The 115,343-nt window shown below is 66.4% G+C and carries 1 protein-coding gene (only partly in view); it reads right to left on the bottom strand.

Going from position 1 to position 115,343, the window contains the following annotated elements:
* Window positions 1-5: 5 nt before the first annotated feature.
* A protein-coding gene (locus OH799_RS28730) for a GNAT family N-acetyltransferase (RefSeq protein WP_406270362.1) crosses the window boundary here: on the bottom strand, window positions 6-115,343 show its 3' portion. The gene runs 62,490 nt beyond the window's last position; only the last 115,338 of its 177,828 coding nucleotides appear in the window; its start codon lies off the right edge, out of view — the gene reads right to left on this strand; its stop codon occupies window positions 6-8.

Below are 115,343 nucleotides of genomic sequence, written 5' to 3'. Positions count from 1 at the left end.
CCGCGTTACGTCAGTTGTGCCGCTCTCTCATCCCATCGGCCGCGCCAATGCATCCAGCTCGGAAGTGGAAGTGGTTCGGATTCGGCGCCTTGAATGTCTCTTGATTGCCATCCTTCACGCTGGAGAGAATCGTTCCAGTAGGCGTCTCGTTCGGCGCGGAAGTATCTCACGATGACGGGCAGCGCATCCATACCCATCATGTGGGAAACGCCGCGGAAGAGCCACAGCTTCGAGGTCGGGATCAGTCTGGCGTTGGTGTGGCTTTGGTGGGGCGGTGAGAACTGGTCGGCGGCACCGTGCACAATGTCGACCGGGACTCGGTATCCACCGAACCTTATTCCCCAGTTCCCGGTCGTCTGACGGGCGTCGTCGCCCCATGCTCGTGGGTAGTTGCGCAGCGCGCGTTGGTAGCCGCGGGCGAGCGCGTGGCGATGTGTGCCCACCCACATGTGGTCCATCGTGGTGAATTCTTTCTCGTTGTAGCGAATCAGATACTCCCCGTCACGCGCGATACGGAGGGCCTTCTCCATGAGGTCCGCGACCATGACTTCGAGGGGGGTGTCGTAGATGTCTCGGTTCGCCTTGGCCATGCCGTGCAACCAAGAACCCATGTCATCGAGCTTCGGAGCGGTGCCTACGAGTGTGACGACTCGGTCGACGTGGCGGGGATCCAGCGCGCCGACCGCGACAGCCACCGCTCCACCACCAGATCGTCCGAGCACGGAATAGTGGTCGAATGCGAAAAGTTCGGTCGCGATGTAAATGATGTCGCGGGCGCAATCGGCCACGCTGCGGCCCGGCAGCGGATCCGAGTCGCCGTAACCAGGTCTTTCCACAACGATGAGCGCATATCCTCGTTTTTTCAGTTCCCAACTATTCGGCAGCGGGCCGTCGACTCCGACGGGCGTACCGGGCGACAGTAGGACCGGGTAGCCGTACGGGTCGCCCAGAAGGCGGAAGTGGACGGTCCTGCCGTCCGGCATTCGCGCGGCGTAGAGCGTCGAAATATTGCCGAGGTCGGCGGTTTCGACGGGTTCGGGGACCTTGTGCACAGCGTCGTCGGGCAATGCGCCGTGGTGGCGGCCGAGACGACGGGCCAGACTGCGCCGCTCGAGGATCGAATCGCGTTCCTGCCAATCGTGTTTCGGATCGCGAGAAGGCTTTGTGGAGGTACTGGCATCGGTGTCGGCGGAATCCGCCGCTTCGCTGCGCTCTTCCTCGGCCCGCGGCCCACCTGCGCGATCCGGCGTCGGCTCGTCCGGACGGCTGGTGGGCACATCTTGCTGTGCGGCGGGAGCATCCGTACCGGACCGCGGTGGCGGTGCCGGTCGACCGGCATCCGATCCCCTTCGTCTGCCGCCGAACGCACCGGCATTCGGGTCACCCGGAGTTGCGGCAGCCGCCACCGCACCGTCGGTCATCCTCGGGGTCCGGCCGCGCCGGCCGAACAATGGTTCTGCCACCGTAGGATTGACATCCCAGCCACGAACCGGACGCGACGAACGATCCAGCCCCGCCGCGAAACCCGTCTCGCCGCCGACCGACCGACCCGCACCGGGCCCCGGTACCGGGGCGTCGTCGGCAGCAGGTCCAAGCGGCCGGGCCGCGGCAGACCCGACCTGTGGCGCGTCCGGTCCGAGAGGCCGTTTCAGCCGAATAGGGTGTTCATCGGGAATTCCGTCATCGGCTGGATCGCCCTGAACGAGGATCGGTCCACCCCCGTTGGACTGATCGGTCCATTCGAGAATCGTGACGAGAGCTTCGATTTCATCGACTTCTCCGACACGGCCGGCGGCAGGGGCAAGTTCGGCGGCACGGTCGACCATCCGTCGGATTTCGGCCAGCTCGCCTTCGGCCACGTCCGGCGCCAGGTTCGTGCGTACACGCTGATTGCCGATCACCGCGTCCCTGGCCGCACGATATGACCGCTGGTAGGCGAGTTCGGGATCGAACACTGAGTCCATCGCCAGCTGGTGGTCCGGGCCGGCCACCACCGGAACGTCGCCGATCACCGTTCCAGTACTCCTCAGACGCGCCAACTCAGCCAGGATCCGGTCGAAGGCCAGATTCAACACCGTCGCGTCGACCGCATTGCCCTCCCGAAAACGTTGCGCGGTCATCCGGTTCAACTCCACATACCGCGCCTCCAGGCTGCTGATCCGCTGTGCCGCCTCCGGACTCGGTTCGACCGCCTCGACCCGATCACCACCGGGCGAAGTGTCAGGTGCTGCTGGACTGTCGCCGACGTCGCTGTCAACGGTGCTCGCCGATCCGTGTTCATCGGAAACTCCGTCATCGGCCGCATCACCCTGAACGAGGGGCGGTCGACCGCCCCCGTTGGACTGATCTGGCTGTTCGAGAATCGTGACGAGAGCTTCGATTTCATCGACTTCCCCGGCACGGCCGGCGGCAGGGGCAAGTTCGGCGGCACGGTCGACCATCCGTCGGATCTCGGCCAGCTGGCCCTCGGCCACGTCCGGCGCGTACCTGTGTACCTGCCGATAGCCGAGCACTGCATCCTCGGCCTCACGGTATAACCGCTGGTAGGCGAGTTCGGGATCGAACACGGAGTCCATCGCCAGCCGGTGGTCCGGGCCGGCCACCACCGGAACGTCGTCGATCACCGTTCCAGTACTCCTCAAACGCGCCAACTCAGCCTCGATCCGGTCCAAAGCCAGACGCAACGTCCTCACTGCGACCGCATCCCCATCCCGAAGGCGTTGTGCGGCTATCTGGTTCAACTCCGTGTACCGCGCCCGCAGGCTGCTGATCCGCTGGGCCGCCTCCGGACTCGGTTCGACCGCCTCGACCCGATCACCACCGGGCGAAGTGTCAGGTGCTGCCGGACTGTCGCCGACGTCGCTGTCAACGGTGCTCGCCGATCCGTGTTCATCGGATGGCGGTTCGGGCTGCTGCCCACGCCCCCCGACCGCCCATCCCTCCGGATTCGGGCCTACGGCGTGGACCAGGCCGGGGTCGAATCGCTGTCCACGTGGTGGCGGCACTACGAGTCCGCCGATATCCCCTGCTTTTCGTCTGGGAACATCCAAGCCGAACCCGGCGGGATCTTCCGGCACCCATCCCCCGGCACTCGGCTCGTGGGGTAGGTGTGTCAGCGGCTCCGTATCGACACCTGATCCCCGAGATCCACCGTGACCCGCATCGGGCGGTCCTTCCGCAGGCCGGGCCGTCGACCCATCGCCCGCTCGGGGCTGATCCGACGCGCTGTGCTGATCCGGAGACTGCGCTATACCGGCCCCACCCGCAGGCCCGTCCCTAGGTGGTGGTCCGGGATCCAACGGTCGCGCGGAACCGCCACCGTCATCCTCGTCTGGGCGCTCCGTCTCGTCGGCCGATTCTCCCAGTCGCGCTTGATGTTCCGCTTCGGGGTAGGAGCTGACATCGTGCCCGCTATCTGCGGCGTGCGACGAGTTGCCGCGGAGGTACGCTGCGGATTTGCGGTTTTCCTGACGCGGCGGATTCGGATCGGTCGACGCCGCGCGAGATGGGTTGCCCTCCGGAGCCGGTGCGGCCTGATGTCCGGCGGCGAACGATACCGCGGGGTCGAGGAAGTCGTTCAGTTGCCTGCGGAAGTTTCTGGTCGAGGTGCCCCACATGCGCTGAGCCTCGAAGAGGTTGCGGTCGAGACGACTACTGAGTTCGGAGGGCGGTCGCCATCGCGGATCGGTCTGGCGGGCGACTGTCACCGTGATGATGTCCTGCAGGATCTGTTGGACTTCGACGAATTGGGCGTAGCGGTGGGAATTGGGTCCATGGCGGTCGCGCACTGCCGAATCGAAACCAGGGTCGCCGAAGCCAGCCTGCTCCCAGCCCAGTACACCGGACAGTGTGCCGTCCTTGATCAGCATGGTTTCGAGCTCATAACCCTTGTGCAGGAACTGGAATTTCACTTCCCGCATGGCATCGACGTCCAGCAGCAGCGGCATGAAGGGGTGTTCGGGGACGCCGAGCATGGTCAGGCTTTCCGATACACCGGGAACCTGGTCGATGGCTTGCCGGAGTTTCGCCATCTCGCGGTCGACCTCGAAGGTGAACCAGCCGGCAGCGTCACCGTCGGCCGGGAAACCGGAAGGCAGGTACTGCCGCAGCGGCTCGATCGGCACCCGGCGCAGCTGCCGCCGGAATCCGGCGATGCCCCGGAGCATCGCGCCCTGGTGCTCGGAGTATTCCTCTCCTGTGGGTGAGTGTCCGGGCAGCCTGCGCACAATGAGCAACGGGGCCGACTCCTCCGATACCCGACCGTCCGGCAGCTGCACACCGACCATGGTCTTCAGCACCTGTGGGACACCCTGCAGACCGTGTCGGGCGAAGTGTTCCAGTAGGACGTGGTGCGGGAACATCGGAACCTCGGGTGTGGGCTCGCCGACGTACACGAAGTAGTCCTCGCCCGCCGGGAGATACAGTCCGCTGCGGCCCTGTTCGGCGGCGGACTGGAACGCCTGCTGAGTCAGCTCGTGCGCCACCTCGTCGGGCATCTGGACCCCACGCCAGCCGCCGAGGTGCCGATAGCGGTCGGCGGGCAGTGGCTGGCCACCAGCCAGCGCGATGCCGGCCCAGCGGGTCGCTGGTGCACCGGAGGACGGCGCGGGCTCGGACAGGGTGCGCAGCCCGAGATCGATTCCGCGACGGGCGAGCTCGTCATCGATCTCATGCAGCCTGCGCTCGTCGCTGTTGGAGTGTCGGGCAAGTTCGGTCACATCGTCCAGTGCCATTATCTCCAGCGCGACGGCGGCGAAGTGGGCGGCCTCGGGGGAACGCGACGCCGCCATCCGGCGCAGCGGTGCCGATGTGTCGTCACGGGTGGGCTGCCAGTCGGAGGGCAACCGTGGCATGGACAGCGCCGCGGCCAATTCGCTCTTGATGTGATCGCCGACGACCAGCTCATCACGGAGCCAGCGGCTGAACCAGTCGAGGACCTGCGGCATCTTTCCGGCGCCTTCGGCATGCCGCCATTGGTCCTCGGTGACCGATTTCAGCCAGCGCGCCATTTCCATGAATTTGTATTGGATATCCGACCAATGCACGGACTCGTCCGGATCGAAGCCGATCATGGTGAGCAGTTCCGTCCGGAGTCCGCCAAGACGATCGGACAATTGCTGTAGGACCGGTGAATCCGGGCCCAATGAGGTCGGGTCCACTCCGTAGGCGCTTGCGGCGATATCGCGGCGGCCGCGGGAAGCGTACATGAGGATGCCGATTCGCTTGTACATCAACGTATCCACCGAGAAGCCTCGACAGTCGATTCCACTCTTGTCCCAGCCCGGCAGATCGGCCTCGCGGGCGCGGCCCCACAGTTCATGCATGATATCGGTGTGGACATCGGCGAAGCGCTCCATGATGTACCGGTCCGTGCCCAGTTCGCCGGTACGGCCGACCGAGCGGGCGAAAATCTCGGTGACGATCCGGTCGGCCGCCGCTTCGTCACCGGACAGCATCGACCACACCCACCGGTAGACGAGTTCGTCGTCGGCCTCGGACAGCACACCGAAGGTGTCGGAGTCCCGTTGGACCTCCCGGACCAGTTCGCTCATCTCGCGAGCATTCGGCCATTTCTCCAGATCGGCCCGCTGTTGTTCCGGTGTCGCACCGGGCGTTTCGACCTCAGCCACACGGTTCGACTCGTCGATGGCACACGACAAGGTGTAGGTGCCATCCATGTGGTACTCGGCATCACAGTCGGCGGTGATACCGGCCAACTGCCCGGTCTCCAACATCATTTCATCGGCTTCCCGGGTCAGCTCGGGATGGCGCGAAACGCGCTTGTCGGTCATGTCGATCCGCAGTCGCCGGTTGTCCGGGTCGCCGGTGACAGTGAAGTCGATGACGAGAAGATCGCTGTGGGGCAGGGTGGGGTCCATGCCGGGCCGGCTCGCCAGCTGACTCCAGCAGAGCTGGAACGCATCCACCATTTCCCGTACTCGCATAAACGGCCACCCATCATGCACCATGCGCACGATCTGGCGGTTGCGCTGAATCATCAATGGCTCCAGCTGTGGACTGCGTGGCGAATTCACCAATGTGGAAACCAAAGACTCCAGGTTGTACACCATAAAGTACCGTGCCGGCAAACCCAATGACTGCCGGGCCGAGCCGATCGCCTTGATCAGCGCATTCACCATGTTGAAGGGAATATCCGCATTGTGCTCGGTTCTCATCAGCTGGGACATGCGGACCAGATCGTGCACCACCCTGGCCTTCTCCAGGAAGTCGACATACGGCCGCAGCCTCGGACGCCGGTCGTATCCCGGGAACGAGTTACGCTGCCCCAGGATCGCATCCTGGAATGACTTGGGACCGAACTGAGCCAGACCCCAGTCCAAAAGGAACCGCTTGCCGACTCTGTTGCGCAGCAGGTTGGACAGGATCGGGTCGGCTTGCAGGAGCACGAACTCCTCCGGCGGCACGTTCGACAGATCGAGTCCGTCCAACAGTGAATTCGGCAATCCGGCCAGGTCGAAAATCATCTGGTACAGCGGTTTCCGACGGAAATGCTGGTACACCTGCTCCAGATGTTCATAGTGCATCCGCAGGAACCGCGCGGTATCACCCGACGGCGGATAATGCTCGGACAGCCCCAGCCGCCGTCGCAGTTCGTCGGTCAGCGGCACTTTGGCACCGACCTCCTCGAGTTTGGCGACGAGCCAAGTGAAGACGCCCTCTTCACTCCAGTCGGCGGGCGACTCGCCTTCGATCGCCAAGTCGATGGTGCCTTCGTCATCGGCATAGAGCCTGCGCGGCACTCCGTCGACACCTTCCTCGGCCAGGATGGTCAGGATGATGGACTCGTCCGGGAAGACGACCAGATCCATCGGCGGAGCGTCGGGATCGGCCTGTGGTTTGCGGACTCCGACGGCATAGCCGCCGTGCAGGTAGACATCACGGTAGTTCCCCGAATATTTGGTGCCGTGCTCGATCGCCAGCGACCGGATCTCGGCGACATCCTCGGCGGTCATCGGTCTCCCGGCGTCACCGCCGAAATACTGGAACGTACGCGGGGGTGGGACCTTCAGCAGGGTGTCGGCGTGCGGGCTGATCACCCAGTGCTCTTCCCGTTCCATCTCCGGACGCACAAGTTGACACACCAGATCTAACAGGTCATCGGTCTCCGGGGGAACCGGTTGACCAGGCAGCAGCCGTCGCGCCCGGATCAATCCCCGCTGTGCTTCCTCAGCGAGCAGCGGCCACCGAATGTTGGCCAATTGACCCATCCGCACTGCATCGACCAGCCGGACGACCGATCGGATCGCACGAGCCAGCACAATGCGATCGACATAGGGACGCAGTTCCTCGGGAATCCGGGTGCCGCCTTCTGCTTCGGCGAGCAGCGCCGCCTGATAGTCCGGCGGGCCGTACACTGTATTGCCCCACTCGAAAATACCGATCGGACCGTGCTGCCGCTTTGTCTGATGACTGTGCGTCAGATCGCCGTAGAGAAGCTGGAAGTCCTGGGGTTGCAGCAGGTCATAGTTCGGCTGCCATTGCGTGATCTCCTCGGTCAGGCCGAATAGCGCCAACACCGTCTGATAGTGCCGTTGCTGCCAATGCTGTTGGAAGAATTCGATATCGCCGTCCCACAACCCGCGGAGGAATTCCTCGGGTCGCTGTGGGCCTGCAAGAGCACCTTCGGGAAGACGCCTCGACGGCAGCTCGGCGAGCTGTTGCTCCACGGTCGGCAGACCCGCCCGAACCCTGGGATGAAAACCTGGCAGAATCGTGCGGGTTTCACCAGGCTCGAGATCGACATCAACATCGATGTCACCGTCATCGTCGCTGTAAATCCGTTGCGGCGCGGCATCGACGGATGCCGCGATCCGTCCGATGATCTCCGACGAGGAGCAGAGTTCCGGATCCAGCCGATACGCAAGCCCCATACGGAACCGGACAAGGAAACCCAAGTATTCGTAGACGTCCTCATTGTCTTCTTTGCGCAGCTTGCCGTAGATCACCGCACCGCGGCGCAGGACCTGAGCGTCGGCACGCGACACAGTCATACCCGAGGGCGAGCCGAATGTCCGATAGGCATCCGGGGGGAACAGCCAGCGGTGCGCCGACTGTGACGGTTCGATCGTTGAATTCGGGTTGGCGGCGAAATCGGTGCTGTTTCCTGCTTGTAAGGAGAGGCCGGCCATGACGTCCAGGAACCCACGCGGCCCGACCGGCAACGGCGGTTTGCCCCACACCTTCCGGGCGCGGTTGACAGCGGACCACAGCTCGGCAGCCAGCCGTCGAGCCTCATGCTGGGTCAGCGTGTGGGTTGCTATGGCACTGACCATGTCGGCGACCGCGTGCATGGCCCGCGCCACCGCGATCCGCTGCAGATACGGCCGCAGCTCCGGCGCGGGTTCGCCGCTGCCGTACCTGCTGAACACAATGGCATCGGCGTAGTCGGCGGGACCATAGAAGGTGGGCCGCAGTCCAGGAACCCGGAGTTCGTCGCTGCGGCGCACAATATCCTCAGGCGCCAGCTCGGTATCCAACGGCTGGAACGGCTGTGAGCGCAGCACCGCGGGATCGAACGACACATCCTGGGTCAACAGCGCCGGGAAGTCGAACATGGTGAAGGCTTGGTCTTGCAGCGGATCGGTCCGCAGTTCTTGGTAAATCCGCTCATCGCGGTCGAGCAGTCCGCGCAACAGTCCGAGAACATCACCGGAGGCAGGCCAGTCCTCGGGCAACTCCGGTAGGAGCTCAGGCGGCAGCTGTTCCAGTCGCCGAGTCGTCTCGTTCCACGCCGCCTGAATTACGCCATCGTGCTTGTCGGTCAGCCGTTCGCCCTCGACACGGCGGCGGATCTCGAACCCGTCACCGACAAACAATATCGGCGACGGTTCGGCCAGGAACTCCGCGGCCGCCTCGAGGGTGTCGTACAGCGGCAACACCACCGGGTCGAGACTACGGATCCTCTCGAGAGTGACCCAGATCTCGAAATCCCGGTACTCGATGATGTGGGCGTTGTGGCGTTGATTACACGGTCGGTGAATACCCTTCGTCGGGGCCGCATTGAACAAGGCGACGGCCTCCTGCCGCGACATCCGGCGGCCAGAACTTGCACCGAGGCAACGGTATTCCTCGGCGGGCAGCAGTTCGGCCAGCACCGGTTCGGTCAATGCCGCGGCAACCGGTGACACAACCCAGATCGGCTCGTCGTCTTCCTCGTCGGCGTCGGCCGACTCCTGCGCCGGTTCGGGCTCGTCGGCTGCGGCGTACGGCGCATCGGTCGATGGAGCATCCTCGGACCAGACAAACACCGGCAGCTCCGGCTCGCTTTCAGAATCCGCGTCCACCGACTCCGGATCCTCGTCCGCCTCGACGTGCGAGGCGTCAGCCGACGCCGGCGTCTCGGGTGTGCTGAGCTGTGGCCGCTCCCCCTCGGACCGCGTGCCCGCCGACGCCGGATCCTCCTGCGTCTCGGCATGCGCGTCGTCCACCGAAACCGGTGGCTCAGGGGCGACGAGCAGTGTGGGCTCCTGCTCGCCCTCGGGGCCGGTGCCTACCGAGACCGGTTCTTCGGCAGGCGCCGCGGCCTCGGGTGTGTCGAGCGCTGGCTGCTCCCGCTCGTCATTCACCGCAGCGTCAGGCGGGGGCTCGACCACCGACACGGGCTGCTTCGCCGGGACCCCCTCGTCCTCGGGTGACAGTACCTGCGGCCGCTCGGTGGCGATCGCGCTGCGAAAGACCGAAGCAGGCTGTGGTGCGGCGTTTTCCGTACCAGGTCGGGTCGACACCATGGTGGTGACGCCGCCGGTGCCACCGAGGTGCCCCTCGGCGCGCAACCAGTCGTAGGCGCCGGTCACCACATCCACCGGCAGCTCGAGCACCGCGGCGAGATCGTCCGGTCGCGGCAGGAGCTCCCCCAAGGCCGGATCGCCCGCGTTGATAGCCGCCCGCAGTTCGGCCGCCAGTTCCACCACACCCTGCGGCACTCGACCGAACCGTTCGCGCAGCCGCTCCGGGTCGTACCGGGCGTAGCTGCCCGCCACCGTGGTATCCGCGCCATAACGCAGGATCAGGTGTCCTTGGTCGCGTGCCTGGCGATAGGCCCGGGCGACGGTCGCCGGGGAAATGCCGAGCGCGCGGGCCAATTCTTTGCTGCCGGGCAGCTGCCACTTCGCTTTCACGTCACCGTTCAGAACGGCGGCCCGCAGTATCCAGGCCAGGATGTCGACGTCCTCATGTTCGGGCTCCGGATACCGCCTCGCCCAAGCGGTCACGATGACTGCCAGGTTCGCCGCGGTGATGATGCCCTCGACCCGACCGTCGTCCGCGGCGGCGGTCGCCGGGTGCGCCTGATGCTCCGCGATGACGGTTCCACCCCGACCCGGCCGAACCACCACCAGCTTCAGCCGCTTGTCCAACTGTCCGTAGGCTTTGACCACAGTTCCCTCGGCTACTCCGAGATGAGTGGCAACTGTCTTCGCGGCAGGCAGTCTCCGCCCTGGGGCCAACCGACCGGCCAGGATCTCCTGTGCGATCGCGTCCGCCACCGTCGCGGATATCGGGAACCGTTCGCGCAGTTTATCCGGCACCAAATGCCGGTCGAACAGCTCGGCCAGCTCCGGCATCTCGATCGGAGCGGGCGGAACCGCGAGCACCACCGTTCCGATGCGCGGCCCCATGCGCACCAATTGCTGGGCCGCCAACTGGTTGTAGGCCCGACGCAGCGTGCCTTCGGATACGCCGATCCGGCGGGCGGAGTTTTCATCCTTCGGCAGCTGCGCGCCCGCAGGAATCCGATGCCGGGTGATCAACTTACCGAACACATCCGACAGCACGGCCACCTGCCGTTCGCCTCCCCTGATCCGGGCTTGCACGTCGAATTCCCCGAGCAGCTCCGTCAATGTCGCCGGATCGACCGGCCCGGCCAAGCGGGTGCGAAGGTTTTCGCGTGGGCCGTGGGTTGATTGCTCGTCCCCATCGGAGATTTCCTCGGGATCGACCACCAGCACATCGCTCGCCGCGGCCTCGGCATGCGCGATCGCCGCCACCATGTTCGCACCGTCACGCAGGATCAGGTGTCCGTGGTCACGTACCTGGCGATAGGCCTGGGCCACGGTCGCCGGGGCGATACCGAGCGCCTGGCCCAATTCCGCGCTGCCCGGCAGCTGCCACGTCGCTTTCAGATCACCGGCCAGGATGGCGGCACGCAAGGTCCAGGCCAGGGTATCGACGCCCTCGTCCTCGGGCGCCGGATGCCGCTGCGCCCAAGCGGTCACGATGGCTGCCAGATCCGCCGCGGAGACAATGCCCTCTTCCGCCGCGGCGGTCGACGGGCGCTCCTGCAGCGCCGCGATGACGATTCCGCCAGGCCCCGGCCGAACCACCAGCAGCTTCATCCGCTTGTTCAACTGCCCGTAGGCCGCGAGCACGGCTCCCTTGGATACTCCGAGACGAGTGGCGACCGTCTTGGCGGACGGCAGTTTCCGCCCCGGCGCCAGCCGACCGGACAGGATCTCCTGTGCGATCACGTCTGTCACTGTCGCGGTGCTCGGCGGCCGGTCGGCCGGGTCCCGCGAGACCGAATGCTCGGCGAAAATTTCGACCAGCTCCGCCATCTCGATCGGAGCAGGCGGCACCGCGAGCACCACCGTTCCGATGCCCGGCGTCCGCGCCACCAGTTTCTTGGCCGCCAACTGGTGGTAGGCCGAGCGCATCCTGTTTGCGGATAGACCGAAACGGCGGGCGAAGTCATAGTCATTGTCCGTCGGCAGTTTCCGACCTGCGGGAATCCGATGGCGGGTGATCAGTTTCTCGAATGCCTCCACCAGCACGGGCACCGCACGTTCGCCTGCCGCGATCCGTCGCCGTACATCGTGTTCGTTCAGCAGGTCAGTCAATGTCGCCGGTTCGATCGGCTCCGGCTGGCGGGTGCCGAGATTTGTGCGTGGGCCGCGGGTTTCCTGCTCGTCCTCATCGAAGATTTCCTCGGAGTCGACCAGCCGAGCCTCGTCCGGACCGGCACCTGGTTGCGGCGCAGCCGATGCCGACCCGTCCTGGAAACCACGCCCACCGAAAGCACCACTCTGTCCACCATCCCGGCTGGCGTGCGTGATCGCCGCGTCGACCATCATCGTCCGAGCCCGGGCCCGGCGGCCGAAGCCGCGGAACGGGTCGGCCACCGCATTGGCGAAGTCGTCATAGCGGAACGTCGGGTCCGGGCCGTACACCTGCTCGTGGTACCGGCTGGTCACAGTGCGGCTGACCGGCGCCGCAGGTTGCTTCGGCTGCGCCGCCTGGCCGTCCAGCGCATCAGGACCCTGGGCGGCGATCCCTCGCACCACCGCCGGATCGAGGTCCGGATCGACGCGGGGAGCGGTCAGCCCGTTCCAGCCCACATGGTCTCCCTTCGGCCCACGGTTGGCCTGGACGATGGGGTTGAACCGGACTTCGGGTTCCCCGCCCTCTCCGCGGACAGCCACATGCACTTCCACCGCACCGGGACCGGGGTCCTCGCGCGGCACCACGACTGCGGTGAGGATGGTGCCGTCGTGGACGGTGAACCGGCCCTGGAACACCGACCGGTCGTCGGTCGACAGCTGGGCGGTGAAGGAACCGTCATCCGGGTTGATGGTGATACGCACCATGGTGAAGTCGCCCGATGTCTCTCCGGTGAGGGTATGCCACACCTTGTAGACGCTTTCCTTGGCGGAGAACAACACCTTGTCCCAGTGCACGCCGCCCTCGGTGCCGATCCGGTCGAGCCAGGCTTTTTCTTCCGGGACAACGATTTTCGCCCGAGCAGCGGCCAGCAACGGTCCGTTGTTCTCGATAGCGATTCCGATCGCCTGGATGTCGCGGGCCTTGCCTACCACCGCGACGTAGTGGCTGTCTTTATGAGTGATGCTGCCGCGCAGGTGATCCGGCCATAGCGCTGGACGCCTGGAGCCCTGAGACAACAGCGGTGTCACCGGCACACCCAGGCTCCGCATCGCGCGATGCGCGCAAGTGCGGCCGTGCACGATCTCGCGTCCGCGCCGCGAGTCCGCACCATTGGGCAGCGACTCGAGCATCGACTCTTCCTCGGGCAGCAACGCCGCAGTCCGGTCGTCGCCGATGATCACGGCGCCTGCCACCGTGTCGGGCAGTCCGAGTCGGTCCAGCAGGGTGCGATCGATCGACGGATTGACCAGCGCGGACACCGACCATTCGAATTGGGCGGCCGCCACGCTGTGCAGCTGTTCGTTCGAGGTGTCGGCCGATCCGCCCAGTCGCGCGCCGATCTCACGCAGGAACGCTACGTCCGCACCGTGCCGTTCGAGCAGCACCAACGCCTGCGGCCGCGGCGTACCGAGCAGCACTCTGCGCAGCATCGCCCTGCGCACCCCAATCAACCGCGATCTGGTCGGGTGTTCCTCGCCGCAGGTAACCCGAGCCACCCGGTCACAGAACGCAATAATGCCCACGTATTCGATCAAGCCGTCGATCGCCCGCTGCTCCACTGTGCCGATGGCGTCGAGGTCCGTCCCCATCCGTTCGGCCGCCTCGGGTCGGGACAGGCCCTGGAGGTAAACCAGCTCACAGAACCGCTGATGCTGCTCCGGCAGATCGGCGATGCCAGACATCAACATCCCCAGGTCGTCCCCCATCACCGCGGCGACCTGATCGGGCAACCGCTGACCCACGCCAGTCCAGAATTCGGGGCGCTTGGCCATATTCACGCGGGGACCGCTCAGCGGCTCCTCCGGTGCGCTATCGGCCTGGACGTTGTTCTCATGCACGGCCATGAGGTTTCGGGCGATGACGACAAGCCACTCTTCGATACCCCTTTCACCGATGTCGGCGAGTTCGCCCATCTCGGCGAAGCGATCGACCGCACGTTCGAACGCCTCGTCGCGTTCGGTATCGAATTTCCATTTCGGATCATGTCGCAGGAAATCCCAGATCGTCGCCAGATCGGACATCGCCTGTTCGGTATCCACCCCCCGATCGCTCAGTCCTTGCAACCAGACTGCATAAGCATCATCGGGAACACTCTGCGAAGCGGTGGGCAGTGGTGTCTCACCTCGCCCGACGCCTGTTACGGCACCGCGAGGGGTAGGTGTACCGGAACTGCGTGCATCAGTCGGTGTATTCGAACCAGCGTTCTCGCCGGTCTCCGGGACGTCCACCATCTCTTCGGCCGGCGGTGTCTCGATCCACCCGGACGGCAAGGGTCCGGTGGTTCCCGGACCGAAGGTTCTCCTGAAAGCAGAAGGGTTGATCGGCCCGCTCCACTCCTTACCAGTAATCTTGCCGTTGAGGCGGATCTCGGTCAGCCGGTCGAGGGCGCCCTTGACGGCAGGGTCGCTCAGCCCGACGTCATGTAGAGCGATGCGCAATTGCTCCATTTTGACGGAGCGGACATGGGACATCACCGCTTCGCTGAGTTCCTTGCCGAGAAATTCTGTGACGAAATCCGAACGGATGCCGTAATGTCTATCGGCTTTTTCGGGAAACGAAAGGGCATTGTCTATGGCAACGATCCCCCCGTCGCGATCGGTGAGGAAGTTGCCTAGATGGCGGTCGCTATTGGCGATGACATAGTCGATCACAGCCATTTGCTCGCGGTGAACCTTCGGATATCGGGCAAGTTCACGCACTACCTGCGCCATCTTTTCCGAAAGCGGTGTATCGGGCGGCAGCCGATTCCACATCCGCAGGGGGTAGCTGGAGGACGAAAAGGTCTCCCACAGTTGATTCGACCCCGGCCCGTAGGTGCCATCGGCCAGGGCAGTCGGCGGTATACGACCGAAGCCCAACGCCACGTCGACCCGATATGCACCGACTTCTCGACGCCCGAGATGACCTGCTCCGAAAGGGATACCGTAACGCCCCCTGGGCGGAGGAAGCATGTGTTCCAGGTAGCCAGGCTTGTACACACTGTGGGCTCCCCCCGCCGCACGGCCACGGAAGACTGATGCCTTGAGCGCCTCGGGCTTGTCAGAACTCAATGTCCGCATCACCCGTTCGTACGGGCTCGGCCGATATTCGCTGGCGTGCGGGGCGTCCACCATCTCTTCGGCTGGCGCGTGGTCGGTGCCAGGGGTGTCCGGGTGTTCCCCTCCGACCTGCTGCGACGCCGCGTCGGACCGTTGCTTCCCGCTCCCCAGACCACCGCCCTCTACGCCACCCGCACCCGCGGCATGCGTTGTCGCGCCGTCGACCGCCTGCAGCGCGCGACCGAACCTGCCGAACGGATTCGCCACAACCGGATCGGCGTCGAGCCCCCGCGCCCAGTTCGGGCCGAACATTTCGGACGCCGCATCGCCCGGCGTAGCAGGCGACGGCGCCGGGGGTTGACTCGACAGCCCTCCGGTATGTCCGCTGTTGCGCGGTGGAGCGCTCGGCAGTGGTGGTACGCCGAAGTTCTCATCGGCTGGGGGACGCAATTCGGCAGGCAAGCGGTCATCTGGCATGTCGGACGTCCGCGGCTGCTCATCCGGTTCGCCGTCGACCACTGTCGGCTGCCCGGCCTCACCCGCGCCGCCCGCATGGCGTGCGAACAGGTCCAGATGCCGCATGACCTGGTCGCACCAGGCGCCACGCCCGAGCTGCACCAACTCCGGTCGCAGCCCGAACACTGTCTGGGCACACGAATACACATCCGACCACTCCAGTGCACGAGCCAACTCCGCTACACGCGTTTCCACAGCGCGCTCGGAAACATCCAGGCCGGTCGCGATAGTGGCGAGCGACATGGGCGGATCCGCAAGGAACCAGCGCCGGACGAACTCCTGCTGGTCTAGCGGCAGTTCGGCGAACAGACCCTCGACCACCATGCGCGCACGGACCTGTGCGGGCCTGCTGTCGGCCGGCCGGCCCTGCGAATCCGCCCACTGCACCAGCGATTGCCGCGCATGCCCTTTCGGGCGAACGTACCCCGCAGAGCCCGGTGCCCGAGCAACCGAAACCACACGGTTGTCCACCTCCTGCGTCAGCGGGGTCTCGCCACCCTCGGACGTCGTAACGGGCCCGCCCACGAAACCCAGTGATGCCGGGTCTGGCCCCGACCCCCCGCCACCCGAATCCAGCTGGCGCCGCGGCGCATCCACGCCGCTCGAGGGGTTATCGCGCGAAACAACCGGCGACGAGGTGAAAGCGGAGTGATCCCCTGAGTTGAACCGAACCCCGACGCGGACATTCTCGAGATTCCGGGCATGCTTCGGAAGTGCCGAAACGAGCCGGTCCTCGGGACCTTCGGCAACCCGCATCCCCAGCACCGCGACTACCTTCGCAGGCAGCGACCAATCCTCGAACGGGATGTTCTTGCCGAACTCGTGTACCACCACCTCGCCATCGACCAACTTCACATTCACCGCATGGCCCCACTGCGGTCGCCGCCCGTCCGCACCCTCGTACACCACCACCGCAATCATCGGCTTCCCGGTGGCCGCCACCCAATCACGCACCTGTTCCAACTCAGTGATCGCCGGATCCCAACCCGCCCCGACCACTTCCGGAACATCCTTCAACAACACACCGGCCGGATCCGCCTCAGCCAACCCCGCGGGCGGCTCCTGCCCCCGCGCCCTCCACATATCCCGCCGCGCCTTCGGCACGCAGTCCAGCTCGGCGTCTGGTACGTGCCCGGCGAGGCCGGCGCCCGGACGCTGGTATCGCCCGGACGCGTCCCCCTGCGCGTTCAGCCCCCCTGCGTCCGAACTCTGCTGTGGCACGGTGACCCGTGGGTACACGCGGTCTGCCGCGAAACCTGCCGCACCTCGTATCAACTGCCCCAGCCAACCGGCGACACCACCGAAGACAGGCTGCGCGATATCCAGCAGCTTCCTCCCGGATTCTCCGGGAAGAAGGCCGGCGATTGCCTCGGTAATGTCTTTTCCGGTACCCAGCCCCAGCTCCGCGGCCTCCCGGAGGACGGTGCTGAACAAGTACCTGTCGACGACCTCCATCATGTATTCTTCGGCCGCTCGATGGCCCATTTTCGACCAGATGAAGGCACAGAGATACCGCGCCCGCAGATATTCAGGGCTCTGGGGTTTGAGCCCTCGGCAGCCCGGAAAGTGCAGCGCCGACCACAGGTCGTTCTTCGGGTGCCTGGTCCACAACGCGTACTCGTCGTCGGAGAGCAAAGGGGCTGCCACTCCCACTGGGCCGGGCCACAGCCCACGCATCTTGGTGTGGTCGTCCTCCAGCATCGGCCTGCCCGAGAAATACTGCATCCTGCCGCGCCAAATCGACAACAGCTGCGGCAGCTCGTCCCAGGATGCTTCGCGGAGGAAGCTCGTCCACCGGGTGAGCAAGGCTTTGAGGTGCGGGCCGCTGGCTTTCTGCGGCGTACCCTCCGGAACGGTCCGGAATTTCCAGACGGTGATCGTCTTTCCGTCGGTGGTTATCTTCTCCTGTTTGAAGAACAGTGAGTTCAAGTCGACCTTGCCCTGGTGCACCAGCTGATCGATCGACAAGCCGGCCGTGACGATCAAGCCGAGCGTCATGTAGAGGGGGAAGCGCTTGTGAATCCGGCCGAGCTCGAGGAAATCTTTGTCCGTGAGCTCCACGTCGCGCAGTTTCTCGAAGTCGAGCGAGCGCAACGCATCGAACCATTCCCCCCGATTGCTGACCCAGTCGGCACCGAACGGCTCCCCGGGCTCGGGCATCGGCAAGTTCCGCATGTACCAGTAGGCCTCGGGGTTGAGTGCGATCAACTCCTCGATGGCAGCCGCCACCGGCGCCCAGTAGTCGGGCTCGCTCAGCGCAAGGCGGTCGGCCTGCGGGTTCGAGAGCATGTTGTCCTCGGGCGGTGCGTCCCGCGTCGGCGCCGGTCCGGGGGGTGACTGTTGGTCGGCGGCTGCCTCCTCGTGGACGGTCCATTGTTTGGCTCCGGGGTCGCATCCCGAGCCACCGCCGTCTCTGTCGACTTGCGCACGCCTTTCTATCCGCCTTTGTCCCCGTGCGGGCTCGGGGCCGCGGTCCCAGGGTTCGCCGTCACCGTCCCAGCGCCGTTCGGGGTTGGGGACGCCCATGGTTCCGATCGGGGTTGCCGGCCGTGCAGCCTGTCGAGGTGCGGGATCGTTCGGGCGCTGGTAATACTCCCGCACCCCATTCGGCAGCGCGAATCCCTCCTCATCCGCCGCCGCTATCACCTTCATCGCAGTAGCCCTGCTCACCTTCGGGTTGCGGTTGAGCACGCTCGCCACCGTCGAATCGGCGACTCCGGCCGCTCGCGCTACCCCAGCCCACGGCGGGGGCTGCCGCTTCCGATCCATGAGTTCTTGGTAGAACTCCTGCACGCCCGGCGACTCGATCCCCAGCTTCTCGGCAGCCCTCACAACCCGCATTGCCTTGTCGAACCACACACGCGGATCACGCTGTAAGACGTGGCTCGCTGTTTGCTTGGACACGCCGGCTTCCCGCGCCAACTCGGCTATCGTCCACGGCGAATCGGGAAGACTCGCGTAGAACTGCTTCGCCCCTGGCAGCTCGATCCCTGTTTCCTCGGCGACCGCAACGACCAACAGCGCCGTCTCCTTGCGTACCAGCGGGGAGAGGCCGGCTACGCGATCGACGGTCGTCACGCTCACTCCGGCGTCATGCGCCAGCCGTTGATGCTCTTCGGACGTCTCCGTCGAAGGAGGTTGCGGCGGTGGGGCGGGCGCTGGCGTCGCCTTCTCACCTAGGGCATTCCGCATCCGCCGCGTCAACTCCGCGAGCACGTTATCGTCGAGCTCTACCAACGTGTCGGCATTGTAGGCAAACCGCAGTCCACGAGCGGTCGTCCAGTGTGACAGTGCCTGGGCCGCCTCCGACCGGGACCGGCCCCGGGCGAACCGTTCCAGCAGCCACCGACGACGCAGCGGCGCCATTTCCCTCAGGCATCGCAGCAGCACATCCTGATCCGCACCTGCCAACACCCGAAACGGCCGGGACCGCGCGGACAGGCCCATAGCGCGCAGTCCGACCAACAGCCGTGCCCGGAACCCCTCGACATTCAGCTTCCCCTCCGGCACCCCTTTGTCCAGACGTTGTGCCATCGCCGTCACCACGTCGTGCACGATCGACCTGGCCGATGCCCGATCCACCGGTGTTCGATCCGACGGCAGCATTTTCGACACCTCATCCGCCGTCGCCCGCAGGAACTGGTCCCGCACCTCGGCGAACATCACCGTCCGCGGCCGCACAGGTGCGAGAGAGTAGCCGTAGAATTCGGCGACCATCGGCGGCACGGTGATCCCCATCCGCTCGGCCTCGGCCAGCACCCGCAACGCTGTCTGCCCGCTGACCCTCGCCGTATCGCAGGAGAAGACCAGCTGCACCGTGGTCGTATTCACTCCGACCTTCTCGGCCAGAGCCACAAGGGTGCCCGCGGAACGAACCGGCAGCACGACCCCGAGTTGATCCGCAACGGCGGATATCCGGTTCCACGTCTCGCGATGCATCCACCCCCGCTGCAGCAGGGCCGCCATCTTCGCCGGTACCACAGAAGCCCGCTTCATCCCGGCCGCCCGTGCAATGTCGGACAGTCGCGCAGGCAGCGCAAGGCCGAGCCCCTCGCCGGCGGGACCGAGGCCATACAGGACTCGACCTCCCATCTTCTCGGCTGCGGCCACTATCAGCTGTCGGGTGACGGCCGGGATATTCGTGGCATCGACACCGTCGAACACCCGCCATACCGATTCTTTGCCCATCACGGTCGCCCGGGCCACGTCGACGAGCCGCAGCCCCGGCACGGAGCGGCGCAGCCGGAAACCCAGTCGACGAGCGGCGACCAGCACACGCCACCCGATATCTGGATCGACCGACGGCTCGATCGGAAAACCGTCCACAACCTGGTAGACGGTCTGTTGATCCACCCCCGCCAGATTCGCGACATCCACTGTGGTCGCTCGCCGTACCGAACCCAACGCCGTGTGCACCGGGCGATGAGCATCATCCAGCAACTCCGCCACCACGGCCTCGGCCAGAGCGCCGACCACATTGCACTGCGGGCGCAGCGCCTCGTCGGCAGTGAGAAGGTCGGCGGCCGCATCACCGCCTGCCGACCAGGCCACCAGCCGATGTCTCTCGTCCGTGGTGAGCCGATCGGCGATGCGTCGCACCGCCTGGGCCAGCCCCGCGGAATCGTGCTGCTTCGCGGCGTCGACGATCGCCACCGCCTCGGCGACCGACCGCATATCGACCCCGACCACGTACTCCGCCAACCGCAACGTCGCCGCCTGCTCGTGCATTTCGACAGTCACCTCGTCGCAACCCAACTCGACAGCAGTTTCGGCGACAGTGTGCCCCTCGACAATTCGCTGCAAGGCCACGGCAATGTCCTCGGTGGAGATCAACCGCTGAGCACGTAGCCGCCGCAGCCCTCCCCGCAGCAACCCCGGATCGTCCCGCTGAGTCGCGTGCACCAGCGCTGTCGCCTTGTCGATTACCTCCGCCGTCACCACCGCGGGCTCGTGCGCCATCCGCAGCACCGCCGGGGGGCTGTCCGCGGGCAGGACATCGTTCGGGGCCAGCAGGTGCGCGCCGTCAATCCCGGTGTGCGCCGCCGGCAGATTCTCCGGCGAGGACTCGGGCGTCGATATCCCGACACGAAAATCGCTGCCGCGCAACCGGACATCCGCACTGGGAGCGACCTCATGCGGGTCCGCGGCGTTGCCCTGGTCGTCGAGGAACAGCGCCGAGACCCGTTGCCCGGCCGACTCCGGCTGCGGCACGAACTCGCGCTGGAAATCACCCATACCGGGGTCGCGCCGTTCGATCCGGACTATCCCGTCCTCGACCCGGCGCACCAGCCAGTACACGTGGCCGAGGTCGCCGTGCGCACCGGTTCCCCGCACGGTCGGGTCGAATACCACCACCGCAACCCCATTGCCACGGCCGGACTCGGGCTCGGCGTCGTCGAGTTCCGCCCCCCACGCCTCCAGCCGGGCCACCGCCTCAGCAACATCGGTCAAGTCTTGCGACCGCTGCCCGCCCAACGCCCGCTCGACCTCGCTGACCAACACACCGGCCAACCCCGCCTGCGGCAGATCCCCCACCGGGCGTTGGTACTCGGCGGCAATATCCGCCACCACCATCGGACCACACTGATTCAACGAATGCAGCCATGCCCGAGTCGCGGCAGAATCACCCTCGGCCGGGGATGTCCACAACGTCTCCGATGAATTGGGCAAACCGGCGTAACGTCCACGCGGATACCACCAACCGAGGTCCGCGATGGCGCGGAGTACCTTGCGGCGGGTTTCCGGGCCGCCACCTGCTCCGTTGAGGGTATTTCTGATGGTTTGCGGGGACACCTCGGCGGCCGCTGCTAACTCGTCCTGCATGGGTTGCACGACGAACCTGCCTGGGATGAACCGATTCGCAACGAAATGCCCTGGGGTGAATCGTGTCGCCGCGAAGACCGGATCGATGAGCTTTCGAAGATGATCAGCAACCGGATACCCCAACCACAACGCCGCCGCCAGAACCCGCTGCGCAGGCTCGGTCAACGCCGACGTACGCCCGGACAGCACCTTTCCGACCGTTAGGCGCTTCACCCCGGCCAACATGGCCACATCGTTCACCGTCGGGCGCCGGGTCAACGCCTGCTGATCCAAGCCGAGGAAACGCTGCGCCAATTCGACTGTCCGGACCTCCTCCGGTGAACCCGTCCAGCCGCCGATACGCACCACCGCGTCCGCGACCAGCTGCCTGTCCACCTGCTTCGGCGCGACCCCCAACGCTTGCGCCAACCCCATCCGCAATGCCCGGACCTGCTCGACACCGACCTTCGGATGCCAGTAACGGAGTTGCTCAGCCGCCTCCAACACCCGACGCCGCGTCTCCTCGGAGATATCCCCGGTTCCCTTGAACACAGCGCCGACCGCCTGTTCGGTGACGCCCGCCCGGCGCGCGATCTGGGCATGAGTGGGCTGGACATCGAAAACGCCGGGAGTGAACTCACCGTCGACGAACCGGCCCGCAGTGAACCGCGTCGCCGCGAAATCCGGATCAACCGACTTCCGGAGACGATCCGCGACCGGATGCCCCAACCACAACGCCGCCGCCAGAACCCGCTGCGCAGGCTCGGTCGACGCCAACGTAAGCCCGGCCAACACCTGGCCAACGGTCGTACGACTTACCCCGGCCAGCTTGGCCACGTCCCCGGTTTCCGCACGCCGCGCCAACGTCCGCTGGTCCAGACCCAGGAACCACTCAGCCAGTTCGGCAATCCGGACGTCCTCCGGCGAAGCCGCCCAACCACCACCGACCTGCTCCGCCGCCGCCTCGACGAGCACCCGATCCACCTGTTGCGGCGCCACCCCCAATAATTGCGCCAACTCGACCCGCAACACCTGAATCTGCTCGACACCGACCTTCGGATGCCAGTAACGGAGTTGCTCAGCCACCTCCAACACCCGACGCCGCTTCTCCTCGGCGACACCGGGAATCCCTGCGAGCGCGTCACCGACCACCTGCGGAGACACACCCGCCCGGCTTGCGATCTGGGTCAGCGTGGGCTGGACGATGAAGGTGCCGGGAACAAACTCACCGTCGACGAACCGCCCTACAGTGAACCGCGTCGCCGCGAACTCCGGATCAACCCACTTCCGGACACGATCCCGAACCGGATACCCCAACCACAGCGCCGCCGCCAGAACCCGCTGCGCAGGCTCAGTCAACACAGCTCCCTGACCTGACAGCAGATCCTGAACAGTATTGACGCTTACCCCAGCCAACTTGGCGACCTGATTCAGCGCAGGCTGCCTGGACAATGCCCACTCGTCGAAGCCGAGGAACCGCTGCGCCAGTTCGGCCATCCGGGCGTCCTCCGGCGAAGCCGCCCGGCCACCGATCCGCAGCAGCGCCGCACCGACCTTCCGCCTGCTCACGTGCTCCGGCGCCACCCCCAGCAACCGCGCCAACTCGACCCGCAACACCTGAATCTGCTCGACATCGATCTTCGGATGCCAGTAACCGCGTTGCTCAGCGACCTCCAACACCCGACGCCGCGTCTCCTCGGAGATGTCCCCGGCCTCTTCGAACACAAGGGTGACCGTTGACAGGGACACGCCAGCCCGGCGCGCGATCGCATCGTGGGTGGGTTGAACCCTGAATGTCCCAGGGACATACTCGCCGTCGACGAGCCGGCCCGCGGTGAACCTCGTCGCAGCGAACTTCGGATCGACAAGCGGGCGAAGAGAATCCGCAACCGGATACCCCAACCACAACGCCGCCGCCAGAACCCGCTGCGCGGGCTCCGTCATCATCCGGCCCTCCCCGGACAGCACGCGACGAACGACCTTTTCACTTTCGCCCGACAGCTCGACCACGTCGGCAACCGTGGGAAGTTGGGCAAGTTCGTCCTCGTCCAAATCGAGGAACCATTCGGTGAGCTCGATGAGCCGGGCCAACTCGGGCAGCGATCCCGCTTTCTCGTCCAGCTCCCGGAGCGCAGTCAACGCCGCACCGGGCCGCCAAATCACCCCCGGCCGATGCAGCTTATCGGCAGCGAGCAACCGCTTCAGTTCCATCATGTCCGGCTCCGCCGTGGAGAGACCGCCACGCTTGTTCGGAAGCACCTGACGTCCCAGCCACAGCGCGATCTGCGATGCTGCCCCCGCCTGCAGTGCCTGCACCCAACCCGGCTCCTTAAGCCTCCGCAACTGCGTCTGCACAAGGGCGACCGCCCATCGCAGCCGTTTCTGGTGCAGCTGGCCGGGTTCCACCCCGAGCAGACCCGCCAGCTCCACCCGCAACGCATGGAACTGCTCGAAGGTGTCGTAATTCTGCTGGAACGCCACCCTTTCCGGTATCTCGGGAGCGTCCACGTCCACGTCGGTAGCTTCTGCCACAGCGCGCAGCAACCGGCCGAAGGCGGCCCGGTCCAACTCGGCCAGCGTCGCGTCGTCGTAGCCGTTGAACGGCGGAACCTTCGCGGCGTCGGCCTGCGCCAGGCCCATCCAGAATCTGCGCCGCAACCACTGGCCGTGCGACGTGCCCGACAGCACCGCCATCACCTTTTGAGCGGCAGCTGCCGGAATCGATTCCACCAGAAGGTGATATGCCGGGTTCGACTTCGTCACACCCCACTGCCGCAACGCCGCGGCCGCACCCGCGCAGAATTGCCGCAACACCATGCGATCAACCGCGCTGCGCGCCTCCGCACGCAGCCACGCCGCGACATCCCGCACGGTAGGGGCGGGCCGGTCCGGATCGAAGGCACGGTCGAAAACCTCCCGCACAACCTGCTCGACCAGCGCCCGGCGATCGGGTCGGTCACCCATTGCCACCGTCAGCCACGCACCGATCTCTGGGGCGAACCGCTGCCACAACTGTCTGCGCGCCGATCGGTCACCCGCACGCGCGGCCCGCAACAGCGCCACCGGGTCGTCCGACCCGGGCGTGCCCTCAACCTGTTCGATCTGGGCAACCGTGTTGTGATCCGCATCTTCACGTGCCCCACGCGTGGGAACTTCCGCAGGCGCACTCCCATCGGCGATGTCGGCATCGGCCACCTCGGTTTCGGCGGAGAGGTGTCCGAGTTCCGCGGCACCACGATCCGCGATATCGCTGCTTCTGGGCTGTGGCGGCGTGCCTTCCTTCATGGTCCGGAACTTGTCGGTCTGATGTCCGGCAGCGTCCGAGCCGGCGGCGAACCACACCGCGGGGTCGCGTCGTCCGCCCCGGAACGGATCCGCTACCGGGTTGAGCTCCCGCTCCCGCTCCGGGACCCCCAACGCATCCATCACCTCTGCCACATCCGGTGGCAGCCCAGCCAGCGGCCGGAACGCCCACGCACCCCGGTCGATTCCCGGCGTCACCGCCGCGAACGTCGCCGGATCCGACGGCGGGACAGGCTGCGTGGCCTGGGTGCCCCCATCACCTTGCGCGAGGGAGTCGTTTTCGCCGTCGTCGTATCGCCCGCGCTCGGGATCGATGGGTGGTGAACCGACCCTGCTGCCCGGTCTACGCCGACCCACCGGTATGAGGGTGTGGCCCTGGCCCGCGTTGATCAGCGCGGCATTGGCCAGTGCTTCGGTAGCTCGCCCCGTTTCCGGGTCGTAGCCCAGATAACCCTGATGCAACGGATGGACCCGGGCGTAACTCTCGGAGTTCGGGAACTCGGCGGGTATTCGCGTGCCGCCGAATGCTTCGGAAGCAGGATCCATGCCGAGGCCGAGCCACCGGATGAAGCGACTCCATGCGCCGGGCAGGTCCGCGCCGAACATGGTGACCAGATCACGCCACGAGGCGGCGACGAAGAAGTCGACACCGAACTCCTCGGCTTTCTGTACCGGACCCGCTCCCGGCGAGCCCGAGAAGGTGATCGAACGGACCAGGCCCTTCAACCTCCTGCGCATACCTGCGTAGCTGGTGGTCACCGTGCCGTAACTGTGCGCGTAGATCCGGTTGATCAGACGATCCGGCCCAGCGGTTCCGGCGAATTCCCTGGCGCCGTAGAACGCCGCGATGGCACCGAGCAACAGGTCGCCGCCCACACTCGCGAGGCGGCGGAAAGCGGCTTTTACGTAACCGGTGTTCAGCGGCCCGGTCGGCGCCTCGTATCCGATCCAGCTGATCGACGCCAACTCCAGCGACGGATCCACCCGCAGCGTCTCTTTATACAGGTTGTCCAGCGGCCGGAACTGGTAGGCCAGCGAGCGTAATGCCGTATCTGTACCCGGCACATGCCAGGTCACCGTCCGCGCCTTGTCCACTCTGCCGCGCGCGACCACAGCCGTCCCCTTGCCGTTGAAGGCTTTCGCGTCGTAGGCGAGGACCTGCACGGGCGGGTCGCCGGGTAGCTCCCCGGTCTTCAGTTCCAACGTTGCCAGTTGATTTCGGGTAAGGATCAGGTTGCGGAACTCCATGCGCTCGGCCTCGCTGAGTTCTGTCCGGAACCAGTGGAGGAACCGTCCGTCGGGTGGCCTGCGAGCGATGAACGCCTCCAGGTCGCGGGTGATCGACAGCCGGTTCGCCACGTCGCAGATCAAACGGCCGCGGATCGAAGCAAGAATTCCGGCATTGCCGATCTGGTGCGGGTAGACCCGGATCAACGCCTTCTGCGTGCGGCTCAGCTCACCCGGGTGAGCGGGGTCGCTCAGCGAGTGCCACCACTCGGCGTTCTCGGTTGCGCGGCGCCGTGCGGAGGACACGATGTAGCGGTTTCCCGGACGCTGCAACATATCCGCGTCGGCGAAGCCACCCGCACGCAAAGCCGCGTCGGCCATCCGCCGCTGTTCCTCGGTGAAACCGCGGTCCACCGGCAGCGCGTCCCCGAGATATCGGGGACGCCCATGCGCCTGCGCGGAGTCGGCGTCAGAATCATCACCCAGTACATCGTCATCGGGATCACCTGGCGTAGCGGGGGGCTGTGTTGTCTCGTTTCGTCCAACGCCCGGAACGGCACCGGGAGGGGTGTGAGTAGCCAGGAATCCCCTGCCCTGCAACCCTCGCTTCTCATGCGGCATCGTTTCCGGTGAAGCACCGTCGTTGCGGGTCGCGCGGCCAGGTGGGCCATCGAGAACGTCATCCCAGGTTCCCACGTATCCCTTTGACACGTCCTGGGATTCGATCGTCCCGCCGAACCCCTCACCACCCGAGTCTGGCCGCGGCCGCTGCGAACCCGCGCCGCCGGACGGGCCGCCCTGGGGTCGCCGAGGAGTCGGTGGGGGCGCGGCGCTGCCGCCGTCCTCGTCGTCGGGGCCGTCGTTCTCGTTACGGGTGGTGTAACGGTTTTCGGACGTATCGGTGTCGCCGAGTGGGGTGGGTTCGTCAGCCGGCATGACACCGTCACCGGATGACGACACCCCGACGTCATCCGGGTCACCCGCGTCGTCACGGTCGCGCCCTTCGGCGACGACGCCGGAGCGCGCATCCAGCCGGAATCCGAGCCGAGCGGCGGCTTCCTGCACCAACCGCCGAGTTTCCGCGCTCACCTTCGGGTCGTCGTTGAGCGCTCGCGAGACCGTGATCGGGTGCACCCCGAGTTCCCGAGCGACATCGGTGTGGGTCACCCGGCGCACCACGCCACTGTCGTAACGTCGGCGCAGCCGCGCGGGCAGCTGCTCGGCCAACCGCTCGGCGATGCGATACAACCTCCGCCGAGCGGTCAGCGGAGTACAGCCGAACTGTTTTGCTATTCTCGGGATCCGCTGCTGCTGGTCGAAGTACCGGTCGAAGTACTTCCGCTCCTCCTCGGACAGGGTCGCCAGCAGTGGTATCAGCGCAGACGACTCGTGGGTGTGGACTGCCTCGATCATTTTCAAGGCGGCATTGCCCTCGGGCACATCGGGTCCGAGCATCAGTTCGGCCAACCGGACCGCGGTGCGGTTCAACAACGCGGCAACCTCTTCCGGCGAAAGGTCCAGTTCCGCCGCGACATCGGTAAGCGCTGAGTCCTGCGCTATCAGCAGGTCGAAGCACCGCTGATGATCGGCATCCAGCCTGCCGTGCCAATGCCGCAGCACCTCCGGGAAGTCCCGCTGCAACCGTTGCACCAGCACCAGCGCATCCATCGGATGGGCCACCACATCGGCCGCCGGATCGGTAATCGTGAGCAGCGCGCGGGGATTCGCCTCGGCCGCCAGTTCCTCGGCCAGGTGGCGGACCGCGCGGCGCTCGGCCTCGCGCACCGTGTCCTCGTCGACCTCCCATGCCTCCGCGATGTCGGTGATCGAGCGGTGTTTCTCGAATCGCAGCACGATGGTCAATTGCTCGTCGCGGTCGAGCTGTCCGAACGCCCGCCGCCACGTGCGCTGGTTCACCCCGACCAGCACCCGGGCATCCAGGCCGGACGGGGCAATACGCTCGTGCAGCAGGAATGCGATCAGCACATCCCGGCAGTGCCGCGCAAACGTCCGCCGCCGAAATCCCATCCTGTTGGCTGTCGCCAACACCTGCTGTGCCAACGCGGGTCGCACATCCGGACCGCCACTGAGCGCGCGTTTGGCGATGTGCACGCTGGTCCCGGCCTGCTCGGCAACATCGGCTTCCATGATTTTTCGTTCGGCGCCGGCATCCAGATAATCTGAAAGCTGTTGTACAGATAGCTGTCCGGTCAGACTGCGCACCAGCCGATAGACCTGCGACTGGATCCGCCGCGGCGGTTCACCGAGGACAGCGGCCGCTTCCGGCCGGGACCGGCCAGCCACCAGTACCAGATCGAAATATGCCCGATCCTGGGGCGACAGCCGCGCACGCCACAGTGTCGCCAGATCCGAGTCCTGAAGCAGGATCTGCTGCGCCATCGCCACCGTCTGCTGCTCGGTGAGCGTCGGGTCCTCCATGCCGACGTTGTCCACCACCGGAATCCGCAGGGCCGGACCGGAATCGGCACGCTGCCCCCGTTCGGCGACGAGACCGGGTCGATACGGCTGCCGTCGCAGTGGGAATCCGAGGCGATCGGCTGCCATCCGCACCCGACGTCGCGTTTTCCCGCTCACCTGGGCGGCGTCGTCGAGCACCATCGTCACCCTGTGCGGCTGCACCCCGACTGCACGAGCGACATCCGATCGGGTCACCCGCCGCACATCGCTGTCCCGGTAGAGCTGCCGAAGCTCCGCGGGCAGAGCTTCGACCAGCGGGGCGGCGACGCGATACAACCTCCGCGCCACCGCCATCGGATGACTGCCATACAGGTCGGCGATCGCCGACATCCGCCAGTGTTGCACGACGTACAGATCGGCCCACTCCCGATCCACACCGGACAGCGTCGCGATCAGTGGCTCCACCACCGTCGGATCATGAGTGTGGATCGCCTCGATCATGGTCAATGCCGCCGTGCTGTCGGGGACAGTGGAGGCGAGCGCCAGGTCGGTCAACCGGACCGCCATGTGATTCAGCAGCGCCGCAACCGCTTCCGGCTGGCTGTCGAGTTCCGTCGCGGCATCGGCAAGCGACATGTCCTGGGCGATCAGCAAGTCGAAACACCGCTTCTGGCCGGGGCTGAGCCGGCCACGCCAATGCCGCAGCACCACTGGATAATCCCGCCACAACCGCCGCACCAGGGCCACCGCATCAACGGGATGAGCTACCAGACCGGCAGCCGGATCGGTAACCCCTCGCAGCAGTATGTGAGGCTTCGTTGCGGCAGTGAGCTCTTCCAGCAGCCGACGGATCGCGCGCCACTCCGCCTCCCGCACAGCGGTCTCGTCGACGCCCCAGGCCTGGGCGATCTCGGCGATCGAGCGGTGTTCGGTGAACCGCAGCGCGAGCACCAGCTGTTCATCCTGATCGAGTCGAGCGAGCACTTCGTGCAGTGTCTTGCGACGCACCCCGATCAATAGCCGTGCGTCCAAGCCAGTCAGGGCAATGCGCTCATACAGCAGGAAGGTGATCAGCAGGTCCCGCCGGTACCGGCCGAAGGTCGATCGCGGATACCCGAGGAGATCAGCTGCCGCTGTCACCTGCTGCGCGGTATCGAACGCCGAGAATCCACCGACCCGCACCAGATTGACGGTATACACACTCACTCCGGCCGCCTCGGCCACATCCGCCATCGTGACCCCATGGTCGGCGCCGGAGTCGATATATTCCGAAAGCTGTGCCACAGAGAGCTTTCCGACCAGATGACGCGCAATCCTTTTCGTGCGGTATTGGATCGGCAGCACCCCGGCGCCGGTCGTGTCAGCTATCTCGCTGGCAAACCACCCTTCGACGAAATACCGATCGACAATGTCCCGCGCATGAGGCGACAGCTCCGAAATCCACAGGGTCATCAGGTCCGGATCACGAATCGGTATCTGCCGCAACAATGCCAACTCCTGCTGATGGCTCAGGAACGGACGGCCCTGCAACAGATTCGCCAATGACTCGGCGATATCGGTCTGCCGGTGTCCGACAACACTGCTGATGGCGCCCAGTCGTTTCGCCACTGCGGCTACCGGCATCTCGTCCAGGAACAACCATGCGGCGAGTTCGCGATCCTGTTCGGGAAGACCGGGAATCGCCTCCCGCACATCGTCCTTGCGCGCCGCGCGGACAAACGCCAGCGCCTCGCCGACAGCCGGAGTCGGGAACAGCGCATCGGCCGGATCCACCACCGGGATCGGCATGTCCTGCGCGATGTGGCGGTCGTGGCTCCGGTCGACAACAAGGCCGGGCCGAGGCCGTTCCTCGGGTCGATATCCGAGCCGGTCGGCTTCTTCCCGTACTCGCCGCTGGATTTCCCGGCTCACTCGGTTGGGGTTGGCGAACGTCGTCCAAACCGTCCACACATCCACCCCGACCGCTCTGGCGACATCGGTTTGGGTCACTATACGCAGTCCCTCGCCCTCCCCGTACCGCTGGTGCAGATCCGCGGGAACCCGCGGTGCCAGGCGCAAGGCAAGGCGGCACAGCTTCGGATACACGACGTTTGGCGCCACGCCATACAGGTCCGTTATGTGCGGTTCCCGCCAATGCTGCACGAAGTACAGGTCGAACCACTCGCGATCGCGTCCGGCAAGCAGCTCCGTCACCAACGGCTCCAGCACCATCGATTCGTGATCCTGGACCGCCTCGAGGAATTTCACCGCCACGGTGCCTGCGGTCGGCGCGCGGCGGGTCGGCGCGCGCCTGAAGGCCGGCTCAGGCAACCGCGCGGCAACCGCTCGGATCGTACTGTGCAGCTGCAGCCGGACGGTGTGCTCATCGGAATCCATGGCGGCCGCGATATCCCGCAATGACTGCCCCATGAACCACCGCACGAGGTGTCCCCGCCGATAGGACCCGAGCTGTTCGACGATTCCGGCCAACTCCGGGAGATGAGTCCGCTTGGCGGCGCGGATCTTCGCCACCTCCGCGACCACCTTTGGCAGTTCTACGTACAGCTCACCGCCCTGGGCCAAGGCCTCGGCCAGTTCCTGACCGTGTGCGGTGAGCGTCGCCGTCAACGCCGGTCCCTGGCCACTTTCGCCGAGCAACGCCGTATGCAACTGTCTGCGCGCCTCGGCAATACGCTCCCGGACCTGCTCCGCGGTGATGCCGAGCACCAGGGCCGATTCCTGCTCGGCCAACCCCTCGATGTCGATGAGCTGCAGCACCACACGCAGATTCGCCGGCAACGCACCCAGCGCCCGACCGACTGGTGAGTCGTCCGGCAACGCCGGTCCCTGCCCACTTTCGCCGAGCACCGCCGTATGCAACTGTCTGCGCGCCTCCGCAATACGCTCCCGGACCTGCTCCGCAGTGATGCCGAGCACCAGCGCCGACCCCTGCTCGACCAACCCCTGGATCTCGATGAGCTGCCGCAACGCACCAAGCGCCCGACCGACTGGTGAGTCGTCCGACAGCGCCTCGTCCGCGGTCTGCCCGGTCGACAGCTCACCGTCGAACCGAGGATCGCGATGGGCTCGAGTGTTGTCCAGCTGTTCCGCATCGTCTTTGGTGATCTGCCGACCGGCCCGACGAAGCTCGTGCTTGACCTCGTTGCCCACTGCGGCAGTCAGATAGGCGCGAAAGCTCCCGCTCAGCACCTCGCCACGACTGAGCCTGGAGAAGATATTGGTGAAGGTCTCGGCGACGATGTCTTCGGCTTCGCTCCAGCTATTCAGCATGTTCCGTGCCACCACCACCGCGTACCGTTCGTGCCTCCGGTACAGCTCCTCGAATGCCGTGAGATCGCCGGCGGCAACCCGTGCGACCAGTTCGGCATCGCGCGCGTCCTCCCCGTGCTCGGGTGAGTCCCGAAGTACGTCGACGAGTGCATCGTCATCGGGATCACCTGGCGAAGCGGTGGGCGGTGGCGTCTCGCCTCGTCCAACGCCCGGAACATCACCGGGAGGGGTGTGAGTAGCCAGGAATCCCCTGCCCTGCAACCCTCGCTGCACATACGGCATCGTTTCAAGCGAAGCAATATCGTTGCGGGTCGCGCGGCCGGGTGCAGCGTCGAGGACGTCGTCCCAGGTGCCCACGTATCCCTTCGGCGCGTCCTGGGATTCGGCCGTCCCGGCGAGCCGCTCACCACTCGAATTCCGCTGCGGAACCGGCGTACCCGCGCCGCCGGACGGGCCGCGCTCGGGTTGCCGGGGAGTGGGTGGGGGCTGCGGAACCGGCTCGCCGCCGCTGTCGGTCGCCGTGCCTGCCAGGATCGCGGGGGGCGTGGCCTGGAAGTGGTTGCGGAACCGGTCGATGAAAGCTCGGAAGAGCGTCTCCACATCAGCGTCCATGCCGATGACGGTGTCGTCGACAACTTGGACACCGGCGATCCGCATGCCCTGCAGGATCTCGTACAGCGAGTGGTGGTAGGGAAGCATGAACGCCGTCGTCGCGGCGACGAAGTCGAGGAGGGGCGTGAGCGGCTTCAGCCACGAGAAGCGGGCCATCATTCGGGCAGCACTCCCCGCGATTCCGGCAGACACCGGGACGTCGCGCCCGGCGACCTGCTGGAACCATTCTGTGCCGGTGTCGGCTTCGACCAGCGCCGCCCCCGGCCGCCACGGCAATTCCACGGCGTACCGGTTGGTGTCGACACTCGACGCCTGTGCGGCGTCGATGATGCCCGCGTCGTGGAAGACCGTGACACCGTCTACGACGGCATTGCCGGCATCGTCGTGCCTACGCCGCCCCTGCTCGTCGTAGGCGTAGTGCACTACGACGTACTCGACGGTGCGGTCCGCTGCACCCAGCTCGAACTCGAGGGCCGCTTCGTCGACCCGGCCACGAGGGTCACGCGGCAGCGACCGCCTGGGGTCGAGCTTGCGCTTGCGCAACAGGCGCAATTCCGGAATCGCCTCGAGTTCCCGGTGCGACAAAGGCATGCCGAGCGAAGCCCAGTCCTGCATCGTGAGGTGCCTGCGTCGCTGGCTGCGCGGCGAACGGTTCGGGGTGATCTCGAACCGATTCTCGTAGTGAACGAGCGCCTGCGCCGCTGTGGCGTCCCGGTGCGCACTATGGCCGACCTGCCGAATATCGAATCCGGTGATCGGCTCGCCGGGTTTTTCGGTCAGCACCGACTCGCGCACGGCCGTCAGTGCCGCGACGTCCAACCCGATCTCGTCGGCCCGTGCCTCCCATCCCGGCTGATTCAGCAGGGCGGCGATACCCTCATCCAGCGTCGTGTGCGCTCGGCCGTCGACGACCTCGGCGTTGCGGATCATCGCATTGAGCACGGCGCACATGATCTCGCGGAGATTTCCGTTGCGCCGCAGCTCCTCCAATGGCACCGACGGCAACACCATGCCGCCCCACAGGGTGTTCTCGTTCGCGTAGAAAGCGGCGTCGATCTCCTCCGGTGTCGCCTGCGGGTGCAATGCCGTCAACACCTCGCGCAACCGATCCAACATAGCGATGGCCGCATGCGTGCTTTCCGGCCTGTCGTAGAACCATCGGGTGAGCGCCAGCTCCACTTCCATGCGCCACAGCCGCCAACCCCGTTTCGGTCCGGTCCGGTTCGATTCGAGCGGGTCGGTAGCTTCGGGTGCGCGGGCGGATTCCGAGCCCTCGAGGTGAGCTGCGGATCGGTGGTGTTCCGAATGTGGCGGATTCGGGTTCTCCCGGTGGACGGTCTCTCCAGGCTGCTCTTCGGGCGGGGTGGTTTCGCTTGTCGCCGAAACGTTTTTGACGAGGCGGCCAGGTGCAGCCGGCGCAGCATCGTCTTCTCCAGTGGGATGTACGGGTCCTTCTGGCTTACTGAACCGCACATCGACCTCGGTGAATTCACCGTAGGAGCGAGTACCTTCTATTACCCGCTCACCATCCTGGCCTTTGAGAGTGACGAATCGAACTCGGGTATAACCGTATTCGGCCGCCATCTTGGCGGTGAAGGTGTTCCGGACCGCGTCTTCGGGGGACAGGAACAGGTCCTGCATGAAGGCATTGAAAGATTCGAGGTCGTCCCCCAGCCATTCGTGCTCGTTCTCGGCAGTCACCTCATGTGGGCGAACCAATTTGTTCCCGCGATTGTAGAAACTCCAATGCCCACGGATCTCGTGCACCGGACGAGGAATGGAATTCATGAGCTCGCGAAACATCACATGCCCTGGCGGCGTTCCGGGACCGGCCTTTATAGAGACACGAAGAACACCGTCATCGATATGCGCTGTGACTCCGTAATGCACTGTCTCATACGAGTTCCAATAATCGGAGACTTGCTGGATCGGAAAATCCGTCCACATATCATCCGGCGTCAAGAGCGGCATCGCTGCCGGCGGCGCGCCGTACGTCCACAGCAATTCCTGCAGGTAGGGGTGGTCGAGCGAGCCGGGGTCCGGAGCCGATTGGCGCGCCAGCTGGACAGTTTCCTCGAGCGCTTCGCTGAGCTCTGCGTTATATATGAGTCGGCCGGCTGCGGCCTCGCTCATTCGTTGCCCTTGCAAACCGTCCGGCAGGGTGCGATCAATGTCGGCGAGTTCGTCGCGCAGTAGGCGCATCTCGCGTGCGGCAGCGCGCGGTGCCCAGTGGCCGGGCACGCGGCGCTCGAGGTCGTCCAGCACGTCGGTTGCCTTCTCGAAGCACACGAGCCCGGCTTGGTACAAACTCGTTTGAATCGTGTAGTGCATTCCACCGAGAACCAGGCTCGACAGGTAGGGCGCGGCCAGAGCGCCGGAATGCTCCTGGAACTGCTGCCGCGCAAGCGCGTATGCCACCTGTTGACCGAGCATGCTTTGGCAAAGCTCGACGAGCACTGGGCTGAACTGCGCTGTCGATCTCATTCGTAGAAAGTTGTCGGCCGATACGGACCGGGATTGGTACTTTCGTCCCATATCCTCGAATCGCGACATCGCTTCTTCGATGCTGGCAATCAAGCGTTGTCGGCGCTGGTCATCCATGGTGTGGCCGCGGCCGGAGATGGCTTCTCGTGCCTCATGTGCTGCTTCGGCGACGCGCACCAGGCTACGATGAATTTCCCAGAACGGCACCGGAAACCCGTGCAGCGGATGGGGCGCAGCGTAGGGGTCGCCGAGGGCGCCGATACTGTCGACCACCATCTTCGCGCTGATCCACATCTCATGGGCAACCGGTCGCCACCCTGCCAGGGTGAACACGATCTCCGACAATGTTTCGTTGTTGAGAATTCCCAAGTCGACCCGAAGTTCGCCGAGATAAAAGAGTAGGCCGTCGAGGTTGTATCCCAAGCGGGCGATCACCGCGTTCAGAATCCGTGCCGCGTCGGTCAGCTCGGTGACCGATCGAGGCGTGCCGCCGTAGAACGCCGCCAGGTTTTCCGAGACTTTGTCTCGCATCTCGGCCATGAGTGGCCGGGCTGCATGGAAGGGCAGGGCAGCGGCCCACTCGTCGAGTTCCTGGTACCGGGCGGTGGCGAGGTCCGGTATCTCGATTTCGTCTCGCACCGGCATCGCGCGATCGATATCCGCCGGCTCCTCGGTGGGGGGCGCCGTAGCACGGTCGCCGGAGCCGGTCCACTGTGCTGGTGGCGGACCCCAGACTCCGAGGGCTCGGAAGATCTGGTTACTGCTCAGATCCGCGCTCTCGCCCCAAGCCGGTCTGGCCGTCGCGAAGGCGCCACGCAATTCCTTGGTTACGAATTGTATCTGCGCCGGAGTAAGCAGTCCGGCCTCGGCGGCACGCGCCAGGCGGATGATGTCGTGAACGATTCTCTGAATCTCCAGGAACAGGAAATACAGATCCCACACGTTCGGTGGCACCGACATTTTCTGTCGTAAATGGTCGGTGGCGGGTCCGGATCCGGTGAGGTGATACATGCGGACGAAGTCGAGAATCGGGTCTCCTGGCCTCGCCAGCTCCCAGTCCACTGCGGCTACCCCTGTCCGCGACGGGGCACGGAGGCGGAGCAGGTTCTTGAAATGCGCGTCGAAATGTATGAGGGCGAACGGTGCGTAGAATTCCGACTGCATAATGCCCGAATTGATCAACCGGACAACAGGCGCGAAGGGCTCTGCCGGAATTCCGAGCATGGTGAGACACTCACCGAGTTCGGGGAGAGCCGCCGCGAGGTTGGCCATCTCCTCGGCGACGAGTTCGTCGACGAACCTCCGGCGATCACCAATGCCCATGAACGTCTGCTCGTGTAGCTCGGTGAACAGTTCCACCACCTCGTCGATCATGGCCCCCGTGGTCTCCTGGTCCGCGGATTCCAGGAGGCCGGCAATCTGATCGCCGTCCAGGAACTCCATGAGGAGCACCTCATCGATCCGGCGGCCGTCGGGCATCTCGACGTCGTAGTACACATGGTATATCCGCGGCACACCTTGCTGACCTTGCTCGGCGAGCTGCTTGTACACTCGCCATTCGACGATCTTATTTTTGTCCAGATTGTCGGCCGCAGGCGCTGGAAAGCGCACCAAAAATTGCGGTTTCCCGGCTACGTAGCCGACCGGAACATTCTGATTCTTACTCCCTGCCAGTGCTCTCGACAGACCGCGCTTACCTTCCTCGAGTAGCGACTCGGCCGCCCATTCAGGCAAAGACCACCCCTTCGTTCCACCGAGATATTTGAGTTGATCGAACCGAGAGCGAGGAGTTACAGGGCTTTCGAATTCCTGTTCGGAATGGTTCTCCGGACGGGAGTCACTGTCGTTGTCAGCGGCGGCGGTAGCGGTAGCGGTAGCGGTAGCGGTAGCGGTAGCGGTAGCGGTAGCGGTAGCGGTAGCGGTAGCGGTAGCAGCCAATGTTGTCGCCAGCCGACGGAGTGCGCGACGCTCGACCATCCGTGGGGATTCCTCGAGATGCAGCCTCTGCGCGGCCTCCGGGCGCGTCAGCCCGTCCCAGAACCGCGCCATGAGGTAATCCCGCTCGGCGTCGGGAAGGGCGGCGATGCCGTTGTCCACTTCCTGCCTGGTTCGTCCGGGGGCCAGTGCTCGAGCCAGCGGATCGGACGCGTCGACCTTCACGAATTCGATCAAGGTCACCAGCATCGACTGCCGGAACCGTTCGTGCCTGACGTGTTCGACCGCGCGATTCCGGGCGTCGGCGATGAGTGCTTCCGGGTCGTGATCGCCCTCTTGCCCGAGCACTTCCCTGGTGATGTCGTCGGCAACCTGGGTGGAACCGCCGACCTCGCCTTGCACTATTCGCCGTATCGTCTGCTGCAGCGACTCCGAGGATGTCTCACCCGCACCGGTGGCATCGGCCTGGGCGGTGTCCTCGTCGGCGTCAGGCGAACCGTCCGGCGGCGGCGTATCGGGGAGCGGAGCGTCCAGGGGAGTATCGGCAGCTGTGGTGCTGTCTTGCACTTGTTGTCGGTCGAGGGAATGTGCCAGCTTCTTGGGGGTTAATATCTCCGAGCTGTCGATCGTCGATGCGGTGGGCGCAGGTTCTCCAGGTGTCGCTTCCGCCGGTTGCGAGGCGGGTGCCGCGGGTGTGGTGACGAGGATCTCGGGTATGGGGAAGTGGATCGGCGCGAACGAGTCCATGGCGCGCCATTCGTCATTCGGCCGTGGATTGAACCACCCGCGCAAAGCGGGGTCGGTATCGCGCAACCCATCGGCGATCGGCCCCGACTCGGCGAGGAATTCCGCCAACTCGCTCGCCACCTGCCGGAGTCTCTCCGCGTTTCGGGGGTCCGGTGCCGCTGCGGCGAGTGCCTCCAGACGCTCTAGAGCAACGTAGTCCGCGGCAACGCTACGGACAGTTTCCGAATCGGCGCCGAGTGGTGATCCATATCGCCGGTACAGGAGGTACTCGGGGACTGACAATTCGAATTTCTCCGGATATCCCGCAGTGTTGGTCACCTGCAGCGGTCCCAGGAATGCCAGTGGCTCACCCCACGGCAGGAAGGTAGCGAATGCGTTCAGGAGCGGGGCAACTGCCGGGTCGGCGGCGATATCGGGAGGCATGAGGTATGCCCATTCCAGGTGAGTTGTCGCAGCACCGCTCGCTTGCGTCGGCCAGAAGAATTGATGGCGACGGTGTTTTTCGAACAACTGGTACATGCACAGCCATTTCACGGCGTATACGGCGTCCGCATACGCAGCATTGAACTCGGCCGACGTGATATCGACGGCAGTGGCGCTGTCGGCGGCCGCCTCTACATCTGGAGTGGAGGTGCTGGCTGGCCGCTCGGAAGGCCCGCTTCTGTGCGTGGGTGTCGGCCCCGGCACCGGTTGTGCCCTCGGCCGGATGTATCGGACTACACCGGGCTGGTCACCCAGATCGTCGCGGACTTCGATCACCCTGTTCGGGAAGCGTGCGTGCAGAGCGGTATCAATCTTGCTCCGCAGGTTGTCGAGGTGTGGGATGTCGGCGTCCGGATGTTCGAGCACGATCCACGCGAAGGGCTGCCCGTGCGGATCGGCGCCGTACTCGATCCGGCAGTCCACTGGAGGAGCATCGGTGTCGATATCGATCGTGAACGGTCGAGAACCATACGGTTTCAGACTGGTGAGCTCTCCGACCATAGGGACCACAATCCGAGTTTCGTCGGCATGCAGTAACAGACGATCCGACCGGAACTCCGCGCTGGTTACCACCCCCCTTACCGCAGAAGGACCCTGTCCGTCCCAGCCCTCGACCATGGTCGAGTCGATGACTATCTCGACGGACATAGCGCCGTCGAAGCCGTTATGGGTGTCCGGTTCGTCATCGATCGGGTGATGCAGTTCGAACCATGTGGACTTCCGGGCGCCGTCGTCCAGGACAGTGGTGCCGTAATCATCCGCGAAGACTTTGAGCGCCGTTGTCGGGCCCTGTTCCGTTTCGGTGTCGGAGCCGCCGTTCCGCGGGTCGACAGTGGTGTCGTTGATCACCTCGAAACGTGTCTTGCGTATGCCCTGCGTGTCCGTTGCCGTGATGACGGCTTCGATCTTGCCGAGAGGTTGCGCCCGCGACTGCGCCACCAACTGTGTGAACAGCAGGTTCGCTTTGCCGATCTGCTCGTCGACGAGCCAGGTGAACTCGCCCAGCAGCTCCAGCATTCGATCGCGTGCCGGATGGGCGGCAACAACTCGTTTGTCTACGCCTGCGGCTGTGCCATCAGCCTCATCTCCTTCGCGAATGACGAACTGTCTGCGGATATGGGGCGAGGGCGCAGCGCCACCGCCGTCCGCACTGTCGGGTTCTGTGGGGTGTTCAGTCGAGGTGTCGGCGGGGGTAGTCGTGTCCTCGGTGGGGTTTGATTGCTGTCCTTCTCGTTCGGGGAAGGGGACAGCTGGGCTTTCGTCGCTGTTGCGGTCTTCGGGGTGGTGGAAGAAGACTGCTTCGCCGAGTCCGGCGTATCCGGATTCGCCGGCGAATCGGCCGCGGAGTTTGTGTCGTGCTGGACGATCGAGCATCGGATCGCTGTGCTCGTGGTAGCCGACCTCCGGGCCCGGCACAGATCCAGCGGCACCCGGCGCTGCCGGTGGTCTCGCGCCGTGGCCGGCCGTAGGTGTACCGGAACTGCGTGCATTCGACTCGGACGCCTGGTCCAGATCCTGATGTGCTGCTTCGACGTTCGTCTCGCCTGCGGACACGGGCCTCGGGTTCTCATCGCGGGGATCCGCCACCACCCCGCCGCCTTCGGTCACCAGCCCGAGGCCGTCGATCACCTCGCCCGAGGACCGGGCAGTGTCGGCGTCCTGGCGGATCACCGTGTTCGCGTCGGTGGTGCCGAATGCCGTGCCGAGATCGGTGTCGGTACGCAGCCACCGCAGCCGATCGGACTCGCCGCGAGCGGTTGGGGGGATGTCGAGGAGGAGTTTGCCCACGCGTATCGCCGCCACCGCGTTACCCGCTCGATTACCGGCGCCGAGCTTGCTGTTGCCACGAAGCAAGACGCCCTTGACGATAGACACCGACTCGCCCAGCTCGACCGCGATCTCTTCGTCCGACCTGCCTCGTGCGACAAGACCGAGGGCCGCGATTTCGCGCGCGTCCAGCTCGCCCCAGATGCGACGGCGGGTGCCCGCGAGGGGGAGATCGCCCGCGCGTATCGCCCCCACCGCCATTCCTGCTCGGCCACCGATACCGAGTTTTTTGCCGATGCGGACCACGTGTGTCTTCACGGTGTCCACTGACAGTCCCAGTTCTTCGGCGATCTGTGGGTTCGACATGCCCTCAGCTACCAGGCTGAGCACTCCGACCTCGCGGTCGCTCAGCCCGCCGGTCGGCGGCTGCTTCGCACGGACCAGTTCGGCCAACTCGCGGATCGCGTCGTGCTCGAAGGGGTTCAGATCTCGACCGCCTTGTACAGCATTCATCGCCTCGGTAATGACCTGCTGTCGGCTGGGGTCCAATCGGCCGAGAACAGCTTGCAAATCCGATTCGGCCACCCGCGCCAACGCCAGTCTCGCCGACGCGGACTCCGCGATCCCCAAGCTGGAAAGAAAGACCGTCATCAGTGCCAGTCGCTGCCGGTACCGCGCGAATTCGTGATCGTTCTCCGGTATCCCGCTGTATCGCGCCACGTCCACCAACAGAGCCCGGTCGACGGCCCCGAGTCTGCCGACGACGTCTCCCACAAGCGCACTCGCGGCAGCCTCGGAAACTCCCAGCGCCGCCGCGATTGCCTGGTCCGTCTTACCCTCCCCGACCAGGCCGAGCACCTCGCCCGCACGCTCAGACAACCCACGACTCGGCGATTCCGACGCTGAGTCGTTCAGCTCGGGCGCCGACGGCTGCGGCTTCTCGCCCTCCGGCGTGTCCAGGTCGTGTGGTCCACGGAGGTCCAGGGATATCGCCGGTTCGGGGCGCTGTTCCTGAACGGAATCCTCGCGCTCGAGCACCCACTCGCGAATCGTCTCGGGAGGCGCATCGCGGCGAGGCTCGTCGACCAGCCCCGCGAGACGTTCATCGACAAACCGGCGCCTCCATCGGAACACGGTGGACGGATTGAGCCGCAGATCGGCGGCGACCTGTTTGATCGACGCCCCCGTGGCGCAGGCGAGCACGATCTTGGACCGCAACGCCAACGCCCGCGACGTCTTCGCTCGCCGCGCCCAGCGCGTCAACTGCTCCCGCTCCTCGTCGGTCAACACCAGCTCGGGCAGGTACGTCTTGGTCACAGTCTTGGTGCGGCCGCCGCGCCTCTCGGCCTCGGCGGGAACTCCTGCCAACTTGTGCAGGGCGTTGAACTCCAACGGACGGAGCGCGTCCACGCCGAGCTTCATCGCCCGCGCGGCCTGCTCGACCGGCAACTCTTCGGCCTGCCCGAACCGCAGCATGATGCACTTGTACTGGGCAGGCGTGAGCTCGTCCAACCGCTGCCGCAACTCCCGTCTGCCCAGCCCAGCCAGCGCCCGGCCATGACGCCCGACACGCACCTTTTCCGGCAACTCCCGCAATACCCTGCCCCGCAACCGCGCCGATTCCACATGACCGCGGGTCAGCTCCCCGACAACAACACCCAACCGCTGCCCCACCCCGTCCACACCACTCGAATCGAGCTCGCGACCCACCATCGCCAACCCCTCCGCGGTGACATCGCGAGCCAAACGATCCTGCTGATCCTGGTCAAGGTCAACACGCCACTGCTCCACCAGCCGCTTCACCTCAGCCGACACCCGCACCAACACCGCCTTCGCATAACGCGCGCGCAGCTGCGAGCCGACATCCTCAGGCTCGCCCGCCTCATCCGGCCCAAACGTCGGAGCATCGGAACTGCTTGCCGCCGAATCCGGTTCGCCGGCGGTGGCAGCTGTGCGTGTGGGCGACGAGTCGCTCCGAACATCGGCATCGGGCGCGAGCACGGTCCACTCGACGCGCTGTTCGTCGGCGGAGAGACCGCGCGCATCGTCGTCCAGGGAATCAGCGGCGGGGGCTTCGACTGAACGTTGTTCCGTCGTCGCGCTGCGAGTTTCGCGGTCGAAGTGTGCCTGCCACTCCTCATCGGACTCGCTGTCCGGCACCGGGTATTCCGCTGCCTCCAGGTCCGCGAGCCAGTGTGACAGGCTGTCCAGATACTCGTCGGTCGATCCCGGGAAGGTGCCGCCGAGCTCTTCGGCGCTCTGTGCGCGCAGGTGAAGTGCGTTCAGCCTCTCGAGAGTATCGAGATAATAACGCATCTCCGAATCGGAATCGTCGGGATACTGCTGTTTCAATCCTTCGATGGCTTGGCGCCAGTTCTGATGCGTCCAGATATCACGAGGACTGTCGAGGCCGACGATGCCCGCCAGCTCGTCACGGAACTTTTCCAGAGTCCGCACAGCATCGCCCATGGTCGGTGGCGCGATATTCTCCACCGCCTGTTCTTCGATTCTGGCGAGGATGGCCAGCTCGTCCAGGTACGCGGACTGTCCACCCAAACGGGTGAATTCCGATTCAGAGGTGATCGTTCGTTGCCGAATCGCCTGAATTTCCGCAAGCGAGAAACGGTGCCGAACCCACTCCAGCCTACCGTCCCGTACTGTTGAGAAATGCGCTGAGTAACCACCTGGCGGCCAGGCATTCGTGAATCCCCTACGGTTTCCGAGGGGTATCAAATGGAAGCTTCTATGGATCCTGAGGTTGCCATCCGCGTGTCGATCAGGCATTCGAATAAGATTGTCAGCCAAACCTATACGCTGTGCTGCCGGAGTGTGGAAGTAGAGTGAATACTCAGGCGCGTCGGAGTCCATGGCCGCTCCATGCACATACTCCATGAGGACGACACGTTTATTGGCTCGAAGCCAGTCCGGGGTTCGCGTTCCGGCATTTCTGTGAGTCAGCAGAGAAAGCTCGACGGAATTAGCCTCTTCCGCATTCCGACATGTCTTCTCGATTGCCACGAAACGGTTGTTGTAGGTGTTGACATATACGCTTTCGAACGTCGTGTCATACCCCGAGATGCCAGGGATGAGCTCACGTTCGCGGATGCCCGAATTGATCGCCTCGATCAGCTTTTCCCGGAAGGGCCGGTCGTCGGCGAGTCTGTTGACCCATTCGATTTCGTCGCTGTTCGTGCAGAACCCGTACTCGGGCTCTTCCGCTCGCTCCTCGCGAATACCGGATATCGACTCGACGGTCACCTGCCCGTCCTCGCCGACCAGCACCTGCCGATACTCGATCGGGATACCCGCACCAGCTGCGTGCTCCCTGAGCCCCGGCAACCTTCTGTCCAGCAGAGCTTGTTGGCCGTGCAACGGCGATACAACCAGGATGCCCTCGCCCGGCACGACACCGGCACCCTCGATCACGCGCCCGCGGTTGTCGAGAATCGCGTGCGCACCCTTCGCCGCGAGCATTCGGCGGGCCATCACCATCGCCAATGCCGTGCGCACGTCGTGCACATATCGGCGGGCACTGCCGATGTGCGGTTTCAGCCGCTGGAAATGCTCGAGGACCTCGGGAATCGCTTCCAGGTCAGCCAACGTGCGGACCGCCTCTTCATCGACCACCAGCCGGCGCAGCACGGCAGAGAACCGACTTCGTTGCCAATCCTGTAGACCTTGGATCGCCTCTTCGATCTCCGCGGCGTCCTTGCGGTGCAGACGCTCGGTTCCCAAGCCGAGATCCCGAATCGGTCGCAGCGCTTCGGCTGCCACCTCTTCGGCTTCAGTCTCGGCGATCGCGAGTATGCGGCGCAGATTCGAGGGCAACTCACCGGCTACGCCGGTCGCTGTCTCCGGCTGGTTCGGCGCCGGAGAGTGCGCGGCATTCCCCGCAGCGAAAACGGCGACCACGTCGGATATCGGATCGCTGGGCGTGCCGGTGCCGGTGCCGGATCCGTCCCGGGTACTGCTCGGTTGCCCGGTGGGCGTGCCTTCGGGCGCTTCGGATCCGTCTGGTGTGGGGGCAGTCGGTTCAGGTGGACTACTCGGGACGGGCGCTCCGCTCGACCCGAGATCTTCCCCGGCACCCCGCTGCTGGACAGTCTGCGTACTCGGATCGTCCGCTGGCTCGTAGGCCTCGCCTCCACCAGATTCCCGCTGCTCAGCAGAATCCCCGTCCCGAACCGCTCCGGCTCCACCCGTAGGACCGCTCGTGATCGGTCCCGGTTGTGGTGCGACAGTACCGCCACTGCCGTCATCGTCCTCGTCATCGTCGCGGTTCTCGGGATATAGCTCGAGCAACTCATCGATATCGGTGCGAACGGCTTCGAGGTCGCGGCGAACCGGTGCATCGGTCGGCTCACTCGTGTCCGGCGCGCCGGGCACCCCCAGAGCAGAGTCGATGATGTCAAGGGCGCCCTGAGCGTCGACCGGATTCGCTCTGCGAGTCGGCCCGCCCGCCGGAGCCGACCCACCGCGGTCGCCTTCGACGACGGCGGCCGAGGGCACGTCGAACGCGACCCACGTGATCGTGCCGTGACCCCATGACTCCATACCTGCCCTGGCGGCGCCCCCAGGACCGATCAGATCCTGGACTCGCCAACCCTCCACCGGCGTTCGCGCATGCCGATCGGCCACCGCCACTCGACATTCCCAGCCTCGCGCCCCCATCGAGACGGCCACCGAGACCACACCATCCCGACCCGGACCCACCAGCAGCTCGTCGACCAACGTTTTGACCAGCGTCCTGGCCCGGAAAATCATGCCCCCGTGCAACACTCGCCTGACCAGCGCGTCCGTCGCCCGCGACACCGCAGTCCGATCCACACCCGCATTGGCGGCGACAAGCCACTCCGCCCGCGAATACGCATCGGTCCCGCCGAATATGTCACTCGCGTTCACCGCCGGCTCGACCCCGACAGACCAGTACAGATCGACCAGCCACCGGTTGCGGAAGAACTGCATCGCCGCACTGGAACTCGGGTCCGACTGCACCGTCCGCTGGAAGAGCTCGACCAGCGCCGGGAAATCATCCGGACGGCGACCCACAGCATCGACCCTGATCGTCAGGATCTTGCTGCCCGGCTCCCCGGACACCACCACGCTCAACCGCCACGGCCGATCCGTGCGACTCCCGACCAACACTGTGCGCAGCTGCCGCGATACCACCAAATCAGCCGCGTCGAGTTGGTCCGCATCGGTCCATCCGTGCCGCACCATCTCGCCACGAGCTCGCCGAGCCACCTCGTCGACCGCCGCGTCGACAACGTGTCCTTCCTCGATAGACCATGAGCTGTCGAGCAATCCCGACGACCGGAACACGGTCGATACGGTCGGCCGCGCCCCAGTGCTGTCATCGACCTCGGCGGCTTCCAAAGTCAACAGGCCCGACCGGGTGATTGCCGCCGTCAGGGTCACGTCCCGGTGCCCGTCATGGCTCGCGGTACGCGCGATGTTCTCCGCCGATGTCGCTGCGTTGGATCTGTCAGCGACTCGACGCGGACCACCGTGAGCGTCGATGAGTTGCTCGACCATCCGGCGGGCCTTCATCGCCGCCTGCCGGCGCGGACCGAGAGGCAGGATCTGGGATTCCGTGACCGGGTCGTCGCCACCGACACGGCCGGCCACGCTCACCGCGTCGTCGAGTCGCTCGAAAGTGCACACGACCCGTCGCCGTCGGGTGTCGAACCGCGACTCGACTTGCCACGTCGTAGCCCCGGTCTCCAACACCCGTACCAGCTCCGGCGGCAGTTCGACGCTGCCGTGGTGTTCCACGATCACCTGCAGCCCGAGCTCATGCACCTCGACCGTCACGTTCGTATTCCCGCGCCGCATCGCGTCGGTCATCACTTCGCCCACCGTGTCGGCCACAGCATCTCGCGCGGCGGCCGGCCACGCGGGCAACGCTTCCTCGATCGCGCGCCGAGTCGCGGACCGGCCCGCGGCCGAATCGCTCTCGCCGAGATGCAGAATCCGCGGCGCGCCTGCGCTCGGCGGCTCGCCGACGTCCGCGGCGTCGCTCTGATCCGAATCCTGCGGCGGCGCAACAGGGTAACGCTCGACTACGTTCAACCGGACCTGCCCGGGCGCCACCTCGACGGCCGTCAACGCCAGGTCACCGGGGGACTGTCCGAGCGATGCGACCGCCAGCCGATCCGCGCACCGTTGGGTCGCCAACCGCAGCTCACCGCGCAAACCTCGGGGGATCGGGTCGGTGACCACGGACTCATCCCGGTCGGCGGTGCCGATGTGGCGCTCGCTCAGCCCTCGGTGGTTATCCTCCACTGCCGCTGTCGGGCCTGACGCTCCTGCGGCGGTGTCGGTGTCGGTGTCGCGATCGGCCATGGCTGCCGCCAGTTCCGCCGACTCGGCGGTCTCATCGCGAAGTACCACCCACACGGTGAAGCTGTCCGGGCCATGCACCTCGACGCCGTGATGATGGGCATAGTCCGCGAGCAGACCCAACGGCGTCGTCTCCCCGCCGCGGCCGCCATCCGCGGAACGGACATGCACCTCGATGCCGACGACTTCACTGTCGCCCACCGCCAGCCGCGTCACCACCAGCACCCCCTCGGCACCCGGGTGGTCCACGACGTTGCCGACCATCGTCTCGGCGAACAGCAACGCCGCGTCGTCCTGCCCCGGCGGCCAGAGGAGTCGGCCGGCCTCCCGAACCAACCGGGACGCTTCCTCGATGGCATGATCCCGGTTCGAATCCGGCTCGATCACGAGATCCCACAGCTCCGCCTCTCCAATCGGGCTGTACGCAGGCTCCGCCTCGGACGGCGCCTCGGCTACGGCATATCGATCCGTCGACAATCCGGTTCGGGGGTCGTGGATGGCGAACTCGATGAGCTGGATACCCGACTCTCCGCCGGCATCGATCTCGAGCCCGTACACCTCGGTCGGGTCGTCATGGCGAGCGGCCGCCGCCCGGAGCGACCGCTCCGCCGCATCTCTCGCGACATCGCCTCGGCCCGCCGGCCACCCGACCGTCAGCTCTCGAACCACCCCCCGGACGTCGGTGATCACGGTGTCCAGGTCCTGCTCCGGATCGATCGTCATCGTGATCTTCAAGGCCGGATCAGCCAACCCGCCACTATCGGGTAGCTCCAGCGCCAGTTCGGCGGTCCCGCCCACTCCGCGCCTGCCCAGCAGGACCCACAACTGGTGAGTGCTTCCCACGCCGGGAGAGAACCTGATCTGCAACCACCCATCCCCGGTCGCGTGGAGGTGGGCGGCCAGCTCTTCCAAGACCGATCCGACCACCGTCGGCTGGTCATGATCCAGCCCACGCCTCAGCGTGTCGTCAACCAGTGAGCGCAGCTCGCCGTGCTGCTGCGCAAGAGATCCCACGTCCAGCGCCCATTCGTAGGGAGAATCGACGGAGCACGACGCCAGCCGTTCATCACCGTCCGACAGCTCGACCTCGAGCGACAGGCCGGTCGACTCGTCGAACGACCGCACCGACACTCGACCCTGCTCAACCCTGGCGACCCCCTGGCTGAGGCCGACCATCCGCCGCGTGAGCAGCTTGCCCACCGCCACAGTGTTCGGCGACCGGCCGGACGTCAGCTGGTCGATCAGCTCGTCGGTGCGTTCCAGCACCTGGCGCAGCGAATCGCCCTCCTGGAATTCGATGACGTGGACGCCGTCGTCCGAACTCCCGCTGTAGGTGGGCGGATCGTCCCCGCCACCACCGTTTCCACCGCCGGCAGGTTCGGGCTGCGGTGTTCCAGTCGCGCCGTCACCGGCCGACGCGCCGTTCCCCGCGCCAGGCGCCGCTGGCTCGCCGTCAGGCCGCGGGGCGGGCTGCCCTCCCGGGATATCACCGGGCCGCTGGATATCCGAATCACGGCGCGGCCCGCCGCCCGCCGCGTCCGCCTCCCGGCGAAGTTCGGTCTCGGGGAATTGCGGCGAGTCCGGTGCCCCACCCCCGTGATCGAGTGCGTTCGACAACTCATCGCCGTTGTTTTCAGCGGGGCGACCTTGGACTTCGCCTCCCTTGCGTGGAGTTCGTTGGTTGGGTCGAGTTGGGTGGAGGTTGGTGAGGTTGTTGTGGTCGTCTGTGGTGAGGTAGGCGACGTAGGCTTCGGATTTTTTGGTGATGCGGGTGAAGGACTGTTGCCATTTGTCGCGGGTGCGGACGCGGGGGATGCGGCCGGAGTCTTCGGGGTCGAGGGAGGGGTTGTCGGGGTCGATGATGTTGGTGTCGAAGATGACGATGCGGCCGTTGGCTTTGGTGACGGTGTAGGAGTGCATCTTCTTGCCGTCGTCGACGAGGATGACGGCGGTGTCGATGTCCTTGTCCCGCTCGACGGTGTCGATGATGTGGGCGAGGGGGTCTTCGGTTTCAGGGTCGAGGTGGGTTTCGACGAGTTGGGTAGCGATGGCGTCTCTGAGGTGGGTCCAGTCTTTTTGTCCTGGTTGGGGTTTGATTCCTTTGTCGAGGCCGAGCGCCCAAGTTGCCTCGGCTGTTTGGTTGATGCAGTCCAGCAGCTTCCGGGCAGCCGGATCATTCGACTTCTTCAGGCGTCGAAGAGCTTCCCGGACGACGGAGCCGGCCGCGATGGTGCTGAACGCCGCGGCGATAGACCAGGTCGCCGGTCCCATTCCCCATTGATCGAGCAGGACACCACCGGCCAAAGCGCCCGCCGCGAACGTACCCCTGGTCGTCATGGTCAAGACAGAGCTCGCTCGCCCGTACACTCCCTTCGGGATCACCTTGTCCCGGTAGGCACTGATAGCGACACCACCCGCCCCCAGAACTGCCCAGCCTCCGGCAAGCCCTGCCGCGGCAACCCAGGGGTTGGTGGTGGTTGCCACCACCACACCGGCCCCTGCCAAGCCGACCAATCTGGCGGTGAGCAGGCTTTCAATGCCGAGTTTGTCCAACCACTTACCGGGCGTTGCGTTCCCGATCAAGTTCCCGGCAGGTGGGATCACGAGGGCTGCTCCCGCCTGCCACGGCGTAATATCGGAGCCTGCGATTATTGACGCAAAGGAGAGCGACTCCATCCCCAGAAATATATTGGTGAGCGCAAAGTTAATGGTCGTACTTTGGATCAGAGGGTTTTCACGGGTTACCCGAATTCCTTCACCGAGCGACTTTCCCAGTCCGGTCAAAGCATTCGACCCAGCAGGTTTGGGCGCGGCAGGGAATTTTCGCAACGGCGACAATGCCACCTGGTTCCACCCATAGGACAATCCATTTATCAGGGAGGGCATCCATGGGGCCACCCCCAGCATAATGGGTCCTAACCCATTTCCCGCCACTCGAACGATGCTCTGATAAGAGGAATTGAAGCGAGCCAGTCCTTCTCGCATCGATTTTGCGGGGCCGACCATTTCCTTGATGGCCCGGTTGATACTGTTGGTGTAGAAGACGGCGGCGCCTGTCTCCACGAATGTTGTCCCGACGAGTATTGGGACGAGATTCGAAGTTCCAGTCGCCAGGGCGACGCTCGCTGTGCCCGCTGCCGCCAACCCTACGGCCACGCTGACCCGCAGGATCCACCTGATGTCGAAGAAGTCGGTGAAATATCCCGCGATCGGCGCGCCGATGAGATGTGGCAGGTTGCCTGCCATGACAACGGCACCTGCCACCCCCGGTCCTGCGTTTTCCAGCAAGATCAGAGGCAGCGCCGATCCCCAGATCGTGTCTCCGATTCCTGAGCCGACCTTGCCGCTGATCGCCAGCCGGAACTCGGTGTCGGTGCGAATCAGGCGCAGCAGCGATCGGCTCTCACTGCCGCCTTCGGTGCCGTCTGGCTGTTCCGTTTCGTCGGGGTCCGCGGATCCGGTCGTCTCGACACCGGATTCGTTCTCCTCGGCCGACAGTTGGGCGGGCGGTGCCTCCATATGCTCGGCGGGTCCGTTCGCTGGTCCCCGCGCCCACCGCCCACGGCGCCGCCAGAACGCCCGGCCCGCCAGCCGTGCACCGAACCCCTGCCCGGATTCCGTCGACTCGGAGCGCCCCGGACCCGGCGCGGTGCCATCGGGGTCCCCGTCCCGATCCGGTTCGGCGGCGAACCACACACCCTGACCGCGCCCCCGCGGCACTCCGATCGGACCCAGCACCCCCTCGACCCGGCCACCCATCATCCCCACCACGTCGGCTACATCCGCATCTGCCCGCAACGCACCCGCCAACGTCGGCCCACCGAACGCCCACGCCCGCGGTGTCAGCCGCGGGTCGACGGCATGGAACGTCTCCGACGGCTCCGGTCGCACCACCGGAGCCGCTCGGTCGGCACTGTCGGACTGCTCAGCCCGTAGCTGCGCTTCTGCCTCGCGCACCCGTGCCGCTGTCGCTTCCTTCACCGGCGCCCCGCCCTCGAACACGCGGCGTGCCGTCGCCGGGCTCACCCCAGCCCTCCGGGCAACCGCGGCGTACGTCACCCGCGGCTCGGGACGGCTCGCCCAGAACTCGAGCACATCCGGGTCAACCTCGAACCCCGTCTCCTGGGCCACCGCCAACACGTGCAAGGCGGTCGCCTTGCTCACCTCCCCCTCGGCACAGTCGATTACCCGATTAACCACTTGCGGGCTCGTCCCTACCGCCTCAGCCACATCCACCTGTGTCACCAGGACTTCGCGATCCGGACGACGCTGCCAGAACGCAAGCACATCCGGATCGACCTCGAACCCCATCCCCGCCACGACCGCCAACACCCACAACGCCGTCGGCTTCCCGACCCGATCCGCGCTGCATTCGTACACCCGACGCACCGTCGGCGGGCTCACCCCTGCGGCTCGCGACACCACCAGCCACGGCACTGCCACCAGATCTGCCCCAGCCGCCCGCGCCACAACAGCACGCGACATCCGCGGCTCGACAGCCGGACGGCTCTCCCAGAACTCGTAGACCTCCGCAAAGACATCCGGATCGACCTCGAAACCCCTCCCCTCCACGACCGCCAACACCCACAGCGCCAGCGCCCTGCTCACCTCCCCCTCAGCACACGCGAACACCAGGCGCACCGTCTGGCGGCTCACTCCGACCGCACCCGCCACCGCGGCGTACGACATTCGTGGACGTTGTCCGGCAGGATCACCGGACTCCGGGGGGCGTGGCGGAGGAACGGCGTCGGATGGCGGTTGCGCCAGGTCCGCCGACTGCTGGGCAAGGATCTCGCCGATCCGACGGGTCAGTTCGTCGAGTGCATTGAAGTCCAGCTCCGCCAGCAGATCCTCCGGGTACTCCAGCCGCAGTGTCCGGGCCGCCTCAGGCCGCGAAAGCACCCGCCCGTATCGCGCTGTCAACCAGTCCCCACGCGGCCCGGACATCGCACGCCGACCGTGCTCAACCACGTCTCGGCTGGTCCGAGCCACTGCCCGGAATTGCTGCGACCCAATGCTCCAGCCACAGGCCCGCAACCCCACCAACACCTGCGCTCGGAAGCCCTCGAAGTTCAGATCCCCCGGTGACACACCATCGCTGAAACGATGCCCCACCACCGCCAACACTTGGCGAACGACCCGAGCCGCCGACGCGGTGTCCAGTCCCATCATCGCCGCCTGATCCGATACCGCCCGCCAGAGCCGCTCACGCACCAGCGTGAACGCCACCGACTCCGACTCGGCCGACACAACAGCGGAGGGCCGTGTCGCATCGGGCCCGGAGGAGTCGCGGTAGAAGAGACGAACATCTGGTGGCACCGGGATGCCCAGCGAGTCTGCCTCGGCCAGCAGCCGCAGCCCCGTCTCCCAAGCGACTCCATCCTGGAGTTTCAAGAAACGCTGCACATGCTCGGTACTCACCCCGACCCGATCCGCCAGTTCACGCTGTGTCCCCTGTGGCGGGACGGTCAGGGCGATCCCGAGCTGATCGACGGCATCCAACACGCGAATGCGTGTTCCCGGCTGCGACAGCCCACCATCCAGCACCTGTCGCACCGCATCCAGCGACACTCCGGCTGCCCGTGCGATATCGAGCAACAGTGCAGGCAGCACCAAACCCAGGCCTTCGCCGCTGAGGCCGATGCCGTAGAGGACCCGGCATCCCCGCTCCACTGCCGCGTCTAGTATTCGCTGCCGGGTGCCGGCAGCGACACCGATGGTATCGATGCCGGTGAAGAGCAGTGACACTGTTGCTCTGGTCACTCCCACCGTGCGTGCCAGATCGGCGTAGGTAAGACCCGGCGTTGCTCTGGGAGTCCGGAATGCCAAGCGGTGCACGGCATCCCACACCTGCTGCCGGATCTGCGGACCGGCCGGTCCGCCGGGAATACCATCCACCACCTGGTATACCGTCATCCGATCGGTCCCCGCCAGATGAGCGACGTCCGCCGCGGTAGCCCGCCGCACCGTACCCAGCGCCGTGTATCTCGGACCGTTGGTCTCCGGAAGCAACTGGGACAGCACCGACTCGGCCACCCTGCCGACCACCGTGCACCGCCGACGTAGCAGCGCCTCGTCCGCGGTATCCAGCAGATCGGCGACATGACCGCCGTCGGCGAGCCACGAGCGCAGCCACCGCTCGTCCCGGTCGAGCCGCCCTGGATCGCGCCGACGGATCAGCCCGGCGAGTGCCGCGACATCATGGTGTCGCGCTGCCGCCACGATCGCCACCGCCTCCGCCACCGTGTGCGAATCGACGCCAACCACGAACTCCGCCAGCCGCCGGAACGCGGCCTCCACAGTGGCGGTGTCACCACCCGATTCGGACGCGACCTCCGCGGTCGAAAGCTCCTGCACAATCCCCGACTGGATGCTGGTGACCTGCTCTGCAGTAATCAGCCGCTGCCTGCGCAACCGCAGCAGGCCCGACTGCAGCAACGCCGGGTTGTCCCGCTGGGTCGCCGCAACCACAGCGACAGCGTTCTCGGTGATCGCCGGTGTCACCACTGCAAGCTCATGCGCCATTCGCGACGGCGGGACATGCCCACCGTCATTTCCGACCTGGGCGCCACCGAAGCCGCGGCCGCCGAAAGCACCGCCCAACCGGCCGTCCCGGCTGCCGTGTGTGATCGCCCCGTCGACCATCATCGTCCGAGCCCGGGCCCGGCGGCCGAAGCCGCCGAACGGGTCGGCCACCGCGGTGGCGAAGTCGTCGTAGCGGAAGGCCGGGTCCGGACGCACCCCCGGACCACCACCGCCAGGCCGCGGCCCCTTCGGCGGTCTCGGCTTCGGAGGTGGCGCACCGCCCCCGTCATTGTCATCGGGCGGGAATACCTCGTAGTACAGCTCGGCGGCGCCCGACTCCGGCATGCCCCAGAGCCGACGGGCGCGCAGGAAAGCGTCCAGGGTCAAGCTGCCGCGGCCACCGTCGTTGACGAGCCGGTCCATATCGAGGTAGTGCATCCATATGTCCATGTTCGGGACCCAGAGCTCCCGAGGGACATAATCGCGCACCTCACGGTGATTGAGCACCGCCAAGTCGTAGGACTTGGTGTATAGGGCCCACAGACCCCAGTCCAGGAATGCCACCACCTTGCCGGTTTTCGGATCTATCAGCACGTTCCCGCGCTTGATATCCCGATTGACGGCCTGGAACTGCTCCTGGACAGCAGATTCGGCCATTTCGACAATCGGCGCGAACACGTTCGCGGGAACCTCCAACCCGGCGAACCTGGTGGCGATCTCCGGCCGAAGCAGCTGTCGCTCATGGTGTTCCGTCGACTGGGCAGCGACGAATACCACCAGCCCGGCAACATCGCCATCCTCCGGATAATCCGGGTAGTCCACGAGCAACAGCTCCCGCAGCGGGTCCACCGGAACCTGCTTCAACTGCCGCTGCAGCTCGACGACGTCGCGGAGTATCGGCTCCCGCCAACGGATCCACTGCTCTTCGGTCGGATTGACGCCGGCGGCGCACTCCTCGAGGATCACCGTTCCCTGCGGGATCGTCCCGTCCGGCAGCCGAATGCCGAAGTGGTGTAGGTCTTCGGGTCTGATCTCCGCCAGCACCCGGGGAAGTCGCCGAACACCCGCGTGTGCCGCCAGCTCCAAGAACCATGGTTCGGGGCCGTACACGACATCCACGGATTCGACGTCTTTCTCGACCCGCGCCAGATATCCGTCCCGCACATAGTTGTCGTTGTTGAAGCCCGACAGGCACACCCCATCGCGGAAGATCTCGACGGCCAAATCCCGCGCCGTGGGCGGGTTGATGGCATGGCCGTAATCCCCACCCCAAGACGCGACTTCCGTCGTCGGACGGAACCTCGATGGCAGGGGCGAGGACTGCGGTCGGGGCAGCGGCCTGGCGGCCAGCTCCGTGCTCTGCCGCAGGTTGGTGATGACCAGATCAGGCCTTTCGGCTACGAGCGCCTCGACCTGGTCCGGTTCGCGCGCGTATCCGATGGTCCGGATCCCGCACTCCTTGGCCTTCCTGACATCCGACGCGCCACCGATGACCAGGCACCGCTCCGGTGGTGGGTCGCCGAGTACGCGGAACGCCTCGCGCAGTGGATCCACAGTCGGATCGAACGTATGGCCATCCATCCCGGACCGCCCGATCCGCAAAAATTTACTGATCCCGAGGTTGAACGACTCATGTTGTGACAGGAAATCATAGATGCCGGTTGCCAAGCTCTTCTCGCTGAACAGCACGACACGAATACCTTTGTGCCACAGTGCATAAGCGAGCTCCCGCGCACCGGGGACCGGCGCGGCGACCCGGGCGGCCACGCTCTCGGACGTCGAAATATAGTTCGTCAGCAGCCAGCGTTCTTCTTCCGGGAAGGCCGCATAGACCGAGTCATAGACCGCGTAGGGATCCCGCGTCACCGCGATATCCGGTGGCAGATCGACGCCCTGTGAGATCGCGAGCGTGCGCAGCTGGTCGGCGGCGACGAGGGCTCGTTCCGGCGGGAACAGGTCGCAGACCATGCCGTCGAACGGCAATAGCACATATTCGGCCTCATCCAGCATGACCTCGAGAAGCTCGATATCGTCCACCGTCGCCATGGCAGGCAGCTGGGAACTGGCACGGTCGGCTACCGTCCAGGACTCGATATCCCGCATGCGTGGCGATGAGCCGGGCACGCCCGGTTGCGCGGGGATCGCCTCGACGAATCGGACCGTATAACCGGTCCGCGGCGGCTGCCCGGCCAATTCCGGTCTGGCAGCAAGGGCTTCGCGCAGCGCTCGACGGTGTGTGTCGCCCACCGCGATCACAACCAGCTCGCGGCGGCGAGGCAGGTACACGACCTTGTCGCTCCACGGCCGCGCATCCGGCGCCGCATTCAGCACCGTCTCCATCAGATAGTGCAGCTGCGAACGATATTTCTCGTCGAATACCAACTCCGCCAGTCGATTATGCTGTTCACTGCGACTTTCACCCAACTGCGCGACGAGTGCGTCCCAGCCGTCCACATCGAGCACCAGTGGCTGTTGCCCGAACCCTAGATCGCGGGTCAGCGTGTAGCGCTCGACCTCTGCCGCACGCATCGGCAGAAAGAAGGACCCGTTGACCTGCGCGTGCCACAGCGCATACTGCGGGCTGGTCCAGTTCGGCCCATTGGCCGCAATCTCATCGAACGCCGCACGCAGCGCCGAGGGCACATCGATGCCGCCATCGGCCGTGCGGCAGTGTCCGGGCAGCCGTGCCAGCCAGTTCTGAAAACTTTCCCGAACGACACCCAGAACATGTAATGCCCGGTAGGCATTCTCGAGGGCAGTGTCGAGCGCAGTACTCCCCGAATGCTGCGTGAGGTGATCCCACAGGCCCGGCATATGGCTCAACGCCTGTTCGAGGCGACGCAGGGTCAGCTCGAACACGGCGTCGTCGGCGCCGCGCACAAACTTGCCGTTCCGGATCCCTTCCGCATATTCCTCGTCGAGGCCGGTGGGATCCGTGATCCAGCGAATATCCGCGGTGACCTTGGTGATCTGCTCGGCCGATCCTCTCTTGGCCGGTATCCGGCGACTGTAGAGAAGGTGCTCCGTGTCGGGCAGCGTTCCGACATCCAGCATCAACGCGAAAGAGGCATTTCGTGTGGACACACCGTATCGGGTGCAGAAATAGTCGACCGCGCGCAAATAGCTCCGGACCGACGCGACCGGAACCCTCGGATCGAGGAAGGAGTCGAAATCGACTAGTACCCGCGGGTTTCCGGTGCCGAGTTTTTCGATCAGCTGTCGCTTTGCCATCTCATCGTCGACTGCGGTGGCCTCGAATAGCGGCAATAACTCCGCAGGAGCGGCGAGCATGCCGGCCAACTGGACGGCTATGTCATGCTGCAGCCCGCGGACCTCGCGGCGCTCGCTCACCTCCTGCGCGGCCTCGATCGACATCATCCGTCGGAACAGCAGCTCACCGAGCTGTTGATCGTCATCGTGCGACAGACCGATGCGGAGTTTCTTGATGAAACCCCACAGCTCCCAGTCACGTTCCCGTCTCGCCGTTCTGACAATCGCGAATGCCCGCATGCGTGAGTTCAGCAACTGCTGCGCGGCGGTAGCCCGGCCGGCGGCCGCCGCATCGAATGCCTCGAGGTACGCGCGGTTCACATCGAGATTGCCGTCACCGTCCACGCTCTCGCCGAGTTGCTCGACCAGCCACTCGTCGAGCCCGCCGACGCGCCCGCCCTGGTCATGGAACTGTCTTTCCAGTAGGTACAGGACGGCCTCGCGGTCCGAATCCGCCCCCTCCGCATCCCCGAGGCCGGCAGCGGCGAGGCAGGCGCGACCCGATTCGCGCCAGTCGGCATGAGCCTCTTGCTCCGGATTGTCTCCACCCGCGATGGAGACCGGATCGAACAGGCGACCAAGCGAATTCGCGCGACCGGGCCGCACCGACAGTCCCCCGGCGCCGAGGAGAGCCGGCACATCTGCGACCCCCTTGTCGCTGTGGGGACGGTCCGACTCAGCTGCCATCGGGCCGGTACGGCTTTCGGCGTCACCGTCGGTGTCGACTTCCGCTGCCGACTCTGCCTCGGACGATGCCGGTGGCCGTCGGTCGGCGGTGGGCAGTGCGGCAATCGCGGCGGCCACTACGGGGATGGCTCTCGCCTGATGGAACCGGACCCATAAAGAGGTTTGTCCCAACTCGGCGGCAACCACCTCGGGCGACAATTCGTCGATGAACCGCAGTCGGACCATGCTGCGCACATCGACGGGAAGCACGTCGTCGGGAATGTGCTCGAGGACAGTCGTCAACAAGGCGGCATCGGTGCGCCCAACCCGCCAGACCAGCTGCAAGTCCAGTTGCGAGGGCGGCCGGTCGGCGGGGTCGGTCGCCAGCTGGGCGAGCATCCGGCCGAGGGCGGTGTGCCGCAGCATCAAGACCGAGCCCCGCAACGCACGACCCAGTTCGGCGTCGATTTCGACCTGCGGAAAGCCGCACAGGAACCATTCGATCCAGGCCCGCTGCTCGGGGGTAAGCCGGTTCAGACAGTCCTCGAAATCCGGACCGTTTTCCCGGCAGGCCACCACGATCCCAGTCTCCTGGTCGCCGCGGGCCACCCTCACGCCGGTGAGAACGCCTGCCAGCCGCCGAATATCGCGAGCGTGCTGCGCCCAGTCGTGGTCGGAGAAACCACTGTCGGCCAGTTCGGCGGCGGAACGCCCCGCCAGCAACCGCTCCTCGGTGAGCCTGGTGCGGATAGACCACCGGCGCATAGCGTCCCGCACTATCGCCGGGTTTCCTTGGCCGATTGCCTCGAGCAGACACCCCGCCTCCTCGGCGGTGACCCACTCCTGCGGGTTCCACTCGGGACGTGGCTGCGGACTCGCTATCGCGGCGGGCTCGGCGGCGACGGGTGGGGTGGGCATGAACGGCTTGCCGCGGCCCGAGCCGGGGGCGCCCAGCGCCCAGGTCTGAAACGTCTCGTCATCCGGGTCGTGCCCGTTGAGCACCCACGGTGTGTCCCCCCGCTGCCGGGCGCCGCGGACCAGGGCGTCCGGCAGCGCTGCCCTGCCCCGGCCCGCCGACGGATCCGACTCGGCGTCGACAACAGGCGACTCACCATCCGAAACTGGCGACTCGCGGAGCGGGAGTGGAGCGTCGGCTCCGCCGCCACCCTCGGGTGGCTGTGGTGAGGCAGGGCCGGGTCCGTCTTCGCTGGGTGGGGTGAGTCGGCCGTAGACGTTCGCGCCGCGGTTCGCGTCGGGGAATGCGCGAGTCACCTGGATAGCGCCGCCGTGGACGAGCCGCACCTCGAATACCTCGTCGAGGCGCTCCGGCCAATGCACGACTGTGCCTTTCGGCACCCGCACATACCCGGTAGCTCCGCTCGTGAGGTTCGGTGACCGGGTGCCGATCCGGCCCACGGCGCCTGCCGGGATCGGCACCGTTTCGGGCAGCTCGGCGAAGTCGCCGGGGATGTCCAGTTCGACCATGACCACCAGGTCGTGCGGCGTCGGCGATTGCATGCCCAACTCGGGAAGAACGAATTCGGCGGTATCCCAGCCGGTTTCCACCTCAAATGCGTCATCGGCGATTTCCGCCCAGGCAACTGCGCGTTTCCCGACGAGCGGGAGGCGGTCGAAGATGTCCGGCTCCCGCAATGGCGGCAGCGCACCGGCACCTGCCCTGTCACGCAGCTCGAGCAGGACCGAGTCCACCTGCTCCTTGCTGCCGCGATGCCGCGACCCCCACAACTGGTAGGCGCTCAGCAGACTCCGATACAGCCTGCGCTCGACCTCGGGCCGCCGATCGTGTTCCAGATCCACCGACACCAGCGCGACCAGATCCGCCAACACGTCGCGGATCGTCAGGAATTCACCGTAGATCTGGGCGTTCTCGCGGCCGAGCGACCACGGCACACCTTCGATGCTGTGATCGAGCACCGCCCAGGTGTAGGCCGGGTCGCCCCACATCCAGCCGGTGCCGGTGATGCCGGAGACCAGTCCACTGTCGACGCGGAAGTCACTTGCGGAGGGGGTGGGAATCAGCTGGAACCGTGCGGGCATCAGTTTTCTCGCCAATACCGCCGCGAAGGGTTCTTCGGGGATGTCGAGCCAGACCAGCACTTCCCGCAACTCTTCCAGGTGCGGGAGGAACACCCGCATCACCGGGGCGATGAGGTTATCCAGGAAATCATCCACCGTCTCCGGAACGCCCGGGGGCAATGGCGGTTTCGGCGCCAACGCGGCCTGGTCGAGCATCAGCTCGGTGGCGTCGAGCATCTCGCCGTGGATCAGTGCCAGCTCGGCCCGACTCGCCGAATGTCCGGGCAACTCCCGCATGACCAGCCTCAGCCCGTCATCGAGGACACACAACACCCGCGGTGTCAGGTCCACATACGGGGCCAGCACCGCCAACACATCGTGCAGCGCCAACGTCCGCGGGCTCATCTCGTCCGGATGCTGCGGCTTCGGGAAGAACAGCCAAAACCCGTTTCCGGCCGGCCCGCCCCAGCTGTGCGCGTCCTCGAAAATATCAATGGTGCCGTCCACCCGGATGGGCTCCAGTGCCTCCGCTTCGGCCGAGGACAGTTCCGGACCGTGTTCCGCATCCTCGGGCAGTCCCAGCGGGCGGAACCGACTGGCCGCGGTCCGGGTGAGCGCGATCGCCTCCGGCGGGATCAGCCCGGCGATATCGTCGGCCCGGGTAGCGCCGAAATGCATGGTGCGGAGGGTGAATTCGAACGACCAGGTCGCCCATCCCTCGTGCCGGTCGTCCACCGCGGAGGCGCTCGTTGTGACGAGCGGTGCCCGCACATCCTCCGGCAGCATTTCCGGGGTGAACGGCTCCGATCCGGTGTACAGCAGCCGGACCTGTATCCCCCGGCGGCCGGTGCGCACGGTGACCTCGTCGATAAACAGTTCCACCCGTCCGGTTTCGGCGACCGACAAGGCATGTCGCAGCGCCCAACCGAGTGCCATGTCCGCGGCCAGGCACTGGTCGGGCGCTGCGGGCGACCACCCGGCCAGCGAGCGGCGCAGGAAATTGCCTGCCTCCCGCACTGCGTCCGACAACCGGTCGTCTTCGAAGACCTCTACCGCCGACCGCACGACATACCGACGTCGGCTCGGACCGCCGTCTGTGATCGCTGTCGCGGCCCGGGCGGCCGGGCTGTCGGCGACCGTCGCGATCACCCGTGCACTGTCCTCGGCGGGCAGTCCCCACGACCGCCGTGCGGCGGCGAATCGAGCCAGGAAAACCCGATCGGGGTCAGGGTGCAGATGTTCCCCGGCCTGTTCGACAGCCATCCGCACCGCGACCAGCTCACGCCAGATGGCCGTATTCGGCCCGTCGGCGCTATCGAAGTCGGAAAGCGGTTGCTCCCGGTGTGATTCGAGTAAGGCGCGGTCGAATCCGGACGGACCCGATCGCACGTTACGCCACCCGGTGACCGCGACCAGGTTGCCGTCGTCGTCGATCCACAGGTCCGCCGGGTCGAGTTCGCCGTGCAGCAGCCGTGTCGGTTCCGCCACCAGGTCGGCTTCCCGGGCACGGATCGGGTCGTAGGGGCGGCGCGGAATCTCCAATCCCTCGAAGACATCGGCCAGACCACCGTGCCGCATGTCGTTGAAACCGCCATGCCAGGAACCTGTTCTGCTGTGCAGGAAGAACCTGACCAGCTCGTGGCCCGCATAATTCAGTTCCGATGAGTCAGCGCCCCGCCACCTGCGCAGCCACGCCACCAACTCGTCGCGGGAGATCCGCTCCAACTGCTGCCACTGTGTCTGCAGCGACGCCATGATGCGGTCGAAGTGCCGGTCGAACTCCTCCCGGGTGGCCGGATGGGCGGTGCGGTCACGACGCATCACCAACACCCGGGTGGTTTCGTCCGCCACGGTCCCGTCCGGCAGCCGGACCCCCCGCGACCACCCGCTGGGCATCGGGCTGCCGTCATCCCAGAGACGACCGACCATGTCCTGGCCGCCCAGCACGCACAACACCTCAGGCAGCCAGCCGACGCCGTGCCCGGTTAGGAACGCCACCGCCTCGTACTGCGGAATCCACTGCGATAATTCCGCGCGCGGCACCTCGACCAGCACCAAGTAGTCGTCGAGCGCGTAGTAGACGCCGTCCGTGTGCACGTGGACTTCACCGCGGCGGATGGCCTCGACGGCGATTCGCACCGCCTCGTCCGTGGACCTCTCCCGGCCGGCTTCCTCGAACACGGACACCGGCGGAAGTTCCTGCTCGGCGCTCGCCGGGGCGTTCCCCGCCACCGCCGGCGGAAGCTCGATTCCCCCGCCTGCCGCCAAGGCGACCAACTGTTCCACGAGATCCCACGCGGCGAGAAAATCCAGGTAGATCATGGCGTTGTCGTCGAGCTGCGCCCTAGGCACCAAACTAACGTGCCTGGAGCTCAACCAGGCCCACAGCCAGGACGGATCGGCCCAGCACAGTGCCCCGGTGACCCCGGAAACCCGATCGTTGGCGAACAGAATGTTCGTGCCGTCGAAGCCGATCGGCACCAACTGCAGTGGCCTCGGCTCCAGTTCGCCGATCCGCAACTCCACCTTTCGGAATACGTCGACAATGTCGACGATGCCCAGCGCTTGGACCGCGGCCCGGTGCGGTTCGAGCGCCAACCGGGCATGGGCGATCAGCGACCGCAGGAAATCCCGGGCATCGGTCGGAGCGTCGGCAATCCGCTCGGCCAGCGCTTCCGGAGATACCTGCGCCAACTGCCGCAACAACAGGTTGCCGGTGTAACGGATTTCGTCGGCCATCTCGCCGAACTCGTCGCCCGCACGCTGGGCGCCGGGCAGCCGCCGGGTGACCAGCGCGAGTTCCGGGACGTAGCCCTCTCCCACAATGCCCGCGCCGGCGGCGGCGTGCAGGACCTGCGGCAGCAACTCGGGCACGGCCGGTGCGACGGCAATGGCCAGTTGGTCCTCCCAACCCGCGAACCGCCGCAACCTCAGCGGATCGGCACCCAAGGGGGAGCTTGCGTGGAAGTCCCAGCCCACCCAGTAGCCGTCGGCGACAATGGCGCCCAGCCGGTGCGTTCCCTCGATGAAGTTGACGGTCGCCTCCGACGCCATCCGCATCAGACTCTGTGCGTCGTTCTGCGCCAGCATTGGACGGGTGTCCGCGACGGGCGCACCCAGATGCCGGTGCCGCTCGGCGGGCTCGGACACGACGCGGTAAAGCGAGCCGGGCGGTCTCATTACCACCTTGTCCCCGCTGATCTTCCCGAAATACCTGGTACTCGAGACGAACTCGAGTGTATTCGGCTGGCCGTAGTAGGGATCGGTCACAAAACGTGCGTTTAATTCGCCGAACCAGTCCCGTACCTCGTCCGGAATCATGTCCACCGGGAACAACTCTGGGGAACTGCTCGATACAGTGATGCGAACCGACTTGTTCCACGTCGGCATCGCTTTCTTGTCGACCATGACGGTGACCATGCCCGACGAGGTCGTCAGCGCGTGGGTAACCGCCATGGTCAGTAATTGTTTGATGGATTTCTTTTTGTATCCGGGCCATTCCACGACCTGCAGATCGATCCACATCTCGAGCTGTACCATCGCATCGGCGAACTCGGCGTCGTCATACTCGCGTCCGCGCTCTCGGAATAACATCTGCTTGATCGCGGGTTTCGATGCGACATCGACGCGGGGGTCGGCTCCGGACACCTCCTGTACCAGCTCCGCGGCGCCGCGCGGGTTACGGCCGGTGAACATCAGCAGGACGGCAAAGCTGGCCAGGTAGTTGGCATCCCGGCCGCCCGGGACCTGCCGTACCGCATCGTGTGTGCTGCGCTGCAGGTGGAACAGCAACAGCCAGAACCACATATTCGGCCCACCCACCGAGCTCGGCACATATCCCGGGAAGTCGCGCATATGAAGAATCGCCCAGTTGAAAGACTCCGGAGCCAGCAGAGCCAACTCCCAGTCCAATGCCGTGAACGGGTCGATCAGCATATTTTCGCGAATCCAGTCACCGTGCCCGAGATACAGCTCTTCCGGCAGCAGGAGGGGGATCAACGCCTCCAGAAGATCGAACATCTCCTCGGAGATCCCGAGGCGGCGGAATCGCGTCGCGGCGCCGGCCGACGACATCGAGCGGAACACCTTGCGCTGCTCGTTGATGGCGTATCGCGCGAATTCCCAGACGTCGGTCGGTGTGTCTGGCGGCAGATACCGTCGCAGCCGGGATAGATCGACGGTGCGCAGTTTCGCGAATATCCGCTGAATCTTCGCGAGGAATTCCTGGCGTCGCCCGAAGAACTCGGCTTGGGAGCCTTTTCGTCCGGGTTCGCGTTTCATGATCAGCCCGGGCGCCGCTTCGGTGGTGACCGTGCCCTCGGCCAACCGGAAATCGGTCAGCACCGCAAAAATCTCAGGGGTATACGGCACGCCGGCCCGAGCCAACTCCTCCAGCACCGCGTGCTGGGGGAACTGTTTCGGGTCCACCCCCTCCGCCGGTTTCACCAGCAACAGCACGTACTGCCCGATGAAATAGATGCGGTTGCCGAACCCTTCCGCGGTCTCGTTGCGTTTCAGCGCCGCGTACGCGATTTTCCTGGCGTGCTCGAACGGCATCTCCACCCTGGAGTCGGAATCCGCCCCGAGCGGACGGTATTCGCTTTCCGCCAACACGCCGACCGGGTTGTCCGCCCGCCACGCTTCGATAACCTCGGCAGCCTCGTCGCGCCCACGCTCGGTTTCCGGTTCGGGTTGCTCGGTCACGTCGAGTTCGTCGCGCAGATTCATCGCGGCGGCCAACTCCGGGCTGGGTCGGCCGTGCTCGTCGAACAGCGAACGCGGATCGACGAACCGGCTCGCCGCCCGCGGAGCAGCCTCGGGCTCGTCGACGTCGACCGGTTCGGTGGCCGCATCCGGGGTTATCGCACGCGGATCCTGTTCGTAGCGTTCGGCCTCGTCGAAACGGACGCGCATCCAGTGATACAGATAGTCCTCACCGGCGGTGAGTTCCGGCCGTTCCTCAGGGTCGGTGACGAACAGGTCGGATTCTCCGACGACGAAGGATTCCGCGATCGCCGCGTCCACGTCGAACGTTCCGCCACGGAAACAGTGACCGGAGAACTGGGTCCGCAGCCAGTCATCGAAATCCGTTCCGTCGGGAACCCGGACAGATGCGAACAGCTCTCGCAGACCATCGAGTTCCGCTTCCCCCGCAAGCAGGTCGTAATGTTCCGCTTCCCGTAGCGGAAGCACCGCATGCAGCCAGTAGCCGAGCGCGTGCAGCAGTGCCCCCGGCACCGGGCGATACCGGAAACCGCGACGCCACCCGGAGTCGATATCGTCGACCACTCGCCGCTCCAGAGCATTCGGCGCGCCGGCCCAGAGCAGGTTGAACAGAAGTTCGCCCTCGACCGGCGCACCGGGCTCGGTCAGATCGATTCCGAGCGCGTCCGCGTTGTATTCGACGAGCACATCCGGGCGGAACGTAGCATCGTCGCCGCGGGGTGCGCCGATCACCAACTGTGGCGCGCCGTACAAGGGATCCTGTGCCATCGTGGCCAACACCGGGTAGCGTGCGAACAGTGCCTCGATCGTCTCGACGCACTCGCGCACCACCTCGGCCCGGACCACCCGGTCGTCGGCCCCGGAAACCCGGAAACCTTGCCCGGTCAGCCGTTGGACGAGCTGAGTTTTGGTCTCCTGCTCGGCCGCGGACACCGGTTCGTGGGCCGCCAGCACCAGGTCCAGCGCAGCATGGAGTTCCGCGATGTCCGCGGCGGTCCGGCGCAGCATGGTGTGCAGAGCCGCTCGTCCCACACCGGCTTGTGCACCGTCGCTTTCCACCATGGCGAACGATTCGATCAGCAGGCGCTGTTCATCGAAGGTGTTGTCGTCGCGCCGCGGGGTATCCCCGAATTCGCTTCGTACCCAGGCATCGAATGACATCGCATGGTCGCCTGCCTCGAACACGCCGGTCAGCGTGGGCAGTACGCCGGCGACGGCCCGCTCGCCGCCCGCGATGATCAACCCGGTGGCCACTATCCGGTCGATCATGCCGCCCACCGGCTCGTCCGCCGGGCCGTGGAATCGTCCCGCCGCCACCTGCTGCGCCCAATCCCGCGCCAGCGCGTCAGGATCGGTCAGGTACAGCTGGTTCAGCGTGATCACCTGGGTGAAAATCCAGGGTTCGGCGAGACGGTGCTCGCCCTCCTCCACTCCTCCCAGGACATGCCAGAAGACACCCGGTTCCAGCTCCTCGGCACGCACCTCACGCACATCGAACCCGTCGTGGTCGACCAAGGCCTGCTCCAGGCCGCGAGCGATCCTCGCCATCAGGTTCCGGTCCAAACCGTCCGCATCGAGCCCGTCGCCGACTCGAATACCATTGCGGCGCAAGATGATTGCGGCATCCTCGGTCGAGTGGGGGTCGGAACCCGCCGATGCCGCGGCGGCGAGCTCGTCTAGCCGCTCCTGGATCCAGGAGGCCGCCTCGTCGTCACCAGCGGCACGCAACCGGGTCTGCCGGTTCGTCAACGTGACCCAAACCGCTCGATAAATCGATCGCTCGATAGTCTCGGCATCAGCAGGAATCGACTGCGGCCCTTCGACGTCACGGTCGGCCGAGTTCTCGGGGATGTTCGGCATGCCGCGGATGGGGCCTGCGGGGGCCTGGCCGCGTTCGACCATCGCGGCGCGGTCGCGGCCTTCCTGGAATTCCTCTTCCGGTTCGCCGTTGGCATAGAAGGCCGCACCACTGACCGCCACCACACCGACACCCGTGTCATCGGGCTCATGCCTCTTCAGCGATTCGGTGATCTTCTGTTTTGTGCCCACCACACATCGGATCGCGCCGGCCTCATCGACATAGAGCATCTCCAGTTGACCGTCAGGCCTGCGCCACACACCGAAGGCATGGTCGACGAGCACAAAAACTTCACCATTCGGGCGACGGACCCCGTACCGCATCACCCCACCGACCGCCCCGTCGTGCTGATCCGCCCAGTCGACCGCATCGGCCAAGCCGACGAATCCGTTCTCGTGCCAATCCCCGCCGATGGCCCGGACGAAGGTCTCCTCCCGCACCTCCTCGCCGATTTCGCGCAGGATCGTTTCCCGCTGCGCCAATGTCAGCTCTTCGCCGCGCGCATGGGCCCGGAACTCGTGTATCCCCTCTACGACCGGCTGGGCACAGAAGCCCCGCCCCACCGCGAGCGGACGGAACTCCAGCTGCGCCACCGCTTTCCACACCCGCACCGCGGCTTCCGAATCCACCGGCAGGCCATCGGGCATCGGCCCGTGCTCGAACACCCGGTGCACCGTCGCCGCACCACCCACATTGGCCACCCGGGCGATATCGGCGACGCTGACCTGCTCCCCGGGCAGGCTCCGGTAGACGGTCTCCGCCTCCGGCGGCATGGGCAAGCCACTCCGCTTCGCCACCTCGAGCGTCCGCAGTGCCAGCCATTTGTTCACCGACGGGTCGCCGCGGTGCACCCGCACCACAACCTGCTTGCTCACCCCGACCGCATCGGCCACCGCCTGCATCGTGACCTTCGGCTTCGGATCCGGCCGCTTCTCCCACCAATCACGAAGACCCGCCAATCCCTCGGCGCCGACATCCCCCACATATTCCAGCTCTTCGGCCGCGGCGACGACCTTCAACGCCACCGCCTTGCTCACCCTGACGTCGTTGCGGGCGAACACCCTGATCACGGTCATCTTGCTGACCCCGACCGCGGTCGCCACCTCCTGCATCGTGACCCGCGGCTCGGGATCGGGCTGCCGCTTCCAGAACAGACGCAGATCTGACGGCACGGGAAGCCCCGCTAGCTCCGCCTCCGCAATAATCCGCAACGCCAACACCTTGCCCGCATACCGCTTGCCGGCGAGCACATTTTCGACCGTCGACAGCTTCACCCCGACCGTCTGCGCCACATTGGTCATCGCCAACCGCGCCCAGTGCAGGCGCGCATCCGACGACACCTTCAGCCCCCGCGCATCCGCCTCCGCGATAATCCGCAACGCCACCGCCGGCCGCACCCCACGCTTCCCCGCCAGCGCCAGACTCACCAGTGACCCGCTCACCCCAACGGCCTTCGCCACATCGGCCATCGACACCGAATCCGGCATACGCTCCCAGAACAGCCGCACCTTCGGCGACACCTTCAGCCCCCGCGCATCCGCCTCCGCGATAATCCGCAACGCCACCGCCGGCCGCACCCCACGCTTCCCCGCCAGCGCCAGACTCACCAGTGACCCGCTCACCCCAACGGCCTTCGCCACATCGGCCATCGACACCGAATCCGGCATACGCTCCCAGAACAGCCGCACCTTCGGCGACACCTTCAGCCCCCGCGCATCCGCCTCCGCGATAATCCGCAGCGCCAGCTCCTTACGCGCCCCACGCTTTCCCGCAAGCACCAAAGTCACGGTCGACCTATTTACCCGGACTGCCCGCGCCACCTCGGCCATCGCGCCCCGTGGCTCCGGCCGGGCCGACCCCGCGGGTCCGATGTCGCTGCCGTGTGATGACGCCGGCTCCGATGACGCTGCCGGAGACCTGCCGCCGTCGGTGTCGGGTGTGGGTTGGTAGCCGTAGACGTACGCCTTGTCGCCGTCGATAACGGTGCGGGTGGTGACCAGGGCGGTGTCCGGTCCGATGCGGAGGCCGTCCTTGTCTGTGACGACGTGGGCGCAGATCGCCGGGGTGTGCGCGGGTGTCCGGATGTATCCGACGCTGAAGTCCCGGAACCTGGTCGAAGGGATGTGGCCGAGTTCCGCGGTGGGATATCCGGGCAGCTGTATGACGGTTCCCGGTGGATAGGGCGAGCGTCGGAGTTCCTCGGAGTCCAGCAGCAACGGTGTCATGAGGACGGTGTCGTGTTCGAGCGGCCGACCGGCCATCGCGGCACGCAGGTTCCGGAGGTGACCTGCCGTGGTGGCGGTGGCGGCGGCCCCGTCCGACTCGGCTGAGGGCAGCGCGTCGGCACCGGTCACGTGCGCGTTGGCCGCCGTGTATCCGAATGGGCTGAGGTTTCCGGATATCTCCAGCCAGCTCAGCGAATCCCGCACCTCGAAATGCAGATCGCGCACATGCTCGGTCCAGTACCGCCGACTGTACTCGACCGACACCGCTGGGCTCTCGAAAAACAGTGTGTCGTAGTTTAATTCGAGCACCGCGACCGCATGTTGCAGCGCTGGCGGCAGCGCGTCGAACGAGTCCGGGTCCGTCAGCAGTGACCGGTACTCGAATGCCCGCGGCGAGCCGCCGGCCACAACGGCGGTGCCGTGCTCAGGTTCGTCAGGATACCGTTCCGGGGCCTGCGCCTCGAGCTCCCGGACCTGGCGATCCGCCTGGTTGTACGAGTCAGCGTTCGCTACCAAGTCGTAGACCGACAACAGCTCGGTCTGTTCGGCCGACGGGTTCTGCTCGGCCACAATCGCATTGATTGTCATCTCCGGGTCGGCCGGGTTGCCGCCCATCGATTCGATCAGGTCCTTGTGCCTGGTCCGCCACCGTTCCAGTTCTGGTGAATTCGCCTGCAGCGCCGCTGGATCCGAGACTTCCAGATCGTCGGCCGCCTCATTACGTCCCCACTCGGCGTCGTCGCGGTCGACGCGGGCTTGCTCCAGCTTCTGCAGCCGATCAACCTCGGCATTCCAGGTGTTGTATGTATTCGACTGCTCGACAAGGGAATTCAGCAGTGGATAGTCGACCAGCCGCTCGGCGTCCGGCAGCGGCGTACCGGAGCGGTGCGCCTGCACCAGCTGCGCCACCAGCCGTCTGCGCAACTCCACCGGATCCGCGACGGCAGGAACATTCAGCGCGGCCCGTATTTCGTCGCGACGAGTCGTCAACTCCGCCAGCCGCGGTGAATCCGGCTGCAAATCCGCGAGATTCACATTGCGTAGCGTGGCTGCGGCGTCCCGGAGTCCCTGTGCCCGATCCCGACGGATCCGGGCATCGGCCAGGGCCGGGCCTGCTCCCAGCCTGTCCACGTCCGGGCCGCGGCGGGCCTGGACATCGGCGTCGAAGATGACCTCCGGATTCCCGTCCCGATCCTTGACCGCGATGTGTACTTCGGCCGCGGCGACGCCGACCTCCCGCGCCCACGCGTTCAACTCACCGGGCAGGATCAGTCCACCTCTGGCCGGGTCGTAGCCCACCACATCGCCTGCTACGAGCTGCTGATCCGGGCGCCATTCCGGATGCGCCGCATTCAGTTCCGCGGCGAAGGACGCATCCAGCTCCGCGATCCCCGCGACATGCCCGAAGCGCTTTCCGAGCCGCTTGCCGAACTCACCCCCGAGCTTCTTCTCGAACTTCCTGCGCCACTTGATCACTAGCGCGGCCTGGCCGCCCTGCATCCGGATCAAATCGATCCCGCGTTGCAGCGCCGACACCCCGACGCCGATCCGCTTCTTGCGCAACCCGGCCTCGTACTCCTGGAGGAAGTCGAGCTGGTCCGTGCCCTCCACGAGGACAATTGGATTGCGTGTCTCGGCCGGATCTACCTCCGCACCCTCCGCGGCCCGCAGGAACTGCTTCACCAGCGGCGCACAGTTCCGCTCTCCTTCGGCACTCCGGCGCGCCACCAGATCGGGCCGCGACACGCTGCCGTCGCCGACCGACGGCACCGGTTGCGGTGCGGCGGCAGCGTCCGGTTCCGATCCGGACTTGCGGGTGGCGTACCCCAGCGCCGCCCCTACGCCGGTAGCGGCGATGAAAAGACCTGTGGTCGCCTGTGCGGTCGCCGCGGAACCGATCGTCGACAACCCGGAGGCGGCGAGTATCCCGCCCGCTATTCCGCCGACACCGTTCAGCACGGCGGAGGTGGACGTCATCCCGCCCCTGGCATTCTCGGGCACGATCCCGAGCTCGTACTCCATGATTCTGTGGTTGCTGACCATGATGGCCGCACCGTTGACAATCATGGTCGGCACGAGGATCCGCGGGTCGGTCGTGGTCGCCAACTCCGCCGCATACACCGCCTGCCCGGACAGCATGAGCGGGAACATCCACTTCACGTTGATTTTCTCGGTGATCCCCTTCGGCATCAGGCTCAGCCCGACAGCTCCCCCCAGGACCCCGATGCTGCCGGAAGCCACCAGCACACCCAACGTCATCGGCGAGTGGTCCGCGGCGATATCCGCCAACAACACCCCTCCCGCGACACTCCCGATTGCCAACGGGGGCGCCAGCAGGACTCTTCCGCGCTCATACGAGTCCCGCCACATAGCGCGAACAGCATCGAGCGGACCGGGTCGTTCGTCCGGCTTCGGCGGAATGGCCGGCAGTTTCCGCACCGCGGCGTAATTCACCCCATAGGACGCCGCATCAGCCCAGAACGGCAATGCCAGGGAGATATTGCCCAACAGCGGCATGGCGATCTTCCACACGGCGCCGGACGCCTGCTTCTCCACCAAAGACAGCGTGGTCACGATCCCCTGCTGCTCCTTGGTAGCCAGTCTCCGAGCGAAAGCCATGTTGGTCGTCATCGAGACCGCGTCGATCGCCGCCAGCACGCCGGCCGACCCGACCAACACCACCACCGCCCCCGGCAACCCGGACGAAAGCCAACCACCGGCAACAGCTGTCGTCCCCACCCCGATCGCCGACGCGGCCAGAATCGTCCGGCGGTTGTCGAACCGATCCGCGATAGGTCCCGCAAAGAGCTGTGCGGTCAGCCCAGCCGCAGTGGTCAATGCCACTGCGTAACCGGCGGTCGACGCATCGCTCAGCTGTGTGACAGCCGGCGGGATCCAGGCGGACAAACCAGTACCGATCCCGGTGGAGAGAATGGCACCGCCGAACAGCCGGGCAAGAGCCGGATTCTCCGGCAGGAGTCGCTGGGCGATCCGACTCAGCACCCTGGGCTTCGCGACACTCCCATCGGGCTGCGCCGCGGTCTCGCCGGACGACGCCCGTGCCCGTGCCCGACCACTGCGCCTCGGCGCGGGCGCACCGCCGGTCGACGCTCGCGCCCGGCCCGGCTGATGCGCGTGCGTCGAGCCGTCCCCATCCGGGGTGTAGGCGTTGAACGTCCCCCAGTTTTCCGGCCGTAGCCGCCGACCCTTCGAATGCCGCACCGGCGCATCCCAGGCAGCTCCCGAACCATCGGCGAAACCAGGCGGTTGCGGACCTGGCATGGGACCACCGCCGCGCGGTGTAGCGGCGCCCCCGGAAGGTCCACCCTGCGGTGTGGGATTCCGCGACACGGGTGTGCCACCACCATTCTCGTCGGGTGGGTCCGAATCGTCTTCCGAGGGCTCTGGACCACCACCACGCCGCGGACCCATCTCACCTTCGGCACTCCGGCGCACCACCAGATCGGGCCGCGACGCACTGCCGTCGCCGACCGAGGGCACCGGTTGCGGTGCGGCGGCGACGACCGGCTCCGATCCGGCCTTCCGGCGGGTGAAGTAGCCGAGCGCCCCCCAGGTCATGGCGCCTGCCGTGAAAAGACCTGCGGCTCCCGCTCTGAGGGCCTCGGGGCCGACCGTCGACAACCCGTAAGCGGCCACGGCCCCGCCCGCTATTCCACCTGCGCCGAACAACGTGGCATTGGTGGACACCAGTCCGCCTGTGGCGTTCTCGGGCACGATCTCCAACTCGTACTCGAAGGTCTTCTTGCCGCTGAGCATGATGGCCACACCGTCGACAGCCATGGTCGGCACGAGGATCCACGGCTCATTGGTGACCAGGAACTCCGCCGCGTTCACCGCGGACATGGCCGAGGCGACCGGATTCATCCATCGCACGTTGATTTTTTCGGTGACCTTCTTCGGCACCAGGGCTCCGCCCAGGAATCCGGCACTGCCCGCCGCCAGCAGCAGACCCGATGTCGTCGGCGAGAAACCGGCGGTATCAATGAGATCCGCCAACAACACCGCGGACACGGTGCCGCTCAATGCCAGTGCGGGCGTCAGCAGAATTTTTCCGCGGTCATACGGATCCCGCCACATCGCGCGAGCACCGTCGAACAGACGGGCGCGTTCCTCCGGATTCGTCGGGATGTCGGGAAGTCCCCACACCGCACCGAAATTCACTCCATAGGACGCCGCATTAGCCCCGAACGGCAACGCCAGTGAGACATTGCCCAACACCGGGACGGCGAACCTCCCCACGGCGCCGGACGCCACCCGCTCCACCAATGAGAGCGTGGCCGCGGTCCCCCGCTGCTCCTTGGGAACCAGCTTCTGGCCGAAGGTCGTGGTAATCGTCCCCGCGATCGCATCGGTCGCCTTCAGGACTACCGTCGACCCGATTATCACCTCCACCGCCCCCGGCAGCCCTGACGACAGCCAACCAGCGGCACCAACTGATGTCACCGCCCCGACCGTCGAGGCGGTCAGTAGTGTCCGGCGCTTGTTGAACCGATCCGCGATAGGTCCGCCCATGAAGTGGGCAGCCATCCCAGCCGCGCTGGTTAGCGACACCGCCATACCAGCTGTCTGCGAACTGCTCAGCTGTGTGATAACCGTCGGGAGCCAGTCGAGCACGCCGACACCGATGCCGGTGGAGACAATCGCACCGCCGTACAACCGGGCAAGGGCCCGATTCTGCGGCTGAAGTCGCCGCGCGGCCCGGCCCAGGGCTCCGGATTTCGTAGCAGTCCCATCGAGCTGCGACCCGGCAGGCTCATTCTGGGCGGACGCCCGGGCCCGACCGCTGAGCTTCGGCGCGGGCGTGCCACCGGACGAGGCTCGCGCACGGTGTTCGCCGGTGCCCCAACCACCAGCCTCCATGCCGTCCTTGCCCACGGCGTGCATGATCGAGGCATCGGCGACCGCCTTCCCCCGTTGACCGATGCCCTCGAACGGGTTCGCGAACAAATGAGCCATCGAGCTGTTCCGGTCCGACGGAAGGTCCAGTGCCCCAGCCATATTCGGCACGTCTGCGTCGGGCCACTGCACTACCCCGGTGCTGATCCCGGTGACGGGTTGCCACCGCACCCGTTCGCTGTCGACATCGCGCGGGGTGGAGTCGGCAGGCCGAGCCGGGGTGTCAGGCGACGACTCGGGGTCGATAGGCGACAACTCGCGGGCGAGAAGTGACGACTCGCGGTCCGTTTCAGACGACTCACGGGCTTCCTCCGGGCGCACCAACAGCGCGGCGGGCGTGCCGATGCGGAGGGCCATCAGGTCCGGTGATGTCGGGCGAATGACGGCAGGATCGAAGACGACCGGCTGGTGTTCGCCGTTCCAGACCACGGCCAGCACCCGCTCCACCTGCCGCGGATCCTCCGGCGGGAGCTCGCCGTGGTTCAGCGCGATCAGATGTCCTTCTCGGCGCGGCACCCTCACACCCGGCAGCGGCGTCCCGTCCGATCCCAGCACGGGCACCTGCTCGACGTAGACGGTCAACACCGCCGCATGCCCACCGGCCTCCAATGCCGCTGTCACCGCGGCATACGGATTCTCGGGATCCACCTGCAACTCGGTAAACGGAACCCCCACACACTCTTCGGTTTCGGGGTATGCCAGCTTCCGGTCATGCGGTATCGCTGCCACCGGGACACCGGCGTCCGCGAGTTTCCGCAGCGCCACGGGCACGCAATGCTCCGGCTCCACCCCGGTATCCGGCGTCGAATACGCTGCCACGTCGTCGCCCGGTCCGAATTCCACCAGGGGCGGCTCCGGGTTGCCTTCCGCATCGTGGGTCACTGAAATGTGCAGCTCAGACCTGCGGTGTGTGGAGGAGGTGGTGACATTCCCGGACGGGCTGTAGCCATATCCGGACAACGCACCGGAGTCACGCAAATAGTGGAAGAAGGTGTACGCCGCCGACTTGCCATCGTGTGCGGTGCCACACGCCGTCATCACCGTGGGATCGGTGGGCGCTCCGAGCTCGGGTAGATACCGGTTGCCGACAACCACACTGGCGAAGGTGCGAGGGCCGACATAGATTTTCCGAACATCTTTGTTTCCCGGGGTGCCGATATCGATCGACAACCCGATACTTTCACCGGCGTAGGACTGCGCCCGCAGGATCCGCGGTCTGCCCTTGCCGCGCCACTGCACATCAACCGCCCGAGGCCGAGGTTCGTGCTTCTGTGGCTGATACACCTCCCGGTCGAAGGTGAAGTTCTGAGCGGCTGCCCATTCCGCCGCCCCGTCCACGAAGTCGGCAGTCCAATCGAACACCACAGTGCCCGGCGTGCCATCGGCACGCCCAACCAGCGTGGCCTGGACATCCTCGGGTGCGAAATAGTGCGCCGTGCCGTCGATTTCCCGCCCGAACAACCGCCGCTCCCGATGCGCGGCAGTGGATTCATCCTCGGCCGCCCCATCGGCCGGGGTGCGGTCACGCGGTGTGGCAGCTTCTGCGGACGGTCCGCCCTCGAACGGTGTGGGATTCGGCGGAGCGGGTGTGCCGCCATCGTTCTCGTCGGGCGGCCCGGTCACCACGGTTCCGATGCCGCTCAGAACGATCGCAAGCCCCTCTTCGCGGAGCACTCGATAAGCCCGCTCGACAACCCTTGCCGACAGCCGGAATTTCGCGCCCACCTCATCGACTCCGGGTAGTCGCCAGCCCGGCCGCAGTCTGCCGTCGAGGATCGCCGCCCGTAGAGCATCGGCCATGACCCGGTAACCGCGAAGGCCGGTCAGAATGGGCCGCAGCTCTGCCATATCGATCACGCCGCGCACGGTGACAGCCGGATCCGTCGGAGTATCCGCGAGTGCGCTGATATCGGCCACCACTGTGCCACGGCTGGGTTGCGATACCACCAACTGCTCGGCCCGAAGCTGTTCGTATGCCTTCGCCACGGACTTCGGGGCCACCCTGAACACCTGGGCCAGCCGCGCTGCCCCGGGCAGTTGCTGCCCTTGCACCAGCCGACCTTCGCGGATTGCCGCACGGAACGCCGCCGCGAAGGTCATCTGCACCGGCGACCGAGCATCCAGCTGCACACGCACTGCCTCGGCATCGATTGCCGCCAGCAACTCCGCATCCACCCGGCCCTCGGACTCGTGGGGTGTGTCCTGCGTGGGCGGACCATCCGACGGTGCGGCACTGAGCCCGGACACTGCTCCGGTAGAAACCGGACCGGGGGGAGGCGTTACCGCCTGCGCACCACTCTTGGGCGATCTACGGCCGTCCGTGCGGCCGGTATGGCTTTCGGCGTGCGAATCGGATTCCGGCTCGTCCCCCACCACGGTCCCGGAGTTCCGTCGGTACACCAGCCTTTCGTCGCGCAGCTGGGCATACACTTCGTCGACGAGCACCGGAGAGATACGGACATGCTCGGCGAAGGTCTCGGCTCCGGGCAGCCGATAGCCCGCGGGAATCCGGCCCTCGTCGATCGCCGTACGCAATTGCGCCAGCAGGACCCGCTGGGCTTGCCGGCCGGCCAGAATCACCCGCAGTTCGTGGCCGCCGAGCATCTCCAATAGCCATGCGGCCCGCTCCGTCGGCAGATAGAACCGATCGCCCACCTCGGTCTCGTTGCCGGACTCGCCGTCCCAGGTCACCCGGAAGCCGAGTCTGACCGCGACGGTCAGCACATGCTCCAGGGTGTCGTCAGCGATCTGCGACAGTTCGCCGTGCATCACCTGGTCCGCGGTGCGCCGATCGACACCGGCTCGATCGGCGAGCATCCGGACCGGGACCGGTTGCCGCCGAGCTCCGCGCGGCGGCCGATATCCCAGTCGAGCGGCCACCTGGCGCACATGTGCTTCCGTCTCCGGGTGCACCGGATTGCCCGGGTTCGTGGTGTAGACGTTGTTCACTACTCCGGTACTCACCCCGGCTGCTCTGGCGACATCCAGGGCCATGGCCGGAGGACGCAGCCGCAGCCCCGGATATTGGCTGCGGGCGTCGCGCCACGGTCCCGCCGCCTGTTGCGCGGCAAGGATGTCATGCGAAAACTCTTCCCAGATCACCTCGACGAGCCGCTGCACGGCCTGTTCTGCCAACCGGTCGAGGAAATCGGCAGGCCACCCGAGCCGCTGGGCCACAGCACTCCGGCTCATGCCCGGCCCCCAGTGCAGCAACCGCAATACCGCGCGATGATCATCCGACAGCCGAGGATTCTTCAGCGCCGCCTGCAGCATCGGTGGGGTCACTCCCTGCAGCGTCACCTCCGCTGGGGGCTCGTGGCTGCGGGTATAGGCCTGCCAGACCCGCGCGCAGAACTCACCGGTCAACGCCTCGGCGAGTATGGTCGCGGCGACCCGATCCAACCACGCTTTCGCATCATCCGCCGCGCGCAACGCATCGAGATGGACTGCGGCATAAGCGAACACCTGATCAGCAAGCTCCCCAGCTGGCTCCGCCCCGGCCACACCCGTCAACCGGCGAACCATGTCGTCGCGGTGGGTGTCGCGTAGCGTGGCCAGCTCGACAAGAGGATCGGGGCGTGCGGATTCCGGTGCGGGATCATTACCGCCGTTGCTCTCGTCGGATCCGTCGAAGGGCATCAGGTGGTCGAGATCGACGACCACGGCTCCGATGCCGTTGCGGATAACCAGGTACCAATCGTCGCGGAGTAGGCGATAGGCCCGTTTCACGGTCGTCGCGTGCAGCCCGAGTTCCGCGGCCACCCCCTCGGTCCCTGGTAGTCGCATGCCCGGCTGGATCACGCCGGTGCGGATCGCCTCCCGCAGCGCATCGACCAAGCCTCGATAGCCGCTGACTCCGGTGATGAACGGCCGCAGCTGCGCCAAGTCGATCATTTGCGGCGCAATGGCTTCTACCGGGATCTCTGATCGCAGGGCCGCCGCCACCTGCCGAACCGCCCGGCGCCACCGATGCCGTACCTCGACCGCTGACCACGACAGCTCGGCAGCGATTGCCTCGTTGGTCAGCTCCTGAGTGAACCAAGGCTCAAAGACTTCCCGCTGCTTGGCGGAGAGGCGGGTAGCGACGCGCAAGACATCGTCACGGTCGGCGAGCTGGATGACCAGCACATCGTCGCCGTATGCCAGGACGGGCTCACGATCCGAAAGCCACCCTGCCAGATAATCGACCGCCGTCTGTACCTGTCTGCGGATGTCGCGATAGTCGGTACGGCCGGTCGCGGCCGCGATGGCGTCGAATGACTGCCCATGCGCGAACCAGCGGATGAAGGCTTCCCGCTGCCCCGCCACCAGTTGCTCGAGGTAGCTCCACAGCATCGGACGCTGGGCGGAATCGATCTGCGCTGCTTGAACAATCGCCAGTTGTTCCTCGAACCCGGGAAGCTCCCAGCCCGTCGCCATCACGCCCATGCGCGCTTCGGCGGGCACCGGGTATCGACGATTCGGGCCGCCCGGGTTGGCGAATTCATCGGCCACGGCGCCCAACGCCACCGCCAGCTGCCATTCACCCTCCCGGAGATGGGCGCGCAGCGTGTTCTCGCTGCATCCCATCATCTCGGTTACCTCCCGGAAGTTCAGCTCATCCCGGAACCGGAGGATGATCGCTGTCCGCGGACCATCCTCGAGTTGTTCGACAGCTCGGTGGAACTCGGCATCAGTGGCCCGCGCCAACACCTCCCGATGCGCGTCATTCGCCACCGCGGCCTCGAGCCGGCGACGGAAACCATCTCGCCGATCGCCGGAAAGCTCGGCAACTACCGCATCAACAGCATGGTGGAGCCGTTTCCGGACCGCCTCTTCGGTCACCTCCAGATCCCGTGCCATCCTCGCCATGGTCTGCCGCTGGAAAAACCATCGCTGGAAAGCATCCCGTTGCTTGTCGGTCAACCGCTCGACCGCGCCACGCACCTCGGCGTTCCGCTCGGAATCGAGCAGAGCCACCTGAACCACCACCATTTTCTGGTGATATTCGTTGAGTGGAACCTCACCCGAAAGCCACCCGGCGAGCCTCCGGACGACACCATGCAGGCGTTGCACGACATCGTCGCGGGTGCCTCCCATCGCCGCCGCGATCTCGGTGAACGACTCCCCCACAAACCACCGGACGAAGCACTCCTGCTGCCTCGGCAACAGGTGCTCGACCAGACTCCACAGCATCGGACGCTGCGCGGGATCGAGCTGTGCCGCCTGAATCACCGCCGACTCCGAGCGGTAGGCCCGCAGCACCGCACCTGGAAGCGTCTCGCCATCGCGGGCCGCCACCGGCACCGGATACCGGTGGCTGGGGACTTCAGGCGTGGCCCGCTCGGTGTCGGGGTCCGGGTTGTCGGTGTCGGGAATCTCGGCACCGAGTTCAACCGCCAACTGACGCAAGGCTGCTTGTCGCAAGCCGGTAACGACACTGACGCCGATACCCATCAGCCCGGCCGCCACCTCGACCGACATCCCCTGCCCCATGTGCAACAGCATGAGCACCCGGCGGCGACGATCGGTCAAGGCGGCAACCGCATCCCAAAAGTCCTCATCACTTGCCGCCACCAAGACCTCATGTGTCGGTCCCTGGGCCGCCGCTTCGACTGCCTCCCGGAACCGCACCCGCCGTTCGAACTCGAGTTGCTCGGCAAAAACCTCGTTGGAGATCGACAGGATCCACTGGAGGCCATCCTGGCCCCCGGAAAGTTCACCGACACGGACTGCGGCACGGCGGAATACCTCCGCGACAAGGACGGGAGCAACCCTCGGGTTCCGCAGCAAGGCCATCTGCTGCGCCACCTGATCCTCGAAGTGTTCACGCAGCGGGTCGATTTCCGCGCCGTCACCGGAGTGCCCGATGTGCACATCCCCCAGGCCCGCATCCCGCTCATGGGCTCCTGGAATCTCCATGGCGCGCTGCTCGTGCTGCGCGTCGAACACCAACGCCAGCAACCGCACCGGCTTCGCCCCACCCCGGCCCTGCGTCGCCTGCACCTCCCCACCGACATTCTCGAGCAGGCGAGCGTGACCGCCGACCCGAAGCAGATCACCTTCCCTGGTCTCGACGAACACATGCTCGTCCTCGGCGAACACCTCGACGACGACCGCACGCGCACCCGCCCCCAACGCACCGACCTTCTCCCGGACCGGTCGGAGCGGATCATCCGACTCCGAATCAACCGGAATCTCCACCATCCGCCGATCAAGCCAATCCTCCAGCCCCGGAATCTGCGTCCCGCCGAACTCCTCGGCTTCCAACAACACCCCGGCAAGCCCCACCCGCTGCGGCACCCGCACACCCGGCACCCCCGCCGCCACCAAACCCCCCAACACCACCAACCCACACTGGAACCGATCACCCACCTCCGCTTCCGCGATCACCATTTCCGGACACGGCGCGGCACCGTCACCGGCCGAAGGCACCGGCTGCGACACAACAGCCCGACCCGTACCAACCTGCTGCTCGGGCAGCTGAGTAGCCGACCCGTAGGCCTTCTCCTCCGCGAAGCGGGGCGCATCCGGACGCGGCTCCGGACGCCGCCGCTTCATGGGGTGCAGGCCGAGGGCCGCGGTGATGTTGTCGGTCTCGCCGTTGGCCTTCGCCTGTTCGACCAACTCTCGCGCCACCGCTATCGGCTGGTCGCGATTCCCGCGCACGGCCGCGGTGATCGCCGCCTCGGACACCGTCTTGGGGACACCGTCGGTGCAGACCAACACCATGCCCGGCTCGGTGATCTGCCGTCGGGTGACGTGTGCCTCGCCCGACGGCGGGCCACCGTCTTTGCCGAGATAGTGGCTGATCGCGTGGGTTTGGCCCAATTCCTGGACCTTCTTCACCGCGAGACGTTCGGCCTCGGCCTGCGACTTGTCTTCGCGCAGGTACTGCTCGGTGTACAAGGCGATCGCGGTGTGCGGTTCGGTGAGTCGATGCGCCCCGTCACCCTGAAGGGGAACCCAGCGCACCTCGCTGTCGCCGACCCCACCCGTAGTGAGCCAGCCGTCCCCCTCGAGCACCGCGACGGCGACCGTGCATTCCGGCGGAGACTCCTCGTCCCGATAGTTCTGGTCCGCGTGCTCGACGATCCGCTGCTGCGCCAGTTCGATGGCGTCCAGCACAGCGCGGTCGGCGTTGAACCGGACACTGCGCCGGGCGACGTGCCGCAGATGCGTGAGGACAGCGTCGCGAGCTATCTCGGCGGCCTCCTGGCCGTTGGTCGACCCGGATACCCCGTCCGCGGACACCAGGATCACGACTTTCTTCCCGAACCGCCGCACAACTTCGACCCCGACCCGGTCTTCGTTGCGGGACTTGACCAGTCCGCCGTCACTGACCCCGGCCGCCACGCCCAGATCCTGCTCGACCCGCCACGTCGGATCGTCCCGGTCCTGATCGGTAGGCGGTCCACCTGGCGGCGCGCCGCCACCGGCAGCACCCGCGTCCGGACCCTCATCGAACCGCTCGCCCCGGCGGTGACCGACCATCAAGCGCCGCTTGCGCTTACGCGGCGGCTGTCCCGGCGCCAGCGGCTTCTCCGGTCCCTCCTCGCCCCACACGACGCCTTCCACCGCGACCGCACCGACCGGCTTCGGCCAATCCTCGAACGGCATCACCACCTTCCGGTGACCGTCGAAGTCGGCCACCCACACCTTGCCGTCGTCGCCGAGGAACAACACGAAGACGTGGCCGCCCGCTTCGCCGTAGTCCACGACGCCCAGCACCTTCTTGCCTGCCGCGGCTTGTGCGGCAAGGTCTTCCACCGAGTCGAAGTCCTCGGTGTCCGCGCGGAACGCATCCAGCAGCTCATTCAGGTCCATGCCCTCGGCGATGACCTTGTCAGCGTCGATCCGCAGCGGGCGCTTCAGCTGAATACCATGCTCCGCCAACACATCCACTGCCACCGGACCGCACAACCGGGGACCGCCGCCTGCCCGATGACCGACCAGTGCCGGGAACACCACGGCATCGGACACACCGGCCTTGCGCTGCACCAGCTTCCGCGACGACACCGGGATCTCCCACCCGACGACATCGGCAGCGTCGATCACCTTCAACGCCGTGGCCGCGCTGACCGGCGCGTGCTGGGTGGTCACCCACGACACGGTCTTGGGGCTCACCCCGGCCAACCCGGCCACCGTGGCTCTCGGCACCACAGCAGGCCGAGCCTCCCAGAACAACCGCAACTGCGGCGATACCAGGTAGCCCTGCTCGACGGTCGCCGCGAGCACTTCCAACGCGACCGGCTTGCTCACCCACTTGCTACTCGCACTCGTCCCCTGGGCGTTGCGGCCGAACACCAACTGCACCGTGGTGCGTTCCACCCCGATCGCCCGGGCTACCGCCGCTATCGACACCTTGTCGGGCTGGGCCTCCCAGAACGCCCGCACCCTCGCCCGTTCCTGCGGCTTATAGTCCAGCTGGTCGGCCGCGTCGAGCACCCGCAACGCCGTCGCCTTGGTCACCCTTGTGGGTCTTTCGGTGAAGACCCAGGTCACCGTGGTCGAGCTCACTCCGGCTGCGCGCGCCACCTGTTGCAGTGGTGTCGGCGGCTTGGTGGCTCGTCCGGGCGCTGACTGTTGTGGGGCAGGGCGGCCACCGGCGCGGGGGGTGAAATCCAGTGCGACCATGGTGGTCCGCAACCGTTTCCGGGTCCGCTCCCCCACTGATTCCGGATTGTGCATATACCGGTGCACGGTCCGAACAGATACGTTGGCCCGCACGGCCACGTCCTCGACGGTGAAGCGTCGCTTCGACGGCCTCAGTTGGTGTAGCGGCGGCCGGTATCCCAGGTATGCGGCCGTATCACGTACCTGCCGAGCAATATCCGGATGCACGTCGACTCCGGCAACCAATACCCGGAACACGTCCACCAACCGAGCATCCGAGACCCGGGCCACTTCCAGTGCTGTCGACTGCCGGGCATCGCCCAACCGGGGATAGCTCGGTCCGAATGCCTCCGGCAACAGCCGGATCAGATGGAGCGCGGCCTCACGTTCATATCGGGTGACCTGGCGGATCGAGCAGTCCAGCTGCTTCGCGACCTGCTCGGCGGAAAGTCCTTGCAGGTGCCGCTGTGTGACACACTCCGCGTGGTTCTCGGGCAGCTGTCGCAGACAGTCCAGCAGCGCGGCTTTGTCGACGTCCCACGCGGCGAAAACCAGCGCCGCACAGTCGAGCTTGCGGGGCTCGTCACCGAAGATCAGTTCGGTCATCCGGGTGATGGCTTGGCTACTTCGGTCCGCGACCTGACGTTCGGTGAGTTCCGGTATCCGCCGCGCGATCTCGGCATTGTTCAGGCCAGCTTGGAAGCGCAGCTGGAGACAGCGTTGTTGTTGCGGACTGAGCAATCCGATCCGGGTGTGCCAGCGCCGGTAGTGCTCGACCAATACCATTTCGACCAGCTCGGCCCGCTGACCGAGGATCGGCAGTTTCCCTCCGGTCAAGGCCACCGCCATATCCCGAACGGCATTCTGTTTCAGTGACTTGACATTCGACTCGGTATCGTCGGTCAGCTCCGCGATGTCAGGTGTCGAGCAGCCTTCCAGCAACCAAAGTCGCAGACACTGTCGTCGGCGCGGTGACAACCTGGCCAACGCAGCCGACCAGGCGTTGCGATCATTGGCCAATGCGGTTTGGACCACGGACAACCGACTCACCGTGGTCCGTTCCCGCAGCAAAGCCATCAACCGGGTGAGGGCCACCCGCTCCGCGTCACGGACCCCGGCTTCCCCGTCGAGTTCCGGCATTCGCCGGGCGACCGCCGCGGCGGACAGCCTCAGCGCGCCGTAGCGAAGCTCGACGATCTCTTGGTGTTCGTCGTCGAGTTGCTCGAGCGCCGCCTCCAGCCGCGACCAGTTCACCCCGGCTACCGACAGCGAATGTGATTCCGCCGCACGGGTGATCCGGCTGCGCTGCCGCTTCCGATCGATATGATCGGCCATCACGTCCCGGAGATGCCGCGCCAGCCACCGTTCGAGATCCCGGAGACTGATCCGGCCGAAGCCGGGCTGCGCCCGCTGGAACACCTCGTCGGCCAGCCGCTTCGCCAGTTCCAGACTGCCGACTTCGGTGAAGATCTCCTGGACCACGCTGTGGCCGTGCCGGTTCCAGATCGCCACGGCCAACGACGGTGCCGCAGGCCGGTCGATCGCCGGGGCCCCGAAGATTTCCACGTCGGCGAGGTCGTCCGGGATGTTCTGGGGCGCTCGGCCTGCAAGCGGGTGGGTGGCCCGGCCGTTGGCGTGCTCGAACCAGACAACCCGGCGGTTCCCAAGTTTCTCTGCCCAGGCGCGTACCTCGTCATCGCCCTCGATGGTCTCTTCCCTGCCGTGGTCCATGTGGTGTACGACCAGGCCACGATCCGCGGTGCGCAGCAGGGTGAAGGCGTGTCCGGTGCCGTCGCCCTGCAGTACCGCCGCCTGTTCGATCAGGTCGTCCTCGGCGTCCGCCACCCGGTCCACCAGCTCGAGCACCGTTCTGACCTGGATGTAGTCCGGGTGCAGGTCCGCGCGCAGTGCCGTGCCCATGGCGGCCAGGGTGTCGCCGCGCAGCCAGTCGCCCGATGCCGGCCGCACCGGCGGATCGCCGACCTCGCCGTTGGCTTTCCACAGCTCCAGCTGAGTCTGATACGTCGAATAGGTCGCGCACTCCCCCACCAGCAGCGAGGTCGGCTCATACGGCCGTGCTTCGAGCGCGGGTTTCTCGATGGCTCCCTCGGGCGGCTGCTCTTCGCCGGACAGCCACCGTGCCAACGTGTCCAGGGTGGCGGACAGCAGTTCCTGGATTGCCCGCTCGTTGCTCTTCAGGTCGATGGTGATGGCCTTGACCGACTGGCCGCGGACCCACCAGCGCAGGAAGCATTCCCACTGCAACCTGCGCAGTCGGTTGACCAGGTCCCGGAGCAGGTCGGGACGTTTCAGCCCGGCCCGCCGGATCGTCACGACCGCGACGGGGTCCACGACGCTCAGGTCGGACAGCTTGGCAACTTCGGTCCCCAAGTCGGTTCCGAGCTCGATGACCAACTGCTGCAGAGCCTTACGTACCAGTTTGGTGGCCGTTGGCGCATCCAGACCACGCACCTGGGGGATCGCCGCAGCAGACGGGAACAGTGTGGTGGGCGCCTCGTGCGCACCGGCGGGGACCGATCCGGCGTCGACGCCGTGGATCCTGGGGGCCTTCGTGGTAGACGTGCCGGCCGAGCTGAACAGCAGCAGGAGCGCTTGGCGCTGGTCGTCGGGGAGGGTGGCGACCGCACGGTGGAAGTCCTCGTCGCTCGCCTGGATGAGTGCGCCGCGTTCCTCCGGTCCGCGCGCCGCGACCTCGATCGCGCGGCGGATACGGGTATTCCGCTCGAACAGCACCTCCTCGGCCAGTGTCAGGATCCACACGTCGGCGTCCTGGGCCGCAGCGAGCTCGGCGACGCGCGCCACCGCGCGGCGGAACACCTCGGTGACCAGGTCGGCGGCTGCCTCCGGATCCCGGACGACTGCCATCCGCTGTGTTACCAACTGCTCGAACTGGAAACGCAGTTCGTGGGCGGTGGAGCTGACCTGCGACGGCGGGCGGCGCAACTGGGTGGCCCGCTCGTAGGCGTAGCCGTAGCCGATCAGGGTCGGCTCGCTCCAGGATCGGCCGAGGAAGGTGATGTTGAACGGCTGCCCGTCGCTGCCCCGGTAGCCGGCGGGCACGGTGAGAGAGGGATATTCGGCGCGGGCGCCGGTTCCGGCGCCGCCGCTGCCGACAAACAGCAGGGCGGTGAGGTTGTGTTCCGCCATCGGCGGGTCGATCTTGCCGCGGGCATCGGCGCGGATCGCGGCGATTTCCGCCTGCGCGGCGGCGGTGTCGGCGCTGTTCGGGTCGAGGTCTTTGGCGACCGCAAGCGGCAGCACCATCCGGCCGTATTTCCGTGCGTCCGCGTGTGTCTTGTAGTAGTCGTCGATATCGGACAACGACTTCATCGGGGCGTTCGCCGGCAGCCTGCCCAGGTAGCGGTTCATGTCCCGGTGGAATTCCCAGAGCCCGGAGGTCGAGCCGCTGAGCCACATCTCGCTTTTCGGGATGGCGGTGTCCACGTCGACGAGCACCAGGGTGGCGCCCTGGGCCTGGAGCGCGGCGATCGCCGCATCCCACAGCCTGCGGTTCTCGTCGCCTTCCGGCGGAATCTGGCTGGCGACAATGCCGATCCGCGCACCTACCAGCGCCTGAGAGTCGAGGTCGGCGGTGAAGTCATGGCCCGCGAGCGGATTGCCCTCGGTGTTGGCCAGCACAGTCAGCAGCACGGCGGCGTCGGCGACGGTGCGGGCCATCGGGCCGGGGGTGTCCCGGCGGCCCGAACGCGGCAGCACCCCGGTTCCGTCGATCAGGCCGTTGGTCGGTTTGATGCCGACCACCGAGTTGCAGGCGGCTGGGAAAATGATTGAACCGCTGGTTTCGGTGCCGACGGCGAGCGGGGCCCACCCATCCGCGGGCGCAACCGCCGATCCGGCACTGGAGCCGCCCACCTCCAGCCAGCTGCCGATGGGGTTGACGACCGGGCCGCCGAGTGAGCTGTCCCCATGCGGCTGATGCTCGGTCAGATAGTTGGCGAACTCGGTCATATTGGTCTTGCCCAGGATGACCGCGCCCGCCGCGCGCAGCCGGACGACCAGCTCGGCGTCCCGGTCCGGCACCGACTCGGCCAGCGCCGCCGAGCCTGCGGTGGTCGGCATGCCCGCGACGTCGATATTGTCCTTGAGCCACACCGGAATACCCAGCAGCGGCAGCTCGTGCGGGCGCCCGGTGGCGAGGATCGCATCAGCGGCACGGGCCTCGTCCAGGGCCGCGGAGTTGATCGCGAGCACCGCGTTCAACTCCCCGCGCGCGGCGGCGCGGTCCAGGCACATCTGCGTCAGCTGGACACTGGTGATGCGACCGGTGTCCAACAGTTCCCGCAGCTGCGCCACGGTAACCGTTTCCAGGTCGACAATCGTCTGCCTCGGTTCCGCTGGAGCCTCGGCGCGAGTCGGGCGGCGGATCAGTTCGATCTGGTCGAGGCGAAGGCCGCCGGTGCCGGGTACATACAGCTGCGGCACCGGGTGGTTGTCGTCGGTGAACCCGCGGTTGCGGAAGAACTGTTCGGCACGAGTATCCGGGAGGACATCGAGCCGGATCGGTGCCCCGTCCGTCCCGGCCGGCACCTGATCCAGCAGGACGGAACCGACGCCACGGCCCTGATAGTCCGGGTGGACGTATAGGTGGCGCAGGGTCACCGTCCCGTCGACGTCATCACGCCAGGCCACCACGACACCGACCACGGCGTCACTGATGCAGGCGATCCAGCAGTTCTCCCACTCCTGCTCGAGCAGGGATTCCCATACCCCGGTTTCCGGATCGTGCCTACCGGAATCGATCGCGCGCAGCGCATTTCGGCCCGCCTCGGTGTCGGCATAGCCAGTGCGCGCGGACTGCGTGCACATCTCGACCATGTCGGCGAAATCCGACCACTGTGGCCGCTCCAGGCGAATCTCCTGCTCAGCCAGGGGCGCGCCCGGCTCGCGGACCTGGCGCGGCGGGCGGTAATCGCTGGTGCCCTCCACGTCGGATATCTCGGTCGCGTCGGTGCTGGACCCGCGGTCGCCGAGCGCGATAGTGGTGGTCTCGACCGGCTCCGGGTCTTCCCTCGACAGTGCGCGCAAGGGCGGCGCGGCCTCGTCGGGATGTGCCTGCGGTGGCTCGTCGCCCTCATCGGCCGGCGGTCCTTCCGGTAGCTCCGGGCGGGGCTCGGGCATGTCCGGCTCGCTGTCCGCGTCGGGCGGTCCCGACTGCGCCGGAGGCGGCGTCTGCCCGTTGGTAGCCGCGTCGGCGAGGTCGGAGTATCCGTTGTCGCGCAACAAATAGCGTGCGAAGTGACTGATAACCACCACGAACAGGATGGGCATTGTGGCAGCCCACCAGAACCGGTCGCCGCGCAGCTCTGGTAAGTCGCCGATCACGTCACCGGGCATCAGCTCCGCGGCCACGACCCGATGGCGGACCGACTCGGCGTCTCCATAGTGTGCCTTGACCTCGACCAGGCTGCGGCGACCGATGATATCGAGCAGATCCCCTTCCGGGGTACGCCTGTGCACAGTGCCGTGCGTATCCTCTTCCGGGATACGCACGGCGCTGTGCACAGGCTCCCATGTCCCGTCGTCCCGCCGCGACTCGATGTGGACGATGTCCCAACCGGTTATGTTCTGCAAAGCGGCAGCCAACCAGTGGCAGTACGCCCCCCCTAGAAATTCTTTGACCTGCCAGTCGAGCGTGTTCGGGGTGATGGTCAGCCGGTAGGCTCCGTTGGCAGTGGGCTCGGCGAGCCCGAATTCGATCGGCGCGCTGAAGTCGATCGAGAACGGAGCACGACGCCAGCCCTCGTCATCCTGCTCCGACGACGACTGGTCGGCCGGTTGGCCGGATCCATCTACTTCGAACCAGGTCACCCTGCCCGCGCCGTCGGCAAGGGGCTCGACACCGAATCCGTCCGCATTGAGTTGGATCGGGTCGGTCCCCGCGCCCTCGTCGAACACCTCCACCCGCAGCGGACCCTCCGGATCGGTCACCACCACCGCCACCCGAACTTCGCCGGTGGTATCCCGCAACGAAGCCGACACCAGATCCATGACTGCCATCCAGGCCTGCGAGCGTTGGTCGTGGTTCCCCCAACCACACTCGTCCATGCGCTCACGCAGCCAGTCGGCCGCAACCGGGGCGCCCGCCGTCCGCCCCGCCTGCGTAAGCCCTGGCAGACCGACAGTGAGTTCGACCCGCCGACTGCCGTCACCCACCGCGAACCACTCCGTGGCCGCGCGCGGCTCAGGCTCCTCGATTCTCCCGTCGGAGGGCGCCTGCGGACCTTCGATGGGCTTGACGGCGCCTGCCGACGGCGCATCACCCGAATCACTATCGCGCTGCGGATCTTCGAGCGCCCACGCGCTTGTCGCGGGGTCCGTGTCCGCGTCCGGGATGGCCGGTGTCTCCGGGCCGGCATCCTGTTCGGCGGCTTCCACCTGTTGCCGCAGCTCCGCTATCTCGTCCGACAATTCGGCCTCGCGCTGGAGGAGTTTGTCGTACAAGTCAATTCTTCTGACAACCTGCTCCGCTTCGGCAGCGGGTTCGGGGTTGTTGCGGCGGTCGCTATAGATCACCTGCGCGGCCTGTTCCAGCTCGTCCGGGCCCGCCTCTGGGGCGATGTCGGCGCCCAGCCCGCGGAGCGACTCCCGGGCCGCGTCGAGAATGCGTGCCCGCTCATCCGCCATGAACAGGACTCGCGCCCGCAGTTCCCGCTGCCGCTCCGCAGCGGGGCGGGTCGCCGCCTCGGCGAGCTGGACAACGCCGGGGGGCAACCCCTCGGAATCCGTCCAGGAAAAACCTGATTCGGCCAGCCAGGCGGTCAATTTCTGGTCAAGTGTGCGCAGTGCCGGGGCAATCCGCGCCGGATTCGTCCCTGAATCGACCTTCAGGTATGCCGCCGTCTTCGCCTCGTCCTGCTGCCACATTTTCCACGTGACCTCAACGGACTCGCCGAGAACCATGTTGATCCGACACGTCACCGCCATTCCGCCGTCGACCAGCTTCGCGTCGACGAGGTCCACCCAGAAATCGTCGCCATACCCGGCGAACATCCGGTTGAGATCGACGTCGCCGGAGATCACCTGATCTACCCGCCACCGCGATCCACGGGTGCGCCACAGCAGGCCTTGGTGATCGCCGGGCATGTCGACCAGCCCGAGGTCCACCCCGCTGCGGGACAGCTCGAAACGGGTCTGCGCGGCGGACTTTGCGCCGTCCTCTGTTCCAAAACCCCGGCTGATCACTGGGAATGACAACAGCCAACCGTCGGTGATCACCGGGTATCCGAAGCCACCGGGCCCGGGCTCCGACGGACCGTAGGAGAGATTGAGATAGACATGGGGGGTGTGTGAATGCAAGCGGAAGTGGATGCGCTCATCCTTGGGCGCCGCATCCATCAGGACGTAATCCCCCAAACCCGCAGTGTTATACCGCGTCCCATCCAGGCCGTGGAACAACCCCTGCCGATCCGGGTAAGCAAAGGTAAATTCGACATTGCCGGCGCGTTCCGGATCGACAGACTCGTGACCTTGCGGCCGCAGCACCTCGTACCGGGCCTTGGTCGGCCCCAACGGGTCAGCGGGACGCCCGCGACGGGGCACGACCGCATGCACCCCATCCTCCGGCGACGTCCCCGGGGTAACCGCGAACACCACTCCCGGCCCATACCGCCGAGTCGCCCGACTACCGCGCGGCGAAAGCCCCAATGCCGCGCGCTCATCCACCGGCTCCCAGAACGCGTCGGGATCATGTCCCACCTGCGGCGCAGCGGAGGGTGGCTGGGCTTCGCCGTTCAGGACACGCTCCAGCAGCGCCAGATCCCGCACCCTGCGCGGCGGGCGGTGACCTGCCACGCCATCGTTGCCCGCGGCCTCTCGAGCACGGGCCTGCTCGTGCCAGGACAGCTGCGTCATAGGGTCGGACGCCAGGATAGTGGCGCCGCCGGTGCGCGCGACCAGCTCGACCGGCGCCACCGCAAACCGGTAGTACGGCGCGTACCGGGCCGAGGGCCGCTGCCACCCTTCGATATCGGATTTCAGCCTCGCGCCCGCGTCTTCGACGGATTCGTCCGCGGGGCGATACAAAATCAACGACCGGTCCGAATCCTCTGCCGCGGGAACGGCTTGGAAACTTTCCTGGATGCCAGGGCCGGTGACGCAGACCGTCATGGCGTTGGTTGTGTCTATGTCACGAACCGCCACGGCGAACGGCCCGGCCCACGGTCCGTGCAGATCCAACGCCAACACGTGCACCACCGGGTGCCCTTCCAGCGCGGCCACGAACTCCTCGGCGTCGTCCAGCACCTCGAGCTGGTCGGTCAGCTTCGCCGAATCCGGCGTCGCCTTCAGCTGAATGGCCAGCTCGTATCGGTTGAACAGATCGGCATACCGCGCCGGAATGTCCTTGAAGCCGGGGAACTCCGGCGGCACGCCACCCTTGACGATCCTGTGGCGCACGGCCTCCGGCAGCCTGTTGAACAGCCCGGGAACCTCGTTCTCCGACTTGCAGCGGTCCAGCACCAGGCGTACGAAAAGGTCGCGCCCCTCTGTCTGTTCCGCGGGCGACGGATATTCCGGCAGTGCCGCTCGGGGCTCGGGCACGTTGAGCCGCCCGTTATTTCCTTTGTCGGCAGTACTGCCCGCCTCCGGGTCTTGCGGGACCGGAGGCCCGGCACCCAGCCGCTTCGCCCCCGGGCCGCGGTGCTTCTGCACATCGGCGTCGAACCGGACCTCGGCTTGCCGGTTCCGGTTGATGGCGGCGATCCACACGTCCCCGGCGACCGCGCCCATTTCCTCCGCCCACTGGTCCATCTGTGCGCCGCGCAGCAGCCCGTGGATCGGGTCGAAGAGCACGACCTCGCCGACCCGGATGTGCTCGTGCTCATCCCATTCCGGGTGCTTGTTGTTCAGCTCCGTGGCGAATTCCTCGGTGTCCACCTCCACGAACACAGCCAGGTGCCCGAAGTCGCTTCGACTCACCCAGTCCATACCCACCACGGTCGCTCCGCCGCGGAACCGGGCGCGGGCCAGCACCGACCGCAGCGCCGTCGCCCCGGTGCCTACCTTCTTCTCCCGCCAACCGGCTTCGATGTCTTCCAGGACGTCGTTCTTGTCCCTGCCCTGGGTGGCGATGATCCGGGCGATATTCGGATCGTTCTCGTCGGCCGGATGGATCTTCGCGCCCGCTTCCGGGCCTGCCCATGCCTTGACGAATTTCGGGACGGCCAGCCCACAGAGCTTTTCCCCGCCGCCCTGCCGGTGCGCCGCCAGATTCGGTCGCGAGATGGCGCCATCGACCGACCGCCCGGATTCGACCGGGGGTATCAACGTCACCTTGCCGTCTTTCAGCGCCTCGGTGACGATCCGCACCAGCTTCTTCTTCTTGCGCGGGGGCTTGTGGCCGAACCAGTCGGCCACCACATGACCGGTGGTGCTGCCCGCCTGTGGGGGCTGCGCGATCCGGTAGTTGCCCTCGCCGTCGGGGACCATCCAGATATCCACCTCGAAAGCCCATTCCTTGCCGAACAGGATGGTTACCTTCTCGGTGCCCACCGGCCGATCCGGCTCGAGCTCGTGCCAGGTGTCCGCGCCGGTGATCTCTCGGGATCGCACTTTTCGAAGGATCTCGTCGACGCTGAACTGCGCGACATCCTTCCTGCCCTCGGCCAGCCACATCGCCTCTCGGCGTTCGAAGCTGGATTGGCCGGGGATTTGCTCCCGCTGAAGACGATCCGTGTAAGCGGTGTCCGAATCGAACCAGTCCGCTAATCCGACCGCCCCTTTCGACCTCCGCTCGGGATCTTTGTCCAGCCATCCCCGGCTGCGCGCACGGAGATACCCGGTCAGCAATGCTGTGTGAATCTCGCCCTGATCCGCGTAACGGAAACCTTCGTAGAGGCGCGGGTCCTGGGATGGGCGAATCAGCTCCGCCTGCACCGTGCCGTCTGGCCCGATGACCGCCTCGTAGAACCAGACCCCGTACCGCTCTTGCTCTCGAATCGTCGGTTTCCGCAGATCCGCGAACCGCGGCTGCTGGTAGCACAGGTCATCCACGGCAGCACGGTGCCTGCCCGGCAGCGCCGCGACATCCACGCTCCCGGCATTGTACGACTGCGCGGTGTAGGTGACATGCGCGCTCACCTGGATGGCGGACTTGGATCCCAGGCGCGCGTTGAGATGTGCGACAGCCAGGTTGGACACGTCCTCGTCGAGTTCCGCGACGGCCCGCTCGTGTTCGGCGACCAGATCGACCAGTCGGGCGATTTCGGCGTCACCGCGGGCTTCGGCCGAGGTCAGTGCCGCCGGGTCCGCGATACCCAGCAGGTCGGCGAGTTCGTCGCGGTCGCGGGCCAGGTTATTGGTCCGCTCCATGGCGGCAAGGACTTCCGCGGGTTCCAGGAGCCGACGGCCGAACGGCTTGAAGTCGGGCTTGGCCGGCAGCACCGGGGCGGACTGCTTCGGAACCAGTTGCGCGTCGGCCGGCGCATCGGCGGTCGAATCGAAGGCATTCCCTACGATCTCGACCATCCGCGCCGAGATTTTGGTGTGGAGGAACTCTTGACCGAGATTGCGCAGCGCATGCTCCACCGCGAGAATACGCCGCCAGACCGCCTGGACATCCGCGCGCGGAACACGATGACGGATCCAGGCTTCCGTACCGTCCTCATGGCGCATCACGAAACGCTCAGCGGGAAACAGCATTCCGGGCTCACGCGGGGTCGAGGCAGCCCCATACTCCACACCCATGTGATAGTCGGCGGTGAGCACCCGCCAGCTGCCGTCGGTGTACCAGGAGAAGAGCCGGTCCGGCTGCTGCCTGGACAGCGCGTCGTACATGCCTACCAGGCGACCGCTGGTGGAATCCAGCAACGCGTTCCGCACGACATCGGACACCATGGATTCCGAATTGCCCCAGTGCGGGTTCGGTCGGCAGTAGCTGTTCGGCGAGTTGCGATAAAACTCCACCGGCCGGTCCTGGACCGCGCCGGCCAGTATCGACTGTGCCTCGGCGGCATCGACCAGTTCCTTGTCGGCGAACCAGTACTCGGTGTATCCGGTTCCGTCCTGACAGGTCACCACCGTTCGCCGGTACGTCTTGGTGTCCACCTCACTGGCACGCTGGGCCCCGGATTCGAGTCCGTCGCGGACTCGCTGCGCGAACGACCGGTTGTCGACCATCCGGTTCACCCGACCGGCCCATTCCGAATCGAGGTAGTAGTCCCACGCGGAATCGGCTGGGGCACCGGGATCCACGGGGTCGCCGGTCAGCTCCTCGACCTGCCGTGCGCCGTCCCGGTCGACCCAGGCTTGCTTATAGCGGATCGTGATACCCCGTGCGGCCAGCTCCTCGGGGGTTACACCGAGCTGCCGCCGCACCAGCAGCGGCAAGTCAGCAAACTTCCCGGCAACGAGCAGCTGCCCACGCAGTGCGTCGAACCCGACGCATTCGTTGAGCGGAACCGCCTGCTCGGCGGCCAGCTCATTGCGGGAAACGACGAGTCCGGCCAGGTCGAGCGCCGCGGCCAGCTCTTTCTCGGCCGCTGCACCGATTCGCCACACCTCATCCGAATCAACCCGTTCTGCCAAGGTTCTGACACGATCCGCCTCCCCCCAGTTACCGGGATTCCGGACGTCCTGATAGATGTCGTGGGCCTTTTGCCGCACGGCATTCCGAATCTGCTCCCGGTCCATCCCGGTCACGTCGACATCCAGTTCCGCGCACCACCGGGCGATGTCGGCATGGAATTCCCGAACCGCGCGCGCGGCGGTATCGATCTGCGTGCGCGCACCGGCCGGAAGTTCGCCGGGCGGGGTCGCGGGATCGAGTTGCCAGGTCTGCCAGCCGGGCAGCTGCGCGACCACCTCGTCGAGCTGTTGTTGCAGCTCTCGGTCGCCAACAGGCTCCAGTTCCAGTGCGGGCGTGCCTGTTTCGATACCCAGATCCGCGGTGCCGTCGCTCAGCAGCGCCTTGATGTCGTTGGCGAGCTTGCCGGGGCTGCCGGCTTCCCGGCCACCGAACCAGCCCGACACCACACCGCCCGGATCACGGCCTACGCCAACAGATTTCGCGATCGCGTAGCGAGACGGCCCGAGCTTCACTATCCGGAGCCGGAACCGGAATTTACCGAGTTCGACCACCCGAGGAAGCACCGCGACCGGTGCGGCCGTCGCACCATCGGCGTCCTCGGCGTCATAGCGCAGGTCCGCGAGGGTGAATTCCCGGTCGACGATTTTGCGTGCGGCCTCCTTCGCGCCGAAGATGTCCAGCACGTCGTCCGGATGGGCGTCGGCGACGCCCCGCACCAGGTCCTCGAAGGTGGGATCGGGACCGAATCCGCCGCGCGCCAGCCACTCCGGGAAGCCGATCGGCTCCGACAGCAGCCCGGCGTAGCGCGGCCGGAGATACAGCTCCAGGAAGGCCGCCTTGATCTCGCTCCGACTCAGCTGGTAGTGGCCACCGACCGGGGTGACCGCGGTTCGGGTGGCCTCGGCCACCGCGCCGTCCGGACCCACCGCTGCTTCGACCCGGAAAATCTGGTACCGCCGCGGCCGCTGCGGGGTCGGCGGCAGATGCACGTCGGCGAATTTCGCCGAATCCTGGTGCGCCAAGTCGACCAGGGCACGCTCGTGCCTGCCCGCCAACGCCACCACATACAGCGCGGGAAGTTCGACGCCCGGCGTCTCGACTACAACGGCATGCGTACTGACCTGCGTGCCACCGGCGAACCGCTCCGCGATGAAGCGGTTGGCCACCCCGTCGTCGAGTGCCGCGACGGCGCGGTGCAGTTCGTCGACCAGCGTAACCAGCTCGCCGATCGCGTGGTCGCGCCGGACGATCTCCGCACGCTGGGCCTTCATCGCCGAGAAGTGTTGCGCCCATCGGTGTAACGGGTCACCCTCAGCCATCTCGTCCGGATCGCCGAACACATCCAGCACGGCCTTCGAGACATCGGACGCATCGACGCGCAGCTCGTCGGCCAGTTCCAGCCAGTCCCGCCGCACCTCGCGGAGAAGCTGGTCGAACACCGACGCACCGGGCGCCAGACCGGCCGGGTCCGCGAGGTCCAGCCGCGCGGCCAGCTCATCTCGCCGCTGTTCCAGATCGCGGATATCGGCGACGGCGGCAACGACTTCCGTTCGGTCGACGAGTCGGGTCTCGGCCAGTACCGCAGGCTGCGCGATGGCGGGCTGTTCCTCCGCGCGCGGCACCGTGCGCCGCTCGATTCGGTATTCCTGCCCATCGTGTGCGGGCGCGGCATCCAGCACACCCTCGAATCCGTGGTGCTCCACCATCAATCGCATCAGCGCGCGCTCATGCCCGCCGTCGAAGGCGACCACGATCAGCCGCCGCTGCGCCGGGAACCAGGCGATCTGGTCGCCGCGGGCCTCACCGTCCGGGCTGCCGGTCAGTGCCGCGTCCCGGATGATCCGCTCGACCACCGGGCCGCAGGCCCGTGCCTCCGCGTCGTCGTCCGCCTGCACCATCGCCGCGGTGTCGGCCTCGGTCAGTTCAGCGGTCAACTCGCGATGACGTTCCACCACGGCCGCCAGCAGCGGCAGGAGTTCTTCCCGGTTCAGGACATCGGTGCGGCGGTCGTCCAGCGCCCAGAACGACGCCAGCTCACGTGGCAGCGCGAGGCGCGCCAGATCGATCTGCTCGGGCTGGACCCCCAGTTCGGTCGCGAGGTCGTCGATCAGCCGCTGTCGATCCTCGGCCACCCCCTGCTCGAGATTCCGGAGTGCACCGTCGACCGCCCACGCCGGCTGGTCCGCGTCCAACCGGCTCGGATCGGGCACCCGCAGCTCATGCGCCAACTCGTCGCGCCGCCGCTCCAGGTCGCGGACCTCCTTGCGGATATCCGCGGGCGGCCGGGCACCCATGTTGTTCTCGCGGTCAGCGGCGAGCACGGTCGGGCGCTGCGGGCGCTGCGGGCCTGCGACTCGCTGCACCCGTGGGCCGCGGGTGGCCTGTTCGCTGGCGACGAACGTGACTTCGGCCTGCCGGTTCGGCTTCTTTCGGGCGATGTGGACCTCGCCGACGGCCGCCCCGAAGCGCCGGGCGAACTCGTCCAGCTTCGCGTGACGCAGCAGGGTGCCGGTGAGCGGGTCGAAGCCCACTACCTCGCCGGGCTGGACGTCCCCTTCGTCTGGCGCGATCAGCTCCGGATGCTGCTCGTTCAGCCACTGGGCGAACGCCTTGTCCATTTTCGCGAACACCATGACATGCCCGAACGGACCGTCATCGGCCGCGCCTTCGGCCGGTGTGTGCCGCTGGATCAGGCTCTCGTCGTCGACCCAATCCCAGCCCACCAGCAGCTGTCCACCGAGTTCGTCCGCCTCGGCGATGGCCCGCTGCAGCCCCGTCGTCCCGACCCCGATCCGGTTCTTGCGCCATCCGATGCCGAGGTCCTGCACCAGGGCGACCTTGTCCATCCCCGCCGTGGCGATCACGGGGTCATCCCGCAGATCGGGTCCGGTCTCCCCGGCCGCGGCGCGCAAGAACCACTGCGCCCACGGCCCGCAGTTCTTCGGGTCCTCGCCACGCCTGTGCGCCGCCAGATCCGGCCACACCGCAGTGCCGTCCGATGCCGGTTGCACGCGGCGGATATTCTTCCGCTCCGGTGCCGACAATCCTTCCGGCACAGTAAATTCCGACGACGAATGCGGGTCGGGATCGACACCGCTGGTCGGAGGATCCCGATCAGCGATCAGTTCCCCGGTATCCGCGACCGGCGCCTCGTCCGGGAATTCCCACAGTCCCTCACCGAAATCGACCTCGACCAAAGGACCCATTCTGGACACGTCTTCGGTGACTTCCGCGACGCTGGCGTACACCACCCCACCCGGGTAGTTGCTCCCCCGGTTGCGTATGCGGCGCGGAAGTCGCCAGAACGAATACACCAGGGGGGAGCCGTCCTCCGGATGGGTGCGCCCGGTCGCGATCGCGACATGCACGAACTTCGTTGGCGCACCGGGATCTCCAGTGCCGACATACCAGAAGACCAGATCCCCTCGGCGCGGCAGGTCGTCACCGATCTCGAACGTGCGCCGCATCCCATACCTGACCGGGTCCCGCTCCTCTCGACTCGTCGCAAGCACGGTTCGCCCGCCGGGCGCCAGCAGCTCGACGGTCGACTCGTCACCTCGGTACTCGAAGAACGCACGGACCTGTTCACGATCGAGAACCCCCACATCCACTGCGGCGTAAAAGATCATGTCCCAGCAGTTCAGCGTCGTGGTCGGCGACAGCTCCGGCAGCGGAGTCGCCGCGTCCGATCGCGCCCAGGCAATCAATTCGTCCGAATGTCCATACCACTCGATGCGCACACCCTGTTCGTGCATCTGCCGCAGCCGGTCGACGACGCGGTGTGAAGCCGCATCCCCGAGAACGTATCCATATTCCACTCGACCGGATGTCGAGTCGGCCGGGACCTGCCACGAGCCCGCGGGCTGAATCTGGAACTGCAACCCGCCGGGCGCGTCGAGGGTGAAGGCTTCGTAGAACTCGAGCTGGTAGCCCGTTTCATCGAGCTCGGCGCGGATCTCCGTGTTCGTGCGCCAGAATTCCTCCAGCGCCTGCCGCTGCCGGTCCCCAGTCGCCACCACGACCAGCCGGCGCTGCTGTGGGAACCGGACGATGTGGTGGCCGTGCTGGACACCATCGGGCTGCACGGCCATGATCCGCTCGACTCCGCGTGCCGAGGCGGCATCGTCCGCGATCGCCAGACGCTCGGCCGTGGGCCGCATCCGGGACGGACCGAACCTGTCGAGTTTATCCATCTGCCGCGTGGCTCGAGTGGCCAGCTCGTCGAGCTGGTTCAGGCGATCGGCATCCCCGTCGTACTGCTCCCGCAGCCCGTGGATGGTCTCGTTCCACTGGTCCCGATCCAGCCGATCGGGATGCTGTACCCCGAACCCGACGGCCATCGAATAGAGATCGCGTTCCGCCCGATCCAACTTCGGCAGACGGACCGCCGCACGGTAGAAGGCGTCCTGGGGTGTAGTCCAGTCCCGGCCGTTGTCGGGGTGGATCGTGTAGGCGAACCCCTCCGCCAGCGCTTCCTTCCAATGGATGGCACCGGAAGGATCGGAGCCGACGAAACTGTAACCCGACAGTTGCGCCACATAGGCTTCCCGGTCCGCGATCACACCGGCTTCCACCAGCAGGGCACCCGTGCTCTCGAAATAATCCCGTGCGACCTCCGCTGGATCATCATCGAGTACATCGGGATCGAACCAGGCCGCCGCCACGTGCCCCAGCTCGTGCAGCAGGGAGTACATGACCGGGTCGCCCGACACCGCCAAGTATTTGCCTGATTCCACATCCGCGGCCCACTTCGCCGCCGACCCCTCCGCGTCGGTGGCCCAGCGCACATTGAAGGTGACCGTTGCCGCAGGTGTGCCGTCGGCGCGGCGGTAGGACGACGTTTCGGCGCGATGCTCCCCCGGCACACGTCCGATCTGAAGTCGAAACAGCGTCTGCACCAGGTGCGGGTGCTGCTGTGCGACCAGATCGATCGCCTGCTCCCACCCGTCGGTGACGCTCGCCGGAACATCCCGGTTCAGATGCCCCTTGACCGATATCCCGTATTTCTCGGCCATTCGGTCACCGAAACGACGCTTGGTCGACTGGTTCTCATCGAATCCCTGGAATTGCGGCCCCGGACCGATCGGGTGGACGCGCTTACCCCGTGCGGGTAGCCGGTACACCGGTCCGGACATCGCCTGCAGGTCCGCACGCAACTTCGCGATCTCGGCGCGTAGCGTCTGCACCAGTTGCCGGGCTTCCGGATCCCGACGGCCCGCGCGCCCGCCGACCGCTCGCACCAGCTTGTCATTCTCCGCCGCGAGCTGGTCAAGTCTGATCCGCAAGTGATGCCAGGTGAGACTGTCCGATTCCCGCCTTGTCCCGTCCATGACGAACTGCAAGCGGACCAGATCCCGCCGGAACAGCGCGACCGACTCCTTGTAGTCGGCGAGACCGTCGATACGGTGCCGCTCCAGCTCCCGAAGCTGTTCGCGGACATCCTGATTCGCCTGGGCGTCTGGTCGGACCGATCGGGGCTCACCGCTGTCGCCGTTTTCGCCCGGGAAGAATCGTTCGCCCCGGCGGCCACCGAATACTTTCACGTCGGCGAGCCAGTCCGGGAGATCGAGCGCTTCACCGGGTTGCAGAGTGTGTGTGGCCCGGCCTTCGCGGAATTCGAACCAGACAACCCGGCAGTCCTCAAACCGCCGTGCCCGGGCGCGCACCGCCGCATCGCCCTCGATGGTCCGCGGCCGCCCGTGGTCTATCTCATGCATGACCAGACCGCGCTGCGGGCACCAGAGCACGGTGACCGCGTGTCCGGTCCCGTCGCCGTGCAGCACCGCTGCCTGCACGATCAGGTGCTTCTCGGACACCCGCCGCACCAATGCACGCATCGTACGGACCCGGTTATGTCCGGGGTGGATCTTCGATCCCAGCGTCGTGCCCAGCGCGGCCAAAGTGTCGCCGCGCAACCGGTCTCCCTGCGCAGGCTGGACCGGCGGATCCCCGACCTCGCCGTTGGCTTTCCACAACTCCAGCTGCGTCTTATGCGCCGAAAACGTCGCGCACTCCCCCACCAGCCGGAGTGACTCCGGGTCTTCCGGGCGTTGCGCCGGTGCGGGTGCGGGTTTCGCGGCGGCGCCCTCGGCCTCCGGGCGGGCGGGTTTCGGGGCCCTGTCGGACAAGGAAGGGTAGTAATCCGACGGCGACGCTGCCGCCCACACGGCGCGTCGTTGCGCATCGGACGCCCTGGGATCCCCAGTTACCACCCACCATGCGACCGGCGCGTCGACCCCGGCCGCATGGGCCAGTGCACTCAGTGGGGTCTGGCTGGCGAACTCGCCCCGATTGAACCGACCGTCGTCGGTGTAGTGCGGCGGAGTGAATCTGTCGCGGACGAATTCCGGATTGATCCGTGCGGCGAGATCAGCACGCAGCTCGCCGTATCCCAACCACTGGGCGGCGACCAAAATCCGTTGGCCCAGCTCCGTTTCCGCGGATTTGCGGCCGGACAGCACCGCCTTGACGTCTTCCTTGTGTGCCCCGGAAAGCCTGGCCACATTCGCCACTGTGGGCGGTTGCGTCTCCCGATGACCGAGCCCGGAGTACAGGCGGGCCAGCCTCCGCAGTACCCGATCGTCGCCCTGCTCCGCGGCCTGCAACCGCTCGAGCTCGAGCCCACCCAGTCGTTCGGTCAACGCCAGCTGCAATGCCCGCACCTGGATGGCATCCATCGGTGCCCGGGGCCGGTCGTCGTCCTGTTCGGGTGCGGGCCGGGCACCCATGTTTTTCTTAGGGCCGCGTTGGGCCTGTTCCGATGGCACGAACCGGATGTCCGCGCGGCCGCCGTCGTGGATAACCATGACATGTACGTCGCCGATATCCCTGGCATCGGCCAACCAGGCAGTGATCTCGGCGCCGCGCAGCGGGCGATTCGGGTTCGCGACCTTGTCGAAGAGAACGACCTCGTTCTCTTTCAACTTCCATTCCAGGTGCAGCTCAGCGAATTCCTTGCTCACCCGGACAAAGGCCGCGGCATGCGCGCCAACCACCGCGTCGGGGTCCCGCATCAGCGGCTCGACTTCCAACCCGACCACGACCACCCGGGCGGTGCCGGTCATCAACGCAGCCGCATCGGCCATACCCTGCGCGCCGGCGCCGATCGGCCCGTCCGCCCAGCCTGCCACCAGATCCTCGGCCAGCACCAGGCCACCCAGCCCGACCTCGGCGTTATCGCGGTCCGGCTGCCGGGCTTCCTGCCGGGGACGGCCGAATACCTCCATGACGTTCTGCTCGACCCACAGGGCACAGCCGAACGGACCCTGCTTCAGCTGCGCCAGCACGGCCGATATGTCCTCGGCGCGCGACGGCGTCCGCTGGTCGGCGAGCCACGGCGTAGTGCTGTCACCGACAGACGACTCGGTGGGCCGGTGGTCGACGGCGGAGGGCTGTGGTTCCTGCGGCGATGGTACCGGGTCGCCGTCGCGCGGCACCCGCAGAACCAGCTCGACCTGGGGAATGCCGTGCTCGATCAGCGCCTGTATCGGATCTCCCGGATCTCCCGAGGCGGGCGGGCTGTCGCTCCGGGTGAATGCGTGCCTGTGGAAGAACCGTTCGGTGCTGGTATTCGCGGTCACCGCGACCCGCACCGGCGGCTGCCAGCCGTCCAGCACAGTGTCGAGCAACCGGGCGCCGATTCCCTGACCCTGATATTCGGGATCGACATGCAGGTACTCGACTGTCGTGGTGGTCGCGCCCTCCCAGGCCCGGGCCACACCGATAACCCGACGACCGTCCTTGGTCCGCGCCACCCGGCAGCGGACCAGCTGAGCGGCGGTCTCCGGGTTTGCAAGTACCCATGTCCAATGGCCGATCTGCTCGCCCATGACCAGGTCGCTGTCGAGCAGCCTGTTCAGCTCGTCCCGGTCGGCGCCGTTCTCGGCGTTGGCGGCGAGCATGGCCGCTTTCCAGACCGCGAGGATATCGTCGAGGTCCGCCGCCGTGGGCTCCTCGATGCGAATAGTGTCCTCGTCGATCGGATCCGCACGGCGACCGGCCATCGACTGCTCCAGCGGCGCCAGGTCCCGGACCCGGTGTGGTGGACGGAAAGCCGAGATACCGTTGCGGGCCAACCGCTTCCGTTGCTCCTGGCGCCATTCGGTGACCGGGTTCCGGCCGATGATGTCCGCGCCGCGGCCGTGGGCGATCAGCTGGATCGGCATCAACGGCGTCACATAGTGCGCGGCGAACACTGTCGGGGTCTGCCCCCACCGGCGGGCATCCGCGGCCAACAGTCTCCCGGCCGTCTCGCCCCGCTCCTCGGCTGCCTCGAACGGGAGCGCCCCGGGACGCCAGAAGATCAGCGCCTGCCGCGATCCGGTCGGAGCCGCATCGAATGGCAGCTGCTCACCCGCGCCGACCACGCCGAGCCACGCTCCGTCGGCAAGGTGGATATCGCGGACCGCCACCGCGAACCGGCCGCCCCAGGCACCGTGCAGGTCGGCCGCCAGCAGATACACCGTCGGGTTGTCGGGCAGGGTCGCCGCGTACTCCTCGGCCTCGACCAGCAGTTGCTCCTGATCGCGCAGCTGCTGATCGTACTCGCCGGGGTCGGCCAGCTGAATCGCCAACTCGTAGCGGTGGAACAGGTCGATGTCATTCGGAGTGAAATCCTCGAAGTTCTCGAGCTCGTTGGGTATTCCGCTCTTCATGATCGTCAGCCGATCGGCCGCGGTCAGCTGATTCCAGCGTTTCGGATCCACCCGGCCATCGGTTTCGCCAAGCATCCGGGCCACCAACAGATCCCGGCCCGCTTCCCGCTCCTGGACGGTCGGGCAGTCCGGCAGCGCCTGCCGCGGACCACGTCGTTCGACAACACCGGGTGAGCGTGATGGGGCATTCACTCCATCGGGTGTCGGCTGCTGTCTGGCGACCTCCCGGCCGGCCACATTGTTCACGCGGCCGGTCAGCCACCTTCCGAAATCGCGGTCTTCCGGGAGGTTTTCGATACCGCGCCGCAACTGCCGCCGTACCGCGGCGACCATCCGAGACACGGCGGCACGATCGGTGGTCAGCGTGGTCACCCGGCCGACGACCTCGGCCCAGAACATCTCCCACAGCTGGTTGACCGCGGCACGATCGCCGTCGCGCGCAGCGTCGACCCACTCGCGCACCTCGGTGCCGGTGGCGAACGCCTCGGTGCCCACGCGCACGATGCCGTCCGCGGTCACCGGCGGCCGGATCACCGTGTCGCCGGAATCCGGTTCCGGCGGTAGCGCTCCCCGCTCCCGGTGGTCGGCGACTACTCGGTCCGCGATGCCGGTCAACCATTCGACGAAGTCGCCGTCCGGCGGCATATCGCCGATCTCACGGTCCGCCGCCGCGCGGATCTCGGTGAGCAGGGTCCGCGTCACCTCGAGGTCCGTAGTCACCGCGAGGGCGAACACCGTGTCCCAATGCTGTCCCCACAGCAGGTCGAATTCGGCGGCATGCCCGCGGCGGGCGGCCTGCTCCCAGTCCCGCAGCTCGGCGGCAGTCGGGACCAGGGACTGGTAGCCGAGTTCGGCGGCGGCCTCCAATACCTTGTCCTGGTTCGCGGCTAGCACCTTCGGATCGCCGTCGACCAGTACCCGGGTCGCGATCTCGCGACTCACCCCGGCCCGTTCGGCGACATCCGCGACGCGAACGCGAGACGGACTCGCCTGCGCCGCATCCTGACTTGCCTCGGGTGCGGCCTGGTTCCCGGCTTCCCCAGGAATGCCGGGTGCCACCGCGGTGCCTATGTTCGGCTCGGTTATCAGCCACCCGTCGGCACGCAGCTCCGTGTAAGCCTCGCTGACGCCCGACCTCGCGATACCGAGGCGTTTCGCCAGCGGCCTTGCCGCGGGCAGCTCCTCTCCCGGGAGCAACCTGCCATCGCGAATCGCCTGCTTGATCGCCTGCCGCAGGGCCCGGCCGACCGGCACCCCATTGGGGAACGCGCCATCACCAAAGGCCCGCAACAGGTTCGCAACCCGATCCCGCTCGACGTCCCAGAACTCCTCGGCGGTCGGATCGCCGCCCTCCACCACGGATGCGGCGGCATCACCCTGGCTCACGCCGGGATCCACGTCAGACGTGTCCTGGGGCTCGGCTTCCGCCGGGATTTCGGGTGCCACCACGGTGCCCTGGCCTGGCGTGGTTACCAGCCACTTCAATTCATTCAGATTGGTGTAGACGCGGGCGATGGCCGGCCTGGAGGAGTCGAGGTATTCGGCCAGGGTTTCGGCGGTCGGCAGCTCATGGTCCGGGAGCAACCTGCCATCGCGGATCGCCTTCTTCATCGCCGCCCGCAGAGCGCGGCCGACCGGCACCCCGTCCGGGAACGCGTCGTCATCGAGGGCCGCCAACAACTGCACAACCCGAGTCCGCTCGACGTCCCTGGACGCCCCGGCGGTCAAGGTCTCCGGTAGCTCTTCGACGATGCCGTTGGGCAGCAACGTCGTCTCGTTGTTCTGGCGGTTCTTGTCGAAACCGATGAGCCAGATGCCCTTCAGTTCCGATGCTCTGCACATCTCTCGGATTTCTCCGCGCAGCCTCTTTCCGGGGTCGTGCATCTCGAACTCGCCGTTGCGGTGCGTCCACAGGTAGACGTGTGCGTCGACGCCGCCACGGGATTCATGGGTGCCGTCGATAACCACCGCGGAGACGCCGTCTCGCTGCTCCGGGGGCAGCTGTTGCACCCAGGTCCGGAAGGCATGTTCGGCATGCCAATGCGGCTCCAGCTCATCGATCAGGAAACGCTGGACCGTCCAGCTCCTTTCCCGAACGCGCTCGTGAACCCGGACGCCTGCCATGCCATTCGACGGTTCGTCGAAGCCCAACAGGCCCATGACCATCGACCAGCACTGATTCAGCTCATGTCCGGTGCTCGCCGCCGGTTGCGGCCGCTGCGCGGAGCCGTCATCGGCAGGCAGCGACGCGGTAGGCCGGTCAGTGCGCATCGTGCGGTCGAACGCTTCAGGCTGCGGCGGGCGTGCACGGCGGGGATGGCGGACGAACTGGACCTGGTCGAGGTGGTTGCCGTCGTCGAGCGGCAGAGCAGGGCGCGGCCGGAGGGACCGGTCGAAGCCACGGATACGCAGGAATTCCTCAGCACCGGTGCCCGGGACCACATCCGCGAGTACCCGCCGCTGTCCCAGGTCGGTCAGCACCCTGTCGAGCAGCAGGGAAGCGATGCCGCGCCGCCGATACAGCGGATCGACAGCGAGATGCTCGAGGATCGCCCGGTTCATACCGTCGTGTCGGACATAGGCGACGCCGATGATCTGTCCGTACTCGTCCCGGGCCACCAGCAATCCGGGCGGTTCGAGTTCGAGAATCTCCGCCCAGGCGGCAGTCTCGCGGGCCGCTGCCTCGTCGCTCTGCACGGTCTGACGCGCCACCTGTAGACCGACCCCAGCCTGCACGAAGCTGGCGAGCGTGGTTTGTTGGCACAGCCACATGATGGGTAGCAGATCCGGCAGCTGCGGGCGCTCGATGCGAACATCCGCCACCCCCACCGGATCACCGCCCTCGGCGATGGCCCGTTCCAGCGCCGCCAGATCCCGCACTCGAGGCTGCGGTGCCACGGCATCGGGTTGCGCGTTCAGCCACGTGGTCACCGGCTCGGTCAGCACGATATCCAGACCACGGTCTCGGCCGAGCAGCGCGATCGGTAGCACCGGCACCCGATAGAACCCGGCGTAATGCTTCGGACCAGCCTGCCAGTCCTCTAGGTCCCGAACCAGCAGTTGTGCGGCTTTCTCTTTCCCGATATCGCCTGCCCGCCAGAACACCAGAGTCCGGCCATCCAGGTGTTCGGGCTCGGGCAGCTCGTCGCCACGACCCAGAACACTCACCCGCGCCCAGTCAGCGAGGTCGATATCGCCGACCGCCACCGCGCACCGGCCACCCCACTCGTCGTGCAGATCCAGCGCCAGAATGTGCACCGGCGGATTCCCGGGCAGCGTCCGCGCGAATGCCTCGACTTCGTGCACGAAAACGAGCTGCTCGATCAGCTTCTCGTCGAACTCACCAGGCTCGGCCAGCTGGATAGCCAGCTCATTACGGTGGAACTGGTCGATGTCCCGGGCCAGGAAATTCGTGAACCGCTCGATCTCGACCGGGACACCCATCTTGACGATTTCCCGACGCACCGCGGCACGCAGCCGGTTCCACCGCACCGGAACCATCGGACCGGGGCCTTTGAGTTCCGAATTGTCGGCGTCGGCCGCGAGCACCAGATCCTCGAAATACCGGCGGGCCCGTTCCTGTTCCGGGCCGCTCGAGGCCTGCGGACGCACGACTGGAGCGGCACCGGCGATCACATCCGCAGGAATCTCCGCGGTTTCGCCGCCGGGCAGGACGGTGGTCGCGTCGTTGACACGGTCCGGTCCGGCGGAAAGGGCGATGGTGTTCGGCTCTGCCACTCCGGTCCGCGCCGCTGCCGCCAACTCGTGCACGGCATCCCGCTCATCCGGCTGCCCGGCCAAAGCCGGATCAGACGACGACTGCCCACCGCCACCCGGCCCCCCATTCGGCGCCGTCGGAATTCTCATCCCGAACCAAATCGCCCCACTCATGACGAGCTCGCCGAGCCGCGGGTTGTCGCCGGTGGTCATCACGATCTCCCGAGGCGACGGATAGTCGTCAACCGGTCCATCGAGACTGTTCAGAATGGCATCCAGCCGGTCCTGATCACTGGGAGTAGCTGTCGCGCGGATCTTTTCAATTCTTCGTTTGATGTTGTTTACCGAAATGGTCAGCAGCACCGGTTCGGGATCCCAGACATAGCCCTTCACCCAAACGACGCCACCGTTATCGCCACCGGCCTCGATGTAGATCCGTTCGACTCCGGAACGGCGGTAATAGTCTTCCAACTGAGCGAAAGCGGTCGCGAATCCCTTTCGACGCGCATGTTTCTCGAGCCAGAGGCTGATGTTGTGGACGACGATCCGGTTCTGATCGTCGCGGTAGAACGTCCGTTCCAGATCGCCTACCTCGACACCATTGTCGTCGAAGATCTTGCCTGACATCGCGATGACGACGCCCGGCGTCAGTCTGATGCCTGAAGACAGAATTGTGGCACCGGACGTTGTCATGCCGAGGATTTGTTCGTCATCGTAATTCGATGGATCCGCAACTACATATGACGCGCTGATCTCTCCGACCCGGTAAGGGCCATATCGCCCCTCGATGCCGCTGAGTTGCCTCGTCAATACGTCGTCGTCACGATCTTCGATGCGGACATCCAAGAGTTCGCCGAGCGGTGAAACCGATGACAGGTTCGGAAGCTCGGTGGGCGGCACCTGATCGGGGTTGTCCCGGTTGACCGCGTCGCGCCCCAAGTTCTGCTCGTCGCCGTGATCCGGAATCCCCTCGGCCTCGCTCAGGGGTTGTGGCCGCGACTCGGGTATTGCCCCGGCGATCACATCCGCAGGTATCTCCGCGATTTCACCGCCGGGCAGGACAGTGGTCGCGTCGTTGACCCGACCACCCTCCTGCTCGGCGGTGAAAGCGACGGTCCAGATACCCCGCAGATCCTGCGCTTCGAGCTCCCCCGGCGCGCCGACGCGGCCGTTGCCCAGATCCTGCTCCAGGATCTCGCCGTTGCGGCCCTGGTCGTCGCAGATGAACTTCCACAGCCTGACGTGACCATTGATCCCGTCCCGGGCCTGGTGCAGGCCGTCGATGACCAGCAGCGCCGCACCATTGCGCTCGGCGGGATCCAAGCCTTCCACCCAAGCCAGGAAAGCCACTTCGACATGCAGGTGCGCACGCTCCGGATCAACCGCGAACTCCTGCGCGATCCACCCCTCCTCCTGCACAGCCTGCCAAACCGGAGTACCACCGAGACCGTTGTTACGCGCCGGAAAACCGAGCATGCCCATAGCCAACGCCCAGCACTGATTCCGCGGGTCCCCCACTTCCGCGAGCACCGCAGCCTCATCGAGAGGCCGACGGTAGGTACTGTCACCGTCCACCGGGGAGACCTCGATCGCGTCGGTCGTGAACCGGGTGTCATCGACGGCGATGGTGGTGACAGCTCTATTGGCGTGTTCGCCGTGCTCCACGATCTCACCGGTCACCTCTGGCTCGGCCGATGGCGCGGGTGTATTCGCCCCTGCCCCGGCCTGATCCGGTGTTCCCGCAGTCAGTTCCCGCAATACGACTTCGCGGGCCAGGATCTCGTCGTGCCGGTCGAGCCGGTCGAGGATGTCATTGCGCACCGTCTCGTCGGATAGCTCTTCGGCCATCGCGCGCAGCGCGGTCGGGGGTACCTCATCCGGGTCGTCGATGACGGCACCCTCGCCACGCAGCAGAGCAACAGCCTCGTCGAACAGACCGAACCGCTGCTCCAGCGATGCCGCGATCTCGGCGTGCAGCTGCGCCAGCTCCGCTTGCGCCTGGGTCGAATCCGGCGGCTCCGATCCGCCGCCACCATCGCCACCGCCTGCGGGTGCCGATGCGGGCGGCGCGTCCGCTTCGGCGGCATCATCGGGATCGGCCACCGAGGCGGCCGGATCCTCGACCGACAGTTTGGTATCCGATTGCTGTTCGACGATCATCGCGGCCAGCTGGGGTGGGCTGGTTGCCCGTAGGTGGGTGAGCGCTGCCTTCAGCCCCTCGCCCACCGGGTCGCCGAAGCCTTCCGGCGGCCCGACCCGCCAGTGTTCGCCATCGAACTCCAACACCAGCTGCGTCGAGTGGCCGTCCACCACGACGGGCAGCATGGTGATCTCGACGGTGTCGCCGAACGGCTGGTCGTCCAGCCGCGTCGGATCCGGCTCGACGGCGGAGATGGCGATGGGCTCGAGGTTGCTGTGATCCTCACGCGGCTCCAGCTCCGCGGCGTCGAACGGAAGGTCGATCTGTTCCAGCAGCGGCGGCGTCAAAATGCCTGCCGCGCAGGCATTCATCACTACCTGGCGGGCCTCGCCGTTCGCGACCAGTCGAATCCGCGGCCGCGGCCTGCCCTCGGCGTGAGCGTTGAAGTTCAGTGTGGGAACGATATTCGCCAGCCACTGCGCCAACCATGGTGTCGGACGCAGGGTGTCTGGCTCGTGCCAGGCCACCGCGGCCACCACGGGTCCGTCCGCGGGCTCGGCGCGGTACAACTGCCCGGTGTCGCGCACCCCGGCCTGCAGCGGCCCCATCGACACCGACCGGTCCATCCCGGTCTGCAGGGGCTCCAGCGACACATGCACGATCACCAGTTCGGCTTCGCCCACGTTGCCGAAACCGATCGCAGACGGCAGCGTGCCGTCCTCCGGCGCGTTCAGGTTGAGGTGCAGCACCTGCACTTCCGGTGCGCCCGGCAGGGTTTCCGCGGTGCGCTCGGCGTGGTCGACCACCGCGACGGCGCCGTCGACCTGCGCCAGCCAGGACCGCACGGTGTCACCGCGGCCGCCGGCTCGGTTCATCATGGCGCTCAGCACGCGTCGCGGGTCGAAGTCCGGGTCGTCCGGCGAAATATCCGGCACGACAAGGTTGTCCCGATTCGGCGCCGAGTTGCCCGCCCGCAGACCCTTGTCCGCGTCCGCGAGCAGGTAGCGGACGTCGGTCATCGCGCGCCGCCAGGCCTCGTTGGCTTCCTCCGGCCGGACACAGCGCAGCATGCCGACCCGCTGCGGCGTCGCCGCGGTCATCCCCGCCTTCAGGAAGGGGTCCAGGTCACGCCACTCCGGGAGCAGATCGGCCGGAGCGACCTGCTCGAGCGCCGCCCACCCCGTCCGGGCCGCGTGCCGGTCCAGGTCGGTGGCCACCTGGTAGTCGGGAGACGTCGCGCGCCGCACCGGGCCCAGCCGCACAGTTACCTCATCGCCGAACCGACCGCTCTCGGCGGCCGAGCGCACCACCTCGGCACCGTCGAACTCCCCGGTGATGACCAAGGTGCCGGGGTCACCGGCGGGCCGGAGCCGTTCTCGGGCCGCGACCGTCGCCGACATCCGGTCGGCCAACTCCATAGCGTCCGTATATTCGGCATCGGCGGCCCGGCTCACCGCATCCGGCCGGAAGTCGTAGCGGAACTCCACCACCCACGCCACCGCTGGGTCCGATTTTCGTGCGACAACGAACTCTTTCGATACTGTCCGCACCAGTGCGGTGAGCTCGGTCTCACTGCTCGCGGTGCCGGAGATCAGCCTCCTCTCATGGTCGGCGTTCGCGCTGCCGTAGCCGAGGGTGACACTGCGCCGCCCGTCTGGTCCGGCCGGGAACGGATCGCCGTCCGGGCCGATCTCCGGCAGCCTGCCGTGCGACAGCAATTGCACCGGGATCCGACCGGCCTGCCGGTGCACCGTGGACCGGGCGTCGTCCCGCACGATCTGCGCCCGCAGCAGATCGAACTGCCGGGGGAAGTCGTCCTCGGCCCGAGCCCGGTCCAGGTCCTCGGTCAACAATTCGGCCTGCAGCGCGTCGCGTCGCGCCCATGCCACGCCGGCATCGTCGGCCGCCTGCCGCCGGGGATCCGGCTGTGGATCGCTGTCGCGTGCGCCGCTGCCCGGCTCATGGCCCGGTAGGGCGTTGGCCCACACCGCGCCGTCGGCGGGGCCGCGGCCGCGTGGGCCGAGCAGCCCGAACGGCCGGGCCACCGGCGCAGCCAGATCTTGGACCGCTCGTGCCGGTCGGTCCAGTGCGGCAGTCATATCCGTCGGCATGGCGGGCACGCCCGCGGTCAGCCATGGCGGCCGTCGTTCACCGCTGGCGCCGTCCGGAACCGGGTCCATCTCCGGACCCACCTCGGCGGTTTCGCCGATGACGTACCAGACCACTTTGCCGTCGGTCACGCGGTACCAACCCCAGCGCCCGAGGGTGAATCCGCCGGTGATCCGCCTGCCGCGCCTGCGGAAAGCCCACTCCAGCTCCCAGTCCACCGGGTCGCGGCCAGGCGGGCATGGTGGCCGCGGCTGCAACGGGACTCCGCTGCTGGTGTCCTTGACCTTGATCACCACCCAGCGCCTACCTTGGGCACGCTCGTGCAGGTCCACCGTGACGGTCACCGGACCCTCGGCGTGATCGAGTGCATTCCCGATCACCTCGGAGCCCACCAGGACCGTTTCGTGGATCATCTGGGCGGGCAACCCCATCGCGGCCAGTCGCGCGCTCAGCCAGCTGCGTCCGACCTGGAGATCTGCCCTACGTAACTCAGTATCGTCAGGTTCGGTCAATCCGAGGGTCAGCTTCGGCGGCCGGACGCCGCCGCGCTGGAAGAATTCCAGCCGGACCGTCTTGCCATCGTTCAAGGGTGCGACACCCCAGTCGCCGGTCAGCGCATCCAGCTGCGGGACACCCTTGTCGAGGTTGTACTTCAGCTCATGTGCCACAACCGGATCCGGGCTGGTGGCGACTACTTCGACATGCAGTCGCTGCGCGCCGATATCGCCGTCCACCCAGGCGGTCAACCACACCTGCACATCGCCGTGCCGGAACGCCTTGTTGACCAAGGCTTTGATCAGTCGCTCCGCATACCGCTGCTGACGCGGATCACGCCAGCCGTGCCAGCGCATCAGATCGCCGATCTCCCGACGCAGCACACCCTTGCGTCGCTCCCAGTCCTTGCGGGTCATCGCGGTCGGGTCGATTTCGCCACGATCGGCGACTGCCGCAACGGTATCGGCTTGCTCGCGTTCCTGGGTGCGGATATGCGAGTACACGGCCGCGATGGCGGGACGAGCCCAGACTTTGTTCTTTTCCTGATTGAGCTTGTCCAGGCCGTCGCCGAGCGGATCGTCGTAGCTGCCACGCTGTTCCGGCAGCGCCTGGCCACCCTGGTCGGGCAACCAGCCCTCGTGCACCATGGCGGCGACGTACTCGACCGCCAGGAAGCTGCCCAGGTCGACCCCGTGGTCGTGGGCGTCCGCCGCGGCCTGCAACGCGGTTCTGGCGCTGACGCGGCACTGCTCCTGCCAGTGCGGCGGCAGTTCCCAGAGGGTCCTGCGGCTGTTGATATCGAACCGCTCTTGCGCGGGCGTCTCGTCGGTCACCGGCAGACCGTCGATGTGCTTTTCCCGCGGCGTATACGTTCCGTCTGGCCTGCGGTACAGCTCGCGGTACCCGGCATAACCCTCGGCGGCGACCCGGTCGATATCCATCAGGAGGATGGTTTCCAGCGCGGTGGGGCCGAGCAGCGCGGCGACTTCATCGCGGAGTTCCTCGCCCGCCGGTTCGATGCCGCTGCGGCCGACCGGTGTCTCGGTGAACACCATCGTTTCGAGAACGGTCCGGCGCAGTAGACCGCGGGCATCGATCGCACCACCGTCGGTCTCCAGCTCGGTGATCGTCTCCAGCTCGACGATCAGTCGCCCGGTACCGGCGACCCCACTGGCCTGCGCACGGAGCGTGCCATTGCCGTTGGTCAGCAGATAGGAAATCTTCTGGAACAACTCGCCGAGCACACGGTTCTGCTCGTCCTCGGGCCAATCACCCATCAGCTCCGACAGCGCCTGCACAGCCAAGGCCACCCGCCACGGGTCCTCTCGCCGCAGCGGCGCCTCCATGGTCACCCGGGGAATGAGCTCATCATCGATGGTCACCGACAACAGATCGGTACCCGAGGAGTGCGCCACCCGCAGCTGCTGAATCGGGAAATCCTGGTCATCGATGAATTCCGGCTCCAGCCAGGCATCATCGGCACCATCCAGCACGATCCCGACCGTCGCGGCGACCAACTCCGCGGTGGCTTCGTCGATATGCGGGAACAGCGCCAGGACCTCGCGCACCGCGACAGTGACCGTGTCGGATGCCGGACCGACCCGGACCCACACCACGTAGCCGCGCCCGCGCGGATACCAGCCTTCCCAGGCACTGGTCTGCTCCGGTGTGCCCTGCACCGACGGCCGGTCTTTGGCAGGAAGTTTGCTGACCTTCGCTTCCAGTACGAGCGTCGGATTGTCCAGCAGCCCATTGGTTGTCGCCTGCAATTCCAGCGGACCGCTGGTTCGACGGAATGCCTTGGTCGCGAACGCGGCACAGATGATCACCGCATCTTCGATCCAGCTCTGCTGCCAACCATCGGTGCGCAGCATCGCGGTCACCCGGGTGCTCACCGGGTCCTCGCCACGCCGGCGGAGGAAAGAGGACAGCCGCTCCCGGAAGGGCTGCCGCTCGACGGTCCACGACTCGGTCTGCCCGAGCAGCGCGGCGACTTCATCGCGGAGTTCCTCGCCCGCCGGTTCGATGCCGCTGCGGCCGACCGGTGTCTCGGTGAACACCATCGTTTCGACGGCGGTCCGGCGCAGTGGACCGCGGGCATCGGTCGCACCGCCGTCGGTCTCCAGCTCGACGATCAGTCGCCGGGTACCGGCGATCCCACTGGCCTGCGCACGGAGCGTGCCATTGCCGTTGGTCAGCAGATAGGAAATCTTCTGGAACAACTCGCCGAGCACACGGTTCTGCTCGTCCTCGGGCCAATCACCCATCAGCTCCGACAGCGCCTGCACAGCCAAGGCCACCCGCCACGGGTCCTCTCGCCGCAGCGGCGCCTCCATGGTCACCCGGGGAATGAGCTCATCATCGATGGTCACCGACAACAGATCGGTACCCGAGGAGTGCGCCACCCGCAGCTGCTGAATCGGGAAATCCTGGTCATCGATGAATTCCGGCTCCAGCCAGGCATCATCGGCACCATCCAGCACGATCCCGACCGTCGCGGCGACCAACTCCGCAGTGGCTTCGTCGATACGCGCGAACAGCGCCAGGACCTCGCGCACCGCGACGGTCTCACGTACCAGTTCGGAGTTCTCGTCACGTTCCGTACCGACCCGGACCCACACCACGTAGCCGCGGCCGCGCGGATACCAGCCTTCCCACGCACTGGTCTGCTCCGGTGTGCCCTGCACCAACGGCCGGTTTTTGGCACGCAGCTCACTGACCCGGGCTTCCAACACAAACGTCGGATTGTCCGGCGTCCCATCGGTTGTCGCCCGCAATTCCAGCGGACCGCTGGTTCGCCGGAATGCCTTGGCCACGAACGGAACACAGGTCAGCACCGCATCCTCGATCCGGCTCTCCGCCCAACCATCGGTGCGCAACATCAGGGTCACCAAGGCGCTCACTCGGTCGACCTCACCCCGACCGCGCATGAGTGGCAGCCGCTCGACGAACCAGGACCGATCGATCGTCCACGACATCGTCCGTCGATTCGCCGACGGCACACCGGACGGCGGCGGCTCGTGACCGATCGGCACGTCGTCGTGCGGCTTGGTGACGCCCGGCTCACCGTTGCCGGGCACATACTCGCCCACCGGCACGCGTCGGCGGTCGGCGAAGATCGCGTGCTCGGCAACGACACCGGGTTGCTGTTGTCCCCAGATGTATTCGCGCTTGATCTCGCGTACCCGGGGGCGTTCCAGGTCACCGACACTCGCCGCATCCCGCTCCCAGTTGCGCATGGTGAGCCACGGCAGACCGAGCGAATTCACGCCGCCCTCGTACACCAGCTCGCTGACATGCGCGGTCCGGTCGTCGTAGACCCGGACCAGCGCCGCCCGCGCGCCGCGGCCCACCTTCATCACGTCCAGGGCGATGCGGTCGGTGTCCGTCCGCGGCTGCACCGGCTCGTCTTCCAGGACGGGCCTGGCGAGCCCGAAATCTGTCGGCTGCCAGGTACCGCGCAGCCCGGCGCTGAGTTCATCGGCATTTCGGGTGACGCCCGCCAGTGCGCGCGGGTCCGCGCCGGTCCAGTCGGCGATGATGTAGCCGGTGCAGTCCTTCGGTTCGATCCCTTCCAGATCCTCCCGATGCCCTGGCGAGGAGAGCCGGGAGACGTCCGGCGAGCGCCATGTCGCAAGGGATTCCGGCCCCACCGCCGCATAGACCGAATGCAGGTGGTGTCCGACACCGGTCGGCCCGAAGTCGTGATCGAGGTCGTCCATCACCGCCGCCACAATGGCCGCGCCCTCCGCGTGCTCGACGAAGGCGACCTCGGGCCTGCGCCCGGCGTGCGTTAGATGGGCGCGTGGCGGCAACCAGCCGTTGATCCGCTCGATCACCCGGCTCGCGGCCCGCTGCGCGTTCCCCGCGAGCTTCGGCACCACGATCTGGGCGGTGGCCTCGACGCGCCGACCGGTGCCGTCCGGGCGGCCGAGGACGCTCGCGGTCTGGTGGTACGCGGCCCGCGCCAGTCCTTCCGCCGCCGTCAGGCCGGTGTGCACCTCCCATCGGCGGGTGGTGTCGAGATCGTTGTAGGCGAACGCAGGCTCGTCCAGCGACAGCAGATGCACCGGTGTCGGCTCGGCACCGGGAATCCGCGCCGCCTGGCGCTGGGCCTGCGCCAACAGCTCCACCAGCTGATCCAGCTCGTCGAACTGCCGCTGCTGCTCGGCCGTGCGCTGGTTCTCCGGCACCTCGGTCAAAGCGGCAATGCGATGCACGATTTCGTACCGGTGGATCCGGTTGAGCCACCGCGCCGGGACACCGGCCAGGTCGGTCAGCTGCTCCGGGTGACCACCCTCGGCCAGCGTCCACCGGTCATCGGAGACCAGGGACGCGAAAAACTCCGCGGTGCTGCCGAACTCGTGCCGTCGCGCCCAGATCGCGGCCGCCCGTTCCTTCGCCCCGGGCGCGGGCGGGAACGGCAGGGTGGCGCCCACCGGCGCCACCTCATCGGCAATCCGATCCCAACGCTGGTCGATTTTTTCGGCCTGCTTCTGCAGTTCGACGAGCTTCTCGGCGACCGTGATCATGTCGGCGAGCTGGTGTTGCTCGTCGTCCGCGGCGAACTGCCGCCGTCGCTCGAACCAGATGTCGCGCAGCGTGCCCGGCACCCGGTAGCGCAGTGTCAATACCTCCAAGGGCACTCGACACTGGCCGGCCATCCGGGCAAGGTTCAGCTCGAGGTCCTGGAGCCGGTGGAAGACCTCGATACCGGCCACCGCGTCCCAGAACCGGTCCGCCTGCTCCGCCTTTTTCAGAGCTTGATTGAGCTTATGAGCATCGATGATCATGTCGTCGAACAGCACTCGCACAGCAACGGTTGTCACCGAGCGGCGGGCGAGTTCTTCGCCCAGTTTCTGCCACCACTGCTGTGGCGGACCGAATGTCGCCAAGTCCACCCGGCACTGGTCGGCCATTTCCGCCAGACGTGCCTGGAGGTCCGCGATCTGCTGCACGGTCACGATGTGGTCGGCTGCCCGGTCCTCGAGTCGGGTCACCAGATCGTCCAGCCGCCGGACGCTGTCATCGGCCCGCCGGAAGTCCTGGGCGAGCGCGACCAGACCGTCCAGCCCACGGTAGCGCGGCGACTGTTCCGCCGTACCGGGGCGATACGCCTGCTCCCGCAACGCGCGTACCTCGGTCAGCGCTCCGGGGTCGGCACCCAACTGCTCGGCGTCCTCCGAGAACTGCGCCACATGCGCCGCATGCTGTTCGCGGTAGCGCTGCTCGGCCCGCTCCCGCTGCGCACCGGCATTGCGGCGCTCTTCCACCACCACCTGAATACCATTGAACTGCAACGCTTTTCGGGAAAATATGACTTCATCGGCCAGCACCTGGTCGTAGTTGGCCAGCGCATGCTCGATTGCCTCAGAGGCCACCCCTTCCGGCGAGAGCAAGCGCTCATACCTGGCCCGCTCCTCGAGCCGGTCACGCGAGGCCCGCACTCGCGCCAGCCCATCCGGTTCGAACACACGGTGCGGTTCGATACGGGTCCGGATGGCATCGAGCTGCTGCGTCATGAGGTCACGCATACGAGCCAGGTTTGGTCCCAAAACCCGCGCGCCGGAATAGCTTTCCGGCACCGGATCCGGTACCGCCCGCAGATGCCCTCCCCGCGGCGACCCATCGTCCCGCGGCAAACCGAGGATCCGGCCCTGCAGCGCCTTGATGTGCTCGAGTCGCTCCAACCGATCGAGGTTGTGCCCGACGAATTCGCCCCCGATGAACACGCCGTCGGCGTCGATACCTGCCGCCATCACCTCCTTGACGAACTCGTCCAGCCGCGCCACCTCCGCGGCCAGCTGTTCGCCGGTGAACTCCTGCCACACTCCGTCCTCGTCGACATGCCGCATCACCACCACGAACCGGCGGTCGGCCGTGCGCTCGAACTCACCGTTGGCCTTGCGCAGGCAGGTCAATCCGATCGCGTGCCCACCGCGTCGACCGTCACCCACCACCAGTAGCCGGACACCGCCGCGAATTTCCAGGTCTGTCACGGC

Source organism: Nocardia sp. NBC_00881, assembly GCF_045207455.1.
Taxonomy (GTDB): domain Bacteria; phylum Actinomycetota; class Actinomycetes; order Mycobacteriales; family Mycobacteriaceae; genus Nocardia.
This window is presented reverse-complemented; position numbering and strand designations above follow the sequence as displayed.